We start from the raw sequence: 111,864 nt of genomic DNA, 5'->3' as shown, positions 1-111,864 counted from the left end.
GTGGTCGTCGCTGGAGATCGTGGCGCATTGGCGGCGTTTTCTCGAGTCTCCGGACAGTTATCTGCGGTCTTTGCTCTGAGTCGCTGGCCTTCCGCTTCGCGGTCCTGGCCCCCCGCGCGCTGCCGTTGAAGGCGGCGCTGCCGCTGCCTCCGGCCTTCCCCGCTCGTGGCCTCCGGGTCTGGGGGTCATGGCCTCCGGCCGCCCCCACCCGGGACGATACTCGGGCCCGCCGCAATTCCGCGGCCGTTGTCCACAGGGCTGTCCGGGACCTTCGGCCGTTGTCCACAGGGCCGGGCGACCCCGGGCATGATCTTGGGGCGGCCGGTAGTTTGGGCACGTGGCAAGCGTCTATGTGGCCGGGCTCGGACCCGGTGTCGGCAAGGGCACCGTGGCCCTCGGGCTCGCGGAGCTCCTCTCCCGCCAGGTCGCGCGCATCGGGGTCTTCCGGCCCCTGGTGCCGGCGTCGGGGCGGGATCCGTTGCTGACCCTGCTCACCGAGCGTTATCCGGTCAGCGCCGGCTACGAGGCGTCGTACGGGGTCACTTCCGCCGAGGCGGCCGAGCTGGTGGCCGACGGCCGGTGGGAGGAGCTGATCTCCCGCATCGTCGAGCGCTATCGCGAGGTCGAGCGCGAGTGCTCGTCGGTCGTGGTGATCGGCAGCGACTTCGCGGTCCGGCAGGACGACGGTGGTGACGAGATCCCGCGCGAGCTGGGGTTCAACGCGCGGCTCGCGGTGGAGTTCGGCAGCGTGGTGGTGCCCGTCGTCAGCGGTCAGGGGCGCAAGGGCGACGTGAGCGGGGCGGCCCGGGCGGCGTACCACGCGCTCACCGACCTGGGCGCGACGGTGCTGGCCGTGATCGCCAACCGGGTGCCGGAGGGCTTTGCCGTGCCCAACGGCGTGCCGGTGCCGGTGTGGGCGATCCCCGAGGTGCCCGCCGTGGCAGCGCCCACGGTGGCCGAGGTCGCCGCCGCGCTCGACGCCACCGTGGTGACCGGCGGGGAGGCGGCGCTCGACCGTGACGTCCTCGACTATGTCGTCGGTGCGGCCCACGTGCCAGCCGTCCTCGAGCACCTCACCGACGGGGCGTTGCTGATCACCCCGGGCGACCGGGCCGATCTCCTGGTCGCCGCGAGCGCCGCGCACGCCGCGGGCAACGTGACGCTGGCCGGGCTCGTGCTGACCCTCGGCGAGTTCCCCGACCCGCGGGCCGTGCAAGTGATCGAGCGGCTCAACACCGGGCTGGCGATGCTGGTTGTGCGGTCCGACAGCTACGACACGATCAACGCGGCCGACCGCATCGAGGCCAAGCTGAGCCCGTCGACGCCGCGGAAGGTGCAGGCCGCGCTCGGGGTCTTCGACGAGCATGTGGACACGGCCGAGCTGAGCCGCCTGCTCGACGTGACCCGGTCCGCGCGGGTGACGCCGCTCATGTTCGAGAACGATCTGATCGACCGGGCCCGCGCCACCCGCCGCCACCTGGTCCTGCCCGAGGGCACCGAGGAGCGGATCCTGCGCGCCACGGAGACGCTGCTGCGCCGCGGTGTCGCCGACCTCACTCTGCTCGGCAACCCGGAGGAGATCAACCGCCGCGCCCGCGAGCTGGGCGTGGAGATCGGTGCGGCCCGGCTGGTCGACCCGGCCACGAGCGAGTGGCGGGACGGCTTCGCCGAGCGCTACGCCGAGCTGCGCAAGAAGAAGGGCGTGACGCTCGACCTGGCCTACGACGTGGTGCGTGACGTCAACTACTTCGGCACGATGATGGTCGCCCTCGGGCACGCCGACGGCATGGTGTCCGGCGCCACGCACACCACGGCGGCGACGATCCGCCCCGCGTTCGAGATCATCAAGACCGTGCCCGAGGTCTCGGTGGCGTCCAGCGTGTTCTTCATGCTGCTGGCCGACCGCGTCCTCGTCTATGGCGACTGCGCCGTCAACCCGGATCCCGACGCCGCCCAGCTCGCCGACATCGCCGTCTCGTCGGCCCACACGGCCGCCGCGTTCGGGCTCGAGCCCCGCGTGGCGATGCTGTCCTACTCGACGGGCAGCTCCGGGGCGGGCGCCGACGTCGAGAAGGTCGCCGCGGCCACCGCCCTGATCCGCGAGCGGCATCCCGAGCTGCCGGTCGAGGGCCCCATTCAGTACGACGCGGCCATCGACCCCGCCGTGGCGGCCACCAAGTTGCCGGAGAGTGCGGTGGCGGGCAAGGCGACAGTGTTCGTCTTTCCCGACTTGAACACGGGTAACAACACGTACAAGGCTGTGCAGCGCTCCGCCAACGCGGTCGCCGTCGGCCCGGTCATGCAGGGTCTCCGCCGCCCGGTCAACGACCTCTCCCGCGGCGCGACAGTGAAGGACATCATCAACACCGTGGCGATCACCGCGATCCAGGCCGGCGCATGAAGACTCTCGTGCTCAACTCGGGCTCCTCGTCCCTCAAGTACACGCTGTTCAACGGGGGCGAGATCGTCGCCAAGGGACTCGTCGAGCGCATCGGCGAGCCCGGGGGCGAGGCTGCCGACCACTCCGCAGCCCTGCAACGCGTCATGGGCGAGATCGACCTCACCGGGCTCGACGCGGTCGGCCACCGGGTCGTCCACGGCGGCGAGCTGTTCAGCGCGGCCACGGTGGTCGACGACGACATGGTCGCGGCCGTCGACAGCCTCGTGCCACTCGCGCCGCTGCACAACCCCGCCGCCCTCAGCGGCATCGCCGTGGCCCGCAAGCTGCTGCCCGACATCCCGCAGGTCGCCGTCTTCGACACCGCGTTCCACCAGACGATCCCGGCCGAGGGCACGGCCTATGCGATCGATGCGGAGCTGGCGGCGCGCTGGCGGATCCGGCGGTACGGGTTTCATGGGACTTCCCACGCGTACGTGGCCCGGCGCACCGCGGAAATCCTCGGCCGCCCGGTCCCGGACACCAACGTGATCACCCTCCACCTCGGTAACGGCGCGAGCGCGTGTGCCGTCGAGGGTGGCCGCAGCGTCGCCACGTCCATGGGCATGTCCCCGCTGGCCGGCCTGGTGATGGGCACCCGCAGCGGCGACATCGATCCGTCGGTGATCTTCCACCTGCACCGGGAGGCGGGCCTGCCGATCGAGGAGATCGAGCGCTCCCTGACCCGTTTCGGCGGCCTGCAGGGCGTCTCCGGCGACAACGACATGCGAGCCGTCACCCGCCGCCGCGCTGAGGGCGACGAGCGGGCCACGCTGGCCTTCGACCTCTACTGCCGGCGCATCAAGGAGTACGTCGGCAGCTATCTGGCGGTTCTCGGCCGGGTGGACGCCATCACCTTCGCGGCCGGCGTGGGCGAGAACGCCCCGGCCGTGCGCGCGGCTGCCCTGTCCGGCCTGGCGCCGCTGGGCATCGAGATCGACCCCGCCCGCAACGACCGCGGCGAGACGATCATCTCGACGGAGGGCAGCCGGATCGCGGTGTGCGTGGTCCCCACCGACGAGGAGGCGGAAATCGCCCGGCAGACCGAGGAGGCGCTGGCGCGGGGCTGAGCTTCTCCCGGCCTCGGGTGTTGAGCGGACTTTGCGCTTCCCCGGCGCCGGTCAGCTGCTGGCTTCGCAGACGGGCGATCTCTGACCCTTGTCCCCGCTCGCACAGCTGATGTGGCGGACAGGCGGCCTGTGGGGCTCAGCCGCTTGCAGTGCTCGACGCACGAGGGCAGAACGGCGACCGCCCCGCGCCCGGTGGGGTGAGGGGCGGCCGGTCAGTTAGGCAGCCGGGTGGCTCAGCCTCGGGTCAGCTCAGGACCAGCCAGGCGAGCACCGCGACGAGGACGACCGCCACGACCGCGACGCCGATGATCAGCGGGGTCTTGGAGGCGGCAGCGGGTTCCTCGGGTGGGGCACTGTGCGTGAAGGCCCGGAAGGCCTCGGTGTTGCCACTCGGATCGACGCTGTTGTCAGACATGGCCACGACCATAGCGAAGCCCCGCACGCGGCCGACACCACCTACCGGGCCCCTACCAGGCGCAACGCCCGTGTGGGCATGTGACACCCGGGCGAGGGGGGCCTCGCGGCGGCTTGTTCACCCCTTCGTGTCCGCGGGCGCGCCCTACCCTGACGGAGTGGACTCCCGCCGGCAGCTCGACGTCATCGCCGAGATCGTGCGCGTGGCCGCCGCCACCGGGATCGACGTGTGGCTGCGCGGCGGCTGGGCCATGGACTTCTTCCTCGGCGAGGTCACCCGCCCCCACCGCGACATCGACTTCTTCTGCGCGGCGGACGACGCCGCTCCGCTGGTGTCAGCGCTGCACGAAAACGGCTACCGCGACGACCCCGGCCCGCCGCCCGAACAGCAGCGCGACCTGCTGACCGCCGACGGCATCGAGGTCAGCTTCGCGCTCTTCGGCCGCGACACCGACGGCTGCCCGACCGTGGCCGGCGGACCCTACGCCGGGGCACGCTGGCCCGCCGACCTGCTCACCTGGCAGCCGTGCCGGCTCGGCAATGTCACCTGCCGCATCGTGGGGCCGCGGGCGCAGATCGAGATCAAGGAAATGATGCCTGTCTGGGTGCCCGGCGCACCCCGCCGCGACAAGGACGCCTGGGACGTCGCCCGCCTCCGCGCCGCCCTCCTGAGCCCACGCCTCACCAGCCCCACCGCCCGCCAAGCCCCGGCCCCGCGCCCCGCCACCCCCTGACCCGCCCGCGCGCGCCGAGCAGGAAGGAGCACCGGACGGCTCGCGCCGAACCTGAACGAAAGGGCGGGACAGGCCCAGCTGGCGCAGATTGCGGCGCGCCTGGCGTGGACAGGACCGGAACGCGCATGCCGAAGGCACGACCAGTCACGCCGGACACGACGCGCCACACAAGCCACGGACAGAACCCGGCGCCCACGTCCAAGGCACGGCGCGCCACGCAAGCCACGGACAGGACTCGGCACGCTCGTCCAAGGCACAACCCGGCGCGCCGGACACGACGGGCCACGCAATGGACCAGGCGCGCACGATGAAAGCACGACGCAGCGCCAACCCGCCCGCAAGCGACGAGGGTCAGTGCAAGTGGTCGATCGCGATCTTGCCGAACGCCTCGCCGGAATGGAGGCGGGCGAAGGCTTCGGTCACGGCGGAGAAGCCGTACGTCGAGTCGATCACCGGGTGGATGCCCTCGGTCGCGCAGAAGGTGAGCAGGTCGGCGAGCTCGGCCGCCGTGCCCATCGTGCTGCCCAGGATCTCGAGGCGCATCATGAAGACGCGGCGCAGATCGATCTTGGGAAAGGGCCCGCCCGTGGCGCCGCAGACGACGATGCGGGCCTCGGGGGCGGCGCACTTGAGGGAGTGCTCGAAGGTGGGGGCGCCGACGGACTCGATGACGACGCCGACTCGCTCGGGGAGACGCGCGCCCGGCTCGACAGCGATGGCTCCTAGGGCGGCGATGCGGTCACGCTTGGCCTCGTCACGGCTCGTCGCATAGACCCGCTTGCCGAGCGCCGCGGCCAAGATCACCGCGGCCGTGGCGACGCCGCCGCCGGCGCCCTGCACCAGGACGGCCTCCGCCGAGTCGACGCGGCCCCGGGTGGTGAGCATGTGCCAGGCGGTGAGCCAGGCCGTCGGGAAGCAGGCCGCCTCGACGAAGGAGATGCCGGCCGGCTTGGGCACGAGGTTGGCCGCCGGGACGGCCACGCGGTCGGCGAGGGTGCCGGGCCAGCGCTCGGAGAGCAGGGAGAAGCCGCGCGGGTCCTGCGGGTCCTCGATCAGCGCGTGCACCACGACCTCGTTGCCCGCGGGGTCGACCCCCGCCGCGTCGCAGCCGAGGATCATCGGGAGCCGGTCGGCGGGCAGGCCGATGCCGCGCAGGGACCAGAGCTCGTGGTGGTTGAGCGAGCTGGCCCGCACGTCGACGGTCACCCAGCCCGCCGGCGGCGACGGCTCGGGAAGGTCGCCGACGGTGAGAGCGGCGAGGGGCTCGTCCGGTTTGACGGCACTGGCATAGGCGGCGCGCATGCCCGAAACGCTAGTCACCGCGCCAGACCGGCGCCACCCGCCGCCGCGGGCCTGTGGATAACTCCGAGGCCTGTGGACAACCGCCGTCGCGGGCGGAAGCCGGTGGAAGATGGACGCCGGACGAAGACACGGGACAAGCCGTCGGAGGAGGTGCGGAACGAGATGTCAGTGCACGGGCAGCGAGGCTGGAGCTGGAGAGACTGGACGCAGCTGCGCCACCTCGTCACGTTCGGCCGCGCGGGCGACGGCAGCCGCCACCGCCGGCGCCACACGCGGGTCGAGGGCGGAGGGCACGATCAGGTCGGGGCGCAGCTCGTCCGAGACGATCTCGGCGATCGCCTCGGCGGCCGCGACCTTCATGCGCTCGGTGACGCGACGGGCCCGCACGTCGAGGGCGCCGCGGAAGATCCCCGGGAAGGCGAGCACGTTGTTGATCTGATTCGGGAAGTCGCTGCGCCCGGTGGCCACGATCGCCGCGTACTTGTGCGCCACGGCCGGTGGCACTTCGGGCGTCGGGTTGGCCAGGGCGAAGATGATCGCTTCCGGCGCCATGCCGGCGAGCGCGCTCTCCGGGACCGAGCCGCCCGAGACCCCGATGAAGACGTCGGCGCCGATGAGGGCTTCCTGGATCCCGCCCGTACGCCCGGAGTAGTTCGTCCGCGCCGCCAGCCCCTCCTTCACGGGGCCGAGCCCGGGCCGGTCGGCGTGGATGATGCCGCGCGAGTCGCAGACGATCATGTTCGCCCCGAGCACGCCGGCCGCGATGAGCATGTCCGTGATGGCGACTCCCGCGGCCCCCGCACCGCTGATCACCACGCGGAGGTCGCCGAGGCGCCGGCCGAGCAGGGCCACGGCGTTGTGCAGGGCGGCGAGCACCACGACGGCCGTGCCGTGCTGGTCGTCGTGGAAGACCGGGATGTCCAGCAGCTCGTCGAGGCGGCGCTCGATCTCGAAGCATCGGGGCGCGCTGATGTCCTCGAGGTTGATGCCGCCGAAGGAGGGCGCCATGGCGCGGACCACCTCGATGATGCCGTCGACGTCCTGTGTGTCGAGACACACCGGCACCGCGTCGACGCCGCCGAACTGCTTGAACAGCACGGCCTTGCCCTCCATCACGGGCATCGCGCCCTGGGGGCCGATGTTGCCGAGGCCCAGCACGGCCGAGCCGTCGGTGACGACCGCCACGGCGTTGCCCGTCCACGTGTAGTCCCGATAGAGCGACGGGTCCTCGGCGATCGCCGTGCAGACCCGGGCCACACCAGGCGTGTACGCGAGGGAGAGGTCGTCGCGGCTCGCCAGCGGGACGGTCGCGGCGACGGCCATCTTGCCGCGCTGGTGCCGTTCGAAGACGGGATCGGCGGCCAGGGCAGGGTCGAGCTCGAAGCTGAAGAAGGACACAGTGACTCCAGACACGCATCGGGTGAGGCTTGCTCGGGGCCTGCCTCGGCCGACGCGAAGCCACAGGCGAACGCCTCGTCCTGGGCCGCGCGGAGCAATCCTCGATGTCGGTGTGCCAGCCGGCCCGGGGCGCGAGTCTGCGCGGGACGGCGTGCGATGCGGGGGTCACCCGGATGCCGAGCCGCAAGACTTCGGTGTGCTGCGGCTCCTCAGGACGTTAGCCCACGCGCCCCGGGCGGGGCCAGTAACGAAACGCCACCCGGCCGAGGACGTCCGCGACGCCGAAGGTCCGGGAGTCGTCCGTCACGAACTCGTTGTCGCCCTCGATCCACCAGGCGCCGTCCTCGGGGCGGACGACCCGTTTCACCACGAGCAGGTCCGGCCGCGAGCGGAAGCGTGCGACCACGAGGTCGCCCGCGCTTGCTTTCCGCGTACGCCACACGAGCAGCGCATCTCCGGAACGCAACGTGGGCGCCATGGACGGCCCGTGCACCAGGACGGGGAAGAACGGTAGTTGCAACCTCATGGCATCAATCCCGGCTCGCGTGTGCGTCCCCGTGTAAGGGGTAGTGTCAGCGTCGGATCATCGCAAACGTATGGAGGGGTCCTGATGCGACTTCCGCGTATCTTCACGCCGCGCACTGTGGTCAGCGCGCACTGCGACCTGCCGTGCGGGGTCTACGACCCGGCGCAGGCTCGCATCGAGGCGGAGTCGGTGAAGGCCATCGCCGAGAAGTACCAGGCGAACACCGACCCCGAGTTCCGCACCCGCGCCATCCTCATCAAGGAGCAGCGCGCCGAGCTGGTCAAGCACCACCTGTGGGTGCTCTGGACCGACTACTTCAAGGCTCCGCACTTCGAGAAGTACCCGCAGCTCAACCAGCTGTTCAACGAGGCCACCAAGCTCGCCGGCGCCTCCGGTGCCAAGGGCTCGATGGACCCGGCCGTGGGCGACCAGCTCCTGGCCAAGATCGAGGAGATCTCCAAGATCTTCTGGGAGACCAAGCAGGCCTGAGTGCCGCTGTCGCGACGGCCGGAGCGTCCCCGTGGCGCGCCGGCCGTCGCGTTTCCCCGGCCCGGTCGCCCCTTACGCCGCCGATCAAGGCGTGCGGGCGCCGGCCAAGGCCCGTCGCCGATCGCAGCGGGCGGGCGGCCGTCAGGGCGGCCCATGCTCGGCGAGCAAGAGTTGATGCCGGCCACCGAGAGTTGCCGGTGCACGACGGAACGGGCGGCCCGATCGGCTGACCGGATCCGGTCCTGGGCGCCTCGGCGGGCACGGCACCCCCGTCAGGCGCTAAAGTCACGACCATCGGGAGGATGGGGTCGGTGACTCAGCTGCAGACTACGCAATCGGAACCAGCGTTCGGCGACGATGTCGTCCTGCTCACGGTGCCCGCGGACGGTGGCTATCTGGGCGTGCTCCGCACGGCCACGGCCGGCCTCGCGGCGCGCCTGCACTTCGCGCTGGACGAGATCGAGGACCTGCGCATCGCGGTCGACGAGGCCTGCGCCATGCTCCTGGCGATCGCCACGCGCGACGCCGAGCTGGAGTGCCGCTTCGCCGTGACCGAGGACGCCCTGACCGTCGAGGTCACGGTCTCGATCGTGCGCGGCGCCAAGCTGCCCTCGGAGTCCTCCTTCGCGTGGAAGGTGCTGACGGCGCTCACCACCTCCGCCGAGGCCGAGGCCGACGGCCGCCACGCCACGATCCGCCTCCTCACCCGCCGCACCGAGATCTGACGGGCCCGACGAAACCGCGTCCGCCCACAAGGATGTGACGGGCACGACCGCCCCGCACGCTGACAGACGAGGGTGCCCCCACGCACGCAAGCAGACGGCGGAATCAATCCGGACGTCGAGCGGCCGGGGCACCACGACGGCGGCCGGCATCCCGGAAGCAAGAGAAGACCGGAAGCAAGCGAAGAAGAGCCGCGAGTGCCGGCCGAGGATGCCACGCGGCGTTCGAGGACGCGTCTGACAGTTGAGGAAGCGACACAGAAGCAGCCGAGCCGGCCGGCGGCTCAGCGCTTGTTGGCCTCGGCGATGTAGTCCAGGTGCCGCAGGCTGGCCTCTCTCGCGCCCGCGACGTCCTGCCCCCGTACGCAGGCCAGGATCTCCCGGTGATCGGTGTCGATCCGGCTCCAGTAGCCCTCCGGCAGCGCCCCGACCACCTCCTCGCCGTACGTCACCTGGTAGAGCGGCCGCGTGACCAGTTCGAACAGCGGGTTCCCGGTCGCCGACGCGATCGCCGAGTGGAAGGCGGTGTGCGCGGCCATCATGGTGGACAGCTCGTCGAGGTGCGGGTCGAAGAGGGCGCCGCGCAGCTCGATGAGGTGAGTCTCGCTGCGGCGCTCCGCAGCCAAGGCGGCCGCCGGCACTTCGAGGGCGCGGCGCAGTTCGAGCAGATCGGCGAAGCCGACCTCGGCGGCGTTGGTGAGCAGGGTGAGGCCGGTGGACAGGGCCTCGGAGAGCTGCTCGGCGTCGGGGTGGGCGACGAAGCTGCCGCCGGTGACCCCGCGGGTGGTGACGATGAGATGCTGGCTGGCCAGGAGGCGCAGGGCCTCGCGGACGGTGCTGCGGCTCACGCCCGAGCGGACGCAGAGCTCGGGCTCCGGCGGCAGGCGCTCGCCGGGCTGCAGCCGCCCCGATGTGATGTCTGCCCGGAGCTCGTCCGCCAGGAGCTGATAAGCCGGCGGGCGCACCGTCGATCCGGTCATCTGCCCTCACCCCCTTGTGATCCGCCCACCCAGGGTAGGCCCTCGGGCCGAGCCTGTAAGCCCTGATCAGCGAGTATCGGTCCGCGCCGATCAAGTCGGCACAGCCGGCCCACGCCGGCACGCCACCGGGCAGCCGTCAGTTCAGCCCGAGTGCCTTCGTGGTCGGCGGCAGCAGGCAGAGCGCCCCGACCACCGCTCCGAACCCCATCAACAGCGCCCCCGCCCACGCCGGCCCCACATTGAGCAGGAACCCGCCCGACGCGATCAGGAAGAGCTGGACGACGATCGCCGGGCCGCGGGCCCGGGCCGAGCGCCGGGCGAGCGCCCGCGCGATCAGGAAGACGACACCAGCGCCCAGGGCGGCCAGCACCGTGAGGGAGATCGCAACGCCCAGCTCGCCCGCGTCCGTCAGGTCCAGCGCGACCAGGTACGCGGTGAGCAGCACCAGGGACGCGGCCTGCACGAACAGCAGGCGCACCGCCCAGACCAGAGTTGCCGGGGAAGCTACATCCGCAGGGGTCACAACGGTACGATACCGGCCCGGCGCGGGGGCACCTCCGGGGTACAGTGCCGCCCATGCGAGCGTTACTGGTGGTTAATCCGAAGGCCACCACGACGAACGAGCGCAGCCGGGACGTGCTGGTCCGGGCGCTGCGCAGTCAGGTCGAGCTGACGGTGGAGTACACCCGCAAGCGGGGGCACGCCGCCGGGCTGGCCCGGGCCGCCGCCGAGAGCGGGGTCGACGTGGTCGTCACGCTGGGCGGGGACGGCACCGTCAACGAGGCGGTCAACGGCCTGATGACCTCGGCGCCGGGGCTCGCCTCGCACGGCACGTCGCCGGCCTTCCGGCTGCCGGCGCTCGCGGTGGTCCCCGGCGGGTCCACCAACGTCTTCGCCCGGGCGCTCGGGCTGCCCCGCGACTGGGCCGAGGGCACCAGCGTGATCATCGACGGCCTGACGTCGGGCCGGCACCGGGTGATCGGGCTCGGCCGTGCGGACGACCGCTACTTCACCTTCACCGCGGGGCTCGGACTGGACGCGGCGGTGACCCGACGGGTGGAACAGGCCCGGTTGCGCGGTCGCACTTCCACTCCGGCGCTATATGTGCGCTCTTTGATCGGCCAGGTGCTTTCGGGCGAGGACCGGAAGGCGCCACCGTTGTCGATCGAGCGTCCCGGCGAGGAGCCGGAATCGGGTCTCGGGACCGTGATCATCCAGAACACCGCGCCGTGGACCTATGTGGGCGAGCGTCCGATCAACCCGAACCCGCAGGCGTCGTTCGACCGCGGGCTCGACGTCCTGGCCGTTCGTAGCCTGGGTGTTGCTACCACAACACGCACAGTGACGCAGATGACCTCCCGGAACGCCGATCCGCACGGACGCAACGTGCTCCGCCTGCATGATCAGGAGGAGTTCACGGTGGTCGCCGCGCGGCCCCAGTCCTTCCAGCTCGACGGGGACTACCTGGGAGAACGCCAGAAGGTGCACTTTCTGTCCGTTCCCGAAGCGCTGCGAGTGATCTGCTGAGAACGGGGTACCCGTCCTGGATCGCGCATCACGATCCGTCACACAATCGCCGGGAAAAGCTCGGCAGAGCGGCCGGTACCGTACTACATTGATGGGAGCGTTCATCCGCCGGTCCGCGAGAGACCCCCGAACTTCTCTCGCAAACCGGACAAAGGGGTCGTGAGCTAGCTCACCCGACGGGAGAAAGTCCCGGCGCTACCCTTGACATCGCGGGAGTTCGTGAAAGCATTCACAAGCGATAAGAAGTAACCGGATGCCGCTCGCCCGCGTTCTTTATCCAGAAGCGCCGAACGACTTCCTGCACAAAAGCTCGCTCACGCAACGGTGATCAGACGAACGCTGTCCGTCCTTCGCCACTGCGGATGCCGATAAAGAGTAAGTAGTAGTTGGTCAGCACCATTTCGTTCACCCCACCCGAAACAAGGAGTGTTGCCGCCATGGACTGGCGCCACGATGCGATCTGCCGCGACGAGGACCCGGAGCTGTTCTTCCCGATCGGGACGTCCGGCCCCGCGCTCCTGCAGGTCGAGCAGGCCAAGGCCGTGTGCCGGCGGTGCCCCGTGACCGAGTCGTGCCTGCAGTGGGCGCTCGAGTCCGGTCAGGACGCCGGCGTGTGGGGCGGTATGAGCGAGGACGAGCGGCGCGCGGTCAAGCGTCGTGGTGGCCTCCGGGTGTCGGCGCCGACCGCCTGAAGCGGCGACCGCCGGAAACCCGCACCGCCTGAATCTCATTTCTCCCAGCATTCACGCCCCGGGCCGTAGTCGGCGCCGGGGCGTCGTGCTGTCCGGGCATCGATCCTCCGTTAACGATCGCTTACACCACGCAATGGTGACCGAGTGCAGGAATGCGATCACCGTCCCCCGCACGATCTTCGCGAAATGATCTCGAAATCGTCGTCCGGTGACGCAGCGATCAGTTGCGGTCACGGTGGATGAGAGTGCGATGAGAACATGAATGGAAGCCACAACAGGATCGCGCCCCGCTGAGGAGATCCTGAAAACGGCGCGGCGAAGCAGGAACGGGACGAAGCGTCAATCAGGCCGCGGGCACAGCCGCCGGCCGGGCCACCGCCGCCAGCACCCGCGCGGCAACGAGCGACACCAGCGCCGGCGTGTCGGTGAGCGGCGAAGCCACGTACGACACGCCCGCGTCCGACGCCGAGGCCACCGTCGCGTCCCACAACAGCCCGGGTGCGAGGAAATAGGACGCCAAGGCGATCCGCCGGCACCCAGCGGCCCGCAACGAGCGCACGGCATCACCGGACACCGGCGGCGCGGCGGAAGCATAGGCGACCCGGCACGGCACGCCCAGACGATCTCCGAGCGCCGCAGCGGCCGCAGCCACCGTCTCCCGCGCCCCGGCATCCCGCGTCCCCGCAGCAGCCAGCACAACGCCGTCAAGACCAGCGTCACCGAGCCAGCAGGAGGGAGCAGCGTCACCCAGCCAGCTGGAGGGACCAGCGTCACCCAGCCAGCCGGAGGGACCAGCGTCACCCAGCCGGGTGATCAGACCGTCGAGCAGAAGCGACGGCACCACGCCACCAACCGGACCGAGCACGTCAGCCAGCGCCACGTCGAGCGAAGCCGGCGCCGCCGCGATCTCCGCCGGCACATCCACCCGCCCGTGGAAGGCGGCCGTCAGCAACAGCGGCACCAGCACGGCGCGCCGGTGTCCGGCGGCGGCGAAGGAGGCGAGCACCTGACGCGGCCGGGGCACGCTGTGATCAAGGTACGACGCCCGCACGTCCCACGCCGGGTGCAGCGCCCCGACGGCCCGGGCGAGCGCCTCGGTCGCCTGCGCCGCCCGCGGATCACGCGACCCGTGGGCAACGAGCGTGACGGCTAGACGTGGAGGCCGCATTCGGTCTTCTCGAACATCGCCCAGCGGCCGGCGCGTGGGTCCTCCCCGGCCTTGGTACGGCGGGTGCACGGCCAGCAGCCGATCGACCCGTACCCCTTCTTGAAGAGCTCGTTGACCGGCACGTTCCAGCGCGCGATGTACGAGTCCACGTCGGACTGGGTCCACGCCGCGATCGGGTTGACCTTGACCTTGCCCTTCTTGGCGTCGAAGGCGACGACGGGCGTGTTGGCGCGGGTCGGCGACTCGTCGCGGCGCAGCCCGGTGGCCCAGGAGTCGTAATCGGACAGGGCCCGCTCGAGCGGCTCGACCTTGCGCAGGAAGCAGCACTCGTCGGGGCTGCGGGCGAAGAGGCGCGGCCCGAACTCCCCGTCCTGCTGGCCGACCGTCATCCGCGGGCGGATCGACCGTACGTTGACGTTCATGGTCGTGGCGACGATGTCGCGCACCTTGAGCGTCTCGGGGAAGTGCAGCCCCGTGTCGAGGAACACGACGTCCACGCCGGGGGCGACCCGCGAGAAGAGGTGGGCGACGACGGCGTCGGCCATGGAGCTGGTCACACAGAACCGCGAGCCGAACGTCGACGCGGCCCAGCGCGCGATCTCCTCGGCCGGCGCGTCGGCCAGCAACGAAGCGCCTTCAAGAGCCAGCGACTGCAATTCAGCAGCGGTACGGCGGCCGGCAGCAACCGGCGCGCTCAGCGACACCAGGCCGAGGTCTTGAGCGACGATCATCGGTTCACTCCCTTGGACAGCAACCCGTTGAACTTGACGGTGAAGACACGGGCACAGGAGTGGCACTCCCACGCCCCGTGCGAAGCCTCGTTCGGATAGAGGTCCTCGTCGCCGCAGTAGGGGCAGTACAGCGGAGTGGATCTGGCGTCACTCATTTCAGCAACTCCTCATCAGCCCGGACGACCCAGTCGGCGAAGGTCTCGCCGTCCGTGCGCCCCTCCAGGTAGCGAAGAGCGAGCCTCTCGACGTACTCGGGAAGCTCCTCCGCGGTGGCCTTGAGCCCCCGCAGCTTGCGGCCGAAGCCGGCGGTCTGGCCCTGTGCCATGCCGAGCCCGCCGCCGAGGTGGACCTGGAAGCCCTCCACCTGCTCGCCGTGGGCGTTCATGACCAGCTGACCCTTGAGTCCGATGTCGGCGACCTGGGTGCGGGCGCAGGCGTTCGGGCAGCCGTTGATGTGGATGGAGATGTCGGCGTCGAAGTCGCGCAGCCGCTCCTCGAGCCGGGCGACGAGCTCCTCGCCGCGCGCCTTGGTCTCGACGATGGCGAGCTTGCAGTATTCGATGCCGGTGCAGGCCATCGTGCCGCGGCGCCAGGCCGACGGCCGGGCCTCCAGCCCGATGCCGCGCAGGCCCGCGACGAAGGGTTCGACCTGGTCGTCGGCGATGTCCAGGACCAACAGCTTCTGGTACGGCGTCAGCCGCACCCGATCCGACCCGTGCGCCGCGACGAGGTCCGCCAGCTTGCCGAGCTGCGTCCCGGAGGAGCGGCCGACGACCGGGGCGGCACCGACGTAGTTGCGGCCGTCCCTCTGCTTGTGCACGCCGATGTGATCGATCGGCTTCGCGGGCAGCACGGGTGCCGGCCCGTCGATGAGCGCCCGGCCCAGGTACTCCTTCTCGAGCACCTCGCGGAACTTCGCGACGCCCCAGTCGGCCAGCAGGAACTTCAGCCGGGCCCGGTTGCGCAGCCGCCGGTAGCCGTAGTCGCGGAAGATCCCGACCACGCCCTCCCAGACGTCCGGGATGTCCTCCAGCGGCACCCACACGCCCAGCCGCTCGGCCAGCCGGGGGTTGGTGGAGAGGCCGCCGCCGACCCAGAGGTCGAAGCCGGGGCCGTGCTGCGGGTGCTCGACGCCGACCAGCGCGATGTCGTTGGTCTCGTAGGGCGTGTCGGCCAGCCACGAGATCGTCGTCTTGAACTTGCGCGGCAGGTTGGAGTAGCGCGGGTCACCCACGTACCGCTCGACGATGGTGTCGATGGCCGGCTGCGGGTCGAGGACCTCGTCGGGCGAGACGCCGGCGACGGGACTGCCGAGCACGACGCGCGGGCAGTCGCCGCACGCCTCGGTGGTCTCCAGGCCGACCGCCTCGAGCCGGCGCCAGATCTCCGGCATGTCCTCGACGCGGATCCAGTGCAGCTGGATGTTCTGCCGGTCGGTGAGGTCGGCGCTGTCCCGGCCGAACTCGGTCGAGATCTCCGCGATCGTGCGCAGCTGGGCGACGGTCAGCGCGCCGCCGTCGATGCGGACGCGGAGCATGAAGAACTCGTCCTCCAGCTCGTGCGGCTCGAGCACGGCCGTGCGGCCGCCGTCGATGCCCGCCTTGCGCTGGGTGTAGAGGCCCCACCAGCGGAAACGTCCGCGCAGGTCCTGCGGGTCGATCCCCGCGAAGCCGGTGTGGGCGTAGATGTTCTCGATCCGCGCCCGGACGTTGAGCGGGTTGTCGTCCTTCTTGATCCGCTCGTTGGGGTTCAGCGGCTCACGGTGTCCGAGCGCCCACTGTCCCTCGCCTCGCGCCTTGCGGGGGCGGGCGGCGGGGGCCGCGGGAGTGTTGCTGGGCGCCATGTCGGCGTTCCTCCGAGTAATCGAGGGCACGCGACGACATGCACGGCTGGTCCCGCGACATCAGTGTCAGGTGGGTGCCGGCGCGTCTCGCGCGCCCGGAAAGCGATCGGGCGGCGTCAGGAAGCCGGACACATCGCGCTGCGGACACGGCCGTAATCCACGTGGCGCCGGGCCACGAAGCGGCGGTCAACTGCAGCGGTCATGTCGGCAAGCCTCTCACGGGAAAGCATTCTCGGCCAGAGGGGTCCAGATTCCGGGAGTGTGGCGGCAGCCACGCTCCGTTCGTTCACCTTCCGGCCGCCCATCGGGCCCGATGAATTAAGGCGCCCCCGGTACAACCGGACACCGTGACCGCGACCACCCTGATCAAGGCCGAGCCGGCCGCGCCCGAGCTGCCGACCCCACGCCGGTGGTCCCTGGTCTACCCGTGGCTGCTCCCGGCAATCGCGATGGCCGTGGTGGGCGGGATCGGGCTGTCCCGCCCGGCGCTCGGCTGGGACGAGCACGCGACCTGGTCGGCGGCCATGCGCACGCCCGCCCAGATCCTCGACTTCGCCGGGAACATGGACGGCGTCATCGCCCCCTACTACCTCTTCACCCACTTCTGGACCGCCGCGTTCGGCGACGCCGTGGGGACGATCAGGCTCCCGTCGCTCATCGCCGTCGTGCTGGGCACGGGGCTGGTCGGGGAGCTGGGCCGGCGACTCTTCGGACCCGGGACCGGCCTCACCGCGGGGCTGATCGTCGCCGCCGTGCCCCAGCTCTCCCGCTATGCCCAGGACGCCCGGGCGTACGGGATCGCCTTCTTCTTCGCGGTCCTGGCCACCCTCCTCCTGTACGTGGCCGTCGAGCGCCCCACCTGGTGGCGCTGGGCCGCCTACGGGGCCGCCCTGACCCTGCTCGGCGCCACGCACATGATCGGTTTCCTTGTCCTCGCGGGTCACGTGGTCACGGTCGCGCTGCGCCGGCGCGACGCCCGGGTCCCGATCCGGTGGGCCGTCATGGTCGCCGCCGCGCTGCTCCTCGTCTCGCCGCTGATCTATCTCGGTCTCACCCAGCGCGGCACCCAGCTCGAGTGGATCGCGCCGCTCGACCTGCACCAGGTGCTCATCGCGCCCGGCATGATCTTCGGGGCGCCGGCGGCCGGGCTGCTCGTGATCGGCCTCGCCCTCGCCGCCCGATGGGAACGGCCGGCACTGCCGGGCGAGCTCGGGGCGCTGGCCGCGATCCCGCCGATCCTGCTCATCGCGGTCTCGTTCGTCACGTCACCGCTCTGGGTCCCCCGGTACGTGCTCTTCGTCATCGCGCCGCTCGCCCTGCTGGCCGCTGTCGCGTTGCGGGGGCTCCGGTGGCGTACCGTCGCGGCTTTGATCTTGATTGCCGCCATGGGCTTCGAGATGCAGCAGACCTTCCGCGGTCCCGCGTCGCACGGCGGCATGGACTTCCGGAAAGCGGCGGCGATCGTGCAGTCGCGGCTCCAGCCGGGCGACGGGGTCGTCTACGGCCGGATCGGCACGTGGTCGCTGCGCGCCGGGCTCGACTACGAGCTGCGGGACAGCGCCGTCAAGCCGGACGACCTGCTGCTGCGCGAGCCCGCGGCCGAGGCGGGCGGGCTGGACGGCGTCGAGTGCCCCGGGCTGACCTGCTTCACCACCGACCGCGTCTGGTACGTCGGCGCGCGCCAGGCCGGCGACCCGATGTCCAACGCGGGCGACGAGCTGCGGGCCAAGTTCAAGGCCGAGTACAAGCGGACCGGCTACTGGCTGCTACCCCTGGGCACGATCGCGTTGTACGAGCGCAAGGTGCCGTAGGACACAGGAAATCCTGCCAGCCTGGATCGGTGCGGAGGAACCTGTGCTGGCTGGCGCCCGCCGTCCTGACGGCGCTTGTCACGGCGTACCAGGCAGCCACTCCGCAGCTGTGGCGCGACGAGCTGGCCACGTGGAGTGCGGCCCGGCGGCCCGTACCCGAGATCTTCGCGCTCGGGCAGCACATCGACGGCGTCACCGTGCCGTACTACCTGCTCGTGCACGGCACGATCGCCCTCGTCGGCGACTCGCCGGTGGCCCTGCGGCTGCCGTCACTGGTCGCGATGACCGCCGCCGCCGCGTGCACCGCGCTGCTGGCCCGGCGCCTGTGGGGACCCTTCCCGGCCCTGCTCGCCGGCTTGCTCTTCGCGGTGCTCCCGGTCATCTCCCGGTACGCGCAGGAGGCGCGCGGCTACGCCCTCGCCATGTGCTTCGCGGCCCTGGCCACCCTGCTGCTGCTCCGGGCGCGGGACAAAGGCGGCTGGACCGCGTACGGGCTCAGCGTCGCCGCCCTGGGTCTCGCCCACCAGCTCGCCCTGCTGATCCTTCTAGGCCACGCGGGCCGCAAGAAGGCCTGGCTCGCCGCCGTGTTGCCCGCTGTGGCGGTCGTCGTCCCGTTCACTCTGCTCGGCCTCGGGCAGCGCGACCGGCAACTCGACTGGCTGTCCCGCGCCGACTTGACGACCCTGGCCAACTTTCCGGAGACACTGTTTCTGTCCGGGGTCCTCGGCGGTGCTGTCTGCGCGCTGGCGGTCGTCGCGTCACACCGGCGACTGCTGCTGACAGCTGTGCTGCCCGTACTCGTCCTGTTCGCCGTCGACCAGCTGATCACGCCCATGTTCGTGGGGCGCTACCTGCTCTTCGTGGTGCCGCTGCTCGTGGCGCTCGCCGGGCGAGGACTCGCGCTGCTCCGGCCCGTACCGGCGCTGGTGGTCCTGATCGTCCTGGCCCTGATCGGGCTGCCGGTCCAGAACGACATCCGCCGCACGCACTCGCCCTTCGACTATCGCGGGGCGGCCGCCGTGATCCACGCCGGGGCGCGGGAGGGAGACGCGATCGTCTACGCCCCGCGCGACGGCTGGCAGTTCACCGACATCGGGCTGCGCTACTACCTGGGGAACGACCTGCCCGACGACGCGCTGCGCGTGGCCGGCCCGGAGGAGAACGACTCCCTGTGGGCGACCGAGTGCCCGGACCCCGCCGCCTGCCTCACGGCGGACCGGGTCTGGACGCTCAGCGCCGACAACCTCGAGACCGGCCGCCGCGCAGGCGTGACCGACCAGCTGACGACCGCGACGCAGGCGGTGCTCGCCCGCTCGTACCGGCAGCTGCAGGTGACGCGGATCGAGGGCTTCACGATCGCCCTCTTCGTCCGCTCCTGACCAGCACGCTCAGGAACGTCTCAGGTTGTACCCCGGACATGCGGGGCAACTCTCCGTGGCATGACGGTCACGGTCTTCGCCCCCGCTCCCCAGCTCACGGTCACCATCGAGCAGCAGGCCGGCGACGTGGAGCTGCACGTCCACCCCGGCAGCCAGGGCATCTGGCAGGCGCGGATGGTGGTCGCCCTCGGCGTCCCGGTCACGGTCTGCATCACCGCCGGCGGCGAGACCGGCGACATCATCCGCCGGCTCCTGGAGCAGGAGGACCTGACCGTACGCCCGGTGGCCCGCGAGTCGGGCAGCGGCTGGTACGTCCACGACCGCCGCGACGGCAGCCGCTCCACGATCGCCGAGCACCCCGGTGCCGCCCTGGTCCGGCACGACCTCGACGAGCTCTGCACGCTCACCCTCGCCGAGGGCCTCCAATCGGAGGTCAGCCTGCTCAGCGGGGCCGCCGGGCCGGACGTGATCGACCCGGACGTCTACCGCCGCCTCGCCGCCGACCTGGGCGCCCACGGCAGCAAGGTCGTCGCCGATCTCTCCGGTGACCACCTCGACGCCGCCCTCGCAGGCGGTCTCACCGTCGTCAAGGTCAGCCACGAGGAGCTGCTCGACGACGGCCGCGCCGCCGACGACAGCGTCGAGGCGCTGGTCGAGGCCGCTCACAAGCTCCGCGACGAGGGCGCCGAGCAGGTCTTGATCAGCCGGGCCGACCAGCCCGCGCTCGCCCTCGTGGACGACAAGCCGCTGCTGGTCACGCTGCCCGCCCTGCAAGTCGTCGACCACCGCGGCGCCGGCGACTCGATGACGGCCGGCGTGGCCGCCGTCCTGGCTCGCGGCGGCGACATGGAGGAGGCCCTGCGGACGGGCGCGGCGGCGGGCGCCCTCAACGTGACCCGCCACGGCCTGGGCACCGGCCGCGGCGAGGCCGTCGAGCAGCTGATCAAGCGGGTCGAACTGACGCCGCTCGACTAGGGTCTGTCCCTAGCGCTTGGCCAGGGGGACGACCAGCACGGCCTCGGTGCCACCGCCCGCGCGGTTGCGGAGCTCGATGCTGCCGCGCAGCTCGCCGGTGGCCAGCGCCCGGACGATCTGCAGGCCGAGCCGCCCGCTCGCCTCGGCCCGGAAGTCCTCGGGCAGCCCGCGCCCGTTGTCGGCCACCGTGACGTGCAGCTGCTTGCGGAACCGGTGCGCCGACACCACGACCTCGCCGACCGGCTCGGCGGGAGCGGGCGGGAGGAGGCCGGAGGTGTCCGGGGCGACGGCGTCCTCGTCGGGCGGCGGGAAGCCGTGCTCCACCGCGTTGATGAGCAGCTCGTTGAGGACCATCACCAGCGAGGTGGCGATCTCGGCGGGGAGCACGCCGAAGGTGCCCTCGCGGCGCATCTTCACGGAGATCTCGGTCGCGGCGACCTCGGTCGCGGCGGTGGCCACGCGGTCGACGATGCCGTCGAACTCGACCGACTCGTCGGCGTCGGCGGACATCGACAGCGTCTCGTGGACGAGCGCGATCGAGGCGACGCGGCGTACGGACTCCTGCAGGGCCATCCGCGCCTCGGGGATGTCGACCCGGCGGGCCTGCAGGCGCAGGAGCGCCGCCACGGTCTGCAGGTTGTTCTTGACGCGGTGGTGGATCTCCCGGATCGTCGCGTCCTTGGTCATCAGGGCGCGGTCACGGCGGCGCACCTCGGTGACGTCGCGGACCAGGACCAGGGCCCCGATGGGTACGCCCGCGGGCATCAGCGGCAGCGACCGCATGAGCACCGTCGCGCCCCGGGCCTCGACCTCCATGCGCGGCGGTGCCTCACCCCGCAGGGCGGCGTTGACCCGCTCACTCGCGTCCGTGCCCTCCAGCGGGTCGTGGGCCAGCCGGCTGGAGAGCACCGACAACTCCTCGCCGACCAGGTGGGCATTGAAACCCAGCCGCCGGTACGCGCTCTGGGCGTTCGGGCTCGCGTACGTGACCTTGCCGGAGGCGTCGAGGCGCACCAGCCCGTCCCCGACGCGGGGCGCGGAGGTCGTCTCCCCGGGGTGCGGCGGGGGCGGGAAGGTGCCGTCGGCGACCATCTGGGCCAGGTCGTCGGCCGTGGTCAGATAGTTGAGCTCGAGCTGGCTGGGCGTGCGCGCGGTGGAGAGGTTGGTGTCCCGCCCGATCACGCCGATGATCTCGGGGCCGCCCCCGTCGACCCGCATCCGCACGGGGATGGCCTCGTGGCGGGCGGGGGTGTCGCCGTACCAGACGGGGTCGCCCTCGCGCCAGATGCGGCCCTGGGCATAGGCGATGTCCAGATGCGCCACCTCGGGGCCGCCGACGATCTTGCCGACCTGGTCGTCCTGGTAGGCCGTCGGGGCGGTCGTCGGGCGCACCTGGGCGACGCAGAGGAAGGCCCGCGGCTGCCCCGGCTCGCCCCGGACCGGCACCCACAGCAGCAGGTCGGCGAAGGACAGGTCGGAGAGCAGCTGCCAGTCGCCGGCGAGCCGGGTCAGGTGGTCGATGCCGGCCGGGCCGAGCCCGGTGTGCTCGTCGGCGAGGTCACGCAGCGTGGACACGCCTCAAGCGTGCCACGTCGGCCCGGGACCGTGCGCTCAGAGGGTGGCGGTGACCTTCTTGAGCCCGCGCGGCGCGTCCGGGTCCTCGCCCCGGGCCAGCGCCAGCGAGAGCGCGAGCTGCTGCAACGGCAGGATGTCGAGCAGCGGCGCGTAGCGCTCGTCGACCTCCGGCACGGCCAGCCGGCCCGCGGCGCCCGCGATGTCATGGGCACCGATCGTGACGACGTCGGCCCGGCGCTCCCCGAGCCGGGCGACGACCTCCGCCATCGAGCCGCCGCCGGGGCCGTTGCCCACGACCGCGAGCACCGGCACGTCCGGGTCGGTCATGGCGAGCGGCCCGTGCAGCAGATCGGCGCCGGAGAAGGCGAGCGCCGGCAGGTAGGACGTCTCCATCAGCTTGAGGGCGGTCTCACGGGCGGTCGGGTACGCGTACCCGCGGCCCGTGGTGACCAGACGCGACGCGAACCGGTAGCGCTGCGCCAGCTCCTCGGCGCCGTGCTCCGCCAGCGTCCGCTCGGCGAGCTCGGGCAGCCGGCCGAGCGCCTCCCGCTCCTCGGCGCCGGGCGTGCCGTCGCCGGTGCGGATGCCCTCGACGAGCAGCAGCAGCGCGAGCAGCTCCGCGGTGTAGGTCTTCGTGGCGGCGACCGCGCGCTCGTGCCCGGCGGCCACGTCGATGCTCAGCTCGGCGGTCTCCGCGAGCGTCGAGCCGGGGTTGTTCGTCACCGCCAGGGTGAGAGCACCACTCTCCCGGGCGACTTTCAGCACCTCGGTGAGGTCGGGTGAGCCGCCGCTCTGGCTGACCCCCACGACGAGCGCGCCCGTGAGGTCGGGACGCGCTCCGTAGAGCGTGATCGCGCTCGGCGAGGCGAGTCCGACGGGGATGCCCAGCCGGATCTCCGTCAGGTACGCCCCGTAGAGCGCGGCGTGGTCCGACGTGCCCCGCCCGACGAACACGACGTGCTTGGGGCGCTGCTCGGCGACCGCGGCTGCCACCTTCGCGATCGCGGCGGCGGCTTCCCCCTCGAGCAGCCGCGCGTATCCCGCCGGCTGCTCCGCGATGTCGGCCGCCATCCCCTGGCCTCGCTGCGTCACTGGTCCTCCCCTGTCGCGCCTGCTGCTCGTACGCTGCGCAGTGTTGCACTTTTGAGCGCGGAACCGCAACGTTCTGAGCATGAACGCGCAGCATTCGGGGACTGACATATTGGTGCGCTTCGCCTAGGCTCGCCAATGGCTTCTCGGCGTGCTCCGGCATGCCACCCGGCGTGTTCCGCGCGATGTCACCGGCGGCATCGGCCACGCGCGCGAGGAAGGCACGGCCATGGACGATGCCCGGCGCTCCGCCGCCCGCGAGCTGGAGCATGCCCGCGCGGCGCTCGACCGCGGCGACCTCGCCGGGGCCGCCGACCACGTGGCCGGCGCCATCGCCCACGCCCCCACCCTGCCCGAGATCCAGGAGCTGCTGAGCCTGCTCGCCGAGCGCGCGGACGGCGCCCTGGAGCTCTTCCCGCTCGAGCAGCACGCCTTCGTCGGCACCGTCGTCGCCCGCGCCCACCTGCTCGCCGCCGCCGGCCGCCCCGAGGACGGCCTCCCCTTGCTGGCCGCCGCGAGCGGGCACACCCCGGGCGTCGACTGGGCGGGCGTGCCCTGGGTCAGCGAGCCGGGGCTGGGCGTCCGGATGGAGCCCGGCATCCTCGCGCGCGTCGTGATGCAGCTCTGCACGGCCATCGGGGACCCGGCGCCGGAGGGCGGGCTGGCGGCGCTCCGGCCGTACCTGACGCTGGTCGGGCACGCGGTGACCGCGCACCCGGACCACGCGATGCTGCTGGGCGCCGGCTCGGCGCTGGCCCGCCGGCTCGGCGAGGCGGACCTGGCGGTGGAGTGGGCGCTGCGGGGGACCCGGCTGCGGCCCTCCAAACTGGCGGAGATCTGGCTGGGGTACGCCTACCGCAGCGCCGGCCGCATCCCGGAGTCCCTGGCCGCATTGCGCCGCGCGGTCATGTACGACCCCGAGGACCTCTCCGTCTATGCCGACATCGCCGGCACGCTCGCCGACGCCGGCCGCCTCGACGACGCCCTCCTCTGGATCGACCGCGCCCTGTCCCTCGACCCCGGTTTCGAGTGCGCCGTCCACACCGGCCACCGCCTGCGCTACCAGGCCGACGGCGACCTCACCCACCTGGTCCGGCTGGCCGACTTCCAGCGCGACCATCCGGACGACAGCCACGAGCACACCGACCTCGCCGAGTGCTGCGCCGACCAGCCCTGGCTGAGCCGCGTCCCGTCCGCCCCCGACACCCCGGTCGACCCGGCCCGCCTCACCGCCGTCCCGCTGGCCAAGGGCTCACCCCTCGCCTACACCGGCGCGGGCCCCGAGGCCGTTGCCCGCCTCCACCGCCTGGCCCATCCCCTGTGGCCCCACCCGCCGGCCGCCTACGACGCCGCCCTGGGCCTGGTCCTCGTCGAGCCGGCCGAGCTCCTCGCCCTCGTCGCCGACCCCCCGCCCGCCCCGGACGACGAGGTGGGCCGGGCCCTGGCCGCCCACGACCCCACTCTCTGGGCCCGCTGCGCCCGCGTCTGGGCCTGCCTCGGACTCCTCCACCACGACACCGACCAGCCCTGGAGCGAATCCACCCGCCGCCGCCACCTGGTCGACCTCGCCACCGGCGGCCTCGACCCCATCACCGAGGCGGCCCTCTTCGCCCTCGTCACCTACGCCTGGGTCGACCCGGCCGCCCGCTCCGACGTCGCCGCCCTCGCCACCCGCCGCCTCGACGACGCCGCCGCGGCCCGCCTCGCCGACCACACGAGCGACGCCCTGGCCTGGTCCGTCGCCCAGCTCGCCCTCGCCACCCCGGACCTCGGCCGCGAGGCCCGGGACCGCGCGTCCGCCCTGGTCCGCGACCTGGAAAGCGTCGCCGCCCCGGTCCCCCGCCAGCGCGGCCGCCTCCGCCGCTGGTTCTCCGGCCGCTGACCCGCTCGCTGCTCCGAGCCGTCACATCCCCGGCCGCCGGCCCGCTCACTGCTCCGAGCTGTTACTCGATGACGGCGATCAGGTCGCCCTCCTGGACGACGTCGCCCTCGTGGACGGAGAGCTCCTTGAGCGTGCCGCCGGACTCGGCCAGGACCGGGATCTCCATCTTCATGGACTCGAGGATCACGAGGGTGTCGCCCTCCGCGACCTCGGCGCCCGGGGCGGCCACGACCTTCCAGACGTTCGCCACCATCTCAGCACGGATCTCGTCGGCCACGGTGCCGTCCTTCCACCAGTCACTGGGGACCTCATCCAATCATGATTTCCGGGTACGAGCCCAGCGGCCGGACGGGCAACTCGGGGCGACTACCATCGGCGGGTCGGACAGGTCACGCGGTTCCGCCGCGGCCGGTCCGGATCGAGCTCGGACCCGGCGGGCGGCGGCGCCGTGCGGCGGGTCCGGAGAAGCAGCGACGACAGGAGAGCGGCATGGCGAAGAAGGCCCGGAAGAAGAAGGCTCGTAAGAAGAGCGGCGCGAACCACGGCAAGCGTCCCAACTCCTGAGCCGTGGCATGACGAAGGGCCCGCACCGGTGATCGGTGCGGGCCCTTCGACGTCACGACCTCTGGTTACGGCAGGTATTCGTGGCTCTCCGCCTCGACGACGTGCTCGCTCAGCTTGATCTTGATGCGCTCGCGCAGCTCCCGGGGCGCCGTCTCGGCCCCGCAGCAGCGGGCGACCAGCGCCTTGACCTCATGCTCGATGCCGTACTCGCGCAGGCAGTCGGAGCAGTCGTCGAGGTGATGCTTGATCAGCGCGCGCCGCTCGTCGCTGCACTCGAGGTCGAGGTAGAGATAGACCTCGCTGATCACGACGTCGCAGTCGGCCTTGTCCTTGTCGTCGTCGCTCATGTCGCTCAGGCCTCCTGGGCGGCGGGAGCGGACGCGTCGGACGTGCGGGTCACGCCCCGGTCGGCGGCGTACTGCTCCAGCATCTTGCGGAGGTTACGGCGTCCGCGGTGCAGGCGCGACATGACCGTGCCGATCGGCGTGCCCATGATGTCGGCGATCTCCTTGTACGAGAAACCCTCGACATCGGCGAGGTAGACGGCGAGACGGAACTCCTCGGGCAGCTGCTGCAGCGCGTCCTTGATGTCGCTGTCGGGCAGCCGGTCCAGCGCCTCGGTCTCGGCCGAGCGCAGACCCTGCGACGTGTGCGACTCGCTCGAGGCGAGCTGCCAGTCGGTGATCTCCTCCGTGGGCGCCTGCACGGGCTGCCGCTGCTTGCGCCGGTAGGAGTTGATGTAGGTGTTGGTCAGGATCCGGTAGAGCCAGGCCTTGAGGTTGGTGCCCTCCTCGAACTGGTGGAAGGCGGAGAACGCCTTGAGGAACGTCTCCTGCACCAGGTCCTCGGCGTCGGCCGGGTTCCGCGTCATGCGCAGCGCGGCAGCGTAGAGCTGATCCACGAAGGGCATGGCGTCACGCTCGAAGCGCGCCCGGTCCTCGTCGGTCCGTGCACTCCGCTTGGTCCTGCTGGTCCGCTCTGCTGGCGTCACCCGCACCTCTCCCCTCGACTGCCCCGCCGAGGATACGGGTAGTGCCCCGCTCGCGGTTTCGAAAACCGCCGGTGTGCTGACACTCACCGATGGCGTGACCGCCGGGAGCGACGCGGCGGGCCACTCCGGCGAATGCAGAAGCTCCTGCACCTTGCGGGCGGGCAGGCCGCTCCGCTCGGCGAAACCTGTTCCGGCATGCACCTCAAGTACCCCTTCCGACGTACAGCCTTCCGGGGGTAGTAACCACGAACGGGCTGTCCGCATTCCGACCGGCATCGATCAGTGGGCCCACGCATTCCGGCGCAGCCAGTCGACAACGGCGGCGGCCGTGCCGGGGAGGTCCTTGCGCAGGTCGTGCACGGCGCCCGGACGCACGACGACTGAGACGTTCGCGCTGGCCACAGGCACGCCGAAGGGGTCCCGGTCGCCGTTCACGACCAGCGTGGGCAGCGACGACGGCAGCTCCGCAGCGCGGCTTTTGTCCGTCTTGCCCGGCGGGTGCAGGGGGAAGGCCAAGGCCAGCACCCCGGCCGCGCCGACGGCCACGGCAGTGCGACACGCCACGCGGGCACCACTCGACCGGCCGCCGACGATCAGCGGCAGCGGAGAGGCCAGCGACGAGACCACAGCGGTCCACGCCTCGTCGAGATGGGTGGCCGGAGCGGGGGCGCGACGGCCGGCGACGCGGTAGGGCTGGGTGACCAGGGCCACGCGCAGGCCGGCCGCGACCGCGGCGTCGTGGACGGCGGTCAGGTCGGGCGCGTCGACGCCGCCGCCCGCGCCGTGCCCCAGGACGAGCGACGCCCCGGGAGCGCCGGCGGGATCCGTGATGCGGACCCGCGCCGTGCCCCGGGGCGTGGTGATCTCGAGCTCCTGCACGGGTCGAACCTAGCGTGCGGTGGGCTCCAGGGTGAGCAGCTTGCGGTCCGCCTCGTCGGTCCCGTCGTCGACCGGGTCGCCGTTCGGCTGCACCCGCTCCCGCCAGGCGATCAGCATGGCCCGCCGCTCGCGGGGCGTCGTGCCGCCCCAGACGCCGTGGCAGTCGCCGACCTGCAGGGCCCAGGCCAGGCAGGCCCCCCGGACCTCGCACGAGCCGCAGAGCGCGACGGCGCCCTCGGTCGGCTCGTTGGGCGCCGGGAAGAACGTCTCCGGATCGACGGTGCGGCAGGCGCCGCGGGTGCGCCAGGCCTCGTCGGACCGGCGTTCGCCGAGCGCCTCCAGCAGCCGTGGATCACGGCGTGCGATAGCGACCTCGTGCGGCCGCGGCATACGTGCGCGTGTCATCAGCCCACCTCCCCCGTGGGTGCCGGCGGGGCTGTGGTGCCGTGGTCCGCACGGTACGAACCCGTCACCACGCCGGCGCAGTTTTCTATCGCACGGAGAAGGGGCGGAACAAGGGGCTTATCTATTTCCCAACAAACTTTCCAGTTACGGAACGCACGATACCGGGGCGAAACGCGTCACCACGGGCGGCGTTCCGGCAACTTCGGACATCGTCCGTTTTCGCAATCCGTGGGAGCGCGCCCACGGCCGTTCACCGATCGGCAAGATCAGAAAAGCACATCCTCGAGAACCTCGGCGGCCGGGGCGGTCAGCTGCGGCCCGTTGTTGCGCACGTTCCCGACGGCGGCGCCCACCGGGCGTACCTCGATCAGGGTGTCGAGATCGCCGGGCGTGAGCGGCCGCAGCAGGCCGGGGTCCGCGCTCTCCGCGGCCAGCCACTCGTCCCACCGCTCGGGCGGGAGGATCAACGGCATCCGATCGTGTACGCGAACCAGCCCGCCGAGCGCCGCGGTCGTGATCACGCCGCAGGTCATCGTGTCCTCGCGCCGCGTCCAGAGCCCCGCGAACGCGAGCACCGACCCGTCGCGCGGCGTCATGTAGAAGGGTTGTTTCCGCTTGCCGTCGCGCACCCACTCGTACCAGCCGTCGGCCGGCACCAGGCAGCGCCGCCGTTCGAACGACGACTTGAAGGCGGGCAGCCGGTCGACCGTCTCGGCCCGCGCGTTGATCATGGCGCCCTTGTGCCCCGGGAGCCCCCAGCGCACGGTGTCGACGACCCGGGCCGCGTGCGTGCCCGACACCCGGATCACCGGCACCGGGTCGGTGGGCGCGACGTTCCAGCTCGCGGCGGGCGCCTCGGCCACCGGCACGGCGTCGAAGAGCCGGCTGAGGTCGGCCTCGCTCTTCGTCGTCGCGTAACGCCCGCACATGGGCCCGACAGTACGCCGTGGGCCGGCAACCCGCTGACCCGTCCGAGCGGTGTCACACCTACCCGGCAGAATGAGGGTCGTGACAGCAGCAGCCCGCCCTTGGACGGCGCCCGTGGCCACCGGACCGGTCACGGCGCCCGTGCGCCTGCCCGGCTCCAAGTCGATGACCGCCCGCGCCTTGGTGCTCAGCGCGCTCGCCGACGGCCCCTCGACGATCGTGCGCCCGCTGCGGGCCCGCGACACCACGTTGATGGCCACCGCCCTGACCGCCCTCGGCTCGGCGGTCGACACCACGGACGCCGAGCGCTGGACCGTGACGCCCGGAGCCCTGCGCGGGCCCGCCACCGTGGACGTCGGGCTGGCGGGCACGGTCATGCGCTTCCTGCCGCCCGTGGCCGCGCTGGCCGACGGCACGGTGACCTTCGACGGCGACCCGCACGCGCGCAACCGGCCGCTGCGGCCCATCCTCGACGCGCTCCGGGCCCTCGGCGCCACCCTCGACGCGGCGGAGACCGGCGGCCTGCCGCTGACCGTGCACGGGACGGGCGGGATCGAGGGCGGCGAAGCGGTCATCGACGCGTCCGGGTCGAGCCAGTTCGTGTCGGGCCTGCTGCTCTCGGCGCCGCGCTTCACCAAGGGCCTGGTGCTCCGGCACGAGGGTCCGCCCGTGCCGTCCGCGCCGCACCTGCGCATGACGACCCACATGCTGCGCGCCGCCGGGGCGGTCGTCGACGAGAGCGTGCCCGACGTGTGGCGGGTCGAGCCCGGCGCGCTGCACGGCCACACCTGGGCGATCGAGCCCGACCTGTCCGGCGCGGCGCCCTTCTTCGCCGCGGCCATGGTGACCGGCGGCGCCGTGACGCTGTCGGGCTGGCCGTGGGAGAGCTGGCAGCCCGTCGACACCCTCACCGACCTGCTCACCCGCATCGGCGCCCGGGTGCAGCAGTGCGAGGAGAGTCTGACCGTGCGCGGCACCAACCGGCTGCACGGCATCGAGGCCGACCTGTCCGAGGTCAGCGAGCTGACCCCGGTGATCGCCGCGCTGGCCGCGCTGGCCGACGGGCCGTCCTCGATCCGCGGCGTGGCGCACATCCGCGGCCACGAGACCGACCGGATCGCCGCGCTGGCCCGCGAGCTGCGCAAGGTCGGCGCCGAGGTCACCGAGCACCACGACGGGCTCGACATCACGCCCGGGCCGCTGCGGGGCGCGTCCTTCGAGACCTACGCCGACCACCGGATGGCCCACGCCGCGGCGGTGATCGGGCTCAAGGTGAGCGGGGTCGAGCTGACCGACGTAGCGTGTACGTCCAAGACGCTGCCCGAGTTCCCCGAGCTGTGGGCCGGCCTGGTGACCGCCCCGGACCCGGGGCCGGCGACGACGACAGGGAGCTGATCCTGCCGGCACGCAAGCGGGAGTACGACGAGGACGACGTCCGGGTCCGGCCGGGCCGGTCGTCGCGCCCGCGCACCAGGACCCGGCCCAAGCACGAGGACGCCGTCGAGGCGCTGGTCATCACCGTGGACCGGGGCCGCTACGGCTGCGTCCGCGAGGACGCCGAGAGCCAGGACGAGCTGATCACCGCCATGCGCGCCCGCGAGCTGGGCCGCAAGTCGGTCGTGGTCGGCGACCGGGTGTCCCTGGTCGGCGACGTGTCCGGCTCGCCCGGGGCGCTGGCCCGCATCGTCCGGATCAGCGAGCGCACGTCGGTGCTGCGGCGCACGGCGGACGACGACGACACCACGCCGGAGGGCCGCCTCGAGCGGGTGGTCGTGGCCAACGCCGACCGGCTGGTCATCGTGAGCGCGCTGGCCGACCCGCAGCCGCGGACCGGCTTCATCGACCGGTGCCTGGTCGCCGCGTACGACGCCGGCGTCGAGCCCCTCCTCTGCCTCACCAAGGCCGACCTCGCCGGCCCCGAGCAGATCCTCGGCTACTACGCCGAGCTCGACCTCCCCTACGTGCTGGTCGAGCCCGGCAGCGACCTCGCCGAGCTGCGCGAGCATCTGGCCGACCGCATCTCGGTGCTGGTCGGCCACTCCGGCGTCGGCAAGTCCACGCTGGTCAACCGGCTGGTGCCGGACGCGCTGCGGGCGACCGGCGTGGTGAGCGCCGTGGGCAAGGGCCGGCACACGTCCACCAGCGCGGTGGCGTTGCGGCTGCCCCGCGTGCGCAAGAAGGGCGACCCGGGCTGGATCGTCGACACCCCGGGGATCCGCAGCTTCGGGCTGGCCCACGTGAGCGCCGACAGCCTGTTGCACGGCTTCCCCGACCTGGTCGAGGGTACGGTCGACTGCCCGCCCAACTGCGGCCACACGGCGGCCGACGTCGACTGCGCGCTGGACGCCTGGGTGGCGGCGGGCAAGGCCGATCCGAGGCGGCTGGCGTCCTACCGCCGCCTGCTGAGCAGCCGGGCGGGCGATCTCGACCCGCGCGACCAGATGGAGTGATGGTGCCGTACACCGATGACCTGGCCCTGGCCCACCTGCTGGCCGACACCGCGGACGCGATCGCGATGGACCGCTTCCGCGCGCTCGATCTCAAGATCGAGTCGAAGCCCGACCTGACGCCGGTCTCGGACGCCGACACCGCGGTCGAGCAGGCACTGCGGGCCACCCTGGCGCGGGCCCGGCCCCGCGACGGCGTGATCGGCGAGGAGTTCGGCAGCACGACCGCGCCCGCCGGGCAGGGCAACCGGAGCTGGGTGATCGACCCGATCGACGGCACCAAGAACTTCATCCGCGGCGTCCCGATCTGGGGCACGCTGATCGCCCTGCTGGAGGGCGACCGCCCGGTGGCCGGGCTGGTGTCGGCGCCCGCGCTGGGCCGGCGCTGGTGGGGCGCGACCGGCCACGGCGCCTTCGCGGGCAAGCACCAGCGCACCGCCACCCGGGTCGGCGTGTCGTCGGTGCGCCGGCTGGCCGACGCGAGCCTGGCCTATGCGAGCCTGCCCGACTGGGAGAAGGCCGGCTATCTCGAGCCGATGCTCGGCCTCATGCGCGACTCGTGGCGCAGCCGCGGCTACGGCGACTTCTACGGCTACATGCTGCTCGCCGAGGGCGCCGTGGACGCGATGGTCTATCCCGACCTCTCGCTCTGGGACGTCGCCGCGCTGATCCCGATCGTCACCGAGGCGGGCGGGCGCATCACCGACCTGACCGGGCGCCCGGCCCCGGGCGACGGCAGCGCGATCGCCACCAACGGCCACCTGCACGAGGACGTTTTGGAGCGGCTCGCCCGCGGGCGGCGCTGACAACGCCATAAACTTGCCCCGTGATGTCGGCCGGCTGGATCTTCCTCGCCGCGATGATCGCGGCGTACGGCGTGGCCAACCTGCTGCAGTCGGTCGCCGCGACGCGGACCACCGTGCATCACACGTTCGACCCCCAGCTGCTGGTGCGCCTGGCCGGTCACCGCACCTATCTGCTCGGCCTGGGCTGCCAGGTACTGGGCTTCGTGCTCGCCTTCCTCGCCCGCCGCGACCTGCCGCTCTTCCTGGTGCAGGCGAGCGTGGCGGCGGGCCTGGGCGTGACCGCGCTGCTGGGCGTCCTGCTCCTCAAGTGGAGCCTGCCGGCCGCCGAGGTGGCCCTGCTGGGGCTCCTGCTGGCGGGCATCACGGCGCTCGTCGTCTCGGCCCAGCCCGCCCCCGCCCGCCAGCTCGGCCCCGCGGGGCTGGCCGGCCTGGCCGTCGCGCTCGCGCTGCTGGCGGTGCTGGGCTTCTTCTCGGTACGCCTCCACGGCGCCCTCGGCTCGGTCGTGCTCGGCTCCCTGGCCGGCGTGGCCTTCTCGGCGGCGGCGATCGCGGCCCGGCCCCTGGCCACCGAGCACTCCTTCGCCGGCCTTTGCGGCAGCCCCCTGCTGTGGCTGCTCGTGGCCCACTCGATCGTCGGCCAGCTCCTGCTCGGCCTGGCCATGCAGCGGGGCTCGACCACGGCGGCGGTGGCCGCGATGGACGCCGCCGGGGCCGTCCCGGCCGCGATCGTCGGCCTGATGCTGCTCGGCGACCGCATCCACCCCGGCCGGGAGTGGCTGGCGGGCGTCGGCTTCGTGGTCACGCTGGCCGCGGTGGTGGCCCTGACCCGGTACGCCGAGCCGCAGCACCACCATCACACCCGGCCGCACGCCGAGCCGGTCCTGCACCCCGCCGCCCGCTGAGCGCCGGCCGCACGCCGCGCCCGGTCTCGCACCCCGTCGCCCACTCAGGGCCGGCCCGCATGACCCCGCGCCGACGGGGTACCTCTCGATAGTCAATTTCCGTTTATCGCACGACTTGTGCCCTTCCCGGAAACCGCCCCCGCGCCGTTGATGCGAGAATCTCCCGCGTTGAGCACTATGGAGTCATCATGCCGAGCGAGGTCCGACATCGCGTCGACGACGACCGGGTCTATCCGGTCGTCCGGCTGGACGGCATCCTCGACGCCGGCTCCGCCCCGCAGCTCCGGGCGGCGCTGCTCGGCGTGCTCGGCGACCAGCCCGAGGCCGTGGTGGTCGACGTGCGCGACCTGACGCTCGGGCGGCGCGAGGCCGCGGGCGTCCTGGCCGACGTGGCCCGGGAGGCCGCCGACTGGCCGGGCGCGCGGCTCGTCCTCTGCACCGGCGCGGAGCAGGACGGCTGGCACGCCACCGGGCTGCCCGCCGAGCCCGACGTCGAGGCCGCGCTGGCGGGGCTGGGCCGGCCGCACCGGGCCGACTTCCTGAGCCTGGCGCTGGAGCCGGTGGTCGGGGCGGCCCGCCGGTCCCGCGAGCTCATCGCCGAGGCGTGCGCCCGCTGGGACCTCGTGGCGCTGGCCGGTCCCGCGTGCATCGTGGTCACCGAGCTGGTCAACAACGTGGTCGCGCACTCCCGGACGGCGATGACCGTCTTTGCCTCCCGGCGCGGCGAGCGGCTGCTCGTGGCCGTGCGCGACCGGTCCGCCACGGTTCCGCGATTCACCGGGAGCCCGGTGCCCGTCACGTCGTACGGGGGCCGGGGTCTGCTCCTGATCGACTCGGTGGCCGAGCGCTGGGGCGCCCTGGCCCTGCCCGGCGGAAAGGTCGTGTGGGCCGCGCTGTCCCGGGCGCACGAGCAGGCGCAGCAGGCCGCGGGGTTCGGGCCCGCCTGAGCCCGCCCGCCGGCCCGGCCCCGGCTCCCGGCGACGACGAGCCAACCCGCGAGTCCGGCTCCCGGCCGCGGCGACGAGCCCGCGCGGTGATGGCATGACGGGCCCCGCCCGTGGGTAGTCTGCGACCATGCGAGACGACGACTACCCGACCGAGGTGTCCGACCCGGAGGCGTCCGGCCTGCCCGGCACGGCCGACGACGACTCGAACGCCTATGACGAGGTCGACAGCGGGCGCCAGGCCGACGGACCCGACCCGGCGGCGCTCGCGGGCGTGGGACCGGGCGGCGCGAACCGCTACGGCGACACCGCGGAGGAGCAGCGCGCGGGCGAGTCCCTGGAGTACCGCCTGCACCAGGAGGAGCCCGACTTCGGCGCCGAGGAGGCGATCCCGGCCAAGCGGGACCCCTTCGACGAGACCGTGGACGACTCCGAGCAGCGGCAGCTCGACGCCGACGTGTGGGGCGAGAGCCCGACGTCGGACCCGAACTCGCCGGTGTCGCTCTACGACGACGGCCAGCTCGACAGCGACAGCCCGGGCACGGTCGGCCGCCTGGTCGAGACCGACGAGGGCTACGGCTACGACGACGAGCCCGACAGCGTGGCCTACGACGCGGGGGCGGCCGGCGGCGGCGCCTCGGCCGAGGAGGCCGCGATGCACGAGACCAACGCGCCCCGCTACCGCTAGTCCAGGCCCTGCTCGATGGCGTAGCGGGTCAGCTCGACCCGGTTGTGCAGCTGCAGCTTGCCGAGCGTGTTCTGCACGTGGTTCTGCACCGTGCGGTGGCTGAGGACCAGGCGTTCCGCGATCTGGCGGTACGACAGGCCCTTGGCCACCAGGCGCAGCACCTCGGTCTCGCGCTCGGTGAGCTTCGGCGTGCCCGGGTCCTCCCCGGCCGGCTCCGTGGCGAGCCGGCGGAACTCGCCCAGCACCAGCCCGGCCAGCCCGGGCGTGAAGACCGGGTCGCCCGCGGCTGTCCGCGCCACGGCGTCGAGGAACTCCGCCTGGCCCGACGATTTGAGCAGATAGCCCGTGGCGCCCGCCTTGACCGCGTCGAGCACGTCCTGCTGCTCGCCGCTGGCCGAGAGCATCAGCACGCGGACGCCCGGCAATGCCGCCAGCAGCCCGCTGATCACTTCCACGCCGGAGATGTCCGGCAGCTGAAGGTCGAGCACCACCACCTGGGGACGGGCCGCCGGGGCGATCCGCACCGCCTGCTGCCCCTCGCCGACGGTCGCGACCACCTCGTAACCGGCCGCGGCCAGGTCCCGCGCCACGCCGTCCCGCCACATGGGGTGGTCGTCGACCACCATGACCCGCACGCTCACGCCCTCACCCTACTGACGGTCATCTCCACCTCGGTGCCCTGACCGGGTGCCGACGTGATGGTCACCGTGCCACCGAGGTCACCGATCCGGCCCCGGATGGACTGCGCCACGCCGAGCCGCCCCTGCGACTCCGCCTCGGCCAGCCGCTCCGGGGCGATGCCGCACCCGTCGTCGCGGACGCTGACGGTCACGGCGGCCGGCTCGTCCTCGACCAGCACCCACACCTTGGTGCCCGGGTCGCAGTGCCGGGTCACGTTGTCGAGCGCCGCTGCCACGGCCGCGGCGATCTCGGAGGCGGCGGCGGACGGCAGGCGTACGGCACCGGCGGGCGCCGCGACGGACACGGTGGCCGACGCGTACGGCTCCAGCAGCGTCATCAGATCGACCTCGGCGTGCTCGTCCACGGCCTCCGCCGAGCGTCCCGTGACGAGCGTGCGCAGCGCCGCTTCCTGCTCGCCGGCCAGCCGGGCCAGCTCGCCCGCCTCCCCGCCGAGCCCCGCGCCGCGCCGCTTGACCAGCGCGAGCACCTGCAGCACGGAGTCGTGGATGTCGCGGGCCAGCCGCTCCCGCTCCCGGGTGGCCGCCTCGAGCTGGATCGCGCGCTCGAGCCGCTGCTGGGACGCCTGGGCGACGCCGACGAGATAGCCGACGGCGAGCGCGGCGAGCAGCATGAGGACCGTGCCCGTGTACGCCGCCTGGTCCCAGTGGTTCCGCACGACGAGATCGGTCGCGCCCATCGCCAGGGCGGCCGTGATGCCCCACCGGCGGCCACCGGCGACGGCCCACGCGATGACCGGCGCCACGTGCCAGGCGACTGCGAGCGTGGGCTTGCCCGCCCTGAGCGCCTCGGCGCCGACGATGTAGCCGCTGGACGCCATCACGCCCATGGTGATCAGCAGATCGGCCAGGAAGAGCGGCGGGCGGCGGCGGGCCGGGTCGGCGTACGCGTAGGTCGTGAACACGGTCCAGCCCGCCGTCAGGGCGAGGACGGGCCAGGCGAGCGCCGGGTGCGCGTACACGCCGATGTTGTTGACGACGAGCGCGGTCACGTAGACGAGCGCGGCGATGCGGTAGACGGCGATCGCGCGCCACAGCGACGTCTGCAGGGTCTGCGAGGTCGATGCCGATTCCGCCATGGGCTGACCCTACTCACCCGGCGAAATGATCAGACGTCGCTTACCGTCGAGGCATCGGTACCGAATTGCTGATCTCCGAGGTCTTCGACGCAGGCGGTGTCACCGCCGTGCGGCACGCCGTCGCGGCCTGCGCCGGCCGGTCCGGGCTGGGCGGGGACCGGCTGGACGACTTCGTGGTGGCGGTCAACGAGCTGCTCACCAACGCGGTACGCCACGGGGGTGGCACCGGTCACGTCACGGTCTGGCAGGAGGACCACGCCGTGGTGTGCGAGGTGAGCGACCGCGGCGCCGGACTGGCTGATGTCACCCCGGACCGACCGGCCCCGGACCAGCCCGGAGGCTGGGGGCTCTACCTCGTCCGGGAGCTGACCGACACCTGCGACATCACCACCGGTCCCGAGGGAACCGCGGTCAGGATCTCCACCAGAACCTGAATCTCTTTTTAAATTCGGGGTACCGGACTTGACGTACGGGCCGGAATCTTCTTAGGTCTCTTGCTGACGGACATGACGATCCCGTCCCGTCGCGCGGCCCCGCCGACGCTCTGACCTCACCGCCCCCGGAGGTTGACCCGTGCCGCGACACAGTGCGCCGCAGTCCGCGCGCCACAGCGCACCGCAGCAGGCCGCCCGCCCGCTGCGGCCCCGGCTGGCCGTGACCCTCGTGGTCGCCGCGGCCGGCCTGGCCACGGCCGTGTGGCTGCCCACCCGCAACGACAGCGCCGACGCCTCCGAGCGCGGCCGCCTCCCCGCCGCCGGGGACCTCGCCGACACGTTCGCCGACGACTTCCAGGGCGGGGAGGGCAGCACGGTCGACCCCGGGCTGTGGGCGCTGTCCGAGCGCGACGGCTTCGACATCAGCACGCGCGGCGCGCGCCTCGACGGCGACGGCAACCTCGTGCTCACCGCCCGGGACAGCCGCCGGCGCGGCATCGTCACCGCCGAGCTGACGACCAAGGACGTCTTCCGCCGCGAGTCCGGGCGGATCGAGGCGCGCATCCGGGTGCCCGAGGGGCTCGCGCCGGCCTTCGAGGTGGTCACCCGGGCAGGCACGATCAATCTGCTGGAGCGGGCGGAGCCGGGCGACTTCCACACGTACGCGGTGACGTGGACCCCCGATTCGCTGAAAGCGGCCGTGGACGGCGAGACCGTCCAGGAGTTCTCGCAGGTGCCCACCGACCAGGCGTTCCGGCTCGCCCTGAGCCTCGGCGTGCCCGGCGACGACGCGCCCCTGCCGGCGGAGATGCTCGTCGACTTCGTCCGCGTCTCCGGCCTCGACGAGGAGTCGGCGTCACCGTCGGCGTCGCCCTCCGAGTCGCCGTCTCCCTCTCCGTCGGAATCTCCGTCGGAATCTCCGTCCGCCTCGCCGACCCCGTCGGAGACCGCGGCCCCCGCCTGGAAGACGTTCGTGGACTACCAGGCCGGCGACGTCGTGAGCTTCGAGGGCGCCGAGTACGAAGTGCTCGAGGCGCACACCTCGCTGCCGGGCTGGGAGCCGACCGCACTCCCGGCTCTGTTCAAAAAACTCTAGAAAAAGCGTGATCCCGGGGGTCGAGGGCCGTCTCCCTTGACTGGCGGCAGTCAATCTGTAAAGACTGCGTCCAGTCCCCGTCCTCTTCCCCCGGAGGAAACATCCCCATGCGCAAGACACGCATGTTCCTGGCTGCGGCAGTCGTCGCAGTGTCCCTGAGCGGCGGCCTCTACGCCGCCTCGCGCAACGACGCGGCCGACGCGGCCATCGGCGGCATCACCTGGTCAGACGAGTTCAACGGCGCGGCCGGCTCGTCGGTCGACGGCTCGAAGTGGAAGTTCGACACCGGCGGCAGCGGCTTCGGCAACAACGAGCTGCAGAACTACACGACGTCGACCAGCAACGTCTACCAGGACGGCCAGGGTCACCTCGCGATCACCGCCCGCAAGGAGAACCCGAACAACGCCCAGTGCTGGTACGGCACGTGCCAGTACACGTCGGGCCGCATCCTGACCGCGGACAAGTTCTCGCAGACCTACGGCCGCTTCGAGGCCAGCATCAAGATCCCCAAGGGTCAGGGCATCTGGCCGGCCTTCTGGATGCTGGGCGGCAACAACTGGCCCGCCACCGGCGAGATCGACATCATGGAGAACGTCGGCAAGGAGCCGAACAAGGTCTACGGCACCGTGCACGGGCCGGGCTACTCGGGCGCCGGCGGCATCGGCGGCAACCGCGACATCGGCCAGCCGCTGAGCAACGCCTTCCACACCTACGGCGTGGAGTGGTCCCCCAACCTCATCAAGTGGTTCCTCGACGGTCAGCAGTACTTCAGCGTCGACCCGTCGAAGATCAACGGCAACCAGTGGGTGTACGACCACAACTTCTTCATGATCCTCAACGTGGCCGTGGGCGGTAACTGGCCGGGCAACCCGGACGCGAGCACCTCCTTCCCGCAGACGATGCTCGTCGACTGGGTCCGCGTGTCCGGCTGGACCAACGACGGCGGCGGCAGCACCACCCCGCCCCCGGCGACCACCGGCAACGCGCTCAAGTCGACGTTCAGCGGCCGCTGCATCGACATCCCGAACGGCACCGCGAACGACGGCGTCCGGCTGCAGACCTGGGACTGCAACGGCTCGAACGCGCAGAAGTGGACGTTCCAGTCCGACGGCACGCTGCGGGCCCTCGGCAAGTGCTTCGACCCGGCGGGCGGCGCGCTGACCAACGGCACGCCGATCCAGATCGTCACCTGCAACGGCAACCCGGTGCAGCGCTGGACCCTCTCGGGCGCCGGCGACCTGGTGAACATCTCCGCCAACAAGTGCGTCGACATCAAGGACTGGAACGCGAACAACGGCGCCCAGCTCCAGCTCTGGGACTGCGGCGGCACCTCGAACCAGAAGTGGTCGAAGATCTAAGCCCGGAACAAGTCGCCGTAGACGCGCCAGCTCAGCGGAGTGTTCAGATCGAGGTTGCCGGCCTTGAGGAACACCCGCTGAGCGGTCGTCACCCGGCTGACATCGCTGTGGGCCTCCTCCTTCTTCATCTCCGCCACGCGGGCGTCGAGGAAGGCGGAGAGCCACTTGATCTCGTCGCCGCCCTGCTTGGGCGGCTTGGCCTTGCGCAGCGCCGCCGACCGGATGCCGCGCAGCCCCGAGACGCCGTGCATGACCGCGGCGTCGTAGTAGGCGAACTGCCCCAGCGCCCGTACGCCGTCCGTGCTCGCCATGGTCACGGCCGGGTCGAAGTACATCCGGTCACGCTCGTCCTCCTGCGTCTTCTGGAAGACCGGGTCCGCGGCGGCCGTGCGCCAAGCCGCCGGATAGCCCGAGAGCCCCGCGTGCGAGTCCGACCCGTCGACCGTGCGCAGCGCCGGCAGATAGCGCGCCAGCACGTTCTTCGGCTTCCGGCGCGTGTACTCGGTGACCACCGCGAGCATGTCGGACGTCCCGGAGCAGAAGCCGACGATCCCGGCCGTGTAGCCGCGCCCGTCCCCGATGTCCTCGATGTAGCCGAACTGCTTGCGCCAGGCGACGGTCGAATTCTCGGCGCTGGACACGAGCTTGAACGCCAGCTCCTTCTTCGCCGCCTGGGCGAGTCCCGCCGCGGCGGCCGGCACGGCCAGGGACGTCCCGGGGGCCGACTCGGTGGCCGGGGCGACCGGCCCGGGCCCGTACGCCCGCAGGTCGCGCAGCGCGTAGCCGGTCCCGTCCCGCTGGGTCCCCAGCACCCGCAGGTAGCGCCCGGCGCCGGAGAGCTTCTTCAGGTCGTCCGTGCCCCCGTCGCCGCCGCCGGTGCGGTAGAGATCGGTCCAGCTCGCGCCGTCGTCCGAGACCTGCACCGCGTACGAGCGGGCGAACTCCGGCCCCCAGCCGACCCGCACCCGGGTGATCCGCTGGCTGCGGCCCAGGTCGACGCGCAGCCACTGACTGCCCGCCGGTGAGCCGCTGAGCCAGGTGGTGGTCATGTCGCCGTCCACGGCGAACCGGCCGGCGACGCCCGCGGTCTTCGTGCTGCTGGCCAGGACGGGCCGGTCGCGCGTCAGCAACAGATCAGGCGCGGCATCCGCGGTCACCGAGATGACCAGCGGAACCATGCAGACTGCAGCGACGCCCACGACCAGCGCGACCGATTTTGCTCGGATCCCCACCTTATGCAAGGTAGGCGGCGGACCTCAGCGCCGCTTGCGGTTCCGCGAAATCAACACGAACGCCAGCACGATCGCGGCCACCACCAGCAGGCAGCAGATGCCGCCGAAGATCGGGAAGAAGCCGAAGCCGCCCCGCCGGCGCCGCGACTTGGCCGCCTCGACGGCGACGGTGTCGAGCCCCTTGCTCGCGGCCCAGGCGTGCACCGGGATCACCAGCGTCAGCGCCGCACCGGTCAGGGCCGCGGTCAGCCGGGCCCACCATTTCGTCACTCCAGACATGCGTCCAGTCTGGCGGAGGCCCGCAAGGTTCGCCCGTCCGGGCCCTGCCGGGGATGCCAGGTTCGTTCCGGAACAGGACGGGTAGTGCAGACTTTCGGGCAAAGGGTTCGTGGGGGATGGGAGTGCAGTGGACGCTGAGCTGACGGCGCTGGCCGAGGCGCACGGGGTGGCGACCTGGTACGAGGACTGGCACCGCGAGCGCAAGGACGTGTCGGCCGAGTCGGTGATCGGCGTGCTGGGCCTGCTCGGGGTGGACGCGAGCAGTCCGGCCGCGATCGAGCGGGAGCTGGCCGCCATCGCGGAGGCCCGCAAGCACCACAAGCTGCCCGGCACGGTGGTCGTGCGCCGGGGCGACTCGCGCGAGCTGGCCGAGCCGGGCGAGATCGTGCTCGAGGACGGCTCCACCCGCGACGTCACCGGGATCCCCGGCGACCTGCCGCTCGGCTGGCACCGGCTGCGCACCGGCGGCCAGGAGGTCACGCTGGTCGTGGTGCCGGTCGAGCTGCCCGAGCCGCCCGAGACGTGGGGCTGGATGCTGCAGCTCTACAGCCTGCACTCGGCGGCGTCGTGGGGCATGGGCGACCTGGGTGACCTGCGCACCTTTGTGGAGCACAGCCACGGCGCGGGTCTCGTACTCCTCAATCCGCTGCACGCGGTGACGCCCACCCTGCCCGTACCGGCCTCGCCCTACTCGCCGTCGAGCCGGCGCTTCGCCAACCCGCTCTACCTGCGGGTGGCCGACACCGAGGCGTACGCGCGGGCGGACGACGAGCTGCGGGCGCAAGTGGACGCCCTCAAGCCGGCGCCCGCCGCGGACGGGCTCATCGACTACAGCGCGGTCTGGGCGGCCAAGCGGGCGGCCCTGGAGCTGCTGTGGCCCTCGGCCGGCGAGGTCGATCTCGACGCGGACCCGGGCCTGACCGACTTCGCGACGTTCTGCGTCCTCGCCGAGCGGCACGGCGCCAACTGGCAGGAGTGGCCGGCCGAGCTGCGCCGCCCCGACACGCCCGAGGTCGCCGCCGCGCGCAAGGACGAGCGCGTGGGCTTCCACGTCTGGCTCCAGCAGCTGCTCAACGAGCAGCTGGACGCCGCCAACGAGGCCGCCCGCGAGCAGGGCATGCCGATCGGGGTCGTGCACGACCTGGCCGTCGGCATCGACCCGTCCGGCGCCGACGGCTGGCTGCTGCAGGACGTGCTCGCCGCCGGGGTGCACGCGGGCGCGCCGCCGGACGCCTTCAACCAGCTCGGCCAGGACTGGGGGCTCGCCGCCTGGCGGCCCGACCAGCTGATCGAGACGGGCTACGCCGCCTACCGCGACATGCTGCGCCGCATCTTCCGGCACGCCGGCGGCCTCCGCGTCGACCACGTGGCCGGGCTCTGGCGGCTGTGGTGGGTGCCGCCGGGCATGGGCCCGGCCGAGGGCACGTACGTCCACTACGACCCCGAGGCCATGCTGGGCATCCTGGCCCTCGAGGCCACCCGGGCCGGCGCCGTCGTGATCGGCGAGGACCTGGGCACCGTCCAGCCGGTGGTCACCAAGACCCTCGAGCGCATGAACATGCTGGGCTCGGCCGTCCTCTGGTTCACCCGCGACTACGAGAACGACCCCGACGAGAACTACCTGCCCGCGGCCGAGTACCCGCGCAACGCCCTCGCCTCGATCTCCACCCACGACCTTCCGACGGCCGGCGGCTTCCTGGCCGGTGAGCAGGTCCGCGTGCGGGCCGAGCTGGGTCAGCTGGCCGGATCGGTGGAGGACGAGCGGGCGTACGCGGAGAAGGACCGGGCCAAGCTCCTGGCCCGCCTCACCGAGGACGGCCTGATCACCGCGGACAGCACGCCGGACGAGATCGTGCTCGCCATGCACGCCTTCCTGGCCCGCACGCCGTCCCGCCTGGTCACGGCCGCGCTCTACGACGTCCTGGGCGAGCTCGACCAGCCCAACCTGCCCGGCACCACCGACGAGTACCCGAACTGGCGCATGCCGCTCAAGACCGCCCTCGAGCAGATCGTCGGAGATCCCCGCATGCGCCGGGTCGCGGAGGTACTCGCCACACGCGGCTGAGGTTTTGCCTGCTCGCTGCCGGGAACCGCAATGGTGTCTGCACGAACGGCACCGAGAAGGGACGACGCCATGGGTTTCATGGACAAGGCCAAGGACTTCGCCGACAAGCACGACGAGCAGGTCGACCAGGGCATCGAGAAGGCCGGCGACCAGGTCGACGACCGCAGCGGCAACAAGTACTCGGACCAGATCGACAAGGGCGTCGACCAGGCGCAGGCCCGGACCGGCGCGGGCGACACCCAGGAGTGACCCGCCGCGGCTCCCGGCCCGGCTGCGACCCGATCGCAGCCGGGCCGTTCCGCGTCCGCGCGTTCTTGTCGCCGGCCGCCCGACGCGCTTCCGCGCGTTCTTGGCGCACGTTGACGATCGAGCCGCCGTCGATGTCGTCCTGGGCGGCGAGGGCCTGCGGCTGCTGCACGGCGACGGCTGCCCGGTCCGCGGCATCTTCGACGAGGCCACCAGCCGCTGGGCGACGCTGATCCTGGCCGCCCTCATCACGGGCCCCCACCGCTTCGCCCAGCTGCGCGACCGGCTCGACGGCATCAGCGAGAAGATGCTGGCCCAGAAGCTGAAGGCCATGGCCCGCGCCGGCCTGATCACCCGCGACGCCGCGCCGACCGTCCCACCCCAGGTCACGTACAGCCTGACCGATCTCGGGGCGAGCCGTCGGCGGTCGCCGCGCAGGCGTTCGCGGGCCCGCAATTCGTCGAGGGAGCAGTGCACGCCGACCAGGAACACGTCGATGTCGGTGAGCAGGGCGGCCAGCTCGGTGCGCCACGTGCCGAACTCGATGATGTGCTCCACCACGAGGTCGTTCCCGGCCTGGGCGAGGGCCGGTATGCATCGGTGGAAGCCCGCGAAGAAGCGAGGCCGGACCTCGTGCCACCAGTCGAAGGGCCCCCCTTCCTCGCGCCGCTCCGGGAGCATGCCCGCGGCTACGAACTGATCGGCGGACACGTGGAGGAAGGGTTCGTCCAAGGCCGCCTGCAGCATCGTGGCCAGCGTGGACTTACCTGAGCTGGAGGCGCCGTTCAGGAAGATGACCCGGCCTGGTCCACGCTGCGTCGGTGTGGGCTCCATGGCCGTCATGATGATCCTTGATCACCGAGGACGCGCGTTGATTCGCCGGTGCACGGCCGGCCGAGCGAGAAGCCGACCGGAGTAACCCGCCAAGCGCCGTCAGACGGCAAGAGGCTCCGGCGGCGGGTCGTCGTCGAGGGCGAAGAGCATGGGGTGGACGGCCAGCCGGTGGTCGCGTTCGCGGCAGCGGGCCGGAGGCAACAGCGACGACCCATGCTCCGGATGCTCACCACAATGCCGCATGGCCCGCTGAATCGCGTCGCCGTGATGACGGCCGCCGCCATACTCCCCACAACTCGCGCAGTCCCAGCGCCAATACGCGGGCCCCTCGGCCGACTCATGACGGCGGATGCGCAAAGGCGGCCCGGCCTTGTCGCTGGCCGCCGCCAGGATCGCGGGCATCTCCCCGGGGGGCGGCGGGTCGGCCGGTCGCCTCGGGATCTGGCCGATGATCTCGGCCAGCATGCTGGTTCCGGTGCCCGGCATCTCCGGCCCTCCCGTTCGCGCCGTGGACAAAACCCTGGTCCCGAGTCTGAACCGGACGGCCCGGCCGGGACGGGTCGTTCACGGATTCCGGGGCACGTATTCACCCGCAGCGGTGCAAGCCGCCCGTTCGGGCTGCGGTCCTGGTTACAGCCGGTGTTACCGTGGTCGATCGGCGGCACTCGGAGGTGGCTCGGTGGTCTTCGTCCACTCGGCGTTCCTCTACGACAGCGACGCGTCCTATGCGGCGGCGCTCGCGCTGTTCGCACGGGAGGGACTGGCCCGGGAGCAGTCCGTGGCGGTGGCCGCGGCGCCGGATCGCGCCGGGCTGGTGCGTGAGGCGCTCGGCGGCGACGCGCGGTCGGTGCGGTTCCTGCCCGCCGACGAGTGGTACGCCAGACCCGTCCGCACGATCGCCGGCTGGGTCAAGCTGTTGCGCTCCGGGCAGTCCCGCGGCCGCACGACCCGGCTGGTCGGCGAGACGCCGTGGACCGGCCCCGCCGCCGCGTGGACCCGTTACGAGGCGGCCCTCAACCGCGCGCTCTCCCGTTTCGACGGCACCCTGCTCTGCCCGTACGACCTCCGCTCCCTCCCCCCGCACCTGCTCGACGTGCCCGGCCGCACCCATCCGCGCGTGCACCGCGACGGCTGGCGCGACAGCACCACGTACGAGCCCGCCCGCGTGCTGACCGAGGTGCTGGACCAGCCGTGGCCGGTGTCGGGCCCGCCGGCGTTCGTCGCCCCGGTGCCGGACACCGTCGCCGGGCTGCGCGCCACCGTGCGCGAGCGGGCGGTGCTCGGCGGCTGGCTGCCGCCCGGCCGCCTCGACTATCTGGTGCTGGCCGTCTGTGAGCTCGCCACGAACAGCGTCCGGCACGGCGGCACCGAGCGGGAGCTGACCGTCTGGGTGCTGCCCGACGCGGTGGTGTGCGAGGTCACCGACACCGGCGGGAGGGCACCCGAGCCGTTCGCCGGCTATCTGCCGCCGGTGCCGGGCGTGTCGGGCGGCATGGGCCTCTGGCTCGTGCACCAGCTCTGCGACGGCCTCACCCTGCGGCGGGAGGGTGACGTGACCCGGGCCCGCTTCGGCGTGCTGCGCGCGGCGGCCGGCGACCGGCCGGTCAGCGAGCGCGAACGACACCCAGCGTGCTCGGCTTGACCCCGGGGAAGACGCCGCCGAGGTCGCTCACGCCGCACCGGGCCCGCAGAATCTCCCCGATCACCGCGCGGTAGTCGGTCGTCACGGCGAGGTCGCCGTCGACGAGGTTCGCCGGCGCCAGACCGGGCCAGCGGCCGTGGACCCGGCCGCCGCGCACGCCTCCGCCCAGCACGAGCATCGCGTTGCCGTAGCCGTGGTCCAGGCCGCCCGACCCGTTCTGCCCCACGCGCCGCCCGAACTCGCTGATCGTGACCAGGGTGACCCGGCCCAGGCCGGCGGGGCCGAGGTCGGCCGCGAAGGCGGCGAGGGCCGTGGCGAGCGCGGTGAGGTGGTCGAACATCTTCCGGCCGGGGACGGCGGCGCCCAGGTTCTCGTGCATGTCCCAGTCGCCGGAGTCGACGCAGGCGCTCATCAGGCCCACGTCCGCCTTGACCAGCCGCGCCACGTCGCGCAGGGCCCGGCCCAGCTCGGTGTCCGGATAGGCGGCCCCGTCGGCGGGCCGATAGCCGGCCGCTTTGAGGGTGGCCGTGGTGGCGAGGGCGGCGGTCGTCATCCGGGTCGTCGTGGCGAGGGCGGGGGGCGCGTCGGCGTACAGGGCGGCCATGGTTCTCGCCATCGGGCGCGAGGGGTCCTCGCCGCTGAGCGCGAAGTCGTCGATCGCGGTCAGGCCCAGATCCGGGGCGGGTCCGGCCAGGACGCGGGCGGGCATGGCGCTGCCCACGGAGACCGCGCCGAAGGGATCGGCCGCGCCGAGCGAGCCCATCATCCGGTCCAGCCAGCCGGTGCGCACGCTGGTGCCGGGCGCGGCCCGCTCGAGCTCCTCCATGGCGGAGAAGTGCGACCGGTTCGGCGCGGGCTGCCCCACCGCCTGGACGGCCCCCAACACCCCCGATTTCCAGTACGGAACCAGCGCCGCCAGCCCCGGATTGAGCCCGAAGAACCCGTCCCCGCCGAGCAGTCGCGCCTTCGGCACCGCGATGTCCGGCCGCGCCGCGTAGTACGCGGGGTCGCCCGCCGGCACGATCGCGGACAGCCCGTCGAAGCCGCCGCGCAGCGAGAGCAGCACGAACACGTCGCCGGTGTACCCGGGCGCGCCGAAGGCCAGCTGCGTGGCGAGCTGGTCGCCCACGAGCCCGGCGAACGCCCCGGCCGCGCCGGCCGCGAGCACCTTGCGCCGGCTGACCGGGCAGCCGCACACGTCCGTCAACTTGGTCACGGTCACCTCAGGCTGAAGTAGGGGCTGTTGAGGAGCAGGGCGGGCAGGTACGGGAACGCCCATCCGGCCGCCGCGTCGCTCGTTTTGAGCGGGCTCGCCGGGGACTTGCCGTAGAACGCGGCCAGGGCTTCCCGATGGGCGGGCGCCGGGGCCCGGCCGACGAGCCGGGTGGCGACGGTGTCGATCAGGGCGCCGTAGGTGGCCGGGAGCGTGCTCCCGGCGTACTCCTTGAGGGGGGAAGCCGGCCGCACGAGCGTGGCCGGCCACCAGCCGGCCGCGATGTTCAGATGGGCGTTCCAGCGGATGACCTGGCCGGACGGGCTCGCCCAGGCGGTCGCCACGTCGGGATAGCCGTTCGGCGGGGCCCACGCGAGCGGCGCCTGCCCCGCGGACTCGGTGATCCAGTAGAGCGCCTGCACGCCCTTGATCCCGGTCTGGTCCGGGCCGAAGCCGAGGGTACGGACGGTGGCGACGACATCCTCGTACGGCGTCCGCGTCTTGGCGCCCCCGGCCGCCGCGAACTCCGCCGACGTGAACAGCGCCCGCAGCACCGGGGCGATCGCCGACTTGTTGTCGAGGTAGACCTTGGTCAGCTTCGTCACGAGCGACGCGGGCGGGTCGTCGGCCACGAAGCGTACGCAGAGTTTGGTGGCGATCCGCTTGGCCGTGGCCGGGTGCACGGCGAGGTGGTCGAGCAGCGCGAGGGCGGCGGCCTCGCCCCCGGCCGCGGTGGCGTTCGCGTGCTTGAAGCCGAGCACTTGCACCGCGCCCGTGGCGTGCTGCGCGGCGTCGTAGCGGTACTTGCCGGTGTCCCAGCGCACGGTCAGCCCGGTGAGCAGCCGGGCCGCGTTCTTGACGTCGGACTCCGAGTAGCCCAGTCCGACGGTGTGCAGCTCCAGCAGCTCCCGGCCGTAGTTCTCGTTCGGCGCCGCGCGCGTGGAGAACCGGTTGTCGAGGTAGGTCAGCATGGCCGGATGCCGGGCGCTCGCCTTCAGCATGTCCGAGAAGCGGCCCAGCGCGTACGCCCGGATCACCGTCCGGTCATAGTCGGAGCGGCTGTCCCACACGTCGCCCGAGGGGCACGTCACGTTGAGGTGATTCGACCAGAACTCGGTCATGACCTCGAACAGCTGGCGCTCGCTCCACACCGCGCGGGCCACCGTGGCGTACCCGGTCTCGAACATGGCGTCCCAGGCGTACTCCTGCAGCGCGCCCTTGCGGACCCGGGTGCGGATCGCGTCGATGCTCATCCCGCTCATCGGCAGACGCGCGACCAGGTTGTCCGCGACGGGGTCGGGGATCGTGGCCGGCTTGAGCTGCCGGTCGAGCCACGCGGTGGCACCGAGGCGGCGGATGTCGGCGACGGCCGCGGGCGTGGGGCCGTACGTCGCCCGGCGCAGCAGGTGCAGCAGCGGGTCGCCGGGCAGGAAGTCGGTGGTGGCCGTCACGTGCTGCCCAGTCGGCCGGTCGCGCCAAGATCATCGGGTTCCCCGCGCGGTGCTCCCCGACCGCAACCGACATACTTGTCGGTCATGGCTCAGCGCAGGCAGTCCCCCCGCCGGACCGAGGTCGTGGCCTCCGGCGTGGCCGAGCTCGTGCCCGACGGCGACCGGCCCGGCGCGTGGACGCTGCTGCTCGACGGCGCCCCGCAGTCGCACGTCGACCTGGACGATCCGACGCACCTGGAGTTCGAGTACGTCCGGCGGATGAGCGCCGTGATCGACCTGGCCGCGCCGCCGGGCGTACCGCTGCGGGTCCTGCACCTCGGCGGGGGTGCGCTCACCCTGCCCCGCTATGTCGCGGCGACGCGCCCCGGCTCCCCGCAACGGGTCGTGGAGATCGACGGGCCGCTGGTCGACCTTGTGCGCTCGGCCCTGCCCTGGGACCCGCGAGCCAAGCTGAAGGTCCGGGTCGGCGACGCGCGCGAGGCCGTGTCGGGCATGCGCGAGGCCGGGTACGACCTCGTGGTGCTCGACGTCTTCGCCGGCGCGCGCACCCCAGCCCACCTGGCGTCCGTCGAGTTCATGGATCAGGTCGCCCGGGTGCTCGCCCCGGCCGGGCTCCTGGTGGCCAACGTCGCCGACGGGCCCCCGTTGACGTACGCGCGCACGCAGGTCGCCACGATCCGCGCCGCGCTCCCGCAGGCCTGCCTCGTCGCCGACGCCGCCGTCCTGCGCGGGCGCCGCTTCGGCAACCTCGTCGTCGTCGCCGGCCGCACCCCGCTCCCGGTCGACCAGCTGAGCCGCCGGGCCGCGGGCGACTGGTTCCCCGGGCGGGTCGAGACCGACCTCGACCGGTTCGCCGGGGGCCGCGCCCCGGTCCGCGACGCCGAAGCCGTGCCGTCGCCCCCGCCACCGGAGGGCCTGTTCAGCGGCCGGTCGTGACTCGTGTCTCGGACTCGGGGCCCTGACCAGCACGAATCACATGAAATGATCGCTCAGTGGGTTGTCCGATCCCGCTCTGAAGGATTCAATCAAGGAATGGCCCACCCCAACCCCGCGGACGAACCCGCCGGTGCCCACGCACCCGACGTCTTCGGTCCGCTGCCGGAGGGTGAGCGGTCGCTGTGGCGCGGCCGGTCGGCCGTCGCGGAATACGCCTTCGACCAGGCCGCCTCGCTGCCCCGGTGGACGCTGCCGGAGACCACCGAGGTCCTCGTCACCAACCACCGCATCGTCTACGCGCACACCTCCGACGACTTCGAGGTGCGCTCCAGCGAGATGTCCTGGGTCTTCCCGCAGCACATCCGGGTCCAGCCGGCCCGCACCGAGGACGGCCGCACCGCCGCCGTGGCCCAGCTCCAGCTCGTCTGCGGCGGGTCGGACGGCTCGTTCCCGGCCCTGGTCTTCGCGGGTGGCGACCTGACCGAGACCAGCGACGCGGACAAGCTCGCCAACGTCGTCCGGCACGCCATCGCCCGCTACCGGGTGGACAACGCGGGCAAGCTCGGCATCTCGGTCGAGGACGCCCGCGAGCTGGTCAAAAACCTCATCGGCCCCGAGTTCGCGGGCACGGACGGCGGCGAGGGCCAGACCGTCTCCCTGCTCGGCGCGCTGGCCGTGCCCCGCCAGGCCCAGGCCGACCCCGGGCCGGTCTCCGCGCCGCCCTCCTCCGACGCCGCTTCGGCGCTCGACGGTCCTCCGGTGCACGGTGCTTCTTCAGCGCTCGATGCTCCGCCCGTGCTCGAGGGTGAGATCCTCGACCCGCTGCCCGACTCCGCCGTCGGCACGGCGGCCGTCCGCGCTCCCTACTCGGCCGCGGTGCAGGCCCGCGCCCTGCGCGACGCGGCCGGCGAGGTCGCCACCTACGACGCCCACCCCGACCTCGCCGCCCGGGCCGCCAACGTGGCCGCCCGCCTCGCCGACCTGGTCGACGCCCACGACGACGACGGTCTCGCGGAGCCCGAGGACCGCGGCCCCGAGCTCACCGCCCGGGCCGAGCGCGTCCGCCGGGCGACCGCCCGCTTCAACGCCAACTCCGCGCGGGGCAAGGCCACCGTCCGCCGCCCCGACCGCGAGCCGGACCCCACCCGCCCGCACGGCATCTGATCAGTCCCGCCGCAGCCCGCCGACCAGCAACGCGACCATCCGCCGGCCGTAGCCGGGCTCCTCGCCCGGAAGCGGCGCGCCCAGCTTCGCGACCGCATAGAGCAGGTCGCGCGGAGTGACGCCGGCCTGGATCTCCCCGGCGGCCGTCGCGGCGTCGAGCAGGGAGCCGAGGGCCGGGGCCAGCTTCTCCAGCAGATAGCCGGGCAGGCCCGCGTAGGCCGGGTCGCCGGAGTGCAGGGCCGCGGCGAAGCCCCGCTTGGTCGCGATGAGCTCGGCCAGCCGGTCCAGCCAGCGAGCCAGCGCGTCGCCCGGCGGAAGCTCGCCGGCCAGCGCCGGAGCGGCGTCGGCACAGGCGTCGATCTCGCGTTCGATCACCGCCTTGATCAGATCCGCCCGCTGCGGGAAATGCCGGTAGAGCGTGCCGACACCCACGCCGGCCAGATCGGTGATCTGTTTCGCCGGTGCGTCGACGCCCGCGGTGCCGAACACAGTTTTGGCCGCCTCGAGGAGCGACTCCACGTTGCGTCGCGCGTCGGTGCGCATCCCGCCTCCCCTTGCTGTTCCGGAAGAGCTTTCCGTATAGTTCCGGAAAGACATTCCGCTTCAGGCACGATATCGCGGGGAGACGCTCATGCACCACCGCACCCTGGGCCGGACCGGCATCAAGGTCAGCCCGTACGCACTCGGCGCGCTCATGTTCGCCACCCAGGTGGGCAACCCGGACCCGGCGGACTCGATCCGGGTGATCCACCGGGCGCTCGACGCCGGCATCAACCTCGTCGACACCTCCGACGCCTACGGCGACTCGGAGGAGGTCGTCGGCCGGGCCCTCCGGGGACGCCGGGACACCGTGGTGCTCGCCACCAAGTTCGGCCGCCCGACCGGCACCGACCCCAACCAGCGCGGCACCTCCCGCCGCTGGATCATGACCGCGGTCGAGGCCTCCCTGCGCCGGCTCGGGACCGACCACATCGACCTCTACCAGGTGCATCAGCTCGACCCGGACACCGACATCGAGGAGACGCTCTCGGCGCTCACCGACCTGATCCGGGCCGGCAAGGTGCGCGCGATCGGCTCCGCCAACACCCCCGCCACCGACATCGCCGACATGCGGTGGGTCGCCGAGCGCCGCGGCCTCGAGCGCTTCCACACCGAGCAGCTGCCCTATTCGATCCTCAACCGCGGCGCGGAGAACGACGTGCTGCCCGCCGCCCAGCGCTACGGCCTCGGCACGCTGGTGTGGGGCCCGCTCGGCCAGGGCATGCTCACCGGCCGCGTCCGCCGGGGCGAGCCGAACGACCTCAGGCGCGCCCGCTTCTTCCGGCACCTCACCGACGAGCGCCGCATCGACGTCGTCGAGCAGCTGATCCCGCTGGCCGGCGAGGCGGGCCTGCCGCTGACCCACCTCGCCCTGGCCTTCACCGTCGCGCACCCGGGCGTGACCAGCACCCTGCTCGGCGCCCGCACCCTCGACCAGCTCGACGACCTGCTCAAGGGCGTCGGCGTCGCCCTCACCGACGACATCCTCGACCGCATCGACGAGATCGTGCCGCCCGGCACCGACGTCACCCGCCTCGACCAGGCCCACGTCCCGCCGGCCGTGACCACCCCGGCCCTGCGCCGCCGGACCCCGGCCGACCGCAGCGCCGCCTGACCTCCGCTCACCGTCCGACCAGGGCCGGAGCCCCGTCCGGAGACGACGACAGCCCGTTCGGTCGAGGCCCGCGCCGCGCGGACCGCTCGTTGATCAGCATGTCCCCGGGCGCCGGGGCATCGATCAACGGAGCGGACGCCCTGTCATGAAACCCACGTCCTCGACGAAGACCCGGTGGGCTCTGCCCCTCATCGTCCTCGTGCTGATCGTCGTCTGTTGCGCCAACCGATTCACCGGCGACGACGACGGGGACGTGACCGCCGGTCCTCCCGCCACCGTCGCGCCCACCGCCACGGCCGGTGTCCTCGCCCGGATCGGCACGCCCGAAGCCACCACCACGCCCGGGAACGAGGATTGCGTAGCCCGCGGGGCCGGAAGTGCCGCCGTCGCCTACTTCGGCGAGGACGCCAGGGAATGGTGCGAGATCTCGCCCGACTGGGACTTCGGCGTGACGGTCGCCCGGTTCGACCGCTGCGCTGCCAAGGCCCGCAAGCATCGCGTGGCAGCCGCCACCTACCGGAGCGTGTGCCGCTACGACGACACCCGCCGCTGGTCCACACCCAACGAGTCCCGAGGCCGGTCGGACAGCCGCCCCTCTTCGCCCACCGAGCCGGCCCGCCGCCGCACCGCCGAACCGGCTCGCACCCGGACGAAGCCCGCCCGTCCCCACGTGAAGACGGCCCGTCCCCACGTGGAAGTGACCCACCCCCGCGTGGAGCCGACGCCTCCTCCGGTGGAACCGACTCCCTCCTACGAGGAGCCGGCCACCGATCCCGTCCAGCCCGACGGCGCCAGCGGCGACCAGGGCGGCGACGGCACATGGGGCGGCAGCGGTCACGCGGGGTGCACCTGGGTCAACTCCTACTACCGCAAGGACGGCACCCACGTGTCGGGCTACTACCGCTGCTGAGGCGGCGGGTCAAAGTTGGGTGCCGCCGCCGTCCACGGCCAGTTCGAGCCCGGTGGTGTAGGTGGCGTCGAAGGCGAGGAACGCGGCGGCCCGGGCGACCTCGTCCGCCTCACCCATGCGTCGCATCGGACTCGACGCACTGAAGCCGGCCACCAGCTTGTCCGCGACCTCGGGCGGCAGGCTGCGGTGCAGGATGCCGGTGTCGATCGGGCCGGGGCTCACGGCATTGACGCGTACGCCACGGGGCAGCAGCTCCCGGGCGAGAGTGCGCGTCATCGAGCGCAGTGCCGCCTTGCTCGCCGCGTAGACGCTTGTGTTCGGCAGGCCGATCTCGTTCACCACCGAGGTCGTCAGCACCACGCCGCAGCCCTGGTCGAGCAGCGGCAGCAGGCGCTGCAGCGTGAAGTACGGCCCCTTGGCGTTGGCGGCGAAGACCGTGTCGAAGTCCTCCTCCGACGCCTCCTCGAACGGGGTCTGGCTGCCCGTGATGCCCGCGTTGAGGAAGACCGCGTCCAGCCGGCCGAAGGTCTCCCCGACCCGCGCGGCGAGCGCCTTGTTGTCGGCCCGCGACGTGGCGTCGCTGCGTACCGTGATGACGCCTTCGATCTCGGTGTCCGCGGCGCGCCCGGTCACCATCACCCGCGCGCCGCCGGCCGTCAGCAGCCGCGCCACGGCCAGGCCGATGCCGCTCGTGCCGCCGGTGACAAGGATGCGCTTCCCCTCGTAATTTCCCATGCCCGCAGTCAACTGCCGCCCGGGCCGCACCGTCCAAGACCTGCTCGGCAACCCGTCATGCCGCACAAGCATGTGAGTACGCTCGATGGGTGCGCGTGCCCGGCTCCGACCTCGATCTGCGCCTCGTCGGCTACTTCACGGTCGTCGCGGAGCAGTCGAACTTCGCCCGGGCCGCCGCGGCCCTGCACGTCGCGCAGCCGTCGCTGAGCCGGCAGATCCAGCGGCTCGAGGCCCACCTCGGCGTGCGCCTGTTCGACCGCACCCCGCACGGCAGCACGCTCACCGAGGCCGGCCGCGCCTTCCTGCCCCGCGCCCGGGAGCTGCTCGAAGCGGCGCACGCCGCGACCCTCTCGGCCCGGGAGTCCGCGGGCCCGCAGGAGCTCACGATCGGTTACACCGCCGATCTGGTGATCACCCCGGCCGTACGCCGCCTCCGGCACCGCCACCCGACGGCTCGCATCCGGACCCGGCACGTGGCGTGGGACGACCATCGCGCGCTCGCCGACCGCCGGGTCGACGCGCTGGTCGCCCGGGCCCCGCTGATGTTCCCGGCCGACCGGCTCCGCGTCGTCGACCTGTGGACCGAGCCGCGCGTCCTGGTCGTCCCGGCCGATCACCCGCTGGCCGGCAAGGAGTCCGTCACCGTCGGCGACCTCGGCGGCGAGGCCTTCCCCGAGTGCCCGAGCGCGGTGCCGGCCTGGGTCGAGTTCAGCCGGCTCGAGCCCCGGCCCGGCGGCGCCCCGGTCCGCGACGCCCCCTTCGACTACGAGTCCTTCGAGGACAAGCTCGACCTCGTCGCCGAGGGCCGCTCGGTCCTGGTCCTGCCCGCCGGCGACCGGCGCCCCTCGCTCCGCGCCGACCTCACCACGATCCCGATCGAGGGCGTCGCCCCGGCCCGCGTCGTGCTGGCGCACCGGCCCACGGACCCGAACCCGTTGCTGCCCCTCCTCGCCGAGGCGTTCTGAGGGGCGCCCTCACAGGGACGTGCGCTTCCCGGTCGCGGCGGCCCGGGCGACGGCGGCCGTCAGTTCCGCGTTGTGCACGGCACGGGCGAAGTCCGGGGTCGTGAGATCAGGACGGACCAGGCTCGCGTACGCCTCGGCGACGTTGAGCCCCGGCCCGGCCGCGAGGCTCGGGGCCGCCGGTGCGTCCGGGGCCTCGAAGGACGCGCTGGACGTCAGGGTCAGATCCCCGCCCTGCACCCCGTAGAGCGAGCCGCCGGTCAGCGTGAGCCACCCCTCGGTGCCCCGCAGCTCGAACCGGAACGTCGCGTCGCCGGGCGCCACGCCCCCGAGCACGCTCGCCGTGAAGACGGTCCCGCCGGCGGTCCTGGCCAGCACGTCCACGTGGTCGGGCACCTCCCGTACGCCGGTCTCGCCGGTGTCGGCGAAGGTGGGCCGGGGCCACGCCGTCTCGGCCCGCGCGTCGACCTCGGTGACGTCACCGAGCAGCGCCTCGACGATGTCCAGGGTGTGCCCGGCCGTGATGGTGACCAGGTTGGCCCCGGCGTCCGCCCGCTCGAAGTAGTCGTAGGCCGACATCGTCACGGGCCCGAACCCCGACGAGGTCGACACGACCCGGGCCTGCACCGGGCGGCCGATCCCGCCCCCGGCGATCACCTGCGCGGCCCGGCGGACGGCGGGGTTGAGGCGGCCCTGCAACCCGATGACGTGGCGCCCCGGTCCGGCGGCCGCCGCCAGGGCCCGGGTCTGCTCGGGCGACACCCCGAGCGGGGCCTCGCAGTAGACGGTCTTCCCGGCGTCGAGCGCGGCGAGGACGAGATCGTGGTGGGCGGGCACCCGGACGGCGATCGTGACGATGTCGACGGCGTCGTCGTGGATCAGGGCGGCGGGGTCGGCGTACCAGTGGGGGGCGCCGAAGGCCGCGGCGGCCTCACGCGCGCTCTCCTCGCGGCGGGTGGCGACCGCCGTCAGCTCGAAGCCGTCGAGGGCCTGGATGGCGGGGACGTGCGACACCTGGGACCAGCTTGCCCGGGTGTCCGCTCCGATGATGCCGACCCGAAGTCGTTCGTTGTCCATGGCGTGGATTCAAGGCTTGTCCAGGCGCCGGAGCCAGGGCGAGCGGAGGCTGGTCACGGCATGACCAGGCTGCGCGTGGGGTTGCTGCCTAGGCTGGGTGGGTGCCCAATCCACCCAACACGGCGCTCGGATCCTTTCTGCGGTCGCGCCGTGATCGGCTGACGCCGGCGGAGGCGGGGATCACCGCTTTCCCGGGCGCCCGCCGTGTGCCGGGCCTGCGGAAGGACGAGCTGGCCGTGCTCGCCGGGATCAGCCCGGATCATTACAGCCGGCTCGAGCAGGGCCGTCAGAGCACCCTGAGCGACGACATCTGCGACGCGCTCGCCCGGGCTCTGCGCCTCGACGAGGACGAGCGGCGGCATCTTCGCGCCCTGGCCAGCCCCGCCCCGCGTCGCGCCTCGGCGGAGCGTCCGCAGCGGGCCGAGCCGGGTTTGTTGCGCATCATGACCGCTCTGGATCACGTCCCGGTGCTGCTGCTGGGCCGCCGTTCGGAGGTTCTGGCCCGCAACCCGCTGCTCGACGCTGTCCTCGGCGAGCCCTTTCCGCCCGGCCGCAGCTTCGTCCGCTGGCTGCTGCTCGATTCGGCGGCCCAGGACCGCATCGTCAATTGGGAGGAGTTCGCCCGGGCCGCGGTCGGCGGGCTGCGTTATGAGACGGGGCGGTACCCGCAGGACCGGAGGCTCGGTGCGCTCATCGAGGAGCTGCGTGCCGGTTCTTCCCTGGTGGCCGGGTGGTGGACCGATCAGACCGTCACCGACCGCACCTCGGTCACGAAGCGGCTGGATCATCCGGCGGCCGGGGTTCTCGAGTTCGGGATCGAGAGTGTGTGTCTGCCGCACTGTGCCGATCAGCGGTTGGTTGTTTATACGGCCGAGCCGGGGTCGGTGACGGCTCGGATGTTGCCGTTGGTGCGGAGTTGGGGGGTTGGTGGTTCGGAGGCGGTCGGGGTTGACGGGGGGATGGCTTTGGGTGGGTAGTGTTTTGGGGCCTTGAAAGCTCGGGGTCGCCGGCGGGGAAAGCTTGCTTCGGCGTGGCCTTCGAGGCTTTCGGCGGGGCTTTCAAATCTCGGGTTGCCCGGTGGGGAAAGCTTGCCTTCGGTGGGGCTTTCAAGCCTCGGGGTTCCTGGTGGAAAGGGCTCGCCTCTGGCGGGGAAGAGCGTGCCTCCGGCGGGGCCTTCAAACCTCGGCGCGCCCGGTAGGAGGAACTCGCCTCTGGCGGGGAAGAGCGTGCCTCCGGCGGGGCCTTCAAACCTCGGGGATGGATGAAACCCGGTATCCCCTCGGTCATCGGCCACTGTCAGGCAAGCAGACTGCCGCTGGTGCCGCCAGCCTTGGGTGACTCGCCGCCGGCTCACTGCTCAGTGGCGGCACCACCGCCAGCCCGCTCACACCTTTCGCGGCCGACGACCGAGGGGATACCGGGTTACCGACACCCGCGTAACCACAACCAACACCACCGCGAGTTGGGTGCCCCACCAGAAGTCGAGCCCGGGGCGCAGCGAAGCGACCGCCCCCACCCCACGCCCGTTGAGCGCCCAGCGCCCACCGCGCAACCCGCCCGAAAAGTGTGCGCCCCACGAGCACCCCGTCACCAGTGGCAGCCCCGCACCAGAGGCGAAGCGAAGCGACCGCCTCCCCCACCCACCACCGGTGAGCGCCCCGCCCAGCGCAACCACCGCACCGTGGGGGTCCGGGGGGCTCGGCCCCCCGGGGTAAATGCGAAGTGGCCTGTGTCTGCAGCGGTGTTTGCTGCAGACACAGGCCACCCGGCCACGTAGCGGGGACAGGATTTGAACCTGCGACCTCTGGGTTATGAGCCCAGCGAGCTACCGAGCTGCTCCACCCCGCGTCGGTAGGTAAACGCTAGCACGGGGGGTGGGGTGGGTTCCAAATTGGGTCAGCAGTAGGTGGTTCCGGTGCCCTTGGACCACTTGCAGGTGTCGATTGTTTTGCCTGCTGGGGACAGCAAGGTTGCCGTGTCGCCGGTGTTGTTCCAGATGTAGGCGGTGCGGTTCCAGTAGCGGTGCTTGATGTCGGGTTTGCCGTTGGTGCCCTTGCCGGTGTGGATGTACATGTCCTTGCCGGCGCCGAGCTTGTAGCTGGTGGTGAAGGTGTAGGTCGTCTTGGCGGCGTCTCGGATCTTCCAGTTCTTGAGGTCGACCGTTGCCTTGGTCTTGTTGGTGACTCGGACCCACTCGTTGTTGAGGCCGGCCTTCGGCGAGTTGTACTGGATCTTGGTGAACTGGACCGCGCCGGTGGTCGGGGCGGCTGGGGCTGGGGTGCCGACCGTCACTGTGGGGGAGGTGCCGCGGAGGAGGTTGTTGTCGGTGTCGGGGTCGATGACGGCGCGGTAGGTGCCGGTGGGGGCGACCGGGGTGGAGAAGGTGGCCGCCGGGTCGGAGGTTTCGCCGGTGGCGATGTCGGTCCAGGTGGTGCCGGTGAGGCGCTGGACGTGGACGTGGAGGCCGGGCTGGGCCGGGTTGGCGGTCACGGTGGCGACGGCGGATCGTACGGTCAGGGTGGGGACGATGCCCATGGCGACCGGCTTTTGCGGAGAGTCGAGGCCGTCGGCCTTGACGTAGAAGTAGAAGCCCGAGTCGAGGATTCGGGTGAGGGTGTAGCGGCCGGCGCTCGTGGCGGTGGTGGTGATGTAGCCGCCGTTGTCGTAGTCGGGGGCCGGGTAGAAGTCGCGGAACTTGTAGGCGGATTCGTAGAGGTGGACCGTGGCGCCCGGGGTGGCCGTACCGCTGATGGTGATGGGGCCGTAACCCTGGCGGCTGGCCGGCACCGTGATGGTGGGGGCTTCGGCTGCGGCGGCGGGGGCCGCCAGCGCGAGGGCGGAGAGGCTACCGAGGGTTACGGCTAGCGCGGTAGCGCGGGCACGCATCAGCGAGGTCATCGCTGCAGCTTAGGGTGCTTATGATCAGCAGGGACTCGGCCGGACGGACGACTCGGGGTAGCACTCAGAGTGACCGGCGGTACGGTTGGTGGGTGACCGAACTGCGTGCCGACTGCGGCCAGTGTGCCGGGCTCTGCTGTGTGGCGCCGGCGTTTGCGCGGTCGTCGGACTTCGCGATCGACAAGCCGGCCGGGCGAGCGTGTCCCAACCTGGGCGACGACTTCCGGTGCGGGATTCACGAGGAGTTGCCCGAGCGGGGCTTTCACGGGTGCGTCGTCTTCGACTGCTTCGGGGCTGGGCAGCAGGTCACTCAGGTCACATTCGGCGGGCGCAGCTGGCGGGAGGAGCCGGGGCTGGCCGGGGCGATGTTCGCGACGCTGCCGATCATGCGGCAACTGCACGAGCTGCTCTGGTACGTCACCACCGCGCTGGACCTGCCCGCGGCGCACCGTCTCCACGACCGCCTGCGAGCCGCGCGGGACGAGACCGAGGCGCTGACCCGGGGGACGCCCGAGGCCCTGCGCGCGCTCGACCTGGACGCGCATCGGCAGAGGGTCAATCCGCTGCTCGTGAAGGCGAGTGAGCTGGCCCGCGCCGGCACTCGGAAGCCCGATCACCGGGGCGCGAATCTCATCGGGCGCCGGATGCGGGGAGCCGACCTGCGGGGCGCGAATTTCCGGGGCGCCCTTCTCATCGGGGCCGATCTGCGCGACGCGGATCTGCGGCTGGCCGACTTCACGGGCGCCGACCTGCGCGGGGCCGACCTGCGGGGCGCCAAGCTGGAGGGCGCCCTCTTCCTGACCGAGAGTCAGCTGGAGTCGGCCCGGCGACCGACGGCCGACGGTGGGCCAGAGTCGGCCCGGCGGCTGACGGCCGAGAGTCAGCTGGAGTCGGCCCGGCGGCCCGCGGTCAGGACAGTTGCTGCCACGTCCGGGCGCCGACCGCGGCGCAGCGCTGGATGACCGCGCCCACGCCGGGCGCCACCTTGCCGGAGCGCGCGTCGACGCAGTTGCCGTTGAGGCCGCTGATCAGTTTGCCGTTCTCGAAGCGGAACAGCTGAGCGGCGTTGCCGTTGCACTCCGCCAGCTGGATGATCGTGCCGATCTTGGTCTCGGCGCCGGCGACGTCCATGCAACGGGTGCCGATGCGGATCGTGCCGTCGTCCACCGGCTGCCACTGCTGGGTCTCGGTCGCCTGGCAGGTGCGCAGGGACACCGGCGCGCCGTCGCCCGCGTACTCCGCCGCGAGGCAGAGCCCGGATTCGCCGGCCGTGATGCGGGAGCCGATCGGGGGCGGCGAGGCTGTGGGCGTACTCGAAGCAAGGGGTTGGTCCTGGTCCGTGCGCAGCATGAGCGTCCCGCCGGCGGCGAGGGCCACGACCGCGAGGACCGCCATCCCGCCGAGCACGAGCAGCGGGCGCCGGTCGGCCTCCGGGGTCACGCCGTGTTCGGGGAGGTCCTCGGCGTAGTAGTAGCGGTCCGTCTCGGTCCACAGCTGGGCCGGCGACTTGGTCGGCTCGGGGGCCCGCCGCTTGAACCAGACGGCCACCACGACACAGGCGATGACGAGCAGCACACCGAGCGAGAGAAGGATCCACGCGAGCACGCCGCGAGCCTACGGTCGGGCCCGTACGGCTGCAGTGTTTCTTCCCTCCCGCACCAGGGAAACTGGCCCGGACACACCACCTACACTGATGGCGATCAAGCCGATCGATCGAGACCGTGGAGCGTCCTTACATGCAGGTGTCCGGGCTCGTCTGGATCTTGACGGTGGTGGCCATCCTCGGCCTCGTCGCCTTCGACTTCTACTTCCACGTCCGCAAGGCCCACATCCCGACCCTGCGCGAGGCGGCGATCTGGTCGTCGATCTATGTCGGCATCGCGGTCCTCTTCGGCCTCGGCACGCTGATCTTCGGCGGCACGGACATGGGCGCCGAGTACTTCGCGGGCTACGTGACCGAGAAGGCGCTGTCGGTCGACAACCTCTTCGTCTTCCTGGTGGTGCTGGGCAGCTTCAAGGTCCCGCGCGCCGACCAGCAGAAGGTGCTGCTCTTCGGCATCGTCTTCTCGCTGATCGCCCGGACCGGCTTCATCTTCCTGGGCGCCGCGCTGATCAACTCGTTCGCCTGGGTCTTCTACCTCTTCGGCCTGATCCTGCTGATCACCGCGGGCAACCTGCTCAAGGGCGAGGGCGACGACGAGCGGTCGGCCGACAACGTGGTGATCCGTCTCGCCCGCCGCTTCCTGCGCACCTCCGACGAGTACGACGGCGACAAGCTCTTCACCTCCCAGGACGGCAAGCGGGTCATGACCCCGATGCTGCTGGTCATGGTGGCGATCGGCGGCACCGACATCCTCTTCGCCCTCGACTCGATCCCGGCCATCTTCGGCCTCACCCAGAACGTCTACGTCGTCTTCACCGCGACCGCGTTCTCGCTGCTCGGCTTGCGTCAGCTCTACTTCCTGCTGGACGGCCTGCTGGACCGGCTGGTCTACCTCTCCTACGGGCTCGCCGCGATCCTCGCCTTCATCGGCGTCAAGCTGATCCTGCACGCCCTGCACGAGAACAACGTGCCGTTCATCAACGGCGGCGAGCACATCGACGTGATCGAGATCAGCACCGGCATGTCGCTCGGCTTCATCATCGGCGTGCTCATCATCACGGTCATCGCGTCGCTGCTGAGCCCGAAGGGCCGGGCCCAGACCTATGTCGCCGAGGCCCGCCGGCACGCCCGCGAGTTCCTCGAGATCGACCAGGACCCGCAGTACTGCGACGACGTCTATCACAAGCTGGTCAATGAGGAGGCGAACATCCGGGAGCTCCCGGAGAAGTACCGGGCCCGGATCCGCCAGGAGGACGAGCTGATGAACCTGCTCGAGCGCGCCCACCGGGTGCACGAGGAGCGCGTCGCCGCGGGGACCTGCTTCAGGCCCTGAGCGGAGCCACGTGCCGCCCGCCCCGGCGGCGGTCCACGCTGTCCAGGATGGCGTGCGGCATGATCCGGTCGAGCCACGCCGGCAGCTCCCACGCCCGCGCCCCGAGCATGGTCAGGGCCGCGGGCACGAGGACCAGCCGCACGGCAAACACATCGACGAGTACGCCCACCGCGAGGCCGAAGCCGATCGCCCGTACCGTCGGGTCCCCGATCAGCGCGAAGCCCCCGAGCACGCTCGCCATCACCAGTCCCGCCACGGCCACCGGCCCGGCCCCGAGCCCGACGCCGGCCACCGTGGCCTCGACGGCGTCCTCGCCCCGGGCCAGCCGCTCCCGGACGCGGGAGACCAGGAACACCTCGACCGTCATGGACAGCCCGAAGAGCACCCCCACCAGCAGTGTCGGCAGGAAGCTGGTCAACGGCCCCGGCGCGTCCACCGCCGTGGTCAGCCCGAGCGTCGCGCCCGTGGTCAGCAGGAAGCCCAGCGCCGCCGCGACCGGCACCAGCAGCGAGCGGAAGGCCACGAGCAGCAGCAGGATCGACGCGCCCAGCACCAGCAGCAGATATTCGGGCAGGGCCGACGTCATCCGCCGGGACACGTCCACGCCGACGGCCGTGGTCCCGGTCACGGCGACGCTGCCCGTGCCCTCGGCCAGCGGTTCGGCGACCGCCCGGAGCCGGCCGGTGAGCTCGACGGTCTCCGCCGTTCCGGGCCCGGTCACCGGCGTGACGGTCACCACCCGGGTCGTCCCGCCCGGACCGGCCTCGACCGCGGCGACGTTGTGCACCCTGCGCACGGCGGCCACCACCCGCCCGGTCAGCGCCGACACCACGTCACCGCGCGGCCCGCGCACCACGACCAGCAGCGGGCCGTTGGCGCCGGGCCCGAAGGCGGCCGCGATCAGGTCGTACGCCACCCGCTGATGCGAGCCGGCCGGCGCACTGCCGTTGTCCGGAAGAGCCAGCCGCAACCCCCGCGCCGGTACGGTCAACGCGCTCACGCCCAGCACCAGCCCGATCAGCACCGGCACTCGGAAGCGCCGCACCGCCCGGATGCACCGCACGCCCCGCTCGCCCTCGTCGTCCGTGCGCGCGTGCCCTCCCCGGCGTTGCAGCACGCGCGTGCCCGCGATGCCGAGCAGAGCCGGCAGCAACGTCAGCGCGGCCGCGACACCCACCACGACGGCGCCGGCCGTGACGAGCCCGATCACCGTGAGGAAAGGCACGTCCACCACGGCCAGCCCGCCGAGCGTCACCACCACGATCGCCCCGCCCACGACCACCGGCGGCCCCGTCGTCCCGGCCGCGCGCGCCACGGACTCCCCCACCGGCAGCCCGCCGGCCAGGAACCTCCGGTGCCGCGCCGCGACCAGCACGGCGAAGGCGAGCCCGGTCGCGAGCCCGGCCATCACCACCAGCGGCGGCCCGACGGCCGACACGTCGACGACCCGCGCCACGAGGAAGACCGCGCCGATGCTCAGCGCCACCCCGGCGCATGCTGTCACCAGCGTCGTGCCGACCGCCACCGGCGAGCCGAGGACGGCGAGGAGCAGGACGGCAACGGCCAGACCACCGAGTTCGCGTACGCCGACCTGCGGCGCGCCCACGGGAAGCCCGCCGGGGACGACCTCCAGCCCGCCTTCGGTGCCGGCCAGCTCGTCGTAGGCCGATCGTTCCGCGCGGGTCAGCTCGTAGACGGCGTGCGCGTACCGGACCTCGATCACGCCGACGGTCCGGGTCCGATCGATGCGCCCGTTCGCGTACGGGTCGGCGACCGTCACCACCCCGGGCAACGCCGCCGCCCGGGTCGTCACGCGGGCCACGGCTGCCTCGATGTCGTCGCTGTCGAGGGATCGGCCGCTCGGGGCGCGTACGACGAGGGTCAAGGCCGCTCCGGCCGCGTCTGGCAGGTCCCGCTGCAGCTCCGCGAGGGCACGCTGCGACTCCGTCCCCGGGACCGAGAAGCTGTCGACGCCGTGGCCGCCGCCGGCCACCGCCGCGCCGGCGATCAACAGCACCAGGCCGGCCCAGGCCCCGACCACCCAGCTCCGCCGGCGGTGACACCAGGCCCCGAGCCGGTACAGCAGCGCAGCCATGCAGGGTGTCCGATCTGGCGGTTTTGTACCGTCCGAGTCTATCGACCCTTTGTGGTCCTCGTGCCGCTAACCGGAGAGCGCTACGCAGAAGTTCTTTGTGATCCGATAGGCGCCGGAGACCGTGCGGTAATTGGCGGCGGTGATGTCGAGCCGCCAGGCCGGGCCGTCGATCTCGTAGAAGCCGCGCGGCAGATTGCCCAGCCCGGCGCGAACCCCGAGCAGCAGCGGCCCGTGCGACCAGCCGGTCAGCCCGCCGTCCTGATGATGGAGGCTGACACCGCTCGCACTCGCGTCGCCCGTGGTCGAGGCGCCGGTCGCGACGTTGGTCAGCCGATAGACGAGGGGTCCGGTGGCCGCCTCGGTCCGGACCGAGCCGTCGGGCCAGCGGGTCAGGGTCCGGTAGTAGACCTCGTCCTCGATCGGGTCGGCGTGGATGCCGAAGTCGCAGACGACCCCGGGGGCGTAGTCGAAGGACGGGCTGGGCCGCAGCTCCCAGCCGTTTCCTTTGGGGGGTGCGGTCGGGGGTGCGGCCGGGGCGGGCGTGCTCCAGACGGCCGCGAGCAGGGTTCCTGTCGCCATGGCGCTGAGAAGTCGACGCATGGTTCTCATGGTGTCCACAGAGGACTTTCGGGGCCAGCCGGTGCGCGCCATTCGGTGAACAAACCCCGTGCTGGGTGCCCCCGCACTTCAGGGAAAGCAATGCCTCCGGCGGGGCCTTCAAACCTCGGGATGGGGTAACCCGGTGTCCCCTCGGTCATCGGCCACTCTCAGGCAAGCAGACTGCCGCTGGTGCCGCCAGCCTTGGGCGACTCGCCGCCGGCTCACTGCTCAGTGGCGGCACCACCGCCAGCCCGCTCACACCTTTCGCGGCCGACGACCGAGGGGATACCGGGTTTGGGGGGTAAGCGGGAAGGATCACATACCGGAGTGCTCGTGACCCCCTCACCGGGCTGCCTGGCGGGGTCACGGACGAGCCTGCTCTGGGCCCTCCGAGCACCTCGCCTCGACGGCGGTCGGCCACGGGTGGGCCCGGACCGGGCCCCGGCCGGCAAGGCGTACACATCCAAGGCAAACCAGCGCAAGCTCGGATCGAGGAGCGGCCGACCGGGTGCGCGAACGGCCCTACTCGACGGCGGCGTAGCCCCAGTACGTCCGCTCAGTAAGAGGCGCGGCCGACGGGTCCTGAGGCGGAGAAGCCTTCGTCCCCCGCTTACGAGCGTTGAAGTCCATGCCCAGCGCAACGAGCAGCGCCGCAACAATCACAGCGGCAACACCCAGGATGATCATCTCGAAACACCCTTATCTCGAGCACTCATAACCCCACGCAGCCGACTCTAAACGCCACACCACCTGCACCAACAGGCCCAGAGCCCAAACAAACGACTTCGACCCACCCCCCACCACCCCACCAACGGCGCCCAGGGGCGGAGCGAAGCGACCGCCCCCACCACCCACCAACCGGCAGCAGACCCCCCAGCGCAACCACCGCACCGTGGGGGTCCGGGGGGCTCGGCCCCCCGGGGTAAATGCGAAGTGGCCTGTGTTTGCAGCGCTTTCTGCTGCAAACACAGGCCACCCGGCCACGTAGCGGGGACAGGATTTGAACCTGCGACCTCTGGGTTATGAGCCCAGCGAGCTACCGAGCTGCTCCACCCCGCGTCGGTAGGTAAAGACTACCTCGCGGGGGTCAGCGGCTGCAAAACGGGGGTTCGTAACGTGGCCCACACGGGAAAGCGGCCCCCCGGACAACTCCGGGGGGCCGCTTCCTATCGTGCGTGGAACTGCTGCTCAGCCTCCGCTGGCCGCCGGCGTGGGAGCCGACGCCGGGGGTGAGGCCGGGGTTGATGCCGGGGCCGAGGGCTGGGCGGACGGGCCGGCCGACGGCGGGGTTGTCGTGCCGGCGGCGTTGCGGGCGTTCTGGAAGTTGTTGATTGCCGTGTCGAGGGCGGCCATGGCCTGACCCCAGCGGACCCAGTCGTTCGCCTGCTGGGCCGACTTCACGTCGGCGATCGCCTTGTCGAGGGCCGTTGCCGCGTCGGCCAGGGCGCCGGTGAGCTGCGGGTTGGTGCCCGTGGCGGGGGGCGTGGTGCCGGTCTGGCCCGGGTTGGTGTTCGCGGGCGCCTGGCTCTTGCCCAGGGCGACGAGCTGTTCGAGGCCGTCGGACAGGGTGTCGGCCAGGACGACGTACCGGCCGCCGTCGCCGTAGGACATCAGGACCTTCTGCAGCAGGGGGGCCGCGTTGGCGTTCTGACCGCTCTTCACATAGACGGGTTCGACGTAGAGCATGCCGTCGCCGACCGGGAGGGAGATCAGGTTGCCGTAGAGGACCTGGGCCTGGTTGTTGGTCTGCAGGAGGTTGAGCTCGGGTCTGACCGTGGCGTTGTTGGTCATCCGCTGATGGACCTGGGCCGGTCCGGGGATGGCCGTCTCGTCGGGCAGCTCCAGGATCTCCAGCTGCGGTTTCCCGTCCACGTACGAGCCCGAGATGAGCGCCGCGAGGTTGTCGCGGTTGTTCGGGGTGACCGCGGACGTCAGCTGGAAGCGGGTGCTGTCCTGCTCGGGTAGCTGCACGTTGAGGTAGAACGGTGGCTGTTTGGTCTGCTCCGACCCGTCGGGCGCGTTGGGCACCGCCCAGAAGTCGTTGCCGGAGTAGAAGTCACCGGGCTGCGTCACGTGAAACCGGGTGAGCAGGTTGCGCTGGACCTTGAACATGTCGGCCGGGTAGCGGAAGTGGGCCTCGAGCGACGCGGGGATCTCCGCCTTGGGCTTGATCAGGTCGCCGCCGAAGGCCTTGTTCCAGGCCTTGAGCACCGGGTCCTGGTCGTCGAACTCGTAGAGGGTGACCGTGCCGTCGTACGCGTCGACGGTTGCCTTCACCGAGTTGCGCATGTAGTTGATGTTGTCGCGGGCGAGGGCGAAGGTGCCCGTGCCCGTCAGCTCGTCCGTGGTCTCTTCCTGCAGGTTGATGCGCTGCGAGTACGGGTAGCTGGCCGACGTCGTGTAGCCGTCGAGGATCCACGTGATGCGCCCGTCGACCACGGCCGGGTAGGGGTCGCCGTCGATGGTGAGGAACGGCGCGACCTTCTCGACGCGCGAGCGCGGATCCCGTACGTACATCAGCCGCGAGTTGTCGTTCACCGCGTCCGACAGCACGAAGTTGCTCTCGGTGTTCTTGATCGCGAAGACGAGCCGGCGGAAGAACGAGCCGATCGGCACGCCACCCGTGCCGTCGTAGGTGTAGCGCTGCTCGGCGTTCGCGTCGTTGGGCTGCGGACGGTCGAACTCGACCTTCTTGTTCTCGTCGGTCTGGCCCACGATGGCGTACTCGGTGGACTGCTCGCCGTAGTAGATGCGCGGCTGGTCGACCTTGATCTGGTCGGTCGACGAGGAGGCGCAGTTCGTGGCCGTGCCCGTGGATCCCAGCGAGCCCGAGACGAAGACCGGCAGACCACCGCAGGACGTGTTGGCCGGCGCCGCCACGAGCCCGTACCCGTGGGTGTAGGTGGTGTGGCGGTTGAGCCAGTTCTGCTGCTGCTCGGTGAGCGCCTGGTCGTTGATCTCGCGGACGCCGACGACGTAGTCCTGGGTCTTGCCGGCGATGGTGTAGCGGTCCACGTCGAGCTTCGGTCCGAAGTCGTAGAAGCCGCGGACCTGCTGGCTCTGCGTGAACGCCTCGGAGACGAGCTGCGGGTCGATCACGCGCACGTTCTGGGCACTGCTGTTGGCGGCGAGGTTGGCCGGGGGCGTGACGACGTCGGCGTCGTACGCCGTGGTCTTGGTGTCCGTCAGGCCGAAGGCGGCCCGCGTGGCCGCGATGGACCGCGCTATGTACGGCGCCTCCTTGTCCGCCTGGCTCGGCTTGACCTGGAAGTTCTGCACCGCGAGCGGGTAGATGCCGCCGATGGCGACCGCGGAGACCGCGAGCAGCGCCAGCGAGACACCGGGCCACACGAGGTTGCGCATGACCGCGTTGGAGAAGACGATGATCGCGATCGCGACGACGATCGAGATGTACGCCAGGATCTCCTTGGCCGGCAGCAGCGCGTTGACGTCGGTGTAACCGGCGCCGTAAAGGTTGGGCGCGACGTGCTGCTCGAGCAGCAGGGCGCGCCGGTCGAGGATGTAGGCGACCGCCTTGAGCAGCACGAAGACCGCGACCAGGGTGGTCAGGTGGGCCCGGGCCGCCGCGGTCATCCGGTCGCCGACGCCCTGCAGTCGCACCCCGCCGAAGACGTAGTGCACGGCGAGCGCCCCGATGACCGAGAGCACGATCGCGGTGAAGGCGACGCCGAGCAGGTAGCGCAGCATCGGGTACTCGAAGACGTAGAAGCCCACGTCCACCTTGAACTGCGGGTCCTCGACGCCGAAGGGCTGGGAGTTCTGGAAGAGCATCCAGTCCTTCCAGCGGTTCTGCGCGGAGAGGCCGGAGAAGAAGCCGATGACGATGCCGACGACGGCGATCCAGGTGCCGAAGCGGGGCTGGATCACCATCCGATAGCGCTCGAGGGTGGCCTGCTCGGCGGAATGCGGGCGCAGCAGCGGGCGCAGCCTGTACGCGAGGTACAGGTTCGCCACGATCACCAGCGCCACGGCCAGGCCGACCGCCAGGAACAGCAGCAGCCGCGTCACCAGCACACCCGTGAAGACCGACGTCTTGTCGACCTCCTGGAACCACAGGTAGTCGGTGTACTTGTCGATGCCCCAGCCGAGCAGCGTGAATAAGAGGAATACCCCTACGAGGACGCCGACGGTCACGCGACCGCGCCGGCTCATCCTCGGCAGAGGACTGTTACGCATGACCAACGTGAACCCCACAAAATCAGGACCGGTGTATCACTCTAGGGTGTTGCGACCGCTTCAGGAGGCCGTGCACGGTTTCGGGGTGCCTCCGGACGTGAAGGTGCTCAGGGCAGTGAGGGCGTCGTCGACCGTCGCGACCCGCGCCATCGGCAGGCCGTCGACCGAGTTCTTGAGAGCCTCGGCACAGTTGTCGGCGGGCACGAGGAAGATCTGGGCGCCGGCCTGCTTCGCGCCGACGAGCTTCTGCGGGATGCCGCCGATCGGGCCGACGTTGCCCTCGTCGTCGATCGTGCCCGTACCCGCGATGATCTTGCCGCCCGTCAGGTCCTCGGGCTTGAGCTTGTCGATGATGCCCAGCGTGAACATGAGCCCGGCGCTGGGGCCGCCGATCTCGTCGAGGTCGATCGCGACGGTGAAGGGGTGCGGCTGCTTCTTGTCGATCGACACGCCGATCCGCGGGGTCTTGCCGTCCTCGGCCGCCTTGGTCGTGATCTTCGCGGTCGCGGACTTGCCGCCGCGCGAGTAGGTGACCGTCAGCGCGGTGCCCGCGGGCTTGGCCTGCACCAGCTCGGTGAGCTTCTCGGGGCTCGTGACCTCGGCGCCGTCGACGGCGGTGATCACGTCGTCCTTCTGCAGGACCCCGGTCGCCGCGCCGCCGGATGCGACCTCCGTCACGTACGTCTGGATGGGGTAACCGAGCTCCCGCAGCGCGACCGTCTCCGCGCTGGTCTGCGAGGACTTGAACTCCTCGGCGTTCTGCTGCTCGGTCTGCTGCTCGCTCTGGTCCGGCGGATAGATGAGATCCCGCGGCACGACCGCCTGCTCGTCGCTGAACCAGCCCCGGATCGCCCACACCAGCTCGACGCTCGGCTGCACCCCGACGGTGGTCAGGCGCAGCTGGCCGGCGCTGGTGGAGGTCTGCGCCTTCGTCACCTGGATGACCTCTTTGCCGTTGTCCGAACCGAGCGTGTTGACGGTCGGACCGGGCTTGAGCACGACGTAGGGCAGGGGGAAGGCCATGACTCCGACTGCCAGCAGTGCGGTGATCAGGGCGCCGAGGATGACGGTGACACCGCGACGTCTCATGCGCGTGACCGTACCAACCGTCCCTGAGTTCTCTCTGAGCTGACACCGGCATGGCGCATTTGCGGGCTTGACGCGCGTACCGTTGGGGACGTGCCTGATATCCCGTTCGGCTTCAGCCTGCCGGGCGCCCAGCCGCCCGATCCCTCCGACCCGCAGCAGATGCAGCAGTTCATGAATCAGCTGCAGCAGATGTTCGCCGCGCCCGGAAGTGGCCCGGTCAACTGGGATCTGGCCCGCCAGGTGGCGGCCAGCCAGCTGAGCGCGACCGGCGACCCCGCGGTGAGCATGTACGAGCACAGTGCCGTCACCGAGGCCCTGCGCCTCGCCGACCTGTGGCTCGACCCGGCGTCCGCGATGCCCTCCGGCATCCGCGACGCGACAGCGTGGAACCGCAACGAGTGGGTCTACAACACGCTCGACGTGTGGAAAAAGCTCTGCGACCCGATCGCCGGCCGCATGGTCGGCGCGATGGGCGACCTCGTGCCCGAGGAGGCCCGCGCCCAGCTCGGCCCGATGCAGTCGATGGTCGCCACGCTCGGCGGCGCGCTCTTCGGCGGCCAGCTCGGCCAGGCGCTGGGCCAGCTCGCCGCGGAGGTGCTCTCGGCGGGTGACATCGGTCTCCCCCTGGGCCCGGCCGGCACCGCCGCGCTGATCCCGGCCAACATCAAGACCTACGGCGACGGCCTCGAGATCCCCGAGGACCAGGTCCGGCTCTATGTCGCGCTGCGCGAGGCCGCCCACCAGCGCCTCTTCCAGCACGTGCCCTGGCTCCGGGCGCACGTGCTCAACGCGGTGGAGACCTATGCGAGCGGCATCACGGTCAACCGCGAGGCGATCGAGGAGGCGATGAGCCGCGTCGACCCCAGCGACCCCGAGTCGATGCAGGCCATGGCGCTCGAGGGCATCTTCACGCCCGAGGACACGCCGCAGCAGAAGGCCGCGCTCGTGCGCCTGGAGACGGTGCTCGCGCTGGTCGAGGGCTGGGTCGGCCACGTCGTCGACCTGGCCGCGGGCGACCGGCTGCCGTCGGTGGTCCAGCTGGGCGAGGCGTTCCGGCGCCGTCGCGCGGCCGGCGGGCCCGCCGAGCAGACGTTCGCCGCGCTGGTCGGCCTGGAGCTGCGCCCGCGCCGCCTGCGCGAGGCGGGTGCGCTGTGGGTGGCAGTGACCGAGGCGCGGGGGGTGCAGGGCCGCGACGCGCTCTGGGACCACCCCGACCTGCTGCCGACCGACGAGGACTTCGCCGACCCGCAGAAGTTCGCCGCCGCCAAGGACGACTGGGACATCTCCGAGCTCGAGGGACTGGGCGACGGAGATTCCAAGGATTAAGAGCTTTTTGTCGTAGCGGGGTGGTGGGTACGGACCGTCGCTCCCGCCGAGGGCCCGGCGTGGTTTCGCTGGCCGCTGACGCGTCCAGATCGCGAAACCCCACCGGGCGACCTGCGTGAGTGGTTGCGCCCCTCAACCCCGCGCGCCGGTTTCGCTCGTGCCGGGGCGGTCGCTTTCGTGATCCCGCCGCTCGGTCAGCCGCTCAGCAGGGCTCGGGTGTTCTCCCAGCCCTCGAGGGCCATGTCGAGGGTGGCGAGGTCGGCCGGCCCGCGCAGGCGCCGCCACTCGGGTGTCGACTCGACGAGGCTCGGCTGGGGTGCGCCCCTCCGGGCCGTGATCGGGGTGGCCGTGTCCAGATCGAGGTCGGCGAGCCACTCCGGGGCGGGCAGCGTGGCGGCCACCGCCAGCAGGCCACCGTCCCGTCCGGCCGGGGCGACCGCGACCGGCTTGCTGCCCAGCGGCCGGAGCAGCTTGCCCAGGATCATCCCCGGCAGGTCGGCGGCGTCGGCGGCCAGCACGGCGCCCTGGTCGTAGCCGTCCTCGGCCGCCCGCCGCAGCACCGGTCCCACCGTGGCCGTCGCCACCTCGTAGATCGGCGTCCCCGGCCAGGCGATCTCCTCCGCCAGCGCCAGATCCTCCCGGGTCGCCGCAATGGCCGGCTGCGCCTCCGCCAGCCGCGCCAGCAGGTCCACGACATCCTCGGCCAGCGCCGCGCGCCACTTGCTCAGGTCCACCCCGGGGGGACTCCACGTCACCGGGGTGAGGAGCGCCACCACGACTCGCTTGGTCACACCCCGACACTAGCCGCGCCCGCCGGCCCCGCGCCTCCGCGCTGCGCCGCGGGCTTCAATCGTCGGCCAGCACCAGGCCGGTGGCCGCGGAGATGCCCTCGAGGTAGCCGCGGGCTCGTTCCGCCTTCGGATAGCGGTTGACGAGGTCCCAGAAGGCGGCGCTGTGGCTCGGGACGACCAGGTGGGCCAGCTCGTGCAGGAGCACGTAGTCGATGACCCAGTCCGGCATCTCCTGGATGCGGTGCGAGATCCGGATGGTCCCGTCGTCCGGGGTGCACGACCCCCAGCGGCCGTTCTGATTGGTGACCCAACGCACGCTGGCCGGGTGCACCCGGCTCTCGTGGTCGGGCAGATAGCGGGTGATCAGCCGGCGCGCGCGGAGCAGCAGCTCGCTGTCCGTGCGCTGCACGCGCTCCTCACGGGCGGCCAGGCGATCCAGCATCCGCGCGACCCACTCGGTCTCCTCGTCGCGCGAGAAGCGGTCGGGAATGAGGACGACGACGCGCTCGCCCTCCCGGTACGCGGACACCGTGCGACGACGACGCTGACTGCGCCGCACTTCGACGACAGGCTTGCGCGTCCTGGCCATTACCGGCTCGCGCAGCCCAGACTCGGCTTCACATTGCGACGTTAATCCGTCGGGCCCAGGTCGCCGCAAGGGTACGGCAAATGACACGCGCCCTAAATGTGAGAATCGTCCCGGAAAATCCGAAAATATTTTCCACGGGCGCAACACTGGCCCTCTCGAACCCAGGCTAACTCGCTGTCAGTCCTACCCCCAACTGCCCCACAGGAACCAAGATCCGCTTCTGTTCCGGGCGTCCTTTCAAGATCACTTATCGATGCGAATCGCATTCGTGGTGACCTTGGGCGCCGGGGTCCGGTCACCCTGATCCCGACGCGCGGACCCGCCGGCCCCGGAGGCGTGGTCGTCCTGACCCTTGAAGGTCACGCCTTGCCTCGCCTCGCGCGAACCCGACAAAAGCCATCATGAGATGCGCCACATCGTGTCACGCCGCTCCACTCGGCACAGATGCGGCGCAAGTCCTCGCAGAACGCCCGAAATTCGCCCTGACGACGTCCCAGACGTCCCTTTCCTGCCGTTCTGAAGTAATTCGTCGGCGTGTCCACCCCAATCTGCCCGATATGGGTCATCCGGGCGGGCAAACTCACGACGTCGACGACACCGCCGACGCCGCGCTGACATGGAAAGGGCCGGACGTGGGTAGTGTCCGCCCCTGGCGGGGTGGCCATATCCGCTGGTCGCGGAGCGGTCCAGCGCCGAACACAGATCGCGGCTGCCGTCGCGAGCACGCCTTGCGAGCGGTCGAGGTCGCCGATCCGATCGCAATCGAGGCACCGGGCCGACCCGGCCGACAACATGACGAGGAGGAACCGTGGCCGACAACACGTACAACGGCTACTGCGTGAAGTGCAAGGAGAAGCGCGACTTCCAGGGCACTGTCGAGGTCTCGAAGACCGGCATGAACATGGCCAAGGGCAAGTGCCCGGTCTGCGGCACGACGGTCAACCGCATCCTGGGCAAGGCCAAGGCCTGAGCGCTGTCCCACGGCTGGGCGGGAGCGGTCACCGATCGCTCCCGCCGTCGCCAGTTCGCTTCACCCTCCCGGGGGTCCGCTCCCGGCTCGAGTTCTGGGCGCCGGCCGATGCGCGGCTAGTAGCTAAACCAAAACGTTGAGTAGTTATCCACCGCTTCTCGGGGTCTGTGGATAACTTCGGACATCCTGGGGATAACCGAGCACGAGCTCCTGCAGCCCTGTGGACAACGAAAGCAGCCCGCGCGCCGGACGTGACACCGTGTCACCCATGACGCGCCCCTCCCTGCAACGTCCCACCCTGCTGCCGGGGCTCCCGCGCATCTGGCGCGGCGTACACACCTTGCAGCTGGGGCTCGACCCTGCCTATGCCGTCCTGGTCGACCTGCCCGACCCGGTCCTGGCCCACCTGCTCGATCTCCTCGACGGCACCCGCCCCGAGCGGACCCTCCTGCACCTCGCGGCCGACCTGGGCATTCCCCCGGCCGAGGCCGGCACGCTGCTCGAGGTCCTGGCCGAGGCGGGCCTGGTCGTCCCGGCCCAGCGGCTGATCCCGCCCACCTTCGACACCGCCAGCCGCCGCCTCCTGTCCGGCGAGGCCGCCGCCCTGGCCCTGCGCCCGCCCCGGCTGAGCCGCCGTCCTCCGTCCCGCGGCCAGACCGCCAGCCCCGCTTCCCTGCTCCGCAAGCGCCGCGAGGCCAAGGTCGTCGTCGCCGGCCGCAGCCGCCTCGCCGCCGGCATCGCGGTCGCCCTCGCCCAGGCCGGCATCGGTCACATCCACGCCGACCTCGCCGGCACCATCACCGACGAGGACCGCATCACCGCTCCCCTGCCCCCGTCCGCCGTGGGCACCCCCCGCGCCACAGCCGTCACCGAGGCCGTCGAGGCCGCCGCCCCCGCCACCGACACCCGCCCGATCCGCTCCGCCGCCCCCGCCCTGACCATCCAGTTCGCCCCCGACAAGCCCGTCGCCCTCCTCGCCCTCTCCCACCTCCAGCGCCGCCGTCCCTACCTCCCCGTCACCGTCCGCGAGGCCACCACCGTGATCGGCCCCCTGGTCCCCGCCACCGGCCGCCCCTGCCTCAACTGCCTGGTCCTCTACCGCAACGAAACCACCAGCGAGGCCCTCCGCCTCCTCCCGCCAACCGCCGCGCCCGACCAGCTTTCGTCCGACTTCCCCGAGCTGATCTCGCCCGACCCGGTCCCCCTCGACTTCCCCGACCCCATCACCCCTGACCCGGTTCCCCTCGACTTCCCCGACCCGCTTCCCCCCGACTGCCCCGACCCGATCTCTGCCGCCCTCGCCGGCCCGCCGCCCACCACGCCCGCCCGCGCTGTCCCCGAGCCGCCCGCCCCGCCTTCCCCCGAGCCCGTCGACCCGCCCACCGCCGCGCGCGCCCACGCCTCCAGTGATGCGACCACGCTCGGTCCTGACTTCCCTGATGCGAGCGGCTCGCCGTCCTCCGCGTGGGCGGCTTCGGAAGGCGACTTCACGCTGCCCGCCGCGTGGCCGGACGGGCACACCGCCATGGACGATCCCTACGCGGTGCCCAATCAGCGCCCGGGGCAGGAGCCACTCAGCGTGGCAGGCGCCTGGGCAGCGATCGGCTACGTGGTCGCCGAGGCCCTCCTCTTCATCGACGGCGGCGAGCCCGAGTCCCTCGGCGCCGAGGTCGAGATCTGGTCCCCGAGCCGCATCCGCCGCCGCACCTGGACACCCCACCCCAACTGCGCCTGCGCCTCATCCCGCCGCCGCCCGTGACACCCCGCCTCCAACGCCGGCGCCACAAGCTGGGCAGCCCACCCCACTCCTGACTGCGCCCGCGCCTCACCCCGCCGCCTCTGACACCCCGCCTCCAACGCCCGCGCCACAAGCTGGGCAACCCACCCCACTCCTGACTGCGCCCGCGCCTCACCCAAGCTGGGCTCAACCTCAGGAGCTCGCCCATACCCCGCCTTGCCTTCGCCCGCGACACACAGCGCCCGTCGCCGGTGCAGCGCTTGGGCAATCCATCTCTGCTCAACAGGCCGCGCCGCCGCCTGTGACGCATGCGTGGAGAAGCGGGCTGTGACGAACAAGCCATGGAGTTCGAAGTGGCGCGCGAGCGATGAGGACAGCTGTTCGGGGACACGCGTCCGCGCAGGTCGGCGGGCTGCTTGCCGGGGCTCGCGGGTCGGATGGCTGGCGGCGTGGCGTGGGGTGTTCGCGGCCGGGGGCGGTCGCGCAAAAACGACAGAGGCGTGCTAGGCGTGCATTCCGGGCGGTCGGGTGGGTGGTGGACGCAGTCGAGGAGGTCGATCGCCGTCATGTCGGTCACAATGATCTGGTGAGCGATATACCGCGTCGTGCGGCGTCCCGGACTGCCAAGCTTGCTGCGCTGCCGCTCGGGTTCGCCGGGCGTACCGTGCTGGGGCTGGGCAAGCGGGTCACCGGCATCGCCACCGACGTCATTGCGGCGGACATTCAGCAGCGCACTGCCGAGCAGCTGTTCAGCGTGCTCGGGCAGCTCAAGGGCGGGGCCATGAAGTTCGGCCAGGCCCTGAGCGTCTTCGAGGCGGCCATGCCCGAGGAGATGGCCGGACCCTATCGTCAGGCGCTCACCAAACTGCAGGAAGCCGCCCCGCCCATGCCCACGGCGAGCGTGCACAAGGCACTGGCCGAGCAGCTGGGCGACGACTGGCGGGAGAAGTTCGCCGAGTTCGACGACAGTCCGGCCGCGGCCGCCAGCATCGGGCAGGTGCACCGGGCCGTGTGGAAGCTGCCGCCGTCGCGCAAGGGGGCGAAGCCGAAGACGCTGCCCGTGGCCGTCAAGATCCAGTATCCGGGCGCCGGGGAGGCGCTGATCGCCGATCTCAAGCAGCTCGGGCGGCTGGCCGGGATGTTCAAGGTGATCCAGCCCGGCATGGACATGAAGCCGCTGCTGACCGAGCTGCGCGAGCGGGTGACCGAGGAGCTCGACTACGCGATGGAGGCGGAGACCCAGAAGGCCTTCGCCGCCGCGTACGCCGGCGATCCTGAGATCTTCGTCCCCCGCGTCGTGGCGTCCGCGCCGAAGGTGCTGGTCTCGGAGTGGGTCGAGGGCCGCCCGCTGGCCAGTGTCATCAGCGATGGTACGGAGGAGGAGCGCGACGAGGCCGGCCGGCTCATGGCCGTGCTGCACTTCTCGGCGCCGGGGCGGGCCGGGCTGCTGCACGCCGACCCGCACCCGGGCAACTTCCGGATCCTGCCCGACGGCCGGCTCGGGGTCATCGACTTCGGCGCCGTGGCCCGCCTGCCCGAGGGACACCCCGAGCCCATCGGCCGCCTGGTCCGGCTGGCCCTCGACGGCGACGCCGCCGGGGTCGCGGACGGCCTGCGCGAGGAGGGCTTCATCCGGCCCGACGACGATCTCGACGCCCAGGGCGTGCTCGACTTCTTGCTGCCCATGCTCGAGCCGGTCGCCACCGACGAGTTCCGCTTCACCCGCAGCTGGATCCGCGCTGAGGCGACACGCCTGTCGAGCCCCCGGTCGCCGGGTTTCCAGCTGAGCCGCAAGCTCAACCTTCCGCCGTCCTACCTGCTCATCCATCGGGTCACGCTCGGCTCGATCGGCGTGCTCTGCCAGCTCGAGGCCAAGGCGCCCTACCGCGCGATCCTCGAGAAGTGGCTCCCCGGCTTCGCCCCCGTGGCGTGAGGAGACGAGAAAAGCGGGTGAGAGAAGAGCGGCGGCGAGCAGACGGAAGGATGAGCCGCGAGAGGTCGAACCCGGCCGGCGGGCTTGGGTAAGCGAAAGCTCCAAGAGCCCGGGCGAGCGGAAAGCTGAACGGGCCTGGGCCAGGGCGCGCGGAAATCGCACAGGACCCAGGCGAGCGAGGGACTCAATCAGCGGACAGCGGAGACCCCGCCCGCGGCGCCGGCCGCAGGCGGGGTCTCTCGGTGTGGGGTGGGATCAGTAGCGTCCGCCCAGTTCGCGCGCGGCCCGGCGACGGGCCTCCATGGCTACCTGGCGAGCGGGACGGTGTGCCTCAGGAGTGTGGTCGGCCTGAGGCCGACGCATTCGGGCTCGGGCCAGCGCTTCTTGGATGAGTTTCACCTTCGGGGCTCCGTTCAGCGACATCTCGGTTTCCGGCTTCTTGATCAGGGGCTGGGGAAGGGTGGTCATGTCAGGCCGCCAGGCGAACCGAGTTGCGGGACTCCAGGCCGGTGGCCGCGAGCCGCTCCTCCACCTCGACCGCGAGCTCGGCGTCGCGGGCGACGTCGACCTTGCGCGGGCGGCCGCGGGGCCGCTTGCGGGGCACGACGGCCCCGCGCTCGAAGATCTCGCCACCCCAGACTCCCCAGGGCTCGGCCCGCTCGACCGCGCCGGCGAGGCACTCGACGCGCAGCGGGCAGTCCCCGCAGAGCGACTTGGCCAGCTCCAGCTGGGCGGGCTGGTCGGAGAACCACAGGTCCGGGTCGAACTTCCGACAGGGCAGGTTTGCCTCGGTCTCGACGGTCACGTCGAGCGAAGCGAGCGCCAGACTCATAAAGCCCGGTCACCTCTCTCTGTGAATCGATCTTCTGGATCGTGTTCGTCGCCGGCCGGTGGGCCGGCAAAAAATTAAGGCCGCGGATCCCGGTTAAGGGTTCCGCGGCCTCGAGGTGAGCCGGAGGTCTGAGTCGCTCAGACCGGCCTTCCTCGAGGCGGGACACCGCGGGCATCTCCCGTGCGACGCTTCATCGCAAGATCGAAGCCATTGCTGCCCTTGAACCCAGTGGTGGTGCCAGTGGTGCTGATGCCGCTGCCGTAGGAGCCGCCGCCGACGGTCGCCAGTTCCTGACCCAGCTCGGCCTGGACCGGGGCCTGGTAAGCGCCGGAGACCTGGTGCGCCCCCGCAACGTGAGCCCGCTCGGCGGCCGGGGACACCGGCAGCACGGCGACCGGGGACACCGGCAGCCACGAGGCGGACGGAGCGCACACGGAGGACGGCAGCAACACCGACGGACGCTCGATCTCGTTGATGAGCCTCATCGTGTTCACTTCCCTTCTCCGTGTCGTGGTGCGCTCGATGGTGCAATCCCCTGGTGAGCAGGCCGCTCGACCAGGTGTGAACTGAGGCTATGCGCTTCGCGGGGGCGAGGCAAACGAATTAACGGGCTAACTTTCAAAGTTTCCGGATCCCGCAACGAGGGCGAAGACGGCCTCCCCGTACTGGCCCAGTTTCCGGGGTCCGATACCCGCGATGGCCAGCAGTTCCGGCGGGGTGGCGGGGCGCCGCTCGGCGATGGCCACGATCGTGGCGTCGGTGAAGACGACGTACGCGGGGACTTTCTGCTCGGCCGCGGTCCGCGCGCGCCACGCCGTCAGACGCTCGAAGAGCTCTTCGTCCAGGTCGGACGGGCAGGTGGCGCAGCGGCCGAGCTTGCGGTCGGTGCCGTTGAGCAGCGTGGTGCCGCACACCCGGCAGGACACGATGACCACGCGCCGGTTGACGGGTTTCTGACCGCCGGCCGTACCCGCCTTCTCGAAGGTGCGGTGCCGCGTGTCGGTGAGCTGCGGCAGGAACCGGCACGGCCGCCGGGTCCGGCCGCCGTTGCCCCGCAGCTGCCCGTAGGAGAGCCACAGCCACTCACGCGCCCGGGTGACGCCGACATAGAGCAGGCGGCGCTCCTCCTCGAGCTGTTCGGGCGTCTTCGCGTACGCGGTCGGCAGTGTGCCGTCGGCCAGCCCGACCAGGAACACGGCGTCCCACTCGAGCCCCTTGGCGGAGTGCAACGAGGCGAGCGTCACGCCTTCCACGGTCGGCGCGTGCTGCTGCTCGGCCCGGCGCGCCAGCTCCTCGGTGAAGGCGGCCAGGGTCACGTCCCGCTGCACCGCGCCCGCCTGCCCTATCGGCTCCAGCGCGGGGCTCCGGGCGTACTCCTCGGCCAGGGTGACCAGGGCGGCGAGGGCCTCCCACTGCTCGCGCTGCGCCCCGCCCGGCGGGATGGAAGTGCGGGACCACCCGGTCGCCGCGAGGGCATCGACCACGGCGGGGACCAGGGGGGTCTCGCCGGGCGTCGACCGTACGGCCGCCCGCAGCGCCACCATCGCCTGCCGCACCTCGGTCCGCTCGAAGAACCGCTCGGCGCCCCGCACGACATAGGGCACCTGGGCCTCGGCCAAGGCTTCCTCGTACGCCTCCGACTGCGCATTCGTCCGGAACAGAATCGCGATCTCACTCGCCGGGGTCCCCGCCGCGAGCAGCTCCTTGCACCGCCGCGCGACCGCCAGCGCCTCGGCCGGCTCGTCCGGGAAGATCTTGAGATCCGGCTCGGGCCCGGGCTTGCGCTGCCCGATCAGCTCGAGACGCAGCTTCGCCTCGGTGCCGCGCGCCTGCTTGATGACGGCGTTGGCGAGCCCGACGACCTGGGGCGTCGAGCGGTAGTCCCGGGTGAGCCGCACCACGACGGCCTCGCGGCGCTGCCGGGGGAAGTCGATCAGGTACGACGACGTGGCCCCCGTGAACGAGTAGATCGTCTGCGACGCGTCGCCCACCACGGTCAGGTCGTCGCGCCCGCCGAGCCACGCGTCGAGCAGCCGCTGCTGGAGCGGGTTGACGTCCTGGTACTCGTCGACGACGAAGTGCCGGTACTGCGAGCGGACCTGCTCGCCGACATCGGGATGGTCCTCGATGCCCCAGACGGCGGCGCGCAGCAGGTCCTCGAAGTCGATGACCTGTTGCTTACGCTTCAGGACTTCGTACGCGGTGAAGATGTCGGCGACCTTGGCCACGTCGAACGGGGGTTCGCGCAGCGCCTTGGTGGCCGCGACGGCGTACTCCCCCGGCTCGACCAGCGACGACTTCGCCCACTCGATCTCGCCGGCCAGGTCCCGGGCCACCGTGCGGTCGGCGCGCACGCCCACGCTGGTGGCCGCCGCGGCGACGAGCCGGGCCTTGCTCTCCACCAGCTCGGGCATGGCGCGGCCCTGGAGGATCCGGGGCGCGAAGTAGCGCACCTGGCGCAGCGCGGCGGCGTGGAACGTGCGCGCCTGCACCCGCCCGGCGCCCAGCTCGGTGAGCCGGGCGCGCATCTCGGCGGCGGCCCGGGCGGTGAAGGTCACCGCCAGCACGTGCCGGGGGCTGATCTCGCCCGAAAGAGTGCGATAGGCGATCCGGTGGGTAATAGCTCGTGTCTTACCTGTTCCGGCCCCGGCCAGGATGCAGACCGGCCCCGCGGGGGCGGTCACCGCCTTACGCTGATCGGGGTCGAGCCCGGCAAGAACACGTTCCGCAGTCACAACCGGGAATCATGACACCGCCGCGCCGCGTTTCACGGGATGGCACAGTGCCATGTGACTTCTTCGAAGGGACCAGACCGATGCTGACCATGTACTCGACGCCCTGGTGTGGTTACTGCCACCGGCTCAAGTCGCAGCTGGACCGGGAAGGCATCGCGTACGACGTCATCGACATCGAGCAGGACCCGGCCGCCGCCGAATACGTGATGAGCGTCAACGGCGGCAACCAGACGGTCCCCACGATGAAGTTCGACGACGGCACCGCGATGACCAACCCGTCGATCGTGCAGGTCAAGGAGCACCTGGCCGCGGCCAGCGCCTAACCTTCCCGCCAGCGCTCGATCAGATAGAGAGCGATCGAGGAGCGCATCGGCAAGCCCACGCCCGGGAGACCGCCGTCGATCATGGCGGCGATCTCCGTGCGGGTGAACCAGCGCGCCTCGTCGATCTCGGCCGGGTCCAGCACGAACGGCTGCGCGGCGTCCGCCGACGCGGTGAAGCCCAGCATCAGCGAGCCCGGGTAGGGCCAGGACTGACTGCCCTCGTACGTCATGCCGCGCAGTGCGATGCCGACCTCTTCGCGCACCTCGCGGGCGACCGCGGCCTCGGCCGACTCGCCCGGCTCGACGAACCCGGCCAGGCACGAGAAGCGCCGCACCCCGCCGACGGCCGGCCAGCTGGCGTTGTGCCCGAGCAGGCAGCGCCCCTCCGGCCCGGCGACCCCGTCGTGGACCAGCACGATCATCGCCGGATCGGTGCGCGGCCACATCTGCCGCCCGTCCGGGTCGACCCGCACCCAGCCGCCGTCGGTCACGGTCGTCGGCTGCCCGCTGCGCGGCGAGAACCGGTGCGACGCGTGCCAGTTGCCCAGCGCCGCGGCGGTCGTCAGGATCCCGGCGTCGCGCGGGTCGAGCCGGTCGCCGATGTCCCGCAGGGTGCGGGCCTCGGCCCCCTCCGGGGCCTCCGGCAAGGACGAGGACACCGCGAAGATGGGTACGCCGAGAGCGTCGACGCCCAGGAACAGCCGCTCCCCCTCCGGTGCGGCATCGGCCCCCACGAGCACCAGCGACGGCTTGTCGGTCACGTGCACCTTGCCGCCGCCGGCGATGTCGATGACCAGCACGAGCCCCGTCGCCCAGGCCTCGTCGAGCCAGGCCTGATCCGTCCGGTGCCCGGCCGCCCGGTCCAGGGTCGTCCGCGCGAGCGGCGGACCGTCCAGGCCCGGCTGCTCGCCGATGTCGGGCTGTTCCGCGGTGCTCACTCGGCGCTGCGCTCCACGCTCGTGAGGGCGCTCAGGGGGCCCTCGACCTTCTCCGCGTCGCCGAGCACCACGGTGACGGCCCGCGCGGGCGCCAGGTATTTCGCGGCGGCCTCGGCGACCTGCTCGCGGGTCACGGCCGCCAGCGCCGCCGAGTACGCGGTGAGATGGTCGAGGCGGAGCCCGAAGCTGGCGTAGATGCTGGCCAGCCCGGCCAGCCCGGCCTGGGTGGACATGCTCAGGCGCAGGGTGCCGAGGGCGTACCGGCGGGCCTGCTCGAGCTCCTCCTCACCCGGCGGCAGGCTCGCGATCTTGCCCAGCTCGTAGATCGTCTCCAGCAGCGCCGGACCGGTGACCTCGGTCGCCACCTCGGCCGCGACGACCAGCGTCGAGCCGGCCAGGAAGTGCTCGATCGAGGTGTGCGGGCCGTAGGTGTAGCCCTTGTCCTCGCGGATGTTCTCGACCCAGCGCGACGAGAAGTAGCCGCCGAAGACCATGTTGGCGAGCTGCAGCGCCGGATGGTCCGGGTCTGTCCGCGGTACGGCCGGAAGCGCCATGCGCAGCGACGACTGCACCGAGCCGGGGCGGTCGACGAGCAGCAGCGGTCCCGGCTCGAGCGGCGGGGCGGGCGGGACGGTGCTGTCCTTGCCCGTGCCCTTCCAGCCGCTCAGCGCCCGCTCGGCGGCGTCGATGGCCTTCTCCGGGTTGAGATCGCCGACCAGCACAAGCACGGCGCCCTCGGGGCGGACCCGGTCGGCGTGCAGCGCGCGGAGCTGGGCCGGACGGACGCCCCGGACCTGCTCGGGCGTGGGCGTCTGCACGGCGTAGGGGTGCCGGCCGTAGACCCGCTCCAGCAGCGCCGTCCGGGCCAGGTGGGCCGGCTGGCTCTGCGCGACCTGGATGTGGTCGACCAGCCGGTCGCGCTCGGTGCCGACCTCGTCCGCCGGGTACGCCGGCTCGGTCAGCACCCCGGCGAGGATCTCCAGCATCCGGTCGAGCCCGGAGACGAGCGAGTTGCCGGTGACGAGCAGCCGGTCGGGATCGAGCCCGGCCGAGAGCCCGCCGCCGACGGCCTGCAGCTCGGCGGCGATGTCGATGCTCGACATGGACGTCGTGCCGGTGAAGAGGGCCTGGGAGAGCAGCGTGGCGCGGGCCAGCGGCGCCCGGCCGAAGGGGACCCGCAGCCGCAGCTCGACCAGGGGCACGCTGGGCCGGCGCACGGCGATGACGGTCAGGCCGGTGCCCAGGGTGCGCTCGGCCTGCTTGGGCAGCCGGATCTTCGAGTCCGGCACGAGGTCCGGCAGGGTGTGCTTGCTCATGCGTTCGCTCCCGCGATGACCTCGACGGTGGCGCGGCTCTCGGGCCGCAGGGCGGCGGCAGCCGCGACGATCTGCTCCTCGGTGACCTCGCCGACCAGCCGCGGCAGCTCGTTGAGCAGCTCGGGGCGGCCGCGCTGCAGCTCCAGCACGGCCATCGGCAGGGCCCGCCCGAGCACCGCGTCGGTGTCGCGCAGCAGGTGGGTCGCCATGCGGGCCTGGGTGCGGGCCAGCTCGCCGGGCGCGAGCCCGCCGGTCGCCAGGCGGTCCAGCTCCTCGTCGACCACCCGCAGCACCTTGTCCGCGTCGCCGCCCGGGGGCATGTGCGCCTGCAGCAGGAACGCGGTGGGGTTGCGCACTTGATATTCGTCGCCCATGAAGCCGATGTAGCCCCCGACGCTGGTCACGATGCGATCCCGCTGGACCAGCCGCTCGACCAGCCGGGACGCGTCACCGTCGGTGAGGACCTCGGCCAGGACGACGTACGGAAGATAGTCCTGGAAGTTGGCGATCGGATCGGGCACCCGCCAGCCGGACGCGACCGCGGGCAGGGGAGCGAGCTTGTCGACATAGCTCTCCCGGCGCTCGGCGGTCAGCCCCGGCTCGTCGAAGCCGGGCAGCTCGGGCCGGGGCCGCGCGGGCACGTCGCCGAAGTGCCGCTGGATCAGCTCCGTCGCCTGGGTCACGTCGAAGTCGCCGGCGACGGCCAGCGTCGCGTTGCCCGACGCGTAGTACTTCCGGAAGAACTCGGCGGCGTCGTCGACCGTGGCGGACTCCAGGTCGGTGAAGGACCCGTAGCCGTCGTGGGCGTTGGGGAAGGTCTCGAACATCACCGCCGGCAGCTTGAGCCAGGGGAACCCGCCGTAGGGCCGGTTGAGGACGTTGACCCGGATCTCCTCCTTGACCACGTCGACCTGGTTGCGCAGGTTCTCCTCGGTGAGCCGGGGGCCGCGCATCCGGTCGGCCTCGAGGAAGAGCGCCCGCTCGAGGGCGCCCGCGGGCAGCACCTCGAAGTAGTCGGTGAAGTCGAGATGGGTCGAGCCGTTGAAGCTGCCGCCGGCGCCCTGCACGTGCCGGAAGTGCGCCAGCTTCTCGAGGTTCTCCGAGCCCTGGAACATGAGGTGCTCGAAGAGGTGGGCGAAGCCCGTGCGCCCCTCCGGCTCGGAGCGGATGCCGACGTCGTAGACCACGGCCACACCGACGACGGGGGCACTGCGGTCGGGCGTGAGGACCACCCGCAAGCCGTTGTCGAGGGTGAGGCGTTCGACCGGATACTTCGTCGCGGGAATCTTCACTTTGCGCGCCACCGCTCGAATCTATCCCGCCGATTCCCGGACGGCTCGCCTGTCCCGGCGTGGTGCGTCTCGCATCCGGGTGACTTTGCGTACCGCCACGCTCTCAGGATGCGGTCAGGGGTTGACGCGCCATCCCCACCTCGTCCACTATTCCCATCCAACAGATAGAGAAAGCCGACTTTGGGCTCCGCCGGACCGGGAGGACATGCCACGTGTACGTCTCGGCACGCACCGACTACGCCGTCCGGGCCATGCTGACCGTCGCGGCCGAGCACCCGGGCCTGGTGAAAGCGGCCACGCTGGCCGCGGCCCAGGACATCCCGCTGAGCTTCCTGCAGGGCATCCTGCTGGACCTGCGCCGCGCCGGGCTGCTGCACAGCCACCGGGGCGTCGACGGCGGCTACGCCCTGGCCCGCCCGGCCGAGGACATCACGGTCGGTGACGTGGTCCGGGCCGTCGGCGGAGCGCTCACCACCGTTCGCGGCCTGCCCACCGCCACGACGATGTACCACGGGGTCGCGACCGGCCTGCGGGACGTCTGGGTGGCGGTCGAGGAGGCCATCGAAGGCGTCGTCGATCACCGCACCCTTGCGCAACTTTTTCAGAAAGAGAGTTCCGGATGCGCTCCCGTACCCTCCGCGCGCTAGCTGTAGCAGCCTCCGCCCTCGTCGCCGCGGCAACGCTCACCGCCTGCGGTGGCGACGACGACGGCGGCTCCTCGGCGAGCGGCGAGGCCAGCACCCTCCGGCTCGGATACTTCCCCAACATCACGCACGCGCCGGCCCTGATCGGCGTCAAGAACGGCCTCTTCCAGCAGTCGCTGGGCAGCACCAAGCTGGAGACGAAGACCTTCAACGCCGGCCCGGCCGCGATCGAGGCGCTCTTCTCGGGGGCGATCGACGCCACCTACATCGGGCCCAACCCGGCCATCAACGGCTGGGCCACCTCCAAGGGCACCGCGCTGAAGATCATCGCGGGCAGCACCTCGGGCGGCGCCGGCCTGGTGGTCAAGCAGGGCATCAACAGCCCGGCCGATCTCAAGGGCAAGAAGATCGCGACGCCGCAGCTGGGCAACACCCAGGACGTCGCGCTGCGCGCCTGGCTCAAGGAGAACGGCCTCAACGCCGACCAGCAGGGCGGCGGCGACGTCTCCGTGCTGCCGCAGGACAACGCGACCGCCGTGCAGGCCTTCGCCCAGGGCGCGATCGACGGCGCCTGGGTGCCCGAGCCCAACCTGAGCCGGATGGTCCAGGAGTCCAAGGGCAAGATCCTGGTCAACGAGAAGGACCTGTGGCCGAACGGGCAGTTCGTCACCACGCACCTGATCGTCACCCAGGAGTTCCTGAAGAAGTACCCGGCGACGGTCAAGAAGCTGCTGCAGGGGCACGTGGCGGCGGTCAAGTACATCAAGACCGACAACGCCGGCGCGCAGAAGGCCGCCAATGAGCAGATCGCCGCACTCTCCGGCAAGCCGCTGAAGGACGAGATTCTCGCCGCGGCGTTCAAGAACCTCGAGTTCACGAACGACCCGATCGCCTCGTCGCTGTTCACCAGCGCCAAGCACGCCGAGGAGGTCGGGCTGCTCAAGCCGGTCGACCTCAAGGGCATCTACGACCTGGGCCCGCTGAACGAGGTGCTGACCGCCGCGGGCGAGCCCGCCGTCAGCGACTCCTGACCGGTTGAGGGGCAGAAGCTCATGACCATGCTCTCCGTACGCAGCGACCAGGCGGTCGTCAGCCTCGACAGCGTCTCCAAGCAGTACGGCAGCGGCAGCAACGCCCTGCTCGCTCTGGACAAGGTGTCGCTGACCGTGAACAAGGGCGAGTTCGTCTGCCTGCTGGGCGCCTCCGGCTGCGGCAAGAGCACGCTCCTGTCCCTCGTCGCCGGGCTCGACCAGATCAGCGGCGGCACCCTGGACATCGGCGGGCGGCACGTCTCGCTGATGTTCCAGGAGGCCGCCCTCTTCCCCTGGCTCTCCGTCGCCGGCAACGTCGAGCTGCCCATGCGGCTGCGCGGCGTGAGCAAGGCGCAGCGCAAGCAGCGGGCCGAGGAGCTGCTCGAGATCGTGCGGCTCAAGGGCTTCGGCGCGAAGCGGCCGCACGAGCTCTCCGGCGGCATGCGCCAGCGCGTGGCTCTGGCCCGGGCGCTGGCCCAGGAGGCCGACATTCTGCTCATGGACGAGCCGTTCGGCGCGCTCGACGCCATGACGCGCGACATCCTGCACGACGAGCTCGAGCGGATCTGGCGCGAGCAGCAGCTGACGGTGCTCTTCGTCACGCACAACGTGCGCGAGGCCGTGCGGCTGGGCGACCGGGTCATCCTGCTCAGCAGCCGGCCCGGCCGGGTCATCGAGGACTTCGCCGTCACCCACGAGCGGCCCCGCCGCATCGACTCCCCCGAGGTGGCCGGGCAGGCCGCCGAGATCACCGACCGGCTCCGCGCGGAGGTCGCCCGTCATGCCTGACTATCCTTCGGCCCGCGCCGGCCTCGAAGGCCTGCAGGACCCCACCGGGGTCACAGTCCTGCCCGCTCCGGTGACCACCGACGCCGCCGCCGACCGGGTCGCCGGGCTCGACGCGCTCGAGCGCTCCGGGCGTACGGAGAAGGGGTCAAGGGGTAAGCGCGTCTGGCGCAGCGCCTGGCCCAAGCTCCTGGCGATCGCCATCGTGCTGCTCGCCTGGCAGGCGGTGGTGTGGGCCGAGTGGAAGCCGGAATATGTGCTGCCGGGCCCGGCCACGGTCTTCCAGGACCTGGGCGACCTGATCACGACCGGTGACTTCTGGAGCGGCGTCGGGGTCACGATGACCCGCGCGGCGACCGGCTTCGCGCTGGCCGTGCTCATCGGCACGGTCGTGGGCGCGGCGGTCTCCCGCTTCGCCCCGCTGCGCGCGGCCATCGGCTCGCTGATCACCGGCCTCCAGACGATGCCGTCGATCATGTGGTTCCCGCTGGCGATCCTGCTCTTCCAGCTCAGCGAGAGTGCGATCCTCTTCGTCGTCGTGATCGGCGCGGCGCCCTCGGTGGCCAACGGGCTGATCAGCGGCATCGACTACGTCCCGCGCACGTGGCTGCGGGTGGGTCAGGTGCTCGGCATGTCGGGCTTCGCCAAGTACCGGCACCTGATCCTGCCCGCGTCGCTGCCGTCGTTCATCTCCGGGCTCAAGCAGGGCTGGGCGTTCTCGTGGCGCAGCCTGATGGCCGGCGAGCTGCTGGTCATCGTGCCGGGGGCGCTGTCCATCGGCGTACGGATGCAGCAGGCGCGCGATCTCAGCGAGGCCTCGCTGGTCATCAGCTTCATCATCGTGGTGCTGGTGATCGGCATCCTGATCGACGTGCTCTTCAACGCCGCCGACAACGCGCTGCGCAAGCGCTGGGGTCTCACCGGCTCCTAGCGCCTGTTTCGGACGGGGCGTCGGAGCGAGGCCGAGTCCAGGTTTCGTCTGGGTGTGCGCCGCGGGCGCCCTCATACCGGTGGTATGTGGGTGTTCGCGGCGTGCGGCCAGGCGGAAGGTGGGCCGGCCGCAGCCCGGCGATCCCGTCCGAACAGGCGCTAGAGCGGTCGCACGCTCGCGAGGACCTCGGCGATGACCGGCTCGAACTGGGCGTGCGTGTTCGGGATCGAGAGGTAGAGGACCGCGGCGGTGGGCTTGCCGACGTCGATGACGGCGACGGCCGAGCGCTCCGCCGTGGCCTGCAACCCCGGCGACTGGAAGTGCAGCCGGAACTCGCTGAGATAGGCCGGCCGCCCGCCCAGCGTCGTCAGCCCGTCGCGCAGCTGCTCGATCGTGTTCGGCTGCGGGTAGTACTCGGCGCGCACGTCGGCGGCCACCTGCCGGCCCACGCACTCGAGGTTGAGGGTCACGGCGTCGTTCTCCGCCGCCGGCACCGCCGCGGACAGGATCGACGCGTGGTATGTACCGCCGCTGTACTGCTCGGTGACGAAGTGCTGACCCACCTTGTACGGCACCTCGAGCGTCCCGGCGCGCCAGATCGTGGTCCACGGCTCCCACGGGGCGCCGTACTTCTTGTACGAGATGCCCGCCTCCTCGTCGACCGTGCGCTCCCCCGAGGCCGGCGGCACCGGCGCGGACGGGGCGGGCGCCGGGTCGCCGGGGATCGTGGTGGGGGCCGGGCACATCTGGGCGAGCGGGGGGCGTACGTCGGTGGGGGCCTGCGCCTTACTCGAGAACGCGTCGCCGTCCGAGGCCAGCGCCACGATGAGAATGATCGTCAGACCGATCGCCACGATGCCGCCCGCGATTCCGCCGAAGAGGAGCATCTGCCGGCGGCGGCGCTGCTCGGGGTCGGGGCCGGGGCCGGGTGGCTGCTCGGTGGGGGGCGGCTCGATCGGGGGGACGCCGGTCACCGTGCCGGAGGCCCACGGGCCGGTGGGCCGGGACCAGGTGGGGGTGATCGGGTCGGACATCATCCCAGTGAACACCACTGGCGGGGGTTTTCCTCGGGCGGGCTTGTGCGGCGGGTCTCCGCTTGTTTCGCCGGCCTGCTCTGTGTCCCGCTTTGTCGGCCTGCTTTGTGGCCTGCTTGGTCAGCCTGCGGGTGGGGGTGCGGGTGGGACGGTGTGGACGACGGCGGCGCCGGCGTGGCCGGTGGGCTCGTACCACGGGGTGAAGGCGACGGCCGAGACCAGGACAAGGCCGAGCACGGCCAGCGCGAGCACGATGGCGAGCTCGCGGCGTGCGGACACGGGCTTCATTGCAGGGCCTCCCGGAAGTGCCGCCGCAGGGTCTCCCTCAGCCTGAACCCCTCCGGCGCCTCGGCGCAGTCATCCATAAGACGCATCCGGCGCCGATTTGGTTGCACGCTCACAGGAAAGATGCAGCGGCTACGGCTACCGTAATGCGATGGAAATCGTGTACCCCCCGGTCGTCGGCGCTGCGAAGACGCTGTTCCGAGTGCTCGACCTGCGCATCCAGGTCGACGGCGCGCACCACGTGCCCACCAGCGGCGGGGCGGTGCTCGCGAGCAACCATGTCAGCTATCTCGACTTCATCTTCTGCGGCCTGGGCGCCCAGCCGGCCAAGCGGCTCGTCCGGTTCATGGCCAAGAAGTCGGTCTTCGACCACAAGGTCAGCGGGCCGCTCATGCGCGGCATGCGGCACATCCCGGTCGACCGCAAGGCCGGCACCGGCGCCTTCCGCGAGGCCGAGGAGGCCCTGCGCCGGGGCGAGGTCGTCGGCGTCTTCCCCGAGGCCACGATCAGCGAGTCCTTCACGGTCAAGGCCCTCAAGTCGGGCGCGGCCCGCCTCGCCCACGCGGCCAAGGTGCCCCTGATCCCGATGGTCGTCTGGGGCCCCCACCGGCTCTGGACCAAGGGCCGCAAGAAGGAGCTCACCAAGCGCCACGTCCCGGTCCTCATCAAGATCGGCGAGCCCATCCCGACGCCGGCCGGCGCGACCGCGGACGCCACGACGCTCGCCCTGCACCAGCGGCTGAGCGCGCTGCTCGACACGGCTCAGCAGGAGTATCCGGAGCAGCCGGCCGGGCCGGAGGATCGCTGGTGGCTGCCGGCGCACATGGGCGGCACGGCGCCGCTGCCGGAGACCGCGGGCGGGACGGCGCGGCTGCAGACCGGCGGCGCCTGAGCGGGCGGTCGTCCGCCGGGCGCAGATTTTTCCGGGGCTCGCGCGCTTTCGTCGCCGGCGGTCGGGGTCGGGCTGATCACAGCGCCTCGGGACTGCTCGCCGGGTTCGGACGGCGTGATGTCACGCGGTGACCGTCCGCTCGCGCGATGGCGGCCACTTCGGTTGTGCGGTGTCCCGGCCTTCGTCGCGGGACAGCTCCGCCACCAGCGCCCTCGGCAGCACGACTCGCGGGACAGCTCCGTCACCGGCGGCCCGGGCAGCGCGACCTCGCGGGACGCTCCGTCACCGGCGGCCCGGGCAGCGCGACGTCGCGGCCGGCGACGGGCCGTGACGCGGCGGGCCGGGCGGGCCGGTGACGGGCGTGAGAATGCGGCGACGCCGGCACCCCGCTCTCGGGTGCCGGCGTCGGGCGTCAGCGCAGGGGCTGGACTCAGACGGCGCGGATGTTCGCGGCCTGCGGGCCCTTCTGGCCCTGGGTGACCTCGAACTCCACGCGCTGGTTCTCGTCCAGGCTGCGGTAGCCGGACATCTGGATCGCGGAGAAGTGGGCGAAGACGTCGGCGCCGCCGTCGTCAGGGGTGATGAACCCGAAGCCCTTGTCCGCGTTGAACCACTTCACAACGCCGGTAACCATGCTCGTCTCCTCGACGGTCGATCGCTCCGGGCCATTATGGACCTGAGCGAGGTGGTAAGACCCGCTTTCTGTGGGTCTCGTGTCGCCGTACTGATCGCCCGTACCGGAGAAACCCGGGTTACGACAAAGAGCGCCTCGGGCAGACTTCCCCACAGGCGCTCCTGAGTACTTGGGAACCAAACTGACAACGCTTGGGAGCCTAGCACGGAAAGGGGGGTTCGCCCGTGATCAGCGTGCAATTGGCACGGCAGCTCAGGGAGGCCGGGCTGGAGTGGAAACCGGGTCCCGGCGACCGGTTCGCGATCCCGGATCGGGACCTCGACGAGGACGTGTTCGTCCTGAGCAACATGACGATCGAGGTGCACACGCTGCCGGAGGGGCGCGTGATCGGCTTCAACGGCACGACCGAGTGGGCGCTCGACGACGTGGAGCTGGACGAGGCGCTGTGGCTGCCCCGCGAGGACCAGCTGCGCGAGCTGCTCGGCGCGACGTTCCAGACGCTGCGGCGCACTGGCGCGGGGTGGGAGGCGGACATCACTCTGCTGGGTGAGAGCCGGACGTTCGGCGCGGCGACGGTCGAGGAGGCGTACGCGGCGGCCCTCCTCCACCTTTTGGCTGCGGCGGGACTTTAGAACGACGCCGCCGCGGGTTCTCCGAGGGACGCCACGGGGGGCCATGAGAGCGCGGTGGGTTCCGAGGGCGGCCTGAGCTGCGGCTGCGGCGGGTCGCCAGGCGGTGGGTCGCTAGATCGAGGGGAGGTCGGTGATCAGGGCGGCCAGGCCGTCGGCGTCGAGGAGGTCGGCCGGGCGTACGGTGACCCCCTCCCGCACGTAGTGGAAGCCCGCCCGGACCCGGCTGACCGGCACGCCGGCGAGGGTCGCCCACGCCATCCTGTACGCGGCCAGCTGCACCGTGGCCGCCGCCGCGTCCGCCGTGGCGGGGCGCCGGCCGGTCTTCCAGTCGATCACGTCGTAGCGGCCGCCGGGCTCGGCGAACACGGCGTCGATGCGGCCCCGGAGGACGACGCCGGCGACGGTGGTGGCGAAGGGGACTTCGACGTCGAGGGGCGTACGGCCGGCCCACTCCCCGGCCAGGAACGCCTCCTGCAACGCGGCCAGCTCCTCGTCGGCGGCCGCGTCGTCGTCCGCCGCGCCGGGCAGTTCGTCGAGGTCGAGGAGGCGCACGGTGCCGTAGCGCTGTTCGAGCCACGCGTGGAACGCCGTCCCGCGCCGGGCCTGCGGGGCCGGGCGGTGCGGCAGGGGGCGGCGGAGCGTACGGGCGAGCAGTTGGGGGTCTCGCCGCAGCACCACCAGCTGCGACACGGACAGGTGGGACGGGATCGCGACGTCGAGGGGGCCCTCGCGGCGGGCGCGTTCCTCGCGTTCGGCGAGGAGGAGGGCAGCCTCCCGCCGCCAGCGCTCGATGTCGGGGTCGACCGGACCGGCGGCGGGGGAAGGGCCGGCAGCTTCGGCGGGATCGGTGGGATCGGTGGGATCGGCGCCCGAGGTGGGCAGTCCGACCAGGTCAGCGGCCAGCCCGGCGCGCGCCGCGACCTCAGGATCCGCCTCGGCCAACTCGACGAACTCAGCGGCGGCATCAGCGGCGGCGGCCGAGGCGGCAGCTGCGGACATGGCGGTGACGACCGACGCGCTCGCGGGGTCCGGGGCGGCGATCATCCGGCGGATCAGGTCGGCGGCCGCGGCCATGGCCGGGCGGCGGGCGCCGAGCGGGTCCGAGGGCCACTCCGCCGAGGCGACCTGCTCGGCGCTCGGGTTGGTGGCGTCGGCGGCCGGCTCGGGCGCCCAGTGCTCGACCTGACCGGCTCCTTCCAGGCACGACGCCCGGATCTCGGACAGAAACACCGACGGTCCGCGCGGCCGCTTCACCCCGTCGCCCCACCAGTAGCCGGAGGCGAGCAGGAGCCGGCGGGGCCGGGTCACCGCCACGTACGCGAGCCGGCGCTCCTCCCGCTCATCGTGCTCCCGCCACGCCCCTCCGAAAGCGGTCAGCGCCGCGTTGACGTCCTTCTGGTCGACGGCCTCCCCGAGGTCGAGCTCCGGCAGGCCGCCGGCGTCCCCGCGCAGGGGGAACGGCAGCACGCCGATGCCGCCCAGATAGTTGTCCGAGCCGCGGGTCATGCCGGGCCAGACGTTCTTGGTGAGGCCGGCGACGGAGACAATGTCCCACTCGAGGCCCTTAGCCGCGTGGGCGGTCAAAATCTGCACCGCGCCCTCGACGACGTCGACCTGGCCCGGAGTGAGACCGCGTTCCTCCTCCTCGGCCGCGTCCAGGAAGGCCAGGAAGCCGGCCAGCGTCCCCCCGTCGGTGTCCCCGGCATAGCGGGCCGCGACGTCGCCGAGCGCGTCGAGGTGCCCGCGGGCCAGCCCGGCGTCGCCCGCCGCCCAGCCGCGCACGGCGACCTCCACGTCGAGGCCGATGGTGCGCTCGATGTCGGCGACCAGGTCGGGGAGGGGCTGGTCCAGGCGCTGCCGCAGCTCGGCCAGCTCCCTGCTGTACGCCCGGAGCCGCGCGAAGCCCTCCTGCGAGTACTGCTGCGCCGCCCCGAGGTCCGCCATCGCCTCCACGAGCGTCGCGTCGTCGAGGTGATCACCCACGATGTCGTCCGGCGGCGGAGGCACAGGAACGGAAGCGCTCTCAAAGGCAGCGGGCGCCCCGGAAGTGGCGGGCGCCCCGGAGGAAGCGCTTCCCGCAGGAACACCAGCGCCGGCGCCCGCAACAACAGCCCCACCGGCGGAAGCGCTTTCCCCCGAAACGCCCCCGAAAACGCTCTCATCGGGCGGCGCCGACAAGCCACTCGCGGCCGCTCGGGCTGCGGCGATCGCGCGGGAGCGGCGGTGCAGGGCGACCAGGTCGCGGGGGCCGATGCGCCAGCGGGCGCCGGTCAGGAGGCGGAGGAGCGACGCGCCGTCGGTCGGGTCGGCGAGGACTCGCATGGTGCAGACCACATCGCGTACCTCCGGGGTGTCGAGGAGACCGCCCAGGCCGACCACCTCGACCGGGAGGCCGCGGGCGCGCAGGGCTTCCTCGAGGGCCGGGATCTGGCTGCGGACGCGGACCAGGACCGCGCTGGTCGGGCGCTGGTCGACGGGGATGTCACCGGGCAGGGCGTCGGGGAGGCGGGCGGCGGCGCGCCAGGCGGCCAGCATGCTGTCGGCGATCCAGCCGGCCTCGTCCGCGTACGTCTCCAGCAGTGCGCAGGCGACCGTGCGGCGGCCCACCTGGTCGGCCACGCGCTGGGCCGGGATGAGCTCGGCGACGCGCGCTCCGGCGGCACGCAGCGGGCGGGACAGGGTGTTGGCGACCTGGAGGATCTCGGGGCGGTTGCGCCAGCTGCGGGTCAGGGACAGCACCCAGGCCTCGCGGCCGCCGGGGCCGGTGAACTCGGCGGGGAAGCGGTCCAGCGTGCCCGCCGAGGCGCCCCGCCAGCCGTAGATCGACTGGCACGGGTCGCCGACCGCCGTCACCGGGTGGCCGCCGCCGAAGAGGGCGTTGAGAAGGACGACCTGGGCGTGGCTGGTGTCCTGGTACTCGTCGAGGAGCACGATCTTGAACCGGCCGCGTTCGATGGCGCCGACCTCGGGGTGGTGGCGGGCGACGAGGGCGGCGCGGGCCATCTGGTCGCCGAAGTCCATGGCCTCGAGGTCGAGTTTGCGCTGCTCGTAGCGGCGGACCAGCGGCAGCAGGGTCAGCCGGTGCCGCTGGCGGCCCAGCATGTCGGCGACGTCCTTGTAGACGCGGCCGGGCAGCGACTGCACGTCGGCGAAGAAGCGCCCGGTCCACGCGGCCAGGTCGTCCGGCGTGACCAGGTGCTCGGCCAGTTCGCCGGAGAGCGCGAGCACGTCGTCGGTCACGGTGCCGGGCGCGCGGTTCAGCCCGGTCATCTCCCCCGTGTACGAGCGGACGATCGAGTCGACGATCTGCCACCGCGCCGCCTCGGTGAGCAGCCGGGCGGACGGCTCGTAGCCGGCGCGGAGGCCGTGCTCGGTGACGACGCGGGCCGCGTACGAGTGGTAGGTCGCCACGGTCGGCTCGCCGGCCAGCGCGTCCTGGCGCCCGAGGCGGCGTACCAGCTGGCCCAGCCGGACCCGGACGCGGTGCGCGAGCTCGCCGGCGGCCTTGCGGGTGAACGTGAGGCCGAGGATCTCGTCGGGGTGGGCGTACCCGTTGGCGACCAGCCAGACCACCCGGGAGGCCATCGTCTCGGTCTTGCCGGAGCCGGCGCCCGCGACGACGAGCACGGGCTCGACCGGCGCCGAGATGATCGCGGCCTGCTCCGGGGTGGGCGCGTGCAGGCGCAGCAGTTTCGCCAGCTCCACCGGGGTGTAGCGGGGGCCGGCGTCGGCGCGGCGGCGCGGGCGGGGAGCGGCGTCGGGGAAGAGGGAGGGCTGCGTCACGGCTCCACTACCTGGCGGCCATGGCCACTGATCGGGCAACTGCTGCGGACCGGGCACACCCGGCACTTCGAGTTGGCCACGGCGGAGAACGTCGCGGCGGCCATCGTGTCGGCGGTGCGGCGGACCATCGCGTACGCCCAGGCCGGGTCCTCCGACTCGGCCAGCGGCAGCTGCATCTGCTCGCGCGCCTCCTTGCCCGGCCCGAGCTGCACGAGCGCCGCCCCGCCGCTGCCCGTCCCGGCGCCGAGCTCGTCGAACGCCCCGGCGTCGACGGCCGCCTGATAGCCGGCCAGCTGGGCGTGCTCCTCGAGATCGGCGCCGGACACCGTCGTGGTGCGGCCCGTCTTGAGATCGATCACGACCAGCCGGCCCTGCTCGTCCACCTCGAGCCGGTCCACCCGGCCGGTGAGCTGGATCGGCCGGTCGGGATCGTCCAGCCGGACGGTGAACTCGTGCTCGATCGCGAGCAGCCGCCGCGGGTTCTTGGCCAGCCAGCGCAGCAGCTTGTCCACCATGCCCTGCGCGCGCTCCTGCTCGGGGCCGGCGAGCCACCGCGCCGCCAGCTCGATCGCGTCGAAACGGGCGGCGACATATTCGACCAGGCGCTCCCGGTCGGCGTTCGCGTCCTCGGCCAGCATCGCCGCGGCGTGCACCAGGTTGCCGACGCCCTGGGCGGGCCCGGCGGGCGCGGCGCCACCGTGCCGTTCGAGCAGCCAGCGCAGGCTGCACCGCATGGCACTCTCCATCGCGGACGGCGTGACCTTGACCGGCTGCCCGGGATCGACCAGCGGCCGGTCGTCGGAGAGCGGCCGCAGCCCCCACCACTCGTCCGGGTGCGCGCCGGGCACGCCGGCCTTGGCCAGCTCCGCGAGCTGCACTGCCGCGGCATGCCGCCGGCTGGGTGTCTCCCCCTGCGACACCACGACGGTACGCAACTCCGCGACGAGAGCCGACAAAGTGAGCGCCCGGGGCGGCTGGCCGAGCGGCACCTCGAAGTCGTCGGCCGGCTCGCTTCGCAGCGTCCCGGAGTCGTCGTCATCGGGCGCGGGCTCGTCCGGGTCGTAGCCGGGATCCGGCTCGACCGGTCCGGGATCACCGTCGTCCGCGATGTCGCCCTGCGAAGAGCCGCCCGGAGTGTCGCCGAGGCGCGGCGTGTCGCGGGGGCCGGGGCCGTCGGGGGGCGTGTCGCCGGGGGGCGGCGTGTCGCCCGGGTCCTCCGGCGGGGTGTCGTCGCGGCGCACGGGCAAAGCCAGCTCGGTCAGGAAGCGGCTCGGCTGCTCCTCGCCGTCGGCGCCGCCCACGCCGGCCGAGGCGACCGCCGTCACGAGCAGCTGGCGCCGGGCGCGGGTGGTCGCCACATAGAACAGTCGCCGCTCCTCGTCGAGCAGCGCCGACGTCTGCCCGACCACGGCCGCCGGTCCGGCCGCGGGCCGCCCGGCGAGAAAGTCGACCAGGCGCTCGGACCCGAGCAGGCTGCCCCGCAATCGCAGGTCGGGCCAGATGCCCTCCTGCACGCCGGCCAGCACCACGACGTCCCACTCCAGCCCCTTGGCGGCGTGCGCGGTCAGCAGCCGCACGGCGTCGCCCCGGTCGGCGCTGGGCGCGATCGAGTCCGCGGGCAGCTCCTGCCCGAGCACGTGGTCGAGGAAGACCTCGGTCCGCGCCCCCGGCAACCGGTCCACGAACCGCGCCGCGGCGTCGAACAGCACCACCATCGCGTCGAGATCCCGATCGGCCGCCTCGGCCCGCCACTGGCGCGCGCGACCGCCCTCGCCGCCGGGCTCGACGGGGGCGCCGCGGGTGCTCAGGGCGTACCACTTCTCGGCCAGCCCGCTCGCCCGCCACACCTCCCAGAGCACCTGCTCGGCCGTCGCCCCGGGCGCCGCCGCGGACCGGCGCGCCGTCTCGATGAGCCGTGACACATTCTGGGCGGGCAGGGCCCAGCGGCGCTCGACCATGTCAAGGCCGGCCGGGTCGCGTACGGCGTCGACCAGCAGCTCCCCCGACGGCCGCCGGTCGCCCGCCGCCATCGCCAGCGCGCGCAGACCCTGCCGCAGCCGCCGCTCGGCCAGCGGATCGGCCCCGCCCAGCGGCGAGTGCAGCAGCGCGACGGCGGCCTCCTCGTCGAGGACCTCGGGGTCGAGCGCACACCGCAGGAGCAGCAGGAACGGGGCGACGGCGGGCTGGAGGTGCAGCGGCAGGTCCTCGGCGAGGGTCACCGTCGGCACGCCCGCCGCGGCGAGGCCCCGCTGCAGCGACGGCAGCTGCAGGCTGGTCGACCGGAGCAGGACCGCCATGCGGGACCAGGGCACCCCGTGCAGGAGATGCGCCTCCCGCAGGGCATGAGCGATGTACGCGGTCTCCCCCGTCGACGACCGGAACGTCCGCACGGTGGCCCGCGCCTCGCCGTCCCACGCCCCACGCTCCGCCGCGCTGGAGGTGCCCGAGTCGCCGGCCTCCCCCGTGGACAAATCGCCGGACTCGGACGAATCACCCGAGCCCCGAGGCGCCGGAATCGCCGCGCCCGCGTCGGGAGCGTCAGCCGGGCCAGAGGCGGAAGCCGCGTCGGAAGCGTCAGCCGGGCCAGAGGCGGGGGCCGCATCGGAGGCCGCGGGCAGCGGGGGTGGCGCGTGCAACGGCCGGTGCCGCATCCGCCCGCGCATCCGCCGCGCCACCCGGCTCGTCGACTCGAGCAGCGCCGGCACCGCCCGATAGCTCGTGTGCACCGTCACCGTCTCGGCGACCGCCCCCGACGCCGTCCGGAAGCGCGCCGGGAACCCGTCCACCGCCTCCGGGTCCGCGCCCCGGAAGCCGTAGATCGACGAGTCCGGGTCGCCGAACGCCACCAGCGCCTTGCCGCCCCCCGCCACCAGGCTCAGCAGCTCGATCTGGGCCGGGTCGGTGTCGGCCAGCTCGTCCACGTAGACATGCTCCAGCCGCCGCCGCTCCGCCTCGAGCAGCGCCGGGTCGTCGGCCAGCAGCCCCGCCGCGGCCCGCACCAGCTCCGCCGGGTCGTAGGCGGCCGAGCCCCGCGTCGTCACGTCGCGCAACGCGAGCACCGCGACGTATTCGCGGAGGAACCGCGCCGCCGCCGGCCAGTCGTCGCGCCCCAGCCGCTCGCCGAGCCGGGCCAGCTCGACCGGCGTCACCCCGCGCTCGGCGGCCCGCTGCATGAGGTCGCGGAGCTGTTGCGCGAAGGCGCGCGTGGGCAGCGCCGGCCGCAGGGCGTCGGGCCAGCCCACGGTGTCGGTGGCCTCGTCGTCGCCGACCACCTCGAGCAGCTCACGGATGATCAGGTCCTGCTCGGGCCCGGTCAGCAACCGCGGCGACGGCTCGCCCCGCTCGGCCGCGGCCCGGCGCAGCAGCCCGAAGGCGTACGCGTGGAAGGTCCGCACCAGAGGCTCGTGGAACGCCGTCCCGCTGAGCCGCGCCTCGATCCGGTCGCGCAAGGCGGCCGCCCCGCGCCGCCCGAACGTGAGCACCAGGATGCGCTCGGGATCCACCCCGGACGCCACCCGCGCGGCGACCGCCTCCACGAGCGTGGTCGTCTTGCCCGTCCCGGGGCCCCCGACGACGAGCAGCGGCCCCTCGGTGTGCTCGATCACATGCCGCTGCACCTCGTCCGCCCGCAGCACGTCGGCGGCGGGCGCACTGCGGCGCACGAGCCTGTACGCGGGCCGCCGCACGGCAGCAGGGGTCGAGGTCACGGCACCAATGAGACCACGCCCCTACGACAATCCCGGCAGGGCCTCTCCCGACCCGATGGCGATCACGACCGCCCCGCGCCGCTGCTCGGTCTCGACCAAGCGATGGGCGTTAGCCCTCACCCGGCCATCGGACCGACTTGCCGGTCGGCTGTCAACCCTTCGACGGACTGTGGGCGCAGGGTGCGATGCAGGGCGAGCGCGGCGACGGCCGAGCACGCGCCGGCCACCGCGATCGCCACGCCCGGCGGGACCACCTCGGCCAGGGCGCCGGCGCCCGCGACGGCCAGGCCCTGCGCCACCATGATGCCCGTGTTGGCCAGGCCGAACGCCTGGCCGAGCCGATCGGACGGCACCGCCTCGAGGAAGCGCCGCGCCAGCCCCAGCTGATAGGCCGAGCCGAACGTCGCCACCGTGAGCAGGGCGGCGGCGACGATCAGACCCGGATTTCCGATGTACGCGATCAGCGGCGCGCCCAGCAGGACAGCGAGCCACGGCGTCAGTCGCTCGCGCCCCGCCGGTGCGACGAATCGCGCGATCACCAGGTCGCCGAGCAGCATGCCGGCGGCGGCCGCGGCGAGCAGCAGGCCGGCCGCGGATTCCCGGCCCAGCGACGCCGTGTACGGGACCACCACGCCCTCCGCCCCGACGGCCAGCGACGACGGCAACCACTGGGCCAGCAGCAGGCGCCGGATGGCCGGAGTGCGGAGCAGTGACGCGTTGACCTGCCACGTCGCCTTGATCGTGCCGTGCGCGGGAACCGTCCGGGGCGCGAAGTCGGGCAGGCCCCAGCGCGACAGGACAGCCGAGGCGACGCACGCGGCCGCCGCGACCCACAGCGCACCGTACGGACCCGTCGCCGTGATCAGCAGTCCGCCCACGGCCGCCCCGAGAACCTGCATGGCGCCGGAGACGACCGAGAAGAGCGAACGGCCCAGCACGTACGCGTCGCCGGTCAGCAGGTCGGCGGTGAGGGCGGCCCGGGCGGCCTGCGCCACCGGGGCGAACGTGCTCGCGGCGAAGACCAGCAGCATCGCGGTCGCCGGAGGCAGCACCCCAAGGGCGAGGACAATGACCACGGCCGCGCGAACCAGGTCGTAACCGGCCATGAGCCGCCGGGGGCGCCAGCGGTCGGCCAGCGCCAGGAAGAACGTGCCGCCCAAGACCTGCGGGAGGAAGCCCGACACGTACGCGACGGCCGCCAGCAGCGGGGAGCCGGTGCTCGCGTAGACGAGGACGGACAGCGCCAGCATCTTGACCGTGTCGCTGATCAGCATCAGGGAGAAGCCGCCGAGGACCACTCGGAAGGCGGGCACGGCGAAGACGTCCGAATAGCGGGCGCGGGGCGGGGCGGCGGAGCTCATGGGCTCACGATCACAGCGGGCGGCGTACGCGGGCTAAGGTTTCGGTGGTGAGCGAAACATGCTGATCCGGGTCTCGCCCGCGGACGTCGCGGGGTGCCGCTATGCGATCTCTCCGCTGTTCGAGGTGGAGGGCGCCATGTTCCTGCTCACAGGATCGCTGCCGGCCGGGGCGCTGCGGGACTGGGTCGTGCGCACGCGGCCGCGCCTGGCCGAGGTGCGGCGGGCCGAGCCGGCGATCGAGGCATTGATCAGCCTGCAGCGCCGCACGGAGAACGCCGACTTCCTGCACCCGCCGCCGCTCGGCCCGCGCCGCGAGTTCGCCGAGGAGCTGGCCGCCCTGCGCGCGACGCCGCTCGCGCGAGCCCGGGCCGAGCTGGCGCGCAACCTGCGCGGACACAAGACTCCGTCCGAGAAGGCCCGGCGGATCCTCGACGCGGACGACGTCGTCGACCGGCTCGCGGACGCCCTGCAAGCGGCGTGGACGGCCTTCGTCGAGCCGGACTGGCCCCGGCTGCGGGCGGTGCTGGAGCGGGACATCATGCACCGGGCGGGGCGGATCGCCGCCTTCGGCTGGGCCGCCGGCCTCGACGGCCTGCACCCGCGGCTGAGCTGGCGGCCCGAGGAGAGCACGATCGAGATCAAGCAGAGCGTCGGCGACCACCACTCCGGTGACCGGGGTCTCATGCTCGTGCCCACGGTCTTCGGCAACCTGGCGATCAGCACCGACCCCGAGCGGCCGGTCACCATCGCCTACCGGGCCCGGGGCGTCGCCGACATCTTGAGCGATGCCGACGTGTCGCATCCGGGGCTGGCGCCCTTGCTCGGCGCGGGCCGGGCGGCGGTGCTGCGGGCCCTCACCGTGCCGACGACCACGAGCCAGCTCGCCGCCCGGCTCGGGATGAGCCTGGGCGGCGTGGCGGGACACCTCAAGGTGCTCGCCCGCGCGGGACTGATCAGCCGCAGCCGGAACGGCCGATCGGTCCTCTACGCGACCACGGAGAAAGGGGACAGCCTTCTTAGTTGGCGTGCAGCTCGCTGTTGAGCGTGATGCCCTGACCCTGGCGGGGCTTCGCCTCGAGCGCGCCGGTGACCGAGTTGCGCCAGAAGAGCAGGCCGTCGACGCCCGACAGCTCGCGGGCCTTGACGACCCGGCCGTCCGGAAGCGTGATCTTCGAGCCGGCCGTGATGTAGCAGCCCGCCTCGACCACGCAGTCGTCGCCGAGCGAGATGCCGATGCCGGCGTTGGCCCCGAGCAGGCTGCGCTCGCCGATGCGGACCTTGTCCTTGCCGCCGCCGGAGAGCGTGCCCATGATCGACGAGCCCGCGCCCACGTCGGAGCCGTCGCCGACGACGACGCCCTGGACGATGCGGCCCTCGACCATCGACGTGCCGAGCGTGCCGGCGTTGAAGTTGGCGAAGCCCTCGTGCATGACCGTGGTGCCACTGGCCAGGTGGGCGCCGAGGCGGACCCGGTCGGCGTCGGCGATGCGCACGCCGGACGGCACGACATAGTCGGTCATGCGGGGGAACTTGTCGACGCCGTGGACGGCCAGGTGGCGGCCGGCGGCGCGCTCGATCAGGCGCAGCTCGTCGACGCGGTCGGGCGGGCACGGGCCGGCCGAGGTCCACGCGACGTTGGCGAGGGCGCCGAAGATGCCGTCGAGGTTCTGCTCGTTCGGCTTGACCAGGCGGTGCGAGAGCAGGTGCAGCCGCAGGTACGCGTCCGCGGAGTCCTTGATCGGGTCGGCCAGCGACGCGATCTCCGTGCGCACCTCGACGGTCGAGAGCCCGGACAGTGCCTTGGGGCCGGTGAGCCCGGCGGGCAGCGTCGGCGGCTCGGCGGGCAGCGCTCCGAGGCCGAGGAAGCCGGCCGGGTACCAGGTGTCGAGCACCGTCCCGTCCGAGGTCACGGTGGCGAGGCCGAGGCCCCACGCGGGCGAGGTCGAGATCGCAGTGGTCACAGGACAACCCTACTAGGGCCGGTCCGCCCGGTTCCGTTTCGGGTTCATGTTCGGACGGTAATGTGCGGCTCATGGCGAACCCGCTGACCCCGGACGTGCTGGTCGACCCGGTGGTGCTCACCCGCACCCTGGTCGACATCGAGTCCGTGTCCCGCGACGAGAAGGTCATCGCCGACTGCGTCGAGGACGTCTTGCGGCAGGCGCCGCACCTGAGCACCGAGCGTCACGGCAACACGGTCATGGCCCGGACCGATCTCGGCCGCGAACAGCGCGTCGTGCTCGCCGGGCACCTGGACACCGTGCCGCTGAACGACAACTTCCCGTCGACCGTGGTGGACGATCTGATCTTCGGCTGCGGGACGGCCGACATGAAGTCCGGCGTCGCCCTGGCGCTGCACCTGGCGGCGACACTGCCCGATCCCCGTTACGACTTGACCTACCTCTTCTACGAGGCGGAGGAGATCGAGAGCCGTTACAACGGGCTGCACCTGGCCGCCGAGGCGCACCCGGAGTGGTTGCGCGCGGACTTCGCGGTGCTGCTCGAGCCCACGTACGGGGTGATCGAGGCGGGCTGCCAGGGGTACCTGAGCGCGACGATCCGTACGCATGGCAAGCGGGCGCACACCGCGCGGGCCTGGCGCGGGGTCAACGCCATCCACGCCGCGGGCGAGGCGTTGCGGCGGCTGGACGACTATCGGCCGCGGACGGTCACCATCGACGGATGTACGTACCGTGAGGGGCTCAACGCCGTCGGCATCTCGGGCGGCGTGGCCGGCAACGTCGTGCCGGACGAATGCTCGATCGACGTCAACCTGCGCTTCGCCCCGGACCGCTCCGAGCAGGACGCGCTGGCGCACCTGCACGAGGTGTTCAGCGGCTTCGACCTGGACGTGACCGACTCGGCGCCGGGGGCGCTGCCGGGGCTGGGCGCGGAGCCGGCCCGCGACTTCCTCACGGCGGTCGGCGAGCAGCCCGAGGCCAAGCTGGGCTGGACGGACGTGGCCCGGTTCGCGGCGATGGGCATCCCGGCGCTCAACTACGGGCCCGGCGATCCCCGCCTGGCGCACGCCCCGGACGAGCACGTGGAGATCGGCAAGATCCGTGACGGGGCCGCGACGCTGCACCGGTGGCTCACCGCGTACTGACGGGGTCCCCGTCGTCGGGATCGGCGGCCGCCTCGGCGGGCCGGCCCCGCTGGGCCAGCGCGATGCGGCGCTCCTCCACCACCAGGCGGATGCGCCGCTGCATGCGGCGCTGGATCTTCATGCGCTCATAGCGGGTCGTCACGGGCGGCTCCGTGCGTGCGGGAGGGGAAGTTGATAAACGGACGGAGACAGCAGAGCTACCGTCCGTTGCTTCAATCTGGCAAAAAGGTCGCCACGCCGCAATCCTCTTGGCCAAACCCATCTGGTTATTCACCGGTTACGGACCGTCCGCACTACGGTGGGTGCCATGACGGACAGTCCTGCCGACCGTGGCCGCGTACCCCGGGAGCGTCATCGCGGCGCTGTCACGCTGCGACGGGAGTCGATCCCGCCGAGCACGGCGGACGAGAAGCTCCTCGACTCCGAGCACCGCGGCGAGTGGAAGACCAAGGACGCGTGGCGGGCCCTGCGCATCCTGTCGGAGTTCGTGGAGGGCTTCGACACCCTCGCCGACCTCCCGCCCGCGGTCAGCGTCTTCGGCTCGGCCCGCAGCCGGCCGGACAGCCCCGAGTGCGAGATGGCCGCCGACCTGGGCGCCGCCCTGGCCGAGGCGGGCTACGCGGTGATCACCGGCGGCGGCCCGGGCGTGATGGAGGCGGCCAACCGCGGGGCCACGGAGGCCGGCGGCATGTCGGTCGGCCTCGGCATCGAGCTCCCCTTCGAGCAGGGCCTCAACGACTGGGTCGACATCGGCATCGACTTCCGCTACTTCTTCGTCCGCAAGACCATGTTCGTCAAGTACGCGCAGGCGTTCGTCGTCCTGCCCGGCGGCTTCGGCACCCTCGACGAGCTGTTCGAGGCGATCACGCTGGTCCAGACGCGCAAGGTGACCCGTTTCCCGGTGGTCCTCATGGGCACCGAATACTGGGGAGGCCTGCTCGACTGGATCAAGCAGCGCCTGCTCGCCGAGGGGAAGGTGAGCCCGGACGACATGGAGCTGATCATGCTGACCGACGACGTCGAGGAAGCCGTGCAGTACATCGTGGAGGCCGACAAGGCCCTCGCCGCGGGCCAGGAGTGACGTGGCGGCGATCGGCGTCTTCTGCGCCTCCTCCAACCGCCTCGACCAGAGCCACCTCGACCTGGCCACCGCCCTCGGCAAGGCCCTCGGCCCGCGCGGCCACTCGCTCGTCTCCGGCGGCGGCTGCGTCGGCATGATGGGCGCGGTCGCCGACGGCACCCGGGCCGGCGGCGCGCACACCCTCGGCGTCATCCCGCAGTCCCTGGTCGACCTCGAGGTCGCCGACACGGCCTCGGACGAGCTGGTCGTCACGGCCGACATGGGCGCCCGCAAGAACATCATGATCGAGCGCTCCGACGCCTTCGTCACCCTGCCGGGCGGCCTCGGCACGCTCGACGAGCTCTTCGAGGTCTGGACCACGGCCACCCTCGACCTGCACCGCAAGCCGATCGTGGTGCTCGACCCGGAGGGCTTCTACACCGGCCTGTGGACCTGGCTGCGGGACATCACCGGCACGGCCTTCGTCCGCGAGGCCGCGCTCGCCCAGGTCACCGTGGTCACGTCGATCGACGCCGCCCTCGACCACATCGAGTCGTCCTTACGGTCGTAGGGCGCGCGCGGCGGCGTGCTTGACGGCGTCGGTCAGGGCGGTCAGGGCCGCCGACTCCATGCGCCAGCACTGCCAGTGCAGCGGGACGTCGAGGTGGTGGCCGGGGGCGACCTCGGTCAGGGGGTCCGTGACCAGGTGTTCGGGCACCATCCCCCACCCGAGCCCGAGCCGGATGGCCTCGACGAAGGCGCTCGCCGCGGGGACGTAGTGGATCGGCGGGTCGTCGAGGGTGCGGTGGGTGACGGCGGCCCGGAAGCGGTGCTGCAGCTGGTCCTTGCGGTTGAAGAGGATCATCGGCGTCGTCGTGAAGCCGGTGAAGACGCCGGGGGCGGCCACGGCCAGATAGCGCATGGCGCCGAGGCGCTCGACGCGGCAGCCCTGGACGGGCACGTGCTGGGTGGTGACGGCGGCCATCACCGTGCCCGCGCGCAGCAGGTCGGCGGTGTAGTCCTCGTCGTCCTGATGCAGATCGAAGGCCAGGTCGGGCAGGCCGGCCAGCGCCGGGAGGAACCACGAGTGCAGCGAGTCGGCGTTGACCGAGACGGCGATCTTCGTCCGCGTGCTGCCCCGCACCGCGTCGAGTGCCTCGCGCTCGAGCAGGGCGATCTGGCCGGCCAGCCGGACCAGGGTCTCCCCGGCCGCCGTCGGCACGGCCGGTTTCGTCCGGCGGACCAGCACCTGGCCGACGGCCTGCTCCAGGGCCTTGATGCGCTGGCTGACGGCGGGCGGCGTCACGTGCAGCGCCTTCGCCGCCGCGTCGAAGCTGCCCTCCGCGATCACGGCCTGGAAGGTCGCGAGCTGCACCTGATCCATAAGGCTTCCTCATGTTCCTGAAGAATCTTCAACTGGAGTACACCAAGTATCCGGCCTAGCGTCGAGGGGTGCTCACCTCCGCCCTCGCCGGGTTCGCCGCCTCCGCCGTGCTGATCATCGCGATCGGCGCGCAGAACGCCTTCGTGCTGCGCCAGGGCCTGCGCCGCGAGCACGTCCTCGCGGTCGTCGCGGTCTGCGCCACGTCCGACCTGCTGCTGATCTCGGCGGGCATCGCCGGCCTGGGCGCGCTGGTCACGGCCAACCCGGTGGTGGTCACGGTCATCCGCTGGGCCGGGGCCGTCTTCCTGATCGGGTACGCCCTCCTGGCCGCGAAACGAGCGATCTCCCCGGGCAGCCTCACCCCCACGGCCGGCGGCCCGGCGACCCTGCGCGCCACGGTCCTCGCCTGCCTCGCGATGACCTACCTGAACCCGCACGTCTACCTGGACACCGTGCTGCTGCTGGGCTCGGTGGCGCAGCAGCACTCGCCGCGATGGGCCTTCGGGCTGGGCGCGGCGGCGGCCAGCGCCGTGTGGTTCAGCGCCCTGGGCCTGGGCGCGCAGCGGCTCGCCCCGGTCCTGCGGCGCCCGGGCGCGTGGCGCGTGCTCGATGGCCTGATCGCCGTGGTCATGGCCGCCCTCGGCGTCGGATTGCTCCTCTGACTTGACTCTCGACCTGGTCGAGACGGCAGGGTGGCGGGGTGGAGAGCGGCATGCGGGGGATCGGCGAGGTGGCCCGGGCGAGCGGGCTGGGCGTGAGCGCCCTGCGGTTCTACGACCGGGCCGGGGTGCTGGTGCCGGCCGAGGTCGACGCGGCGACCGGCTACCGGCGTTACAGCGAGGCGCAGATCCGGGCGGCCCGGCTGGTGGCCGGGCTGCGGCGGGTCGGGATGCCGGTGGCGGGCATCGCGCGGGCGGTGGCGGCGCTGGACCGGCCCGAGGTGGTGCGCGAGCTGCTCGACGCGCATCTGGCCCGGCTCGAGGACGGGCTCGCCGACGCCCGGCGCGAGCTCGCCCGGCTGCACCGGCTCCTGGGCGGGGCCACCATGACGACCGTCACGGTGCCGGCGGCGGAGCTGACCGCGGCCCTCGATTTCGTCCGCTTCGCCGCCGGCACCGATCCGGACCTGCCGATGATCAACGGTGTCCTCCTGGAGGCCGGCGAGGCGACGATCACACTCGTGGCGACCGACCGCTACCGCCTGGCCGTCGCCTCGACCGGCGCCACGGTGTCCGGGCCGCCCGTCCGCGTCGTCGCGCCGCTGCCTTTCGCCGACGCGCTGCGCCCGTTGCTGACCGGGATGGTCACGCTGACCGTGGCGGGCGCGCTCGACGTCGAGACCGGCGCCGGGCGCCTGTCGGTCACGCCGCTCGACGTGGACTTCCCCGACTATCGGCGGGTCACCGAGCTGCCGGCGGAGAACCCGCGCCGGATCACGGTCGACCCGGCGACCCTGCGGGCGGCGGTCACCGCGGCGGCGACGGAGGAACTGGCGATCCTGGCCGTCGACGACACCGGCGCCGTCCGGACGGTCGCGCGGGACGCCTGGGCCGCCGACCGCGCGGGCCACGTGGCGGTGAACCGGGAATTCCTGCTGGAGGCGCTCGACGCCGGCGGACCGGGTCAGCTGGAGCTGCGGCTGGACGGGCCGATCAAGCCGCTGGTGCTGCGGGGCGGGGCGGGATGGTCGCTACTGATGCCCGTACGCGAATAGGAGATCGCGGCGGCGCACACTGAGCGCGTGGATGACGAGACTCGCGCGCGGCGCGCCGCCTGCACCGACACCTTCCTCGGCAACGGCCTCGGCCGCCCCCGGGACCTGCTGGCCACGATCGACCCCGACGCGGGCGACGACGTGTACGGCGACGGCGGCGCCGTGACGACGCTGGAGCGGCACATCGCGGAGCTGCTCGGCAAGCCCGCCGCCGTGTTCCTGCCCAGCGGCACGATGGCCCAGGGCGCGACGCTGCGGGTGCACGCCGACCGCCGGGGCGTCCGCACGGTGCTCTGGCATCCGTACTGTCACCTCGACCAGCACGAGGGCCAGGCCCACCAGCGGCTGCACCAGCTCACCGGCCGGGCCGTGGGCGAGGCCGAGCGGCTGCTCACCCTCGACGACCTCACCGGCACCGCCGAGCCGTTCGCCGCGCTGCTGCTCGAGCTGCCCCAGCGCGACCTCGGCGGGCAGCTCCCCGAGTGGGACGACCTGGTCGCGCAGACCGACTGGGCCCGCGGCCGGGGCGCGGCCGTGCACCTCGACGGCGCGCGGATCTGGGAGGCGAGCGCCGGGTACGCGCGGACGCCCGCCGAGATCGCCGCGCTCTTCGACACCGTGTACGTGTCGTTCTACAAGGGCGTCGGCGCGCTCCCGGGCTGCTGCGTCGCCGGCTCCGAGGAGGACGTCGCCCAGGTGCGCGAGTGGCGCTCCCGGCTGGGCGGCACCCTGTACGCCCTGTGGCCCCAGGCCTCCTCCGCCCTGAGCCTGGTCGACGCCGCCCTGGCCGAGATGCCCGCCCGGATGGCCCACGCCCTCGCGATCGCCGCCGCCCTCGACGCGATCCCCGAGGTGCACGTGGTGCCCGGCCCGCCCCAGACGCCGATGATGCACCTGCTGCTCAGCACGACCGAGGAGGGCTTCCGCGCCCGCGCCGCCCGGCTGGCCGAGGAGACCGGCCTGTGGGTGTGGCCGCGCCCGTTCACGACCGGCGACCCGCGGGTCGTCCGGGTGGAGCTGAGCGTCGGACGGGCCACCCTGCGCCACGAGCCGGCCGCGATCGCGGAGATCATCGGCGGCCTCTGCGCCTGACGGGGTCCACGCTGAGGCGGTCGCCTGAGCGGTTGCGTACCGGCCCGGCGGCGGATGCATCACCGGATGGTAAACGTGCGGCCAACCCGGTCGCGCCCTGCGTGGTCGTCCGGTTACCGTCGCTGCCATGGGTTTCGCACGGCAGTACGAGCAGCTCGTGAGCGAGGCGGCCGGCGTACCGATCACGGGGTGGGAATTCGCCTGGATGGACGGGCGGGCGGTGGGCTCGGACCCCTCGTGGGCGTTCCCGGAGCTGGCCCGCCCCCTGGTCCGGCACGCGGGCAGCCTGCTCGACCTGGACACCGGCGGCGGTGAGCTGCTGGCCGAGCTGGCGCCGCTGCCCGCGCACACGGTGGCGGTCGAGAGCTGGGCGCCGAACGTGCCCGTCGCGCGCGACCGGCTGCGGCCGTTCGGGGTGTCGGTGGTCACCGAGCTGCCCGGCGGGGAGAACGAGTTCGACGTGGTGCTGAGCCGGCACGGCCGGTTGCCCGCCGACGACGTGGCCCGGCTGCTCACGCCCGGCGGCACGCTGCTCAGCCAGCAGGTGGGCAGCGACGACCTGGCCGACCTCAACGCCGAGCTCGGCGCGCCGCCGCCGCACCCGCGCGCCTGGGACGCCGACACCGCGGTCCGGGCGCTGGCGGCGGCCGGGCTGACGGTCACGGACGTGCGCGAGGAGCGGGTGCCGCTCACCTTCCACGACATCGGGGCCGTCGTCTACCAGCTGCGGACGGTGCCGTGGCAGGTCCGCGACTTCAGCGTGGAGAAGTACGACCGGGCGCTGCGCCGGATGGACGCGCTGATCCGGACGTACGGGCACTTCACCGCGACCGCGCACCGCTTCCTCGTGCAGGCCTCCCGCCTCGAGGCATCCCTGGCCGGCGCGGCGCGGGCAGGCGTGCGTGGCCACCGCTGATCCCCACGGGCCTCCCGGGCCGGAGGACCGGGCGGCCGCTGAGCTTGTGCTGGCCGCGGCTCAGCCGGCCTGCCGGGCCCTGGACGTCGAGGCGAACGCCCGGGCGCACGCCGACCTGGTCCGGGCAGCGCGGGCCCGGGTGGTCATCTTTCCCGAGCTCTCCCTGACCGGGTACGAACTGGACGCCCCGGCCGTGGCCATGGACGACCCGCGCCTGCGTCCCTTGATCGAGGCGTGCGCGGAGACCGGCACGGTGGCTGTCGCGAGTGCGCCCGTCGAGGAGCGCTTCCTGGCCCTGCTCGCTGTGGACGGGGCGGGCGCGCGGGTTGCGTACCGGAAGATGAACCTGGCCGGGCACGAGCCGGGACACTTCCGCCCGGGCCCGGCCCCCGCGGTGCTCGAAGTGGACGGCTGGCGGCTGGGCCTCGCCCTGTGCAAGGACACCGGCGTGCCCGCGCATCAGGAGCAGACCGCGGCGCTGGGCATCGACGCGTACGTGGCGGGTGCTCTCGATCGTGCCGAGGACGCGGTCGTGCATGAGCAGCGGGCCCGGCGCATCAGCACGGAGCACGGCGTGTGGGTGGCGATCGCCAGCTTCGCCGGGCCGACCGGCGACGGCTATGTGGACAACGCGGGCCGCTCGGGCATCTGGTCGCCGGACGGCGAGCTCGTCACTCGAGCCGGCGCCGAGCCCGGCGATTTCGTCCGAGCCACCCTCCGCCGCTGACTCAGGGCAGCGGGCCGGGCTTGGCGAGGTAGTAGCCCTGGCCCAGGTCGACGCCGATGGCGCGGAGCTTGTCGTGTTCGGCCTCGGTCTCGATGCCCTCGGCGACCAGGCGGGCGCCCACCTCGCCGGCGAAGGAGACCAGGGAGCGGGCCAGGGCCGTGCGGACGGGGTCGCGGTCGATGTCGCGGGTCAGGCTGATGTCGAGTTTGATGATGTCGGGGCGCAGCTGCAGGATGTGCTGGAGGCTGGCGAAGCCCGCGCCCGCGTCGTCGACGACGATCTGGACGCCGGCGGCGCGGAGGCGGTTGGTGACCTCGTTGAGGGCCGGGTAGTCCTCGACCTGGGTGTGCTCGGTGACCTCGACGCAGATGTCGCTGCCCGCGTGGGCGAGCACGGTCTCCTGCACCAGCGGGGTGAGCAGCGCCTCGGCCGACAGGTTGACACCGAGGGTGCGGCCGGGCGGCACGTCGGGCAGCGATTCGAAGGCGCGCTCGATGGCCAGCAGCTCCAGGGCGACGCCGAGCCCGGTCTGGCCCGCCGCCGCGAAGGCGTGGGCCGGGGTCGGGAAGCTCGCCAGATCGAAGCGGGCCAGCGCCTCGTAGCCGACGGTCGTCGCGTCGGCGAGCCGGACGACGGGCTGGAAGACGACCCGGAGGGCGCGCTCGCGGAGGACGTCACGCAGGGCGCGTACGTCCTCGTGCTCGGGCTGGGCCGCGGAGCTGTCCACCTGCTCGCCGATCAGGCCGCCCAGCAGGCCGAGGAAGCGGATCGAGTCGTCGCCCAGCCGGGGATCGGGGGTCCGGCTCAGGCAGCACAGCACCCCGGTACGCGTGCCGTCCTCGTTCTGCCACGGCACGCCCGCGTACGAGCCGATGCCCTGCCGCGTCGTGATCTCCAGGTCCCGGGTCGCGTAGTCCCGCCGCGTGTCGGTGACCATGGCCGGCAGGAGCCCGTGGAACACGCGCAGGCAGAACGAGTCGGTGAGCACCGAGCCGGGCTCGAACAGGTCGGTGTCGCCGCTGACCGCCCGGACCACCTGCCGCCCGCCGTCGATGTCGGAGAGCACGGCGAGCTCGCAGCCGAGGTGCGCACGGGCGAGATCGAGCAGGCGCTCGACCATCGTCCAGTCCACGGCATCCCCCCGGCTTGGCGTCCCCACGGTGGCAGCCCGCGCCGCTCCGCGTACGGGGGAGACTATCGGCCCGGCCGCGACCGGCTCAGGGGCGGGCCGCGATCGCCTCGACCTCGATCCGGAAATCCGGGTGCACCAGCCCGCTGACCTGCACGAGTGAGCTGGCCGGGGGCCGGGCCGGGTCGATCAGCTCGTCGCGCACCCGGCGGAAGTCGGCGAGGTCGCCCATGTTGACCAGGAACACCGTCAGCTTGACCACGTGGCTCAGGTCACACCCCGCGGCGGTCAGGGCCGCCTGGAGGTTGCGGAAGACCTGCCGCGTCTGCTCGGCCGCGTCGTCGGCCCCCACCAGCCGCCCGTCGCCGTCGAGCGGCACCTGCCCGGAGACCACGACCATCGTGCCGGTGAACGACACCGCGTGGCTGTAGTTGTGCGTCGGCGGCAGGCCGGCCGGGCGGACGTGGTGTTCCATGCGCGGCAGCGTAGTGGGACCCGCTACCCGCCCGCACCCCGTCGTCAACCCGGCCCGCGCCCGTCCGCGTCGAACAGGCCCCTCGAAGGCGACGGACGACGAGGGGGATTCGATGACGGCCCGAGTTCTGCGGTACGGCATGGCGCTGGCGGCGATGATGGGCTGCATGGTCCCCGGAGCGACGGCCGCCCACGCGGCGACGAAGGCGACCACGGCCCAGCTCAAGGCCCGGAACCTCGCGACCACCGCGGTGACCAAGCAGATCAACTACTACCCCGCGGCGGCCGGCTGGTCGGCCATGTGGTCGAACTGGCAGCCCGCGCAGATCAACGCCGACCTGGCCCGCGCGGCGGCGCTCGGCGCCACGAGCGTCCGGGTGATCGTCTTCCCCGACACGTTCGGCTGGCCCGCGCCGACGGCCACCTACACCGACCGGCTGGCGAAGTTCTTCGCGCTGGCGGCCACGAACAAGCTCGCCGTGAAGCTGACCCTCTTCGACTGGTGGGGCCGCTACGACGAGGTCGCCAAGAGCACCCAGTGGGCGACGGCGCTGCTGACGCCGTACCGGAACGACAGCCGCC

The 111,864-nt window shown here is 72.3% G+C and carries 108 protein-coding genes, 2 tRNA genes and 2 pseudogenes (2 of these 112 only partly in view); 55 read left to right on the top strand and 57 right to left on the bottom strand.

Going from position 1 to position 111,864, the window contains the following annotated elements:
• The 3 genes from RAN62_RS15270 to RAN62_RS15260 all read left to right on the top strand — a co-directional run.
• Window positions 1–79, top strand: the final stretch of a protein-coding gene (locus RAN62_RS15270; protein WP_305785256.1) for an AAA family ATPase. The gene continues 542 nt to the left of window position 1, outside the view; 79 of the gene's 621 nt are visible here — the last part of the coding sequence; its start codon lies off the left edge, out of view; it ends in the stop codon at window positions 77–79.
• Window positions 80–337: 258 nt separating this feature from the next.
• Complete coding sequence (gene pta / locus RAN62_RS15265) at window positions 338–2,401, top strand: phosphate acetyltransferase (protein ID WP_305785255.1); 2,064 nt, start codon at window positions 338–340, stop codon at window positions 2,399–2,401.
• Window positions 2,398–3,507: an acetate/propionate family kinase gene (locus tag RAN62_RS15260; RefSeq protein ID WP_305785254.1), complete on the top strand. Its 1,110-nt coding sequence runs from the start codon at window positions 2,398–2,400 to the stop codon at window positions 3,505–3,507. Before pta ends, RAN62_RS15260 begins: the two co-directional genes overlap by 4 nt.
• A gap of 244 nt (window positions 3,508–3,751) precedes the next feature.
• Here the strand turns inward: RAN62_RS15260 and RAN62_RS15255 are convergent, their stop codons facing one another.
• Entirely contained in the window at window positions 3,752–3,922 is a 171-nt protein-coding gene (locus tag RAN62_RS15255; protein ID WP_305785253.1) for a hypothetical protein, read from the bottom strand.
• A gap of 157 nt (window positions 3,923–4,079) precedes the next feature.
• On the opposite strand from RAN62_RS15255, the gene RAN62_RS15250 reads away from it, so the two are divergent.
• The gene (locus RAN62_RS15250) at window positions 4,080–4,655 is read left to right on the top strand and encodes a nucleotidyltransferase domain-containing protein (RefSeq protein ID WP_305785252.1); all 576 of its coding nucleotides are present in this window, start codon (window positions 4,080–4,082) and stop codon (window positions 4,653–4,655) included.
• A gap of 351 nt (window positions 4,656–5,006) precedes the next feature.
• Here the strand turns inward: RAN62_RS15250 and RAN62_RS15245 are convergent, their stop codons facing one another.
• The 3 genes from RAN62_RS15245 to RAN62_RS15235 form a co-directional block, all read right to left on the bottom strand.
• Window positions 5,007–5,957, bottom strand: coding sequence for a zinc-binding dehydrogenase (locus RAN62_RS15245; protein WP_305785251.1), 951 nt, complete (start codon window positions 5,955–5,957; stop codon window positions 5,007–5,009).
• Between the two features lie 165 nt (window positions 5,958–6,122).
• Window positions 6,123–7,355, bottom strand: a complete 1,233-nt coding sequence (locus RAN62_RS15240) for an NAD(P)-dependent malic enzyme (RefSeq protein WP_305785250.1) — start codon at window positions 7,353–7,355, stop codon at window positions 6,123–6,125.
• A 217-nt stretch (window positions 7,356–7,572) separates the two neighbouring features.
• Window positions 7,573–7,881, bottom strand: a complete 309-nt coding sequence (locus RAN62_RS15235; protein ID WP_305785249.1) for a S26 family signal peptidase — start codon at window positions 7,879–7,881, stop codon at window positions 7,573–7,575.
• Between the two features lie 84 nt (window positions 7,882–7,965).
• Here RAN62_RS15235 and sodN point away from each other — a divergent pair, with 84 nt between their 5' ends.
• Window positions 7,966–8,370 carry a superoxide dismutase, Ni gene (gene sodN, locus RAN62_RS15230; RefSeq protein ID WP_305785248.1) on the top strand — a complete coding sequence of 135 codons (405 nt, stop codon included), beginning with the start codon at window positions 7,966–7,968 and terminating at the stop codon, window positions 8,368–8,370.
• 311 nt (window positions 8,371–8,681) lie between these two features.
• Window positions 8,682–9,095, top strand: a complete 414-nt coding sequence (locus RAN62_RS15225; RefSeq protein WP_305785247.1) for an ATP-binding protein — start codon at window positions 8,682–8,684, stop codon at window positions 9,093–9,095.
• Between the two features lie 281 nt (window positions 9,096–9,376).
• Here RAN62_RS15225 and RAN62_RS15220 read toward each other — a convergent pair whose 3' ends face one another.
• Entirely contained in the window at window positions 9,377–10,072 is a 696-nt protein-coding gene (locus RAN62_RS15220; protein ID WP_305785246.1) for a FadR/GntR family transcriptional regulator, read from the bottom strand.
• Between the two features lie 136 nt (window positions 10,073–10,208).
• Window positions 10,209–10,595 (bottom strand): hypothetical protein, encoded by a 387-nt coding sequence (locus tag RAN62_RS15215; RefSeq protein WP_305785245.1) that lies wholly within the window; start codon window positions 10,593–10,595, stop codon window positions 10,209–10,211.
• Between the two features lie 53 nt (window positions 10,596–10,648).
• Here RAN62_RS15215 and RAN62_RS15210 point away from each other — a divergent pair, with 53 nt between their 5' ends.
• Window positions 10,649–11,599, top strand: coding sequence for a diacylglycerol/lipid kinase family protein (locus RAN62_RS15210; RefSeq protein WP_305785244.1), 951 nt, complete (start codon window positions 10,649–10,651; stop codon window positions 11,597–11,599).
• Window positions 11,600–12,036: 437 nt separating this feature from the next.
• Window positions 12,037–12,291 carry a WhiB family transcriptional regulator gene (locus RAN62_RS15205; protein WP_067697263.1) on the top strand — a complete coding sequence of 85 codons (255 nt, stop codon included), beginning with the start codon at window positions 12,037–12,039 and terminating at the stop codon, window positions 12,289–12,291.
• A gap of 343 nt (window positions 12,292–12,634) precedes the next feature.
• Here the strand turns inward: RAN62_RS15205 and RAN62_RS15200 are convergent, their stop codons facing one another.
• From RAN62_RS15200 to RAN62_RS15185, 4 genes are read right to left on the bottom strand one after another with little or no spacing between them, the layout of a single operon-like run.
• Entirely contained in the window at window positions 12,635–13,459 is an 825-nt protein-coding gene (locus RAN62_RS15200; protein WP_305785243.1) for a sirohydrochlorin chelatase, read from the bottom strand.
• Entirely contained in the window at window positions 13,441–14,190 is a 750-nt protein-coding gene (locus RAN62_RS15195; protein ID WP_305785242.1) for a phosphoadenylyl-sulfate reductase, read from the bottom strand. The genes RAN62_RS15200 and RAN62_RS15195 overlap by 19 nt, the downstream gene beginning before the upstream one ends.
• Window positions 14,187–14,345 (bottom strand): hypothetical protein, encoded by a 159-nt coding sequence (locus RAN62_RS15190; RefSeq protein ID WP_305785241.1) that lies wholly within the window; start codon window positions 14,343–14,345, stop codon window positions 14,187–14,189. The genes RAN62_RS15195 and RAN62_RS15190 overlap by 4 nt, the downstream gene beginning before the upstream one ends.
• On the bottom strand, window positions 14,342–16,033 hold the full coding sequence (locus RAN62_RS15185; RefSeq protein WP_305785240.1) for a nitrite/sulfite reductase: 1,692 nt from the start codon (window positions 16,031–16,033) through the stop codon (window positions 14,342–14,344). The genes RAN62_RS15190 and RAN62_RS15185 overlap by 4 nt, the downstream gene beginning before the upstream one ends.
• A gap of 347 nt (window positions 16,034–16,380) precedes the next feature.
• Between RAN62_RS15185 and RAN62_RS15180 the strand changes: the two genes are divergently transcribed.
• The 3 genes from RAN62_RS15180 to RAN62_RS15170 are packed head-to-tail and all read left to right on the top strand — an operon-like array spanning window position 16,381 to window position 20,198.
• Window positions 16,381–17,844 (top strand): glycosyltransferase family 39 protein, encoded by a 1,464-nt coding sequence (locus RAN62_RS15180; RefSeq protein ID WP_305785239.1) that lies wholly within the window; start codon window positions 16,381–16,383, stop codon window positions 17,842–17,844.
• A gap of 29 nt (window positions 17,845–17,873) precedes the next feature.
• Window positions 17,874–19,223 (top strand): glycosyltransferase family 39 protein, encoded by a 1,350-nt coding sequence (locus RAN62_RS15175; protein WP_305785238.1) that lies wholly within the window; start codon window positions 17,874–17,876, stop codon window positions 19,221–19,223.
• A gap of 60 nt (window positions 19,224–19,283) precedes the next feature.
• Window positions 19,284–20,198 (top strand): 1-phosphofructokinase family hexose kinase, encoded by a 915-nt coding sequence (locus RAN62_RS15170; RefSeq protein ID WP_305785237.1) that lies wholly within the window; start codon window positions 19,284–19,286, stop codon window positions 20,196–20,198.
• Window positions 20,199–20,207: 9 nt separating this feature from the next.
• Here RAN62_RS15170 and RAN62_RS15165 read toward each other — a convergent pair whose 3' ends face one another.
• The gene (locus RAN62_RS15165) at window positions 20,208–21,773 is read right to left on the bottom strand and encodes a sensor histidine kinase (RefSeq protein WP_305785236.1); all 1,566 of its coding nucleotides are present in this window, start codon (window positions 21,771–21,773) and stop codon (window positions 20,208–20,210) included.
• A 36-nt stretch (window positions 21,774–21,809) separates the two neighbouring features.
• Entirely contained in the window at window positions 21,810–22,844 is a 1,035-nt protein-coding gene (locus RAN62_RS15160; protein ID WP_305785311.1) for an SIS domain-containing protein, read from the bottom strand.
• Between the two features lie 247 nt (window positions 22,845–23,091).
• Between RAN62_RS15160 and RAN62_RS15155 the strand changes: the two genes are divergently transcribed.
• Window positions 23,092–24,744: a tetratricopeptide repeat protein gene (locus tag RAN62_RS15155; protein WP_305785235.1), complete on the top strand. Its 1,653-nt coding sequence runs from the start codon at window positions 23,092–23,094 to the stop codon at window positions 24,742–24,744.
• Window positions 24,745–24,805: 61 nt separating this feature from the next.
• Here RAN62_RS15155 and RAN62_RS15150 read toward each other — a convergent pair whose 3' ends face one another.
• Window positions 24,806–25,021 carry a biotin/lipoyl-binding carrier protein gene (locus RAN62_RS15150; RefSeq protein WP_305785234.1) on the bottom strand — a complete coding sequence of 72 codons (216 nt, stop codon included), beginning with the start codon at window positions 25,019–25,021 and terminating at the stop codon, window positions 24,806–24,808.
• Window positions 25,022–25,233: 212 nt separating this feature from the next.
• On the opposite strand from RAN62_RS15150, the gene RAN62_RS41365 reads away from it, so the two are divergent.
• On the top strand, window positions 25,234–25,308 hold the full coding sequence (locus RAN62_RS41365) for a 50S ribosomal protein bL37 (protein WP_369700219.1): 75 nt from the start codon (window positions 25,234–25,236) through the stop codon (window positions 25,306–25,308).
• Window positions 25,309–25,373: 65 nt separating this feature from the next.
• Here the strand turns inward: RAN62_RS41365 and rsrA are convergent, their stop codons facing one another.
• The 5 genes from rsrA to RAN62_RS15125 form a co-directional block, all read right to left on the bottom strand.
• A complete protein-coding gene (gene rsrA, locus RAN62_RS15145) occupies window positions 25,374–25,655 on the bottom strand; it encodes a mycothiol system anti-sigma-R factor (RefSeq protein WP_305785233.1) in 282 nt (93 codons plus the stop codon).
• 5 nt (window positions 25,656–25,660) lie between these two features.
• Window positions 25,661–26,500 carry a sigma-70 family RNA polymerase sigma factor gene (locus RAN62_RS15140; RefSeq protein ID WP_305785232.1) on the bottom strand — a complete coding sequence of 280 codons (840 nt, stop codon included), beginning with the start codon at window positions 26,498–26,500 and terminating at the stop codon, window positions 25,661–25,663.
• Between the two features lie 78 nt (window positions 26,501–26,578).
• Complete coding sequence (locus RAN62_RS15135; RefSeq protein ID WP_305785231.1) at window positions 26,579–27,178, bottom strand: alpha/beta hydrolase family protein; 600 nt, start codon at window positions 27,176–27,178, stop codon at window positions 26,579–26,581.
• A 9-nt stretch (window positions 27,179–27,187) separates the two neighbouring features.
• Window positions 27,188–27,583: a WhiB family transcriptional regulator gene (locus RAN62_RS15130; RefSeq protein ID WP_305785230.1), complete on the bottom strand. Its 396-nt coding sequence runs from the start codon at window positions 27,581–27,583 to the stop codon at window positions 27,188–27,190.
• A 266-nt stretch (window positions 27,584–27,849) separates the two neighbouring features.
• Window positions 27,850–28,512 carry an SOS response-associated peptidase gene (locus RAN62_RS15125; protein ID WP_305785229.1) on the bottom strand — a complete coding sequence of 221 codons (663 nt, stop codon included), beginning with the start codon at window positions 28,510–28,512 and terminating at the stop codon, window positions 27,850–27,852.
• A 70-nt stretch (window positions 28,513–28,582) separates the two neighbouring features.
• On the opposite strand from RAN62_RS15125, the gene aroA reads away from it, so the two are divergent.
• From aroA to RAN62_RS15095, 6 genes are all read left to right on the top strand, one after another.
• Window positions 28,583–29,905, top strand: coding sequence for a 3-phosphoshikimate 1-carboxyvinyltransferase (gene aroA, locus RAN62_RS15120; protein ID WP_305785228.1), 1,323 nt, complete (start codon window positions 28,583–28,585; stop codon window positions 29,903–29,905).
• A gap of 2 nt (window positions 29,906–29,907) precedes the next feature.
• A complete protein-coding gene (rsgA, locus tag RAN62_RS15115; RefSeq protein WP_438874510.1) occupies window positions 29,908–30,960 on the top strand; it encodes a ribosome small subunit-dependent GTPase A in 1,053 nt (350 codons plus the stop codon).
• Window positions 30,960–31,763, top strand: a complete 804-nt coding sequence (hisN, locus tag RAN62_RS15110) for a histidinol-phosphatase (RefSeq protein ID WP_305785226.1) — start codon at window positions 30,960–30,962, stop codon at window positions 31,761–31,763. The genes rsgA and hisN overlap by 1 nt, the downstream gene beginning before the upstream one ends.
• A gap of 53 nt (window positions 31,764–31,816) precedes the next feature.
• Complete coding sequence (locus RAN62_RS15105) at window positions 31,817–32,665, top strand: hypothetical protein (RefSeq protein ID WP_305785310.1); 849 nt, start codon at window positions 31,817–31,819, stop codon at window positions 32,663–32,665.
• A 188-nt stretch (window positions 32,666–32,853) separates the two neighbouring features.
• Complete coding sequence (locus RAN62_RS15100) at window positions 32,854–33,612, top strand: anti-anti-sigma factor (protein WP_305785225.1); 759 nt, start codon at window positions 32,854–32,856, stop codon at window positions 33,610–33,612.
• 127 nt (window positions 33,613–33,739) lie between these two features.
• Window positions 33,740–34,297, top strand: a complete 558-nt coding sequence (locus tag RAN62_RS15095) for a DUF5709 domain-containing protein (RefSeq protein ID WP_305785224.1) — start codon at window positions 33,740–33,742, stop codon at window positions 34,295–34,297.
• Here RAN62_RS15095 and RAN62_RS15090 read toward each other — a convergent pair.
• On the bottom strand, window positions 34,294–34,923 hold the full coding sequence (locus RAN62_RS15090) for a response regulator (protein ID WP_305785309.1): 630 nt from the start codon (window positions 34,921–34,923) through the stop codon (window positions 34,294–34,296). The two genes, RAN62_RS15095 and RAN62_RS15090, sit on opposite strands and share 4 nt — an antisense overlap.
• An 11-nt stretch (window positions 34,924–34,934) precedes the next feature.
• Entirely contained in the window at window positions 34,935–36,074 is a 1,140-nt protein-coding gene (gene macS / locus RAN62_RS15085; RefSeq protein ID WP_305785223.1) for a MacS family sensor histidine kinase, read from the bottom strand.
• Between the two features lie 65 nt (window positions 36,075–36,139).
• Between macS and RAN62_RS15080 the strand changes: the two genes are divergently transcribed.
• The 3 genes from RAN62_RS15080 to RAN62_RS15070 all read left to right on the top strand — a co-directional run bounded on the left by RAN62_RS15080 (window position 36,140) and on the right by RAN62_RS15070 (window position 38,962).
• A complete protein-coding gene (locus RAN62_RS15080; protein WP_305785222.1) occupies window positions 36,140–36,508 on the top strand; it encodes an ATP-binding protein in 369 nt (122 codons plus the stop codon).
• Window positions 36,509–36,647: 139 nt separating this feature from the next.
• Window positions 36,648–37,604, top strand: coding sequence for a carbohydrate-binding protein (locus tag RAN62_RS15075; RefSeq protein WP_305785221.1), 957 nt, complete (start codon window positions 36,648–36,650; stop codon window positions 37,602–37,604).
• A gap of 107 nt (window positions 37,605–37,711) precedes the next feature.
• On the top strand, window positions 37,712–38,962 hold the full coding sequence (locus RAN62_RS15070) for a family 16 glycosylhydrolase (protein WP_305785220.1): 1,251 nt from the start codon (window positions 37,712–37,714) through the stop codon (window positions 38,960–38,962).
• On the opposite strand, the gene RAN62_RS15065 is transcribed toward RAN62_RS15070, so the two are convergent.
• Both RAN62_RS15065 and RAN62_RS15060 read right to left on the bottom strand, forming a co-directional pair.
• Window positions 38,959–40,194, bottom strand: a complete 1,236-nt coding sequence (locus RAN62_RS15065; protein WP_305785219.1) for a chitosanase — start codon at window positions 40,192–40,194, stop codon at window positions 38,959–38,961. The genes RAN62_RS15070 and RAN62_RS15065 overlap by 4 nt on opposite strands.
• A gap of 24 nt (window positions 40,195–40,218) precedes the next feature.
• Window positions 40,219–40,473, bottom strand: coding sequence for a hypothetical protein (locus RAN62_RS15060; RefSeq protein ID WP_305785218.1), 255 nt, complete (start codon window positions 40,471–40,473; stop codon window positions 40,219–40,221).
• Window positions 40,474–40,600: 127 nt separating this feature from the next.
• Between RAN62_RS15060 and malQ the strand changes: the two genes are divergently transcribed.
• From malQ to RAN62_RS41130, 3 genes and pseudogenes are all read left to right on the top strand, one after another.
• Window positions 40,601–42,538 (top strand): 4-alpha-glucanotransferase, encoded by a 1,938-nt coding sequence (gene malQ, locus RAN62_RS15055; RefSeq protein WP_305785217.1) that lies wholly within the window; start codon window positions 40,601–40,603, stop codon window positions 42,536–42,538.
• Window positions 42,539–42,607: 69 nt separating this feature from the next.
• A complete protein-coding gene (locus tag RAN62_RS15050) occupies window positions 42,608–42,787 on the top strand; it encodes an antitoxin (protein ID WP_305785216.1) in 180 nt (59 codons plus the stop codon).
• Window positions 42,788–42,887: 100 nt separating this feature from the next.
• Window positions 42,888–43,190 (top strand): annotated as a pseudogene (locus tag RAN62_RS41130) (winged helix-turn-helix transcriptional regulator); the annotation flags it as partial.
• A gap of 74 nt (window positions 43,191–43,264) precedes the next feature.
• Here RAN62_RS41130 and RAN62_RS41125 read toward each other — a convergent pair.
• A pseudogene (locus RAN62_RS41125) lies at window positions 43,265–43,531 on the bottom strand (phosphotransferase-like protein); the annotation flags it as partial.
• A 186-nt stretch (window positions 43,532–43,717) separates the two neighbouring features.
• Complete coding sequence (locus tag RAN62_RS15040) at window positions 43,718–44,104, bottom strand: hypothetical protein (RefSeq protein WP_305785214.1); 387 nt, start codon at window positions 44,102–44,104, stop codon at window positions 43,718–43,720.
• A gap of 193 nt (window positions 44,105–44,297) precedes the next feature.
• Between RAN62_RS15040 and RAN62_RS15035 the strand changes: the two genes are divergently transcribed.
• The gene (locus RAN62_RS15035; protein WP_305785213.1) at window positions 44,298–45,260 is read left to right on the top strand and encodes an anti-sigma factor RsbA family regulatory protein; all 963 of its coding nucleotides are present in this window, start codon (window positions 44,298–44,300) and stop codon (window positions 45,258–45,260) included.
• Here RAN62_RS15035 and RAN62_RS15030 read toward each other — a convergent pair.
• Both RAN62_RS15030 and RAN62_RS15025 read right to left on the bottom strand, forming a co-directional pair.
• The gene (locus RAN62_RS15030; RefSeq protein ID WP_305785212.1) at window positions 45,223–46,476 is read right to left on the bottom strand and encodes a DUF1501 domain-containing protein; all 1,254 of its coding nucleotides are present in this window, start codon (window positions 46,474–46,476) and stop codon (window positions 45,223–45,225) included. The two genes, RAN62_RS15035 and RAN62_RS15030, sit on opposite strands and share 38 nt — an antisense overlap.
• 2 nt (window positions 46,477–46,478) lie before the next feature.
• On the bottom strand, window positions 46,479–47,924 hold the full coding sequence (locus RAN62_RS15025) for a DUF1800 domain-containing protein (RefSeq protein ID WP_305785211.1): 1,446 nt from the start codon (window positions 47,922–47,924) through the stop codon (window positions 46,479–46,481).
• An 84-nt stretch (window positions 47,925–48,008) separates the two neighbouring features.
• Here RAN62_RS15025 and RAN62_RS15020 point away from each other — a divergent pair, with 84 nt between their 5' ends.
• Together RAN62_RS15020 and RAN62_RS15015 are read left to right on the top strand one after the other, a co-directional pair.
• Window positions 48,009–48,860, top strand: coding sequence for a spermidine synthase (locus RAN62_RS15020; protein ID WP_305785210.1), 852 nt, complete (start codon window positions 48,009–48,011; stop codon window positions 48,858–48,860).
• 96 nt (window positions 48,861–48,956) lie between these two features.
• Complete coding sequence (locus tag RAN62_RS15015; protein WP_305785209.1) at window positions 48,957–50,024, top strand: translation initiation factor 2; 1,068 nt, start codon at window positions 48,957–48,959, stop codon at window positions 50,022–50,024.
• Here RAN62_RS15015 and RAN62_RS15010 read toward each other — a convergent pair whose 3' ends face one another.
• Window positions 50,025–50,567, bottom strand: coding sequence for a TetR/AcrR family transcriptional regulator (locus RAN62_RS15010; protein WP_305785208.1), 543 nt, complete (start codon window positions 50,565–50,567; stop codon window positions 50,025–50,027).
• Between the two features lie 88 nt (window positions 50,568–50,655).
• Here RAN62_RS15010 and RAN62_RS15005 point away from each other — a divergent pair, with 88 nt between their 5' ends.
• The gene (locus RAN62_RS15005; protein WP_305785207.1) at window positions 50,656–51,678 is read left to right on the top strand and encodes an aldo/keto reductase; all 1,023 of its coding nucleotides are present in this window, start codon (window positions 50,656–50,658) and stop codon (window positions 51,676–51,678) included.
• A gap of 145 nt (window positions 51,679–51,823) precedes the next feature.
• Window positions 51,824–52,588, top strand: a complete 765-nt coding sequence (locus tag RAN62_RS15000) for a hypothetical protein (RefSeq protein WP_305785206.1) — start codon at window positions 51,824–51,826, stop codon at window positions 52,586–52,588.
• A gap of 9 nt (window positions 52,589–52,597) precedes the next feature.
• Here the strand turns inward: RAN62_RS15000 and RAN62_RS14995 are convergent, their stop codons facing one another.
• Window positions 52,598–53,323: an SDR family oxidoreductase gene (locus tag RAN62_RS14995; RefSeq protein ID WP_305785205.1), complete on the bottom strand. Its 726-nt coding sequence runs from the start codon at window positions 53,321–53,323 to the stop codon at window positions 52,598–52,600.
• An 89-nt stretch (window positions 53,324–53,412) separates the two neighbouring features.
• On the opposite strand from RAN62_RS14995, the gene RAN62_RS14990 reads away from it, so the two are divergent.
• Window positions 53,413–54,288: a LysR family transcriptional regulator gene (locus RAN62_RS14990; RefSeq protein WP_305785204.1), complete on the top strand. Its 876-nt coding sequence runs from the start codon at window positions 53,413–53,415 to the stop codon at window positions 54,286–54,288.
• Window positions 54,289–54,297: 9 nt separating this feature from the next.
• On the opposite strand, the gene RAN62_RS14985 is transcribed toward RAN62_RS14990, so the two are convergent.
• Window positions 54,298–55,362, bottom strand: coding sequence for a Gfo/Idh/MocA family protein (locus RAN62_RS14985; protein WP_305785203.1), 1,065 nt, complete (start codon window positions 55,360–55,362; stop codon window positions 54,298–54,300).
• A gap of 101 nt (window positions 55,363–55,463) precedes the next feature.
• Between RAN62_RS14985 and RAN62_RS14980 the strand changes: the two genes are divergently transcribed.
• A complete protein-coding gene (locus RAN62_RS14980; RefSeq protein ID WP_305785202.1) occupies window positions 55,464–56,339 on the top strand; it encodes a helix-turn-helix transcriptional regulator in 876 nt (291 codons plus the stop codon).
• A gap of 797 nt (window positions 56,340–57,136) precedes the next feature.
• Here RAN62_RS14980 and RAN62_RS14975 read toward each other — a convergent pair.
• Together RAN62_RS14975 and RAN62_RS14970 are read right to left on the bottom strand one after the other, a co-directional pair.
• Window positions 57,137–57,210: transfer RNA gene (locus RAN62_RS14975), tRNA-Met, on the bottom strand.
• Window positions 57,211–57,258: 48 nt separating this feature from the next.
• The gene (locus tag RAN62_RS14970) at window positions 57,259–58,260 is read right to left on the bottom strand and encodes a lamin tail domain-containing protein (RefSeq protein ID WP_305785201.1); all 1,002 of its coding nucleotides are present in this window, start codon (window positions 58,258–58,260) and stop codon (window positions 57,259–57,261) included.
• A 92-nt stretch (window positions 58,261–58,352) separates the two neighbouring features.
• On the opposite strand from RAN62_RS14970, the gene RAN62_RS14965 reads away from it, so the two are divergent.
• Complete coding sequence (locus tag RAN62_RS14965; RefSeq protein ID WP_305785200.1) at window positions 58,353–59,222, top strand: pentapeptide repeat-containing protein; 870 nt, start codon at window positions 58,353–58,355, stop codon at window positions 59,220–59,222.
• On the opposite strand, the gene RAN62_RS14960 is transcribed toward RAN62_RS14965, so the two are convergent.
• Window positions 59,170–59,865: an RICIN domain-containing protein gene (locus tag RAN62_RS14960; RefSeq protein ID WP_305785199.1), complete on the bottom strand. Its 696-nt coding sequence runs from the start codon at window positions 59,863–59,865 to the stop codon at window positions 59,170–59,172. The two genes, RAN62_RS14965 and RAN62_RS14960, sit on opposite strands and share 53 nt — an antisense overlap.
• Window positions 59,866–59,981: 116 nt before the next feature.
• Here RAN62_RS14960 and RAN62_RS14955 point away from each other — a divergent pair, with 116 nt between their 5' ends.
• On the top strand, window positions 59,982–61,196 hold the full coding sequence (locus RAN62_RS14955; RefSeq protein WP_305785198.1) for a TerC family protein: 1,215 nt from the start codon (window positions 59,982–59,984) through the stop codon (window positions 61,194–61,196).
• Here RAN62_RS14955 and RAN62_RS14950 read toward each other — a convergent pair.
• The 6 genes from RAN62_RS14950 to RAN62_RS14925 form a co-directional block, all read right to left on the bottom strand.
• The gene (locus RAN62_RS14950) at window positions 61,186–63,291 is read right to left on the bottom strand and encodes an MMPL family transporter (RefSeq protein WP_305785197.1); all 2,106 of its coding nucleotides are present in this window, start codon (window positions 63,289–63,291) and stop codon (window positions 61,186–61,188) included. The two genes, RAN62_RS14955 and RAN62_RS14950, sit on opposite strands and share 11 nt — an antisense overlap.
• Window positions 63,292–63,357: 66 nt before the next feature.
• The gene (locus RAN62_RS14945) at window positions 63,358–63,891 is read right to left on the bottom strand and encodes a hypothetical protein (protein WP_305785196.1); all 534 of its coding nucleotides are present in this window, start codon (window positions 63,889–63,891) and stop codon (window positions 63,358–63,360) included.
• A gap of 522 nt (window positions 63,892–64,413) precedes the next feature.
• On the bottom strand, window positions 64,414–64,578 hold the full coding sequence (locus RAN62_RS14940; protein WP_305785195.1) for a hypothetical protein: 165 nt from the start codon (window positions 64,576–64,578) through the stop codon (window positions 64,414–64,416).
• Window positions 64,579–64,876: 298 nt separating this feature from the next.
• Window positions 64,877–64,950: transfer RNA gene (locus RAN62_RS14935), tRNA-Met, on the bottom strand.
• Window positions 64,951–65,079: 129 nt separating this feature from the next.
• Entirely contained in the window at window positions 65,080–68,064 is a 2,985-nt protein-coding gene (locus tag RAN62_RS14930; RefSeq protein WP_305785194.1) for a UPF0182 family membrane protein, read from the bottom strand.
• Window positions 68,065–68,148: 84 nt separating this feature from the next.
• Window positions 68,149–69,177 carry a YlbL family protein gene (locus RAN62_RS14925; RefSeq protein WP_305785193.1) on the bottom strand — a complete coding sequence of 343 codons (1,029 nt, stop codon included), beginning with the start codon at window positions 69,175–69,177 and terminating at the stop codon, window positions 68,149–68,151.
• 90 nt (window positions 69,178–69,267) lie between these two features.
• On the opposite strand from RAN62_RS14925, the gene RAN62_RS14920 reads away from it, so the two are divergent.
• On the top strand, window positions 69,268–70,503 hold the full coding sequence (locus tag RAN62_RS14920) for a zinc-dependent metalloprotease (RefSeq protein WP_305785192.1): 1,236 nt from the start codon (window positions 69,268–69,270) through the stop codon (window positions 70,501–70,503).
• Window positions 70,504–70,697: 194 nt separating this feature from the next.
• On the opposite strand, the gene RAN62_RS14915 is transcribed toward RAN62_RS14920, so the two are convergent.
• Both RAN62_RS14915 and RAN62_RS14910 read right to left on the bottom strand, forming a co-directional pair.
• Window positions 70,698–71,294 (bottom strand): hypothetical protein, encoded by a 597-nt coding sequence (locus RAN62_RS14915; protein WP_305785191.1) that lies wholly within the window; start codon window positions 71,292–71,294, stop codon window positions 70,698–70,700.
• Window positions 71,295–71,349: 55 nt separating this feature from the next.
• Window positions 71,350–71,883 (bottom strand): M48 metallopeptidase family protein, encoded by a 534-nt coding sequence (locus RAN62_RS14910; RefSeq protein WP_305785190.1) that lies wholly within the window; start codon window positions 71,881–71,883, stop codon window positions 71,350–71,352.
• 808 nt (window positions 71,884–72,691) lie between these two features.
• Here RAN62_RS14910 and RAN62_RS14905 point away from each other — a divergent pair.
• From RAN62_RS14905 to RAN62_RS14895, 3 genes are all read left to right on the top strand, one after another.
• On the top strand, window positions 72,692–72,853 hold the full coding sequence (locus RAN62_RS14905; RefSeq protein ID WP_015625326.1) for a DUF5679 domain-containing protein: 162 nt from the start codon (window positions 72,692–72,694) through the stop codon (window positions 72,851–72,853).
• Window positions 72,854–73,121: 268 nt separating this feature from the next.
• Entirely contained in the window at window positions 73,122–74,612 is a 1,491-nt protein-coding gene (locus RAN62_RS14900; protein WP_305785189.1) for a hypothetical protein, read from the top strand.
• 565 nt (window positions 74,613–75,177) lie between these two features.
• Complete coding sequence (locus RAN62_RS14895; protein ID WP_305785188.1) at window positions 75,178–76,524, top strand: ABC1 kinase family protein; 1,347 nt, start codon at window positions 75,178–75,180, stop codon at window positions 76,522–76,524.
• Window positions 76,525–76,993: 469 nt separating this feature from the next.
• Here RAN62_RS14895 and RAN62_RS14890 read toward each other — a convergent pair whose 3' ends face one another.
• The 3 genes from RAN62_RS14890 to RAN62_RS14880 form a co-directional block, all read right to left on the bottom strand.
• The gene (locus tag RAN62_RS14890) at window positions 76,994–77,356 is read right to left on the bottom strand and encodes a WhiB family transcriptional regulator (protein WP_305785187.1); all 363 of its coding nucleotides are present in this window, start codon (window positions 77,354–77,356) and stop codon (window positions 76,994–76,996) included.
• A gap of 137 nt (window positions 77,357–77,493) precedes the next feature.
• On the bottom strand, window positions 77,494–77,841 hold the full coding sequence (locus RAN62_RS14885; protein WP_305785186.1) for a hypothetical protein: 348 nt from the start codon (window positions 77,839–77,841) through the stop codon (window positions 77,494–77,496).
• 126 nt (window positions 77,842–77,967) lie between these two features.
• Window positions 77,968–80,091 (bottom strand): ATP-dependent DNA helicase UvrD2, encoded by a 2,124-nt coding sequence (locus tag RAN62_RS14880; protein WP_305785185.1) that lies wholly within the window; start codon window positions 80,089–80,091, stop codon window positions 77,968–77,970.
• An 80-nt stretch (window positions 80,092–80,171) separates the two neighbouring features.
• Between RAN62_RS14880 and RAN62_RS14875 the strand changes: the two genes are divergently transcribed.
• Entirely contained in the window at window positions 80,172–80,414 is a 243-nt protein-coding gene (locus RAN62_RS14875) for a mycoredoxin (RefSeq protein WP_305785184.1), read from the top strand.
• Here the strand turns inward: RAN62_RS14875 and nudC are convergent.
• From nudC to RAN62_RS14860, 3 genes are read right to left on the bottom strand one after another with little or no spacing between them, the layout of a single operon-like run.
• Window positions 80,411–81,352 carry an NAD(+) diphosphatase gene (gene nudC / locus RAN62_RS14870; RefSeq protein WP_305785183.1) on the bottom strand — a complete coding sequence of 314 codons (942 nt, stop codon included), beginning with the start codon at window positions 81,350–81,352 and terminating at the stop codon, window positions 80,411–80,413. The two genes, RAN62_RS14875 and nudC, sit on opposite strands and share 4 nt — an antisense overlap.
• A complete protein-coding gene (locus RAN62_RS14865) occupies window positions 81,349–82,668 on the bottom strand; it encodes a M16 family metallopeptidase (RefSeq protein ID WP_305785182.1) in 1,320 nt (439 codons plus the stop codon). Before RAN62_RS14865 ends, nudC begins: the two co-directional genes overlap by 4 nt.
• On the bottom strand, window positions 82,665–83,972 hold the full coding sequence (locus RAN62_RS14860) for a M16 family metallopeptidase (protein ID WP_305785181.1): 1,308 nt from the start codon (window positions 83,970–83,972) through the stop codon (window positions 82,665–82,667). Before RAN62_RS14860 ends, RAN62_RS14865 begins: the two co-directional genes overlap by 4 nt.
• Before the next feature lie 200 nt (window positions 83,973–84,172).
• Between RAN62_RS14860 and RAN62_RS14855 the strand changes: the two genes are divergently transcribed.
• The 4 genes from RAN62_RS14855 to RAN62_RS14840 are packed head-to-tail and all read left to right on the top strand — an operon-like array spanning window position 84,173 to window position 87,352.
• Window positions 84,173–84,607, top strand: a complete 435-nt coding sequence (locus tag RAN62_RS14855) for an RrF2 family transcriptional regulator (protein ID WP_305785180.1) — start codon at window positions 84,173–84,175, stop codon at window positions 84,605–84,607.
• The gene (locus RAN62_RS14850; RefSeq protein WP_305785179.1) at window positions 84,580–85,635 is read left to right on the top strand and encodes an ABC transporter substrate-binding protein; all 1,056 of its coding nucleotides are present in this window, start codon (window positions 84,580–84,582) and stop codon (window positions 85,633–85,635) included. The genes RAN62_RS14855 and RAN62_RS14850 overlap by 28 nt, the downstream gene beginning before the upstream one ends.
• A gap of 21 nt (window positions 85,636–85,656) precedes the next feature.
• Window positions 85,657–86,424, top strand: coding sequence for an ABC transporter ATP-binding protein (locus RAN62_RS14845; protein ID WP_305785178.1), 768 nt, complete (start codon window positions 85,657–85,659; stop codon window positions 86,422–86,424).
• Window positions 86,417–87,352, top strand: coding sequence for an ABC transporter permease (locus tag RAN62_RS14840; RefSeq protein ID WP_305785177.1), 936 nt, complete (start codon window positions 86,417–86,419; stop codon window positions 87,350–87,352). The genes RAN62_RS14845 and RAN62_RS14840 overlap by 8 nt, the downstream gene beginning before the upstream one ends.
• A 158-nt stretch (window positions 87,353–87,510) precedes the next feature.
• Here RAN62_RS14840 and RAN62_RS14835 read toward each other — a convergent pair whose 3' ends face one another.
• The gene (locus RAN62_RS14835; protein WP_305785176.1) at window positions 87,511–88,386 is read right to left on the bottom strand and encodes a hypothetical protein; all 876 of its coding nucleotides are present in this window, start codon (window positions 88,384–88,386) and stop codon (window positions 87,511–87,513) included.
• A gap of 120 nt (window positions 88,387–88,506) precedes the next feature.
• Window positions 88,507–88,665 (bottom strand): hypothetical protein, encoded by a 159-nt coding sequence (locus RAN62_RS14830; protein ID WP_305785175.1) that lies wholly within the window; start codon window positions 88,663–88,665, stop codon window positions 88,507–88,509.
• A 157-nt stretch (window positions 88,666–88,822) separates the two neighbouring features.
• Here RAN62_RS14830 and RAN62_RS14825 point away from each other — a divergent pair, with 157 nt between their 5' ends.
• A complete protein-coding gene (locus tag RAN62_RS14825; protein WP_305785174.1) occupies window positions 88,823–89,563 on the top strand; it encodes a lysophospholipid acyltransferase family protein in 741 nt (246 codons plus the stop codon).
• A gap of 430 nt (window positions 89,564–89,993) precedes the next feature.
• On the opposite strand, the gene cspE is transcribed toward RAN62_RS14825, so the two are convergent.
• Window positions 89,994–90,197, bottom strand: a complete 204-nt coding sequence (cspE, locus tag RAN62_RS14820; protein WP_305785173.1) for a transcription antiterminator/RNA stability regulator CspE — start codon at window positions 90,195–90,197, stop codon at window positions 89,994–89,996.
• Between the two features lie 224 nt (window positions 90,198–90,421).
• Between cspE and RAN62_RS14815 the strand changes: the two genes are divergently transcribed.
• Window positions 90,422–90,829, top strand: coding sequence for a pilus assembly protein CpaE (locus RAN62_RS14815; protein WP_305785172.1), 408 nt, complete (start codon window positions 90,422–90,424; stop codon window positions 90,827–90,829).
• A 111-nt stretch (window positions 90,830–90,940) separates the two neighbouring features.
• On the opposite strand, the gene RAN62_RS14810 is transcribed toward RAN62_RS14815, so the two are convergent.
• The 3 genes from RAN62_RS14810 to RAN62_RS14800 all read right to left on the bottom strand — a co-directional run bounded on the left by RAN62_RS14810 (window position 90,941) and on the right by RAN62_RS14800 (window position 99,680).
• The gene (locus RAN62_RS14810) at window positions 90,941–94,612 is read right to left on the bottom strand and encodes an ATP-dependent helicase (protein ID WP_305785171.1); all 3,672 of its coding nucleotides are present in this window, start codon (window positions 94,610–94,612) and stop codon (window positions 90,941–90,943) included.
• Complete coding sequence (locus RAN62_RS14805) at window positions 94,609–98,274, bottom strand: ATP-dependent helicase (protein WP_438874509.1); 3,666 nt, start codon at window positions 98,272–98,274, stop codon at window positions 94,609–94,611. The genes RAN62_RS14810 and RAN62_RS14805 overlap by 4 nt, the downstream gene beginning before the upstream one ends.
• Window positions 98,275–98,435: 161 nt before the next feature.
• Complete coding sequence (locus RAN62_RS14800) at window positions 98,436–99,680, bottom strand: MFS transporter (protein ID WP_305785170.1); 1,245 nt, start codon at window positions 99,678–99,680, stop codon at window positions 98,436–98,438.
• A gap of 58 nt (window positions 99,681–99,738) precedes the next feature.
• Here RAN62_RS14800 and RAN62_RS14795 point away from each other — a divergent pair, with 58 nt between their 5' ends.
• Window positions 99,739–100,722 carry an ArsR/SmtB family transcription factor gene (locus RAN62_RS14795; RefSeq protein ID WP_305785169.1) on the top strand — a complete coding sequence of 328 codons (984 nt, stop codon included), beginning with the start codon at window positions 99,739–99,741 and terminating at the stop codon, window positions 100,720–100,722.
• On the opposite strand, the gene dapD is transcribed toward RAN62_RS14795, so the two are convergent.
• Window positions 100,697–101,641 (bottom strand): 2,3,4,5-tetrahydropyridine-2,6-dicarboxylate N-succinyltransferase, encoded by a 945-nt coding sequence (dapD, locus tag RAN62_RS14790; protein WP_305785168.1) that lies wholly within the window; start codon window positions 101,639–101,641, stop codon window positions 100,697–100,699. The genes RAN62_RS14795 and dapD overlap by 26 nt on opposite strands.
• A gap of 71 nt (window positions 101,642–101,712) precedes the next feature.
• Between dapD and dapE the strand changes: the two genes are divergently transcribed.
• Entirely contained in the window at window positions 101,713–102,786 is a 1,074-nt protein-coding gene (dapE, locus tag RAN62_RS14785; RefSeq protein WP_305785167.1) for a succinyl-diaminopimelate desuccinylase, read from the top strand.
• Here dapE and RAN62_RS14780 read toward each other — a convergent pair.
• Window positions 102,773–102,928 carry a hypothetical protein gene (locus RAN62_RS14780; RefSeq protein ID WP_305785166.1) on the bottom strand — a complete coding sequence of 52 codons (156 nt, stop codon included), beginning with the start codon at window positions 102,926–102,928 and terminating at the stop codon, window positions 102,773–102,775. The two genes, dapE and RAN62_RS14780, sit on opposite strands and share 14 nt — an antisense overlap.
• A gap of 165 nt (window positions 102,929–103,093) precedes the next feature.
• Here RAN62_RS14780 and RAN62_RS14775 point away from each other — a divergent pair, with 165 nt between their 5' ends.
• Window positions 103,094–103,867: an LOG family protein gene (locus RAN62_RS14775; protein WP_305785165.1), complete on the top strand. Its 774-nt coding sequence runs from the start codon at window positions 103,094–103,096 to the stop codon at window positions 103,865–103,867.
• A 1-nt stretch (window position 103,868) separates the two neighbouring features.
• The gene (locus RAN62_RS14770) at window positions 103,869–104,417 is read left to right on the top strand and encodes an LOG family protein (RefSeq protein WP_305785164.1); all 549 of its coding nucleotides are present in this window, start codon (window positions 103,869–103,871) and stop codon (window positions 104,415–104,417) included.
• On the opposite strand, the gene RAN62_RS14765 is transcribed toward RAN62_RS14770, so the two are convergent.
• Window positions 104,406–105,230 carry a LysR family transcriptional regulator ArgP gene (locus tag RAN62_RS14765; RefSeq protein ID WP_305785163.1) on the bottom strand — a complete coding sequence of 275 codons (825 nt, stop codon included), beginning with the start codon at window positions 105,228–105,230 and terminating at the stop codon, window positions 104,406–104,408. The two genes, RAN62_RS14770 and RAN62_RS14765, sit on opposite strands and share 12 nt — an antisense overlap.
• 68 nt (window positions 105,231–105,298) lie before the next feature.
• Between RAN62_RS14765 and RAN62_RS14760 the strand changes: the two genes are divergently transcribed.
• From RAN62_RS14760 to RAN62_RS14740, 5 genes are all read left to right on the top strand, one after another.
• On the top strand, window positions 105,299–105,892 hold the full coding sequence (locus RAN62_RS14760) for a LysE/ArgO family amino acid transporter (protein WP_305785162.1): 594 nt from the start codon (window positions 105,299–105,301) through the stop codon (window positions 105,890–105,892).
• Window positions 105,893–105,942: 50 nt separating this feature from the next.
• Window positions 105,943–106,944 carry a DNA polymerase III subunit beta family protein gene (locus RAN62_RS14755; protein WP_305785307.1) on the top strand — a complete coding sequence of 334 codons (1,002 nt, stop codon included), beginning with the start codon at window positions 105,943–105,945 and terminating at the stop codon, window positions 106,942–106,944.
• Window positions 106,945–106,971: 27 nt separating this feature from the next.
• On the top strand, window positions 106,972–108,036 hold the full coding sequence (locus RAN62_RS14750) for a threonine aldolase family protein (RefSeq protein ID WP_305785161.1): 1,065 nt from the start codon (window positions 106,972–106,974) through the stop codon (window positions 108,034–108,036).
• Between the two features lie 127 nt (window positions 108,037–108,163).
• Window positions 108,164–108,952 (top strand): class I SAM-dependent methyltransferase, encoded by a 789-nt coding sequence (locus tag RAN62_RS14745; RefSeq protein WP_305785160.1) that lies wholly within the window; start codon window positions 108,164–108,166, stop codon window positions 108,950–108,952.
• The gene (locus RAN62_RS14740) at window positions 108,939–109,679 is read left to right on the top strand and encodes a carbon-nitrogen hydrolase family protein (protein ID WP_305785159.1); all 741 of its coding nucleotides are present in this window, start codon (window positions 108,939–108,941) and stop codon (window positions 109,677–109,679) included. The genes RAN62_RS14745 and RAN62_RS14740 overlap by 14 nt, the downstream gene beginning before the upstream one ends.
• A 1-nt stretch (window position 109,680) precedes the next feature.
• On the opposite strand, the gene RAN62_RS14735 is transcribed toward RAN62_RS14740, so the two are convergent.
• Window positions 109,681–110,811, bottom strand: coding sequence for an EAL domain-containing protein (locus RAN62_RS14735; RefSeq protein WP_305785158.1), 1,131 nt, complete (start codon window positions 110,809–110,811; stop codon window positions 109,681–109,683).
• An 85-nt stretch (window positions 110,812–110,896) separates the two neighbouring features.
• Window positions 110,897–111,283, bottom strand: a complete 387-nt coding sequence (locus RAN62_RS14730) for a RidA family protein (RefSeq protein ID WP_305785157.1) — start codon at window positions 111,281–111,283, stop codon at window positions 110,897–110,899.
• A 112-nt stretch (window positions 111,284–111,395) separates the two neighbouring features.
• Here RAN62_RS14730 and RAN62_RS14725 point away from each other — a divergent pair, with 112 nt between their 5' ends.
• Window positions 111,396–111,864: the 5' end (the start) of a glycoside hydrolase 5 family protein gene (locus RAN62_RS14725; RefSeq protein WP_305785156.1), read on the top strand. Its footprint extends 998 nt past the window's final position; the window shows 469 of its 1,467 coding nt (coding positions 1–469); it begins with the start codon at window positions 111,396–111,398; its stop codon lies off the right edge, out of view.

It is taken from the genome of Symbioplanes lichenis, assembly GCF_030709675.1.
Taxonomy (GTDB): Bacteria; Actinomycetota; Actinomycetes; order Mycobacteriales; family Micromonosporaceae; genus Actinoplanes; species Actinoplanes lichenis.
Note: the sequence above shows the minus strand (reverse complement) of the source record. Positions and strands in the feature narration are given on the sequence as shown.

Excerpts from the sequence above, each read along its gene's own strand:
- RAN62_RS15260 (WP_305785254.1), top strand. The coding sequence starts at position 2,398 with ATGAAGACTCTCGTGCTCAACTCGGGCTCCTCGTCCCTCAAGTACACG.
- RAN62_RS15255 (WP_305785253.1), bottom strand. The coding sequence starts at position 3,922 with ATGTCTGACAACAGCGTCGATCCGAGTGGCAACACCGAGGCCTTCCGG.
- RAN62_RS15245 (WP_305785251.1), bottom strand. The coding sequence starts at position 5,957 with ATGCGCGCCGCCTATGCCAGTGCCGTCAAACCGGACGAGCCCCTCGCC.
- RAN62_RS15235 (WP_305785249.1), bottom strand. The coding sequence starts at position 7,881 with ATGAGGTTGCAACTACCGTTCTTCCCCGTCCTGGTGCACGGGCCGTCC.
- sodN (WP_305785248.1), top strand. The coding sequence starts at position 7,966 with ATGCGACTTCCGCGTATCTTCACGCCGCGCACTGTGGTCAGCGCGCAC.
- RAN62_RS15220 (WP_305785246.1), bottom strand. The coding sequence starts at position 10,072 with ATGACCGGATCGACGGTGCGCCCGCCGGCTTATCAGCTCCTGGCGGAC.
- RAN62_RS15210 (WP_305785244.1), top strand. The coding sequence starts at position 10,649 with ATGCGAGCGTTACTGGTGGTTAATCCGAAGGCCACCACGACGAACGAG.
- RAN62_RS15205 (WP_067697263.1), top strand. The coding sequence starts at position 12,037 with ATGGACTGGCGCCACGATGCGATCTGCCGCGACGAGGACCCGGAGCTG.
- RAN62_RS15200 (WP_305785243.1), bottom strand. The coding sequence starts at position 13,459 with ATGCGGCCTCCACGTCTAGCCGTCACGCTCGTTGCCCACGGGTCGCGT.
- RAN62_RS15195 (WP_305785242.1), bottom strand. The coding sequence starts at position 14,190 with ATGATCGTCGCTCAAGACCTCGGCCTGGTGTCGCTGAGCGCGCCGGTT.
- RAN62_RS15190 (WP_305785241.1), bottom strand. The coding sequence starts at position 14,345 with ATGAGTGACGCCAGATCCACTCCGCTGTACTGCCCCTACTGCGGCGAC.
- RAN62_RS15185 (WP_305785240.1), bottom strand. The coding sequence starts at position 16,033 with ATGGCGCCCAGCAACACTCCCGCGGCCCCCGCCGCCCGCCCCCGCAAG.
- RAN62_RS15170 (WP_305785237.1), top strand. The coding sequence starts at position 19,284 with ATGACGGTCACGGTCTTCGCCCCCGCTCCCCAGCTCACGGTCACCATC.
- RAN62_RS15160 (WP_305785311.1), bottom strand. The coding sequence starts at position 22,844 with ATGGCGGCCGACATCGCGGAGCAGCCGGCGGGATACGCGCGGCTGCTC.
- RAN62_RS15155 (WP_305785235.1), top strand. The coding sequence starts at position 23,092 with ATGGACGATGCCCGGCGCTCCGCCGCCCGCGAGCTGGAGCATGCCCGC.
- rsrA (WP_305785233.1), bottom strand. The coding sequence starts at position 25,655 with ATGAGCGACGACGACAAGGACAAGGCCGACTGCGACGTCGTGATCAGC.
- RAN62_RS15130 (WP_305785230.1), bottom strand. The coding sequence starts at position 27,583 with ATGACACGCGCACGTATGCCGCGGCCGCACGAGGTCGCTATCGCACGC.
- RAN62_RS15125 (WP_305785229.1), bottom strand. The coding sequence starts at position 28,512 with ATGTGCGGGCGTTACGCGACGACGAAGAGCGAGGCCGACCTCAGCCGG.
- aroA (WP_305785228.1), top strand. The coding sequence starts at position 28,583 with ATGAGGGTCGTGACAGCAGCAGCCCGCCCTTGGACGGCGCCCGTGGCC.
- hisN (WP_305785226.1), top strand. The coding sequence starts at position 30,960 with ATGGTGCCGTACACCGATGACCTGGCCCTGGCCCACCTGCTGGCCGAC.
- RAN62_RS15105 (WP_305785310.1), top strand. The coding sequence starts at position 31,817 with ATGATCGCGGCGTACGGCGTGGCCAACCTGCTGCAGTCGGTCGCCGCG.
- RAN62_RS15100 (WP_305785225.1), top strand. The coding sequence starts at position 32,854 with ATGCCGAGCGAGGTCCGACATCGCGTCGACGACGACCGGGTCTATCCG.
- RAN62_RS15095 (WP_305785224.1), top strand. The coding sequence starts at position 33,740 with ATGCGAGACGACGACTACCCGACCGAGGTGTCCGACCCGGAGGCGTCC.
- RAN62_RS15090 (WP_305785309.1), bottom strand. The coding sequence starts at position 34,923 with ATGGTGGTCGACGACCACCCCATGTGGCGGGACGGCGTGGCGCGGGAC.
- macS (WP_305785223.1), bottom strand. The coding sequence starts at position 36,074 with ATGGCGGAATCGGCATCGACCTCGCAGACCCTGCAGACGTCGCTGTGG.
- RAN62_RS15070 (WP_305785220.1), top strand. The coding sequence starts at position 37,712 with ATGCGCAAGACACGCATGTTCCTGGCTGCGGCAGTCGTCGCAGTGTCC.
- RAN62_RS15060 (WP_305785218.1), bottom strand. The coding sequence starts at position 40,473 with ATGTCTGGAGTGACGAAATGGTGGGCCCGGCTGACCGCGGCCCTGACC.
- RAN62_RS15050 (WP_305785216.1), top strand. The coding sequence starts at position 42,608 with ATGGGTTTCATGGACAAGGCCAAGGACTTCGCCGACAAGCACGACGAG.
- RAN62_RS15040 (WP_305785214.1), bottom strand. The coding sequence starts at position 44,104 with ATGCCGGGCACCGGAACCAGCATGCTGGCCGAGATCATCGGCCAGATC.
- RAN62_RS15020 (WP_305785210.1), top strand. The coding sequence starts at position 48,009 with ATGGCTCAGCGCAGGCAGTCCCCCCGCCGGACCGAGGTCGTGGCCTCC.
- RAN62_RS15015 (WP_305785209.1), top strand. The coding sequence starts at position 48,957 with ATGGCCCACCCCAACCCCGCGGACGAACCCGCCGGTGCCCACGCACCC.
- RAN62_RS15010 (WP_305785208.1), bottom strand. The coding sequence starts at position 50,567 with ATGCGCACCGACGCGCGACGCAACGTGGAGTCGCTCCTCGAGGCGGCC.
- RAN62_RS15005 (WP_305785207.1), top strand. The coding sequence starts at position 50,656 with ATGCACCACCGCACCCTGGGCCGGACCGGCATCAAGGTCAGCCCGTAC.
- RAN62_RS15000 (WP_305785206.1), top strand. The coding sequence starts at position 51,824 with ATGAAACCCACGTCCTCGACGAAGACCCGGTGGGCTCTGCCCCTCATC.
- RAN62_RS14995 (WP_305785205.1), bottom strand. The coding sequence starts at position 53,323 with ATGGGAAATTACGAGGGGAAGCGCATCCTTGTCACCGGCGGCACGAGC.
- RAN62_RS14985 (WP_305785203.1), bottom strand. The coding sequence starts at position 55,362 with ATGGACAACGAACGACTTCGGGTCGGCATCATCGGAGCGGACACCCGG.
- RAN62_RS14970 (WP_305785201.1), bottom strand. The coding sequence starts at position 58,260 with ATGACCTCGCTGATGCGTGCCCGCGCTACCGCGCTAGCCGTAACCCTC.
- RAN62_RS14950 (WP_305785197.1), bottom strand. The coding sequence starts at position 63,291 with ATGGCTGCGCTGCTGTACCGGCTCGGGGCCTGGTGTCACCGCCGGCGG.
- RAN62_RS14945 (WP_305785196.1), bottom strand. The coding sequence starts at position 63,891 with ATGCGTCGACTTCTCAGCGCCATGGCGACAGGAACCCTGCTCGCGGCC.
- RAN62_RS14940 (WP_305785195.1), bottom strand. The coding sequence starts at position 64,578 with ATGATCATCCTGGGTGTTGCCGCTGTGATTGTTGCGGCGCTGCTCGTT.
- RAN62_RS14930 (WP_305785194.1), bottom strand. The coding sequence starts at position 68,064 with ATGAGCCGGCGCGGTCGCGTGACCGTCGGCGTCCTCGTAGGGGTATTC.
- RAN62_RS14925 (WP_305785193.1), bottom strand. The coding sequence starts at position 69,177 with ATGAGACGTCGCGGTGTCACCGTCATCCTCGGCGCCCTGATCACCGCA.
- RAN62_RS14910 (WP_305785190.1), bottom strand. The coding sequence starts at position 71,883 with ATGGCCAGGACGCGCAAGCCTGTCGTCGAAGTGCGGCGCAGTCAGCGT.
- RAN62_RS14900 (WP_305785189.1), top strand. The coding sequence starts at position 73,122 with ATGACGCGCCCCTCCCTGCAACGTCCCACCCTGCTGCCGGGGCTCCCG.
- RAN62_RS14890 (WP_305785187.1), bottom strand. The coding sequence starts at position 77,356 with ATGAGTCTGGCGCTCGCTTCGCTCGACGTGACCGTCGAGACCGAGGCA.
- RAN62_RS14885 (WP_305785186.1), bottom strand. The coding sequence starts at position 77,841 with ATGAGGCTCATCAACGAGATCGAGCGTCCGTCGGTGTTGCTGCCGTCC.
- RAN62_RS14875 (WP_305785184.1), top strand. The coding sequence starts at position 80,172 with ATGCTGACCATGTACTCGACGCCCTGGTGTGGTTACTGCCACCGGCTC.
- RAN62_RS14865 (WP_305785182.1), bottom strand. The coding sequence starts at position 82,668 with ATGAGCAAGCACACCCTGCCGGACCTCGTGCCGGACTCGAAGATCCGG.
- RAN62_RS14850 (WP_305785179.1), top strand. The coding sequence starts at position 84,580 with ATGCGCTCCCGTACCCTCCGCGCGCTAGCTGTAGCAGCCTCCGCCCTC.
- RAN62_RS14845 (WP_305785178.1), top strand. The coding sequence starts at position 85,657 with ATGACCATGCTCTCCGTACGCAGCGACCAGGCGGTCGTCAGCCTCGAC.
- RAN62_RS14840 (WP_305785177.1), top strand. The coding sequence starts at position 86,417 with ATGCCTGACTATCCTTCGGCCCGCGCCGGCCTCGAAGGCCTGCAGGAC.
- RAN62_RS14835 (WP_305785176.1), bottom strand. The coding sequence starts at position 88,386 with ATGTCCGACCCGATCACCCCCACCTGGTCCCGGCCCACCGGCCCGTGG.
- RAN62_RS14825 (WP_305785174.1), top strand. The coding sequence starts at position 88,823 with ATGGAAATCGTGTACCCCCCGGTCGTCGGCGCTGCGAAGACGCTGTTC.
- cspE (WP_305785173.1), bottom strand. The coding sequence starts at position 90,197 with ATGGTTACCGGCGTTGTGAAGTGGTTCAACGCGGACAAGGGCTTCGGG.
- RAN62_RS14800 (WP_305785170.1), bottom strand. The coding sequence starts at position 99,680 with ATGAGCTCCGCCGCCCCGCCCCGCGCCCGCTATTCGGACGTCTTCGCC.
- RAN62_RS14795 (WP_305785169.1), top strand. The coding sequence starts at position 99,739 with ATGCTGATCCGGGTCTCGCCCGCGGACGTCGCGGGGTGCCGCTATGCG.
- dapE (WP_305785167.1), top strand. The coding sequence starts at position 101,713 with ATGGCGAACCCGCTGACCCCGGACGTGCTGGTCGACCCGGTGGTGCTC.
- RAN62_RS14775 (WP_305785165.1), top strand. The coding sequence starts at position 103,094 with ATGACGGACAGTCCTGCCGACCGTGGCCGCGTACCCCGGGAGCGTCAT.
- RAN62_RS14765 (WP_305785163.1), bottom strand. The coding sequence starts at position 105,230 with ATGGATCAGGTGCAGCTCGCGACCTTCCAGGCCGTGATCGCGGAGGGC.
- RAN62_RS14755 (WP_305785307.1), top strand. The coding sequence starts at position 105,943 with ATGCGGGGGATCGGCGAGGTGGCCCGGGCGAGCGGGCTGGGCGTGAGC.
- RAN62_RS14745 (WP_305785160.1), top strand. The coding sequence starts at position 108,164 with ATGGGTTTCGCACGGCAGTACGAGCAGCTCGTGAGCGAGGCGGCCGGC.
- RAN62_RS14730 (WP_305785157.1), bottom strand. The coding sequence starts at position 111,283 with ATGGAACACCACGTCCGCCCGGCCGGCCTGCCGCCGACGCACAACTAC.